89 protein-coding genes, 4 tRNA genes and 1 pseudogene are annotated in these 100,134 nt (G+C 58.8%); 51 read left to right on the top strand and 43 right to left on the bottom strand.

Annotated elements, in window-relative coordinates:
• Both CKW15_RS20335 and lanM read left to right on the top strand, forming a co-directional pair.
• Window positions 1–179: pseudogene (locus tag CKW15_RS20335) on the top strand (IS256 family transposase); the annotation flags it as partial.
• Between the two features lie 84 nt (window positions 180–263).
• A complete protein-coding gene (gene lanM / locus CKW15_RS20340) occupies window positions 264–2,981 on the top strand; it encodes a type 2 lanthipeptide synthetase LanM (RefSeq protein WP_095152625.1) in 2,718 nt (905 codons plus the stop codon).
• Between the two features lie 113 nt (window positions 2,982–3,094).
• Here the strand turns inward: lanM and glyA are convergent, their stop codons facing one another.
• Window positions 3,095–4,348 carry a serine hydroxymethyltransferase gene (gene glyA / locus CKW15_RS20345; protein WP_095057189.1) on the bottom strand — a complete coding sequence of 418 codons (1,254 nt, stop codon included), beginning with the start codon at window positions 4,346–4,348 and terminating at the stop codon, window positions 3,095–3,097.
• Window positions 4,349–4,573: 225 nt separating this feature from the next.
• Window positions 4,574–8,422, bottom strand: coding sequence for an EAL domain-containing protein (locus tag CKW15_RS20350; RefSeq protein WP_095057188.1), 3,849 nt, complete (start codon window positions 8,420–8,422; stop codon window positions 4,574–4,576).
• A gap of 289 nt (window positions 8,423–8,711) precedes the next feature.
• Here CKW15_RS20350 and ettA point away from each other — a divergent pair, with 289 nt between their 5' ends.
• Entirely contained in the window at window positions 8,712–10,376 is a 1,665-nt protein-coding gene (ettA, locus tag CKW15_RS20355) for an energy-dependent translational throttle protein EttA (RefSeq protein WP_095057187.1), read from the top strand.
• Window positions 10,377–10,744: 368 nt separating this feature from the next.
• On the top strand, window positions 10,745–12,082 hold the full coding sequence (gene gdhA, locus CKW15_RS20360) for an NADP-specific glutamate dehydrogenase (protein WP_095057186.1): 1,338 nt from the start codon (window positions 10,745–10,747) through the stop codon (window positions 12,080–12,082).
• Here gdhA and CKW15_RS20365 read toward each other — a convergent pair.
• The 3 genes from CKW15_RS20365 to CKW15_RS20380 all read right to left on the bottom strand — a co-directional run bounded on the left by CKW15_RS20365 (window position 12,079) and on the right by CKW15_RS20380 (window position 15,258).
• Window positions 12,079–12,573, bottom strand: a complete 495-nt coding sequence (locus tag CKW15_RS20365; protein WP_095057185.1) for a GreA/GreB family elongation factor — start codon at window positions 12,571–12,573, stop codon at window positions 12,079–12,081. The genes gdhA and CKW15_RS20365 overlap by 4 nt on opposite strands.
• 108 nt (window positions 12,574–12,681) lie before the next feature.
• On the bottom strand, window positions 12,682–14,535 hold the full coding sequence (locus CKW15_RS20370) for a DUF4105 domain-containing protein (RefSeq protein WP_095057184.1): 1,854 nt from the start codon (window positions 14,533–14,535) through the stop codon (window positions 12,682–12,684).
• Window positions 14,536–14,769: 234 nt separating this feature from the next.
• The gene (locus tag CKW15_RS20380) at window positions 14,770–15,258 is read right to left on the bottom strand and encodes a DUF3015 domain-containing protein (protein WP_095057182.1); all 489 of its coding nucleotides are present in this window, start codon (window positions 15,256–15,258) and stop codon (window positions 14,770–14,772) included.
• A 276-nt stretch (window positions 15,259–15,534) separates the two neighbouring features.
• On the opposite strand from CKW15_RS20380, the gene CKW15_RS20385 reads away from it, so the two are divergent.
• Window positions 15,535–17,973: a Lon protease family protein gene (locus CKW15_RS20385; RefSeq protein ID WP_095057181.1), complete on the top strand. Its 2,439-nt coding sequence runs from the start codon at window positions 15,535–15,537 to the stop codon at window positions 17,971–17,973.
• Between the two features lie 313 nt (window positions 17,974–18,286).
• The gene (locus CKW15_RS20390; RefSeq protein ID WP_095057180.1) at window positions 18,287–18,628 is read left to right on the top strand and encodes a hypothetical protein; all 342 of its coding nucleotides are present in this window, start codon (window positions 18,287–18,289) and stop codon (window positions 18,626–18,628) included.
• 6 nt (window positions 18,629–18,634) lie between these two features.
• On the opposite strand, the gene CKW15_RS20395 is transcribed toward CKW15_RS20390, so the two are convergent.
• Entirely contained in the window at window positions 18,635–20,464 is a 1,830-nt protein-coding gene (locus CKW15_RS20395) for a hypothetical protein (RefSeq protein ID WP_095057179.1), read from the bottom strand.
• 171 nt (window positions 20,465–20,635) lie between these two features.
• On the opposite strand from CKW15_RS20395, the gene CKW15_RS20400 reads away from it, so the two are divergent.
• The 3 genes from CKW15_RS20400 to CKW15_RS20410 all read left to right on the top strand — a co-directional run bounded on the left by CKW15_RS20400 (window position 20,636) and on the right by CKW15_RS20410 (window position 22,370).
• Window positions 20,636–21,124, top strand: a complete 489-nt coding sequence (locus tag CKW15_RS20400) for a TIGR00645 family protein (protein WP_007970904.1) — start codon at window positions 20,636–20,638, stop codon at window positions 21,122–21,124.
• A gap of 216 nt (window positions 21,125–21,340) precedes the next feature.
• Window positions 21,341–21,631, top strand: coding sequence for a DUF6482 family protein (locus tag CKW15_RS20405; protein WP_095057178.1), 291 nt, complete (start codon window positions 21,341–21,343; stop codon window positions 21,629–21,631).
• A 121-nt stretch (window positions 21,632–21,752) separates the two neighbouring features.
• Window positions 21,753–22,370 (top strand): FKBP-type peptidyl-prolyl cis-trans isomerase, encoded by a 618-nt coding sequence (locus CKW15_RS20410; RefSeq protein ID WP_095057177.1) that lies wholly within the window; start codon window positions 21,753–21,755, stop codon window positions 22,368–22,370.
• A 131-nt stretch (window positions 22,371–22,501) separates the two neighbouring features.
• Here the strand turns inward: CKW15_RS20410 and CKW15_RS20415 are convergent, their stop codons facing one another.
• The 3 genes from CKW15_RS20415 to CKW15_RS20425 all read right to left on the bottom strand — a co-directional run bounded on the left by CKW15_RS20415 (window position 22,502) and on the right by CKW15_RS20425 (window position 24,442).
• On the bottom strand, window positions 22,502–22,759 hold the full coding sequence (locus CKW15_RS20415; protein WP_095057176.1) for a hypothetical protein: 258 nt from the start codon (window positions 22,757–22,759) through the stop codon (window positions 22,502–22,504).
• Window positions 22,760–22,966: 207 nt separating this feature from the next.
• Window positions 22,967–23,308 (bottom strand): zinc ribbon domain-containing protein YjdM, encoded by a 342-nt coding sequence (locus CKW15_RS20420; RefSeq protein ID WP_095057175.1) that lies wholly within the window; start codon window positions 23,306–23,308, stop codon window positions 22,967–22,969.
• 165 nt (window positions 23,309–23,473) lie between these two features.
• On the bottom strand, window positions 23,474–24,442 hold the full coding sequence (locus CKW15_RS20425; RefSeq protein WP_095057174.1) for a polyprenyl synthetase family protein: 969 nt from the start codon (window positions 24,440–24,442) through the stop codon (window positions 23,474–23,476).
• Window positions 24,443–24,682: 240 nt separating this feature from the next.
• Between CKW15_RS20425 and rplU the strand changes: the two genes are divergently transcribed.
• The 5 genes from rplU to CKW15_RS20450 all read left to right on the top strand — a co-directional run bounded on the left by rplU (window position 24,683) and on the right by CKW15_RS20450 (window position 28,460).
• The gene (gene rplU / locus CKW15_RS20430; protein ID WP_003176051.1) at window positions 24,683–24,997 is read left to right on the top strand and encodes a 50S ribosomal protein L21; all 315 of its coding nucleotides are present in this window, start codon (window positions 24,683–24,685) and stop codon (window positions 24,995–24,997) included.
• 35 nt (window positions 24,998–25,032) lie between these two features.
• Window positions 25,033–25,308, top strand: coding sequence for a 50S ribosomal protein L27 (gene rpmA / locus CKW15_RS20435; protein ID WP_017340859.1), 276 nt, complete (start codon window positions 25,033–25,035; stop codon window positions 25,306–25,308).
• A 194-nt stretch (window positions 25,309–25,502) separates the two neighbouring features.
• Window positions 25,503–26,726, top strand: coding sequence for an Obg family GTPase CgtA (gene cgtA / locus CKW15_RS20440; protein ID WP_053162546.1), 1,224 nt, complete (start codon window positions 25,503–25,505; stop codon window positions 26,724–26,726).
• Between the two features lie 137 nt (window positions 26,727–26,863).
• Window positions 26,864–27,982, top strand: a complete 1,119-nt coding sequence (proB, locus tag CKW15_RS20445; RefSeq protein ID WP_095057173.1) for a glutamate 5-kinase — start codon at window positions 26,864–26,866, stop codon at window positions 27,980–27,982.
• 13 nt (window positions 27,983–27,995) lie between these two features.
• Window positions 27,996–28,460, top strand: a complete 465-nt coding sequence (locus CKW15_RS20450) for a CreA family protein (protein ID WP_095057172.1) — start codon at window positions 27,996–27,998, stop codon at window positions 28,458–28,460.
• A 179-nt stretch (window positions 28,461–28,639) separates the two neighbouring features.
• Here CKW15_RS20450 and rpsT read toward each other — a convergent pair whose 3' ends face one another.
• The gene (rpsT, locus tag CKW15_RS20455) at window positions 28,640–28,918 is read right to left on the bottom strand and encodes a 30S ribosomal protein S20 (RefSeq protein WP_020798646.1); all 279 of its coding nucleotides are present in this window, start codon (window positions 28,916–28,918) and stop codon (window positions 28,640–28,642) included.
• A 252-nt stretch (window positions 28,919–29,170) separates the two neighbouring features.
• On the opposite strand from rpsT, the gene murJ reads away from it, so the two are divergent.
• The 6 genes from murJ to ispH all read left to right on the top strand — a co-directional run bounded on the left by murJ (window position 29,171) and on the right by ispH (window position 36,751).
• Window positions 29,171–30,709 (top strand): murein biosynthesis integral membrane protein MurJ, encoded by a 1,539-nt coding sequence (gene murJ, locus CKW15_RS20465; protein ID WP_095057171.1) that lies wholly within the window; start codon window positions 29,171–29,173, stop codon window positions 30,707–30,709.
• A 129-nt stretch (window positions 30,710–30,838) separates the two neighbouring features.
• Window positions 30,839–31,777, top strand: a complete 939-nt coding sequence (gene ribF, locus CKW15_RS20470; RefSeq protein WP_095057170.1) for a bifunctional riboflavin kinase/FAD synthetase — start codon at window positions 30,839–30,841, stop codon at window positions 31,775–31,777.
• Window positions 31,778–31,790: 13 nt separating this feature from the next.
• Entirely contained in the window at window positions 31,791–34,622 is a 2,832-nt protein-coding gene (gene ileS / locus CKW15_RS20475; protein ID WP_095057169.1) for an isoleucine--tRNA ligase, read from the top strand.
• A complete protein-coding gene (gene lspA / locus CKW15_RS20480; RefSeq protein ID WP_095057168.1) occupies window positions 34,615–35,127 on the top strand; it encodes a signal peptidase II in 513 nt (170 codons plus the stop codon). The genes ileS and lspA overlap by 8 nt, the downstream gene beginning before the upstream one ends.
• Before the next feature lie 7 nt (window positions 35,128–35,134).
• A complete protein-coding gene (gene fkpB / locus CKW15_RS20485; protein ID WP_177408785.1) occupies window positions 35,135–35,572 on the top strand; it encodes an FKBP-type peptidyl-prolyl cis-trans isomerase in 438 nt (145 codons plus the stop codon).
• Between the two features lie 231 nt (window positions 35,573–35,803).
• Window positions 35,804–36,751: a 4-hydroxy-3-methylbut-2-enyl diphosphate reductase gene (gene ispH / locus CKW15_RS20495; protein ID WP_095057166.1), complete on the top strand. Its 948-nt coding sequence runs from the start codon at window positions 35,804–35,806 to the stop codon at window positions 36,749–36,751.
• On the opposite strand, the gene CKW15_RS20500 is transcribed toward ispH, so the two are convergent.
• The gene (locus tag CKW15_RS20500; RefSeq protein ID WP_095057165.1) at window positions 36,720–37,277 is read right to left on the bottom strand and encodes a GspH/FimT family pseudopilin; all 558 of its coding nucleotides are present in this window, start codon (window positions 37,275–37,277) and stop codon (window positions 36,720–36,722) included. The genes ispH and CKW15_RS20500 overlap by 32 nt on opposite strands.
• A gap of 108 nt (window positions 37,278–37,385) precedes the next feature.
• On the opposite strand from CKW15_RS20500, the gene CKW15_RS20505 reads away from it, so the two are divergent.
• The 7 genes from CKW15_RS20505 to thiO are packed head-to-tail and all read left to right on the top strand — an operon-like array spanning window position 37,386 to window position 41,460.
• On the top strand, window positions 37,386–37,859 hold the full coding sequence (locus CKW15_RS20505; RefSeq protein WP_095057164.1) for a GspH/FimT family protein: 474 nt from the start codon (window positions 37,386–37,388) through the stop codon (window positions 37,857–37,859).
• Window positions 37,856–38,305 carry a type IV pilus modification protein PilV gene (pilV, locus tag CKW15_RS20510; protein WP_095057163.1) on the top strand — a complete coding sequence of 150 codons (450 nt, stop codon included), beginning with the start codon at window positions 37,856–37,858 and terminating at the stop codon, window positions 38,303–38,305. Before CKW15_RS20505 ends, pilV begins: the two co-directional genes overlap by 4 nt.
• Window positions 38,302–39,009, top strand: a complete 708-nt coding sequence (locus CKW15_RS20515) for a PilW family protein (protein WP_095057162.1) — start codon at window positions 38,302–38,304, stop codon at window positions 39,007–39,009. Before pilV ends, CKW15_RS20515 begins: the two co-directional genes overlap by 4 nt.
• An 11-nt stretch (window positions 39,010–39,020) precedes the next feature.
• Entirely contained in the window at window positions 39,021–39,485 is a 465-nt protein-coding gene (locus CKW15_RS20520; RefSeq protein WP_371856312.1) for a PilX N-terminal domain-containing pilus assembly protein, read from the top strand.
• On the top strand, window positions 39,472–39,888 hold the full coding sequence (locus CKW15_RS20525; RefSeq protein ID WP_095057160.1) for a hypothetical protein: 417 nt from the start codon (window positions 39,472–39,474) through the stop codon (window positions 39,886–39,888). The genes CKW15_RS20520 and CKW15_RS20525 overlap by 14 nt, the downstream gene beginning before the upstream one ends.
• A 14-nt stretch (window positions 39,889–39,902) precedes the next feature.
• The gene (locus tag CKW15_RS20530; protein WP_095057159.1) at window positions 39,903–40,304 is read left to right on the top strand and encodes a type IV pilin protein; all 402 of its coding nucleotides are present in this window, start codon (window positions 39,903–39,905) and stop codon (window positions 40,302–40,304) included.
• A gap of 55 nt (window positions 40,305–40,359) precedes the next feature.
• The gene (thiO, locus tag CKW15_RS20535) at window positions 40,360–41,460 is read left to right on the top strand and encodes a glycine oxidase ThiO (protein WP_095057158.1); all 1,101 of its coding nucleotides are present in this window, start codon (window positions 40,360–40,362) and stop codon (window positions 41,458–41,460) included.
• Window positions 41,461–41,518: 58 nt separating this feature from the next.
• Here thiO and CKW15_RS20540 read toward each other — a convergent pair whose 3' ends face one another.
• From CKW15_RS20540 to CKW15_RS20555, 4 genes are all read right to left on the bottom strand, one after another.
• The gene (locus CKW15_RS20540; RefSeq protein ID WP_095152626.1) at window positions 41,519–42,850 is read right to left on the bottom strand and encodes a sigma-54 dependent transcriptional regulator; all 1,332 of its coding nucleotides are present in this window, start codon (window positions 42,848–42,850) and stop codon (window positions 41,519–41,521) included.
• A gap of 2 nt (window positions 42,851–42,852) precedes the next feature.
• On the bottom strand, window positions 42,853–44,433 hold the full coding sequence (locus tag CKW15_RS20545) for a PAS domain-containing sensor histidine kinase (RefSeq protein ID WP_095057156.1): 1,581 nt from the start codon (window positions 44,431–44,433) through the stop codon (window positions 42,853–42,855).
• Complete coding sequence (locus CKW15_RS20550; RefSeq protein WP_082344551.1) at window positions 44,423–44,656, bottom strand: PP0621 family protein; 234 nt, start codon at window positions 44,654–44,656, stop codon at window positions 44,423–44,425. Before CKW15_RS20550 ends, CKW15_RS20545 begins: the two co-directional genes overlap by 11 nt.
• A gap of 124 nt (window positions 44,657–44,780) precedes the next feature.
• Window positions 44,781–45,803 carry an outer membrane protein assembly factor BamD gene (locus tag CKW15_RS20555; RefSeq protein WP_095057155.1) on the bottom strand — a complete coding sequence of 341 codons (1,023 nt, stop codon included), beginning with the start codon at window positions 45,801–45,803 and terminating at the stop codon, window positions 44,781–44,783.
• Between the two features lie 151 nt (window positions 45,804–45,954).
• Here CKW15_RS20555 and rluD point away from each other — a divergent pair, with 151 nt between their 5' ends.
• From rluD to CKW15_RS20590, 7 genes are all read left to right on the top strand, one after another.
• Window positions 45,955–46,917 carry a 23S rRNA pseudouridine(1911/1915/1917) synthase RluD gene (rluD, locus tag CKW15_RS20560; protein ID WP_095057154.1) on the top strand — a complete coding sequence of 321 codons (963 nt, stop codon included), beginning with the start codon at window positions 45,955–45,957 and terminating at the stop codon, window positions 46,915–46,917.
• Complete coding sequence (pgeF, locus tag CKW15_RS20565; RefSeq protein WP_095057153.1) at window positions 46,914–47,639, top strand: peptidoglycan editing factor PgeF; 726 nt, start codon at window positions 46,914–46,916, stop codon at window positions 47,637–47,639. The genes rluD and pgeF overlap by 4 nt, the downstream gene beginning before the upstream one ends.
• A 130-nt stretch (window positions 47,640–47,769) precedes the next feature.
• Window positions 47,770–50,334, top strand: coding sequence for an ATP-dependent chaperone ClpB (gene clpB / locus CKW15_RS20570; RefSeq protein WP_095057152.1), 2,565 nt, complete (start codon window positions 47,770–47,772; stop codon window positions 50,332–50,334).
• A 300-nt stretch (window positions 50,335–50,634) separates the two neighbouring features.
• Window positions 50,635–50,710: transfer RNA gene (locus tag CKW15_RS20575), tRNA-Asn, on the top strand.
• 9 nt (window positions 50,711–50,719) lie between these two features.
• A tRNA-Pro gene (locus CKW15_RS20580) sits at window positions 50,720–50,796 on the top strand.
• 5 nt (window positions 50,797–50,801) lie between these two features.
• Window positions 50,802–50,877, top strand: a tRNA-Lys gene (locus CKW15_RS20585).
• 97 nt (window positions 50,878–50,974) lie between these two features.
• Window positions 50,975–51,051: transfer RNA gene (locus tag CKW15_RS20590), tRNA-Pro, on the top strand.
• Between the two features lie 149 nt (window positions 51,052–51,200).
• Here CKW15_RS20590 and CKW15_RS20595 read toward each other — a convergent pair.
• From CKW15_RS20595 to CKW15_RS20610, 4 genes are read right to left on the bottom strand one after another with little or no spacing between them, the layout of a single operon-like run.
• Complete coding sequence (locus CKW15_RS20595; RefSeq protein WP_095057151.1) at window positions 51,201–52,499, bottom strand: NAD(P)/FAD-dependent oxidoreductase; 1,299 nt, start codon at window positions 52,497–52,499, stop codon at window positions 51,201–51,203.
• A gap of 60 nt (window positions 52,500–52,559) precedes the next feature.
• Entirely contained in the window at window positions 52,560–52,733 is a 174-nt protein-coding gene (locus CKW15_RS20600; protein WP_085718464.1) for a DUF3094 domain-containing protein, read from the bottom strand.
• Between the two features lie 51 nt (window positions 52,734–52,784).
• On the bottom strand, window positions 52,785–53,312 hold the full coding sequence (locus CKW15_RS20605) for an MOSC domain-containing protein (protein ID WP_095057150.1): 528 nt from the start codon (window positions 53,310–53,312) through the stop codon (window positions 52,785–52,787).
• On the bottom strand, window positions 53,309–53,935 hold the full coding sequence (locus tag CKW15_RS20610; protein WP_095057149.1) for a DUF1780 domain-containing protein: 627 nt from the start codon (window positions 53,933–53,935) through the stop codon (window positions 53,309–53,311). Before CKW15_RS20610 ends, CKW15_RS20605 begins: the two co-directional genes overlap by 4 nt.
• Before the next feature lie 220 nt (window positions 53,936–54,155).
• Between CKW15_RS20610 and CKW15_RS20615 the strand changes: the two genes are divergently transcribed.
• From CKW15_RS20615 to CKW15_RS20625, 3 genes are read left to right on the top strand one after another with little or no spacing between them, the layout of a single operon-like run.
• Window positions 54,156–55,499, top strand: coding sequence for an aromatic acid/H+ symport family MFS transporter (locus CKW15_RS20615; protein WP_095057148.1), 1,344 nt, complete (start codon window positions 54,156–54,158; stop codon window positions 55,497–55,499).
• Between the two features lie 4 nt (window positions 55,500–55,503).
• Window positions 55,504–56,724 carry a benzoate/H(+) symporter BenE family transporter gene (locus tag CKW15_RS20620; RefSeq protein ID WP_095057147.1) on the top strand — a complete coding sequence of 407 codons (1,221 nt, stop codon included), beginning with the start codon at window positions 55,504–55,506 and terminating at the stop codon, window positions 56,722–56,724.
• A 16-nt stretch (window positions 56,725–56,740) separates the two neighbouring features.
• Window positions 56,741–58,009, top strand: a complete 1,269-nt coding sequence (locus CKW15_RS20625; RefSeq protein ID WP_095057146.1) for an OprD family porin — start codon at window positions 56,741–56,743, stop codon at window positions 58,007–58,009.
• Window positions 58,010–58,017: 8 nt separating this feature from the next.
• Here the strand turns inward: CKW15_RS20625 and CKW15_RS20630 are convergent, their stop codons facing one another.
• The gene (locus CKW15_RS20630; protein ID WP_095152627.1) at window positions 58,018–58,260 is read right to left on the bottom strand and encodes a DUF2790 domain-containing protein; all 243 of its coding nucleotides are present in this window, start codon (window positions 58,258–58,260) and stop codon (window positions 58,018–58,020) included.
• A gap of 228 nt (window positions 58,261–58,488) precedes the next feature.
• On the opposite strand from CKW15_RS20630, the gene CKW15_RS20635 reads away from it, so the two are divergent.
• Entirely contained in the window at window positions 58,489–59,178 is a 690-nt protein-coding gene (locus CKW15_RS20635; RefSeq protein WP_095057144.1) for an energy-coupling factor ABC transporter permease, read from the top strand.
• A gap of 35 nt (window positions 59,179–59,213) precedes the next feature.
• On the opposite strand, the gene yacG is transcribed toward CKW15_RS20635, so the two are convergent.
• The 4 genes from yacG to CKW15_RS20655 are packed head-to-tail and all read right to left on the bottom strand — an operon-like array spanning window position 59,214 to window position 62,122.
• A complete protein-coding gene (gene yacG, locus CKW15_RS20640; protein WP_007970539.1) occupies window positions 59,214–59,414 on the bottom strand; it encodes a DNA gyrase inhibitor YacG in 201 nt (66 codons plus the stop codon).
• Window positions 59,411–60,034: a dephospho-CoA kinase gene (gene coaE, locus CKW15_RS20645; RefSeq protein ID WP_095057143.1), complete on the bottom strand. Its 624-nt coding sequence runs from the start codon at window positions 60,032–60,034 to the stop codon at window positions 59,411–59,413. Before coaE ends, yacG begins: the two co-directional genes overlap by 4 nt.
• On the bottom strand, window positions 60,031–60,903 hold the full coding sequence (locus CKW15_RS20650) for an A24 family peptidase (protein ID WP_095152628.1): 873 nt from the start codon (window positions 60,901–60,903) through the stop codon (window positions 60,031–60,033). The genes coaE and CKW15_RS20650 overlap by 4 nt, the downstream gene beginning before the upstream one ends.
• Before the next feature lies 1 nt (window position 60,904).
• Entirely contained in the window at window positions 60,905–62,122 is a 1,218-nt protein-coding gene (locus tag CKW15_RS20655; protein ID WP_095057141.1) for a type II secretion system F family protein, read from the bottom strand.
• Between the two features lie 240 nt (window positions 62,123–62,362).
• Between CKW15_RS20655 and CKW15_RS20660 the strand changes: the two genes are divergently transcribed.
• Both CKW15_RS20660 and CKW15_RS20665 read left to right on the top strand, forming a co-directional pair.
• The gene (locus CKW15_RS20660; protein ID WP_095057140.1) at window positions 62,363–62,785 is read left to right on the top strand and encodes a pilin; all 423 of its coding nucleotides are present in this window, start codon (window positions 62,363–62,365) and stop codon (window positions 62,783–62,785) included.
• A gap of 398 nt (window positions 62,786–63,183) precedes the next feature.
• Window positions 63,184–63,540: a BON domain-containing protein gene (locus tag CKW15_RS20665; protein ID WP_095057139.1), complete on the top strand. Its 357-nt coding sequence runs from the start codon at window positions 63,184–63,186 to the stop codon at window positions 63,538–63,540.
• A gap of 135 nt (window positions 63,541–63,675) precedes the next feature.
• Here the strand turns inward: CKW15_RS20665 and CKW15_RS20670 are convergent, their stop codons facing one another.
• The 15 genes from CKW15_RS20670 to dksA all read right to left on the bottom strand — a co-directional run bounded on the left by CKW15_RS20670 (window position 63,676) and on the right by dksA (window position 84,299).
• Window positions 63,676–66,660, bottom strand: coding sequence for a DUF748 domain-containing protein (locus tag CKW15_RS20670; RefSeq protein ID WP_095061360.1), 2,985 nt, complete (start codon window positions 66,658–66,660; stop codon window positions 63,676–63,678).
• Between the two features lie 60 nt (window positions 66,661–66,720).
• Window positions 66,721–67,737 (bottom strand): class I SAM-dependent rRNA methyltransferase, encoded by a 1,017-nt coding sequence (locus CKW15_RS20675; protein ID WP_095061362.1) that lies wholly within the window; start codon window positions 67,735–67,737, stop codon window positions 66,721–66,723.
• Between the two features lie 98 nt (window positions 67,738–67,835).
• The gene (locus CKW15_RS20680; RefSeq protein WP_095061364.1) at window positions 67,836–68,708 is read right to left on the bottom strand and encodes an oxygenase MpaB family protein; all 873 of its coding nucleotides are present in this window, start codon (window positions 68,706–68,708) and stop codon (window positions 67,836–67,838) included.
• 121 nt (window positions 68,709–68,829) lie between these two features.
• Window positions 68,830–70,767 carry an acetate--CoA ligase gene (gene acs / locus CKW15_RS20685; protein ID WP_095061366.1) on the bottom strand — a complete coding sequence of 646 codons (1,938 nt, stop codon included), beginning with the start codon at window positions 70,765–70,767 and terminating at the stop codon, window positions 68,830–68,832.
• A 201-nt stretch (window positions 70,768–70,968) separates the two neighbouring features.
• Window positions 70,969–72,633, bottom strand: a complete 1,665-nt coding sequence (pgi, locus tag CKW15_RS20690; protein ID WP_095061368.1) for a glucose-6-phosphate isomerase — start codon at window positions 72,631–72,633, stop codon at window positions 70,969–70,971.
• Between the two features lie 224 nt (window positions 72,634–72,857).
• Window positions 72,858–73,238 (bottom strand): aspartate 1-decarboxylase, encoded by a 381-nt coding sequence (gene panD, locus CKW15_RS20695; protein WP_008153310.1) that lies wholly within the window; start codon window positions 73,236–73,238, stop codon window positions 72,858–72,860.
• A 121-nt stretch (window positions 73,239–73,359) separates the two neighbouring features.
• Window positions 73,360–74,220 carry a pantoate--beta-alanine ligase gene (gene panC / locus CKW15_RS20700; RefSeq protein ID WP_095061370.1) on the bottom strand — a complete coding sequence of 287 codons (861 nt, stop codon included), beginning with the start codon at window positions 74,218–74,220 and terminating at the stop codon, window positions 73,360–73,362.
• Window positions 74,217–75,017, bottom strand: coding sequence for a 3-methyl-2-oxobutanoate hydroxymethyltransferase (gene panB / locus CKW15_RS20705; protein ID WP_095152629.1), 801 nt, complete (start codon window positions 75,015–75,017; stop codon window positions 74,217–74,219). Before panB ends, panC begins: the two co-directional genes overlap by 4 nt.
• A 352-nt stretch (window positions 75,018–75,369) precedes the next feature.
• Window positions 75,370–75,855 carry a 2-amino-4-hydroxy-6-hydroxymethyldihydropteridine diphosphokinase gene (gene folK, locus CKW15_RS20710; protein WP_095061374.1) on the bottom strand — a complete coding sequence of 162 codons (486 nt, stop codon included), beginning with the start codon at window positions 75,853–75,855 and terminating at the stop codon, window positions 75,370–75,372.
• Window positions 75,856–75,858: 3 nt separating this feature from the next.
• Entirely contained in the window at window positions 75,859–77,259 is a 1,401-nt protein-coding gene (locus CKW15_RS20715; RefSeq protein WP_177408857.1) for a polynucleotide adenylyltransferase PcnB, read from the bottom strand.
• Between the two features lie 806 nt (window positions 77,260–78,065).
• The gene (locus tag CKW15_RS20725; protein WP_095061380.1) at window positions 78,066–79,505 is read right to left on the bottom strand and encodes a sigma-54 dependent transcriptional regulator; all 1,440 of its coding nucleotides are present in this window, start codon (window positions 79,503–79,505) and stop codon (window positions 78,066–78,068) included.
• Window positions 79,506–79,527: 22 nt separating this feature from the next.
• Window positions 79,528–82,482 (bottom strand): sensor histidine kinase, encoded by a 2,955-nt coding sequence (locus tag CKW15_RS20730; protein ID WP_177408858.1) that lies wholly within the window; start codon window positions 82,480–82,482, stop codon window positions 79,528–79,530.
• A complete protein-coding gene (locus CKW15_RS20735) occupies window positions 82,466–82,642 on the bottom strand; it encodes a hypothetical protein (protein ID WP_003176118.1) in 177 nt (58 codons plus the stop codon). The genes CKW15_RS20730 and CKW15_RS20735 overlap by 17 nt, the downstream gene beginning before the upstream one ends.
• A 77-nt stretch (window positions 82,643–82,719) precedes the next feature.
• Entirely contained in the window at window positions 82,720–83,616 is an 897-nt protein-coding gene (gluQRS, locus tag CKW15_RS20740) for a tRNA glutamyl-Q(34) synthetase GluQRS (protein ID WP_095152630.1), read from the bottom strand.
• 242 nt (window positions 83,617–83,858) lie between these two features.
• Window positions 83,859–84,299: an RNA polymerase-binding protein DksA gene (gene dksA / locus CKW15_RS20745; RefSeq protein ID WP_053162448.1), complete on the bottom strand. Its 441-nt coding sequence runs from the start codon at window positions 84,297–84,299 to the stop codon at window positions 83,859–83,861.
• 334 nt (window positions 84,300–84,633) lie between these two features.
• Here dksA and CKW15_RS20750 point away from each other — a divergent pair, with 334 nt between their 5' ends.
• Both CKW15_RS20750 and sfsA read left to right on the top strand, forming a co-directional pair.
• Window positions 84,634–85,806: a pyridoxal phosphate-dependent aminotransferase gene (locus CKW15_RS20750; RefSeq protein ID WP_095061386.1), complete on the top strand. Its 1,173-nt coding sequence runs from the start codon at window positions 84,634–84,636 to the stop codon at window positions 85,804–85,806.
• Window positions 85,806–86,519, top strand: coding sequence for a DNA/RNA nuclease SfsA (sfsA, locus tag CKW15_RS20755; RefSeq protein WP_095061388.1), 714 nt, complete (start codon window positions 85,806–85,808; stop codon window positions 86,517–86,519). Before CKW15_RS20750 ends, sfsA begins: the two co-directional genes overlap by 1 nt.
• On the opposite strand, the gene CKW15_RS20760 is transcribed toward sfsA, so the two are convergent.
• The 4 genes from CKW15_RS20760 to CKW15_RS20775 form a co-directional block, all read right to left on the bottom strand.
• Window positions 86,516–86,833: a Rieske (2Fe-2S) protein gene (locus tag CKW15_RS20760; protein WP_095061390.1), complete on the bottom strand. Its 318-nt coding sequence runs from the start codon at window positions 86,831–86,833 to the stop codon at window positions 86,516–86,518. The genes sfsA and CKW15_RS20760 overlap by 4 nt on opposite strands.
• 375 nt (window positions 86,834–87,208) lie before the next feature.
• Complete coding sequence (locus CKW15_RS20765; protein ID WP_007971093.1) at window positions 87,209–87,481, bottom strand: TfoX/Sxy family protein; 273 nt, start codon at window positions 87,479–87,481, stop codon at window positions 87,209–87,211.
• Window positions 87,482–87,726: 245 nt separating this feature from the next.
• Window positions 87,727–88,071 (bottom strand): pentapeptide repeat-containing protein, encoded by a 345-nt coding sequence (locus tag CKW15_RS20770; RefSeq protein WP_095152631.1) that lies wholly within the window; start codon window positions 88,069–88,071, stop codon window positions 87,727–87,729.
• 90 nt (window positions 88,072–88,161) lie between these two features.
• On the bottom strand, window positions 88,162–89,718 hold the full coding sequence (locus CKW15_RS20775) for a bifunctional aminoglycoside phosphotransferase/ATP-binding protein (protein WP_095152632.1): 1,557 nt from the start codon (window positions 89,716–89,718) through the stop codon (window positions 88,162–88,164).
• A 116-nt stretch (window positions 89,719–89,834) separates the two neighbouring features.
• Here CKW15_RS20775 and mrcB point away from each other — a divergent pair, with 116 nt between their 5' ends.
• From mrcB to msrQ, 9 genes are all read left to right on the top strand, one after another.
• A complete protein-coding gene (mrcB, locus tag CKW15_RS20780) occupies window positions 89,835–92,153 on the top strand; it encodes a penicillin-binding protein 1B (RefSeq protein ID WP_095152633.1) in 2,319 nt (772 codons plus the stop codon).
• A 16-nt stretch (window positions 92,154–92,169) separates the two neighbouring features.
• Window positions 92,170–92,904, top strand: a complete 735-nt coding sequence (locus CKW15_RS20785) for a tetratricopeptide repeat protein (RefSeq protein ID WP_095152634.1) — start codon at window positions 92,170–92,172, stop codon at window positions 92,902–92,904.
• On the top strand, window positions 92,904–93,239 hold the full coding sequence (locus CKW15_RS20790) for a YqcC family protein (protein WP_095061400.1): 336 nt from the start codon (window positions 92,904–92,906) through the stop codon (window positions 93,237–93,239). The genes CKW15_RS20785 and CKW15_RS20790 overlap by 1 nt, the downstream gene beginning before the upstream one ends.
• Window positions 93,240–93,702: 463 nt before the next feature.
• Window positions 93,703–95,427: an acetolactate synthase 3 large subunit gene (locus tag CKW15_RS20795; protein WP_095061408.1), complete on the top strand. Its 1,725-nt coding sequence runs from the start codon at window positions 93,703–93,705 to the stop codon at window positions 95,425–95,427.
• Between the two features lie 2 nt (window positions 95,428–95,429).
• Window positions 95,430–95,921: an acetolactate synthase small subunit gene (gene ilvN / locus CKW15_RS20800; RefSeq protein ID WP_003176102.1), complete on the top strand. Its 492-nt coding sequence runs from the start codon at window positions 95,430–95,432 to the stop codon at window positions 95,919–95,921.
• 45 nt (window positions 95,922–95,966) lie between these two features.
• Window positions 95,967–96,983 (top strand): ketol-acid reductoisomerase, encoded by a 1,017-nt coding sequence (gene ilvC / locus CKW15_RS20805; protein WP_053123857.1) that lies wholly within the window; start codon window positions 95,967–95,969, stop codon window positions 96,981–96,983.
• A gap of 144 nt (window positions 96,984–97,127) precedes the next feature.
• Window positions 97,128–97,985 carry a CDP-diacylglycerol--serine O-phosphatidyltransferase gene (pssA, locus tag CKW15_RS20810; protein WP_095061402.1) on the top strand — a complete coding sequence of 286 codons (858 nt, stop codon included), beginning with the start codon at window positions 97,128–97,130 and terminating at the stop codon, window positions 97,983–97,985.
• Window positions 97,986–98,048: 63 nt separating this feature from the next.
• Window positions 98,049–99,062 carry a protein-methionine-sulfoxide reductase catalytic subunit MsrP gene (gene msrP / locus CKW15_RS20815; RefSeq protein ID WP_095152635.1) on the top strand — a complete coding sequence of 338 codons (1,014 nt, stop codon included), beginning with the start codon at window positions 98,049–98,051 and terminating at the stop codon, window positions 99,060–99,062.
• Window positions 99,062–99,682 (top strand): protein-methionine-sulfoxide reductase heme-binding subunit MsrQ, encoded by a 621-nt coding sequence (msrQ, locus tag CKW15_RS20820; RefSeq protein ID WP_095061406.1) that lies wholly within the window; start codon window positions 99,062–99,064, stop codon window positions 99,680–99,682. The genes msrP and msrQ overlap by 1 nt, the downstream gene beginning before the upstream one ends.
• Window positions 99,683–100,134: the final 452 nt, after the last annotated feature.

Genomic DNA, 100,134 nt, shown 5'->3' on the forward strand with positions numbered 1-100,134 from the left:
TGCGCAAGATCATCAAGACCCGAGGTCACTTCCCAACCGACGATGCGGCGACAAAACTGATCTGGCTTGGGCTGCGCAACATCACAGCAAACTGGGGCTCAGCGGCCCATGACTGGAAAAGTGCGATGAATCAATTCGCGATTCTGTACGGAGATCGATTTATCAGGCCAGCCTGGTAAAAGAATGGCCTGCCTAACGGCAGGCCGTTACCGGCCTGCACACAAAATATCTGACAGTCCCAATATACGCGAACTTGTGAATGGATTAATGTCGAGTCATTTCTGCCCAGCCTTCGCACGAGCATAATCTCCAGTATCAACTATCTATCCGAGAAGTCGCTGGTTCACCAATTGAACAGCCGGATCGCCGAAAGCCCTGATCTTGATCTGCAGGCGTTCAATCGAGAATTCGCAGGTGAGGCGCTGGCGCCGTTCCTGTCTGCCTACCCGGTGTTGACCGATCTGCTGTTTCAGCGGATCGACGACACGGTGGCTTACCTTTACAAGGTCATCGATCACTTCAGCACCAATATCGAGCGGCTCGGCGCGGCTTTCCCGCTGAGCGGCAGACGCATCGATTCAATCGTCCTGGGGCTGGGCGACTCCCACGCCAACGGCGAAACGGTCTGCTTCGTTCAGGTCGGCGATCAATCACTGGTGTACAAGCCCCGCAGCAACCGAGAAGCGCTGTTTTACGGTGTACTGCTTGAAAAATTGCACACCAGTAGCGGTCACGTGTGTTTTGACATTTATTCCCCTGTGATGGTCTCGCTGGACGATCACTGCTGGATCGAAAAACTCGAAAACCGCGCGTGCGAAAGCGTTGGGGACCTGGCGCTTTTCTTTCAGCGACTGGGTGCTCAGGTTGCGTTGATCCATGCCTTGAACGGCATCGACTTTCACTACGAAAACATCATTGCCTGTGGCAGCAGCCCGGTCATGATCGATCTGGAGTGCCTGTTCACCGCGGCCATGATTGATGTGAGGACGCCACTGGCCACTAGCCGCGCGCTGTTCAAAACCATCAAGCTCAATGCACAGTCGGTTTTTTCCAGTGGCTTCGTGCCTTACACCCCGGATGCCGACAATGACTACAGCGGCCTGAGCCGGCAGCGACACTTCACGGGCAAGAGGAAGCAGTTGGTTCGCGAACAACGCTTCTATCGTTTGAAACTTGTTGAGTTCGAGAGCCACCCAATCATCCGACACTTGCCGATTCTCGATGGCGAGACGCACTCGGTCGCCGGTCACCAAGACGCATTTTTCCTTGGTTTTGACCGTGCTTACGATGAATTGGTGAAGCGTCGGGAAGCCGTGCTTGAGTTGTACGCACAGCATGCCGCCACCCTGAAAACCCGCGTCCTGATCAAAAACACCCAGCGTTATGCCGACTTCATCGCGATGATGCTTCACCCGCGGTTTACTCAGTGCCGCCTCCAGCAGCAATTGCTGTTGGCGACGCTGTGGTCGGACCTGCCAGAGACACTCAACGATTATCAAATTCCCCGGCATGAAATCAGAGATCTGGAGAAGGCCGACATCCCTTGTTTCACCCTGCCTTTATTGTCCAGCCACTTGATCAATGCCCACGGCGAGGTGGTCGCTCCAATGGCGATCGAGCGTCCGTTCGACAGTTGTCGCCGCAAGCTGGAGAGCCTTTCGACCAGCGATAAAGCCTTCCAGCGGCATGTATTGCAAATGTGCCTGTTTCCCGTGGCCAATGAAGCGTTGCCGATGAACCGGGAGCATCATCTCAAAGCCGTGCCGGACCTGAGCTCCCGGCAGTACCTGGACGGTGCGATGAGCATTGCCGAGATCATCACAAAGATGCGCATTGACGGTGAGGAGGGCGATGCTGGCTGGCGGTTCATGGACACGCATCCACGCACGAACCGGCACTTCCTTTCGCCTATGGGATGCGGCCTGTACAACGGCATGGGTGGTCTGGCGATTTTTTACTTGAGCCTGTACCGCGCCACCGGCACAACCCGGTACCTGGAGGATGCCGAACGCATTCTTTGCGCAATGGCCAAGTCCCACGGGCATTTTTCCAGTGAGCTGACGGTCAGTGCCTATTTCGGCCTGACCTCCTATGTGTATGTGCTGGTCAATTACCAACTCATGACCGGCCGCCAGACCTATCAGGCAAAGGTCGACGAGTTATTGAGCAAACTGGTAGATGTTCCACACATCGCCGATGACTTCGATTTCATTCATGGCTGGTGCGGGGCGGTGACCGTACTGGTGAACCTCTATCAACTTGAACGGCGTGAAACTTTGCGCCCCCTGATCGAGCGGTTCTCGCAATCCATTCAATCGGCGGTAACGCTGGAAAACGGATTGTTGCTGTTCAAGACCACGGGCAAGCCGCTGTGGACCGGTTTTTCCCACGGTATTTCCGGCGCTCTGTATGCGTTGGGCAAGGTCTGGGAGGTGACCCGCGATCCGCTGCTGGCGCAATTGATAGCGCAATGGGTGCGCGCCGAAAATCGCCTCACCGTCGAGGGGTACTGGCTTGATTTGCGTGAAAGCGCCAAGTCCTCGTCCACCATCAAGTGGTGTCATGGCGACGCCGGAATTCTGATTACCCGACGCTGGTTGATCCGGACGATGGGTGACACGCTGGACGTCGAAACCAGAACCCTGCTCGAGCAGGACGTCGAACATTGCGAGCGTCACCTCTGGGAACAGGGGCTAGAGTCGGGTTACAGCCTGTGTCACGGTGATTTCGGCAATCTGATGTGCTTGCTGAATCTGTATCGCGCCACGGATAACGCGCAGGGCATTGCCAGGGTCAAGCGTGCACTTTCTCAAGTCGCGCATAACTTCTTCAATGAAGACTTCCTGGAGGAGCGCAACGTCCCCGACCTGGGCTTGATGCTGGGGATTACCGGCGTCGGTCAGGCCCTGTTGCAGGCGGTGGATAGTACGTTGCCCGATGTGTTGTCCATGGCGTTTGCAGCGCCAATAGCCGTGGCTTGAGGGTTCTGCTGTGCGCCACAGTAGCGACGTCGTTTCCTCTCGAGGCGTTTAAAGGGCGAAAAAAAACCGGCCATCTCTGGCCGGTTTTTCAAGACTGCGATTTAGCGGGCTGATTAAGCGCCGTACACCGGCAGCTTCTTGCAGATGGTCTTGACCTTCTCACGAACGGCATCGATTACCGCTTCGTTGTTCAGATCAGCCAGGATGTCGCAGATCCAGCCGGCCAGTTCCTTGCACTCTGCTTCCTTGAAGCCACGAGTGGTCACAGCCGGGGTGCCGAAGCGCAGGCCGGAGGTGACGAACGGGGAGCGTGGATCGTTTGGCACGGAGTTCTTGTTCACGGTGATGAACGCTTTGCCCAGTGCGGCGTCGGCGTCTTTACCGGAGATTTCCTGCTTGATCAGCGACAGCAGGAACAGGTGGTTTTCAGTACCGCCGGACACCACGTTGAAACCGCGTTCGATGAACACGCCAGCCATGGCCTTGGCGTTTTTCACCACTTGTTGCTGGTAAGTCTTGAACTCAGGCTGCAGCGCTTCCTTGAAGCAGATCGCCTTGGCCGCGATCACGTGTTCCAGCGGGCCACCCTGGGCGCCCGGGAATACCGCGGAGTTCAGCTTCTTCTCGATGTCGGCGTTGGCGCGAGCCAGGATCAGACCGCCACGTGGACCGCGCAGGGTCTTGTGGGTGGTGGTGGTCACGACGTCAGCGAACGGAACCGGGTTCGGGTAGACGCCAGCGGCGACCAGACCGGCCACGTGGGCCATGTCGACGAACAGGTAAGCGCCAACCTTGTCAGCGATTGCGCGGAAGCGTGGGAAGTCGAGGATCTGCGAGTAGGCAGAGAAACCGGCCACGATCATTTTCGGCTTGTTCTCGACCGCCAGGCGCTCGACTTCGTCGTAGTCGATCAGGCCGTTGGCGTCGATGCCGTACTGGATGGCGTTGTACAGCTTGCCCGAAGACGAAACGCTGGCACCGTGGGTCAGGTGACCGCCGTGGGCCAGGCTCATGCCCAGGATGGTGTCACCGGCCGACAGCAGGGCCAGGTAAACGGCGCTGTTGGCTTGCGAACCGGCGTGCGGCTGAACGTTGGCGTAGTCGGCGCCGAACAGCTCTTTGGCGCGATCGATAGCCAGCTGCTCGACGATGTCTACGTACTCGCAACCACCGTAGTAGCGCTTGCCTGGGTAGCCTTCGGCGTACTTGTTGGTCAGTACCGAGCCTTGAGCTTCCATCACCGCAGGGCTGGTGTAGTTTTCCGAAGCGATCAGCTCAATGTGCTCTTCCTGGCGCTGAGCTTCTTGCTCCATGGCGGCAAAGAGATCGGCGTCGTACTTGGCAATAGTCAAATCACGGCTGAACATGGCGGTCCTCAAGGATCGGGGGCAGAAAAGGGGGGCATTCTACCCCAACGCGTTTTGGAAGGCATATGAAACGGCATCATGTCGCAGACAAGTGGCTTTCATGCGGGGATCAGCGGTGAATGTGGCGAGGGAGCTTGCTCCCGCTGGGCGGCGAAGCGGCCCTGAAATCTTGTGAACGCTGCGCACTCAAGCGGGAGCAAGCTCCCTCGCCACATTGATTGCGAATCAGTCGAGCATCAGGAGCGCATCACTGCTGAATTGCATTTCAAACTTGTTGGCCGGCATCGGCCGTCCGAACAGGTAGCCCTGCACCTCGTCACAGCCGTGCTCACGCAGGAAATCAAGCTGCTCCTGGGTTTCCACGCCTTCGGCGATCACCGCCAGGTTCAGGCTGTGGGCCATGGCGATAATGGCACGGGCAATCTGCGCATCCTGCTCGCCGGACGGCAGGCCGTCGACGAAGGTGCGGTCGATCTTCAGCACGTCGATCGGGAACTGCTTGAGGTAGTTGAGTGATGAATAGCCGGTGCCGAAGTCATCAACCGCAATGCTCAGCCCGAGGTTTTTCAGACCGTCGAGGATCTGCATCGCCTCGCTGACTTCGCGCATCAGGATACTTTCGGTCAGTTCCAGCTCCAGGCACGCCGGCGGCAGGCCGGTTTCCTTGAGGATGGTGGCGATCCGCATGCCGAGCTGGCCATCGGAGAACTGCCGTGCCGAGATGTTCACCGACACCTTCGGTACGCGCACTTTGGCCTGGTGCCAGGACTTGAGCTGACGGCATGCTTCGCTGATCACCCAGTCACCGACATCCACCACCAGCCCGAGCTCTTCGAGCACCGGAATGAAATCCCCCGGCGGCACCAGCCCGCGTCGCGGATGGCGCCAGCGCAGCAGGGCTTCGGCGCCGGTCAGGTGTTTGCCGTCACCACTGAATTGCGGCTGGTAATACAGCACGAACTCGTTTTGCTCCAGGGCGTGGCGCAAGTCGCTTTCCAGCTCCAGCCGCTCCAGCGCGCTGGCATTCATGTCGGCCTGATAGAACTGGAAGTTGTTCTTGCCGCGCTCCTTGGCGTGGTACATCGCGGTGTCGGCGTTCTTCATCAGTTGACTGAGTTCGTTGCCGTCCTGCGGGCTCAGGGCGATGCCGATACTGGCGGTAACGAAGAACTCGCGGCCTTCGAGCACGAAGGGTTTCACGAGGCTGGCGAGAATCTGTTCGGCCACATGAATCGCCCGGTTCAAGGCGATTTCACGGTTGGCCCGCGGTTGCAGGAGCAAGGTGAACTCGTCGCCGCCCATACGCGCCACGGTGTCGTCATCGTCGACGCAGCCAAGCAGGCGCGTGGCCATGTCCTTGAGCATGCGATCACCCGCGGCGTGGCCGAGGGAGTCGTTGATTGGCTTGAAACGATCGAGGTCGAGGAACATCAGCACGACCCACGACTTCTGGCGCTCGGCGGCTTGCAACGCGGTGTGCAAGCGATCCTGGAACAACGTACGGTTCGGCAGGTGGGTCAGGGCGTCGTAATAGGCGAGACGGTGAATGCGCTGCTCGCTGGCCTTGCGCTCGCTGATGTCGCTGAAGAAACACACGTAACTGGCCAGGTCGCCCTCGTCATCCAGGACGGCGGTGATGCCGACCCAGGCTGGATAGTGTTCGCCATTGCGACGGCGCAGCCACACTTCACCTTCCCAGGTGCTGTGCTGATTGAGTTGCTTGAGCACGTAACGCAGGTGGGCTTCCTGCTTTTCGTCGACGGTCAGCATGTTCGGCAACTGGTCGAGCACCTGCTCCACGGCGTAGCCGCTGACACGACTGAATGCTTCGTTAGCCTGCACGATGTAACCGGCGGGGTCGGTGATCAAAATCGCCGACGTCGAGTGCTCGAATACCGTGGCGGCCATGCGCAGGTCTTTTTCCGCCCGGCGTTGCTGGCTGATGTCGCGACCGACGCCGAGCACGCCTTCGAACGTGCCGTGTTCGTCCCAGACCAGCACCAACCGCAGCTCGATGGGAATCTTGCGCCCGTCGGCCCGCAGGCAGTCGAACAGGAACAGTTGGGTTTGCACCTGGCTGCGCAACAGGGCAAGTTGATCGGCCGAATCCAGCGCTTTGCTGACCCGGTCCATCAGGCTGTAGATGCCCGTCAACTGCTGCGGGTTGGCGATGGTCGATTGCCAGCCGTTCTGGAAAATCCACTCGGTGTCATAGCCCAGCACCGCTTGCACCGATGGGCTGACGTAGTTGAGTGCCAGCCGGCTGTCGGTGGAGAAAATCACGTCGCTGATGCTTTCGGCCAGCATCCGGTAGCGCTGCTCACTGTCGCGCAGGGATTCGCTGGCTTCGATCTGGTCGGTGATGTCCTTGGCCACGCCGATGATCCGCGTGACCTGATTGTCCTTGTCCCGTGCCAGCGCCTGCTCGCGAATCTCGAAACGTCGCCACCGACCATCCTGATGGCGGAAGCGCAACTGACATTGCATCAACTGACGGTAACCGGCCTGGCGCTGGGCTTGACGTGAGCGGTGGTAGTAATCGGCGTCTTCGGGGTGCAGCAGGATTTCCCAGAAGTACTCGCCCATCTGGTGCAATTCGGTGCGGTTGTAACCCAGCGTCTGGCCCAGGTGGTGGTTGCTGAAGATCATGCGCTGGCTGATCACGTCTTGCACATACAAGTGATCCGGGACAGTGCGCACGACGTCCGACCAGAATCCTTCACGTTCCAGCAGTGACAATTCGATGAGTTTGCGGCTGGTGATGTCGTTGATGCTCAGGATCACCGCGTTGTACTCGGCCTGATCCTCCGGCAGGCGCAACACCAGCCACAGGTGCTGATCCCGGCCATTGGCATTTTGCAGCTTGATTTCCAGTTCAAGCTGTTTCTGCTGGTTGAGCGCCGCTTCGAGCACTTGATTGCCGATGGCGGTGCCGTCAAGCGGGTTGCCATCGATCAGCAGCTTCCAGGCCTTGTCGGAGGAATCGACATTGAGCAATTGCAGCGCGACCTGGTTGACCTCGGTGATGCGCAGCTCCTGGAGTAATCGCTGGCGCTGCTCCGGCACGGCCAGCCATTCGTGCAACTGCTCGCTGCTCTGCAGCTGTGCCTTTTGGAAAGCGTTCTGCAGCCCGGACATATCCAGTACGCACAAGGCGACGCCAGTCCCTTCGAAAATATCCTGATAGCGGCGGCGGCCTTCATGCAACTGGCGTTGTCGGCGGCGCATGTTGAGCAGGGCGATGAACGGCAGCATGGAAAACGCCAGGCCCAGCAGGCATTTACCAATAAACGCCGGCAGCAGTTCTTCAAGCACGCGTTGTCGATCGAACAACCCGCGCAACTGCCAGTCGCTGCTGCTCAAGGGAACGGTCAGCACACTGTTGGCAACATCGTCTTCGGTCAGGGTGCCCGGGTTGACCGAAGGCATCGATTCATCGCGGCTGATGATCTGATGATTGATGCGGTTTTCCACCAGCCACAGCGGACGATCACTGGCTTGTGATTGCTTGGTCAATGATGAAAAGAACGTGGGTGTCAGGCGCAAGGCCCAGTAACCGCGGGAACTGCCGCTGGCCTGGTGCAGCAGCAAATGCACCATCGAGCCATCGCTGGCGTTGCTGAAATAATGCGCCTGGGCATGACTGCGACGAACCAGTTCGGCCAGGTAGTCGGTGTCATCGTTGTTGATAGCGCTGTCGCTGATGACCTTGCCCGAGGGGCTGAGCAACGCCAGGCTGCGCAAGTCCGGCAAGGACTGTTGCAGCTTGCGCAACAGCGCCTGCAGTTCATCGGCGTCCTGCGGCTGTTCGATGATCGGTAGCAGGTTGAGCGCGATCTGGGCGTTGAGAGCCATGTTCAGGCTGACTTGAGCGGCCAGATCGGCGGTGTAATCGATGGTGTACTGGCGCTGGTTCTTCTGGGTTTCGCGCAGTTGATCAAACAACTGCCAGAACAGCAGTGCGAGCAGCAGCAAAACGAGAGTTGCCAGGGTACCTTTCAATGTCCCGCGCAGAGGGGAGCCGGGCGCGGTGGTCGGCGCACTGGAAGTCAGGGACGAAGGAACGTTGGACAAGCTGTCATCCTGCGGTTTGGCTGGACTGGCGCGACGTGCACTATAAGCCGGACGCCCGAAGGGCGGTTAGCATGCCTTGAGTTGTGGCGAAGTGCCAGCCCCTGTCCGTCGGCTGGACTGCCACTGGTCAATCAGGTAGCTTTGCCGGTTACGCGGGAGCGTTCCAGCTCCTAGACTCAGACTTTTTCAGCGCGCACGTATTGATAGCCTCAAGCGAGCGACGCGCACGGTCTGGCCGGGCATCCGCCTGCGCACCAATCATTCATCTGTCACTGACCCAAGGTTCTCCATGGCTCAATACGTATTCACCATGCATCGGCTGGGCAAAGTTGTTCCGCCGAAGCGGGAAATCCTGAAAAACATTTCTCTGTCTTTCTTCCCGGGCGCCAAGATCGGCGTTCTCGGCCTCAACGGTTCGGGTAAATCCACGCTGCTGAAAATCATGGCTGGCGTCGACACCGAGTTCGAGGGCGAAGCCCGTCCGATGCCGGAGCTGAACATCGGCTACCTGCCGCAAGAGCCACAACTGGATCCGACCAAGACCGTGCGTGAAGTGGTCGAGGAAGCGGTCAGCGTGATCAAGAACGCCCAGGCGCGCCTGGACGAGGTCTACGCGGCTTACGCTGAAGAAGACGCCGACTTCGACAAACTGGCTGCTGAACAGGCCAAGCTCGAAGCCATCCTGCAGGCCAGCGACGGTCACAACCTCGATCGTCAACTGGAAGTCGCCGCCGACGCGCTGCGTCTTCCGGCCTGGGATGCCAAGGTCGAATTCCTCTCCGGTGGTGAAAAGCGTCGTGTGGCCCTGTGCCGCCTGCTGCTGTCCGCACCGGACATGCTGCTGCTCGACGAACCAACCAACCACCTGGACGCCGACTCCGTTGCGTGGCTTGAGCATTTCCTGCACGACTTCCCGGGCACCGTGGTCGCGATCACGCACGACCGTTACTTCCTCGACAACGTCGCGGGCTGGATTCTGGAACTCGACCGCGGCGCGGGCATTCCTTACGAGGGCAACTATTCGGGTTGGCTCGAAGCCAAGTCCGATCGCCTGGCTGCCGAATCCAAGCAGCAGTCGGCTCACGAAAAGGCCATGAAGGAAGAACTGGAGTGGGTGCGCAAAGGCGCCAAGGCCCGCCAGTCGAAATCCAAGGCTCGTCTGCAACGCTTCGAAGAAATGCAATCGCAGGAATTCCAGAAGCGCAGCGAAACCAACGAGATCTACATCCCGGCCGGCCCACGCCTGGGCGACAAGGTCATCGAATTCAAGAACGTCTCCAAGGGCTACGGCGATCGCGTGCTGATCGACAACCTGTCGTTCTCCATGCCTAAAGGTGCCATCGTTGGCGTGATCGGCGGTAACGGTGCCGGTAAATCGACCCTGTTCCGCATGCTGATGGGCAAGGAACAACCGGATTCGGGCAGCATCGAAGTCGGCGAAACCGTGCAGCTGGCTTGCGTGGACCAGAGCCGCGAAGACCTGGACGGCAGCAAGACCGTGTTCCAGCAGATCTCCGACGGTTCGGACCAGATCCGCATCGGCAACTACGAGATCCCGTCGCGTACCTACGTCGGTCGCTTCAACTTCAAGGGCGGCGATCAGCAGAAGTTCGTCAAGGACCTGTCCGGTGGTGAGCGCGGTCGCTTGCACCTGGCCCTGACCCTGAAAGAGGGCGGCAACGTCCTGCTGCTCGACGAACCGTCCAACGACCTCGACGTTGAAACCCTGCGTTCCCTGGAAGAAGCCCTGCTGGACTTCCCGGGCGCCGCCATTGTGATCTCTCACGATCGGTGGTTCCTTGACCGTGTCGCGACGCACATCCTGGCGTACGAAGACGACTCGCAAGCAGTGTTCTTCGAAGGCAACTACACCGAGTACGAAGCCGACCGTAAAAAGCGCCTCGGCGAAGCCGCTGCACAGCCGCACCGTGTACGGCACAAGAAACTGGCCTGATTTCGGGTTGGTTGCATAGAAAGCGGAGCCTTCGGGCTTCGTTTTTTTTTGCGTTTTTTCAGTGAGACCGGGTTGGATTCATCGCTGGCAAGCCAGCTCCTACAGGTTTTGTGCAATGCCTCGCAGGTGTGAGCAACCACAAAACTGTGGGGGCTGTCTTGCCAGTGATGACGGTGTAACTGTTGGTGCATGACTTGGATCTGATCTCCCTATTCAGGTGCGGAAATATCCAAAAACCCGGTTAATTTATATCCAGCGCACCATTTAATTTCATAAATGCGACGTTCTGCGCTGTTCTTGTGCGTGAATCCTTTGATACAGTCCGGCCAAATCTCCTCCAACGACAATAAATTTTCCGAGACATTTCCATGATCGAATCCGTCGAGTCCTTCCTTGCGCGCCTGAAAAAACGCGACCCGGACCAACCCGAGTTTCACCAGGCAGTCGAAGAAGTCCTGCGCAGCCTGTGGCCGTTTCTTGAAGCCAATCCGCATTACCTGACCTCGGGCATCCTGGAGCGCATCTGCGAGCCGGAGCGGGCGGTAGTGTTTCGGGTTTCCTGGGTCGACGATCAGGGTAAGGTCCAGGTCAATCGCGGCTTTCGCATCCAGATGAACAGCGCCATCGGCCCGTACAAGGGCGGCTTGCGTTTCCATCCGTCGGTGAACATGGGCGTGTTGAAATTCCTCGCCTTCGAGCAGACCTTCAAGAACTCCCTGACCTCGCTGCCGATGGGCGGCGGCAAGGGTGGTTCGGACTTCGATCCGAAGGGTAAGAGCGACGCGGAAGTCATGCGCTTCTGTCAGGCCTTCATGAGCGAGCTGTACCGTCACATCGGCGCGGACGTTGATGTACCGGCCGGTGACATCGGCGTCGGTGCCCGTGAAATCGGGTTCCTGTTCGGCCAGTACAAGCGCCTGAGCAACCAGTTCACCAGCGTGCTTACCGGCAAAGGCCCAAGCTACGGCGGCAGCCTGATTCGCCCGGAAGCCACCGGTTTTGGTTGCGTGTATTTCGCCGAAGAAATGCTCAAGCGTCGTGGCTTGGCGGTGGAAGGCAAGCGTGTGGCGATCTCCGGCTCCGGCAACGTTGCGCAATACGCGGCACGCAAGGTCATGGACCTGGGCGGCAAAGTGATTTCGCTGTCCGATTCCGAAGGCACGCTGTACTGCGAAAGCGGCTTGACCGAGGAACAATGGCTGGCCGTGCTGGAGTTGAAAAACGTACAGCGCGGGCGCATCCGTGAGCTGGCCAGCCGTTTTGGCCTGGAATTCCGCGCAGGTGAACTGCCGTGGAACCTGAGCTGCGACATCGCCTTGCCATGCGCCACGCAAAACGAACTGGATGCCGACGCTGCTCGCACCTTGCTGCGAAATGGCTGCATCTGTGTCGCAGAAGGCGCGAACATGCCGACCACGCTTGAGGCCGTCGACTTGTTCATCGAGGCGGACATTCTGTTCGCACCGGGAAAGGCGTCCAACGCCGGCGGCGTTGCGGTGAGCGGGCTGGAAATGTCGCAGAACGCCATGCGCCTGCTGTGGACCGGTGGTGAGGTGGACAGCAAGCTGCACGCGATCATGCAATCGATCCACCATGCTTGCGTGCACTACGGCGAAGAAAATGGCCGGGTCAACTACGTCAAAGGCGCCAACATTGCCGGCTTCGTCAAAGTGGCCGATGCCATGTTGGCCCAGGGCGTGGTTTAAGCCGGTTCGATGCGGATCACTTCAATCAGTTGATCCCCGGCAGGGCGCTGCCACAGCACTTCATCATTGAGTTGTGCTCCCAGCAGTGCCCGACCCAGCGGCGAATCCCAATTGATCAGGTCATGGGCGGAATCGGCCTGATCCTCGCCCACCAGCTGCACCCGGCGCTCGGTGTCGTGTTCGTCGGCAAAGGTCACCCAGCTGCCGATCTGCACCTTCTCGGTCGAGGTCGCGGCTGGTACCACCTGCGCACTGCCCACGCGCTGTTTGAAGTAGCGCAAATCACGCTCCAGGTCGGCCAGGCGCTGCTTGTCGGCTTGATCTCCCTTGGCCGATTGCTCGGCATGCAGGCTTTGCAGCTCGGCGACTTTACTTTGCAACAGGCTCAGACCTCGCGGAGTGACGTAGTTGGGTTGCGCGCTGACCTGCCGCTCGACGGGCTGATCGGCTTGTGCGGCGGCATTATCTTCATTGACGAAAGCACGGCTCATGGTTTCCTCCCGTAATAGAGGTTGGGCCATGTTCGCAGGCCTTTGGTTTCACTGAATGTCGCTTAAAAATCCAGAAGTGAAGAGCAAAAGATCGCAGCCCAATGTCGATCAATAGTGATACCACTTCAGCTCAAGCATCACTTCGTTCTCGGGCGTGGCCCAATGGCTGAATTCGCGCTGTGCACTCAAGCGTAGCCCGAGGTTACGGGACAACTCCCACTGCTGATTCAGGCTCAAACTGCGGCGCACTTCGCCATTGGTGAAGAAGTCGCCCTTGGCCTCCAGACTGAGGTTGCCCAGCGGGTTTTTCCACAGCACGCCTGTGTTGAAACCCGCCGCCGGGGAAATGAATTCAGCGAAGTCATTGTTGTGCTCCACGCGCACGGTGCCCAGGGCGAAACCGAGCATGTCATCGGCCAATTGCCAGGTGCCGCCACCGCCGCCGTTGACGTGGCTGACCAGGTTTTCGTCATCATGTTTGCCCGGCACCCGCTCCAGGCCGCCGGTGACTTGCCAGGACCACGGTTGCAACAACTCATTGCGCGGGGTCAGCGAGCGGATGGTTGCCAGGTCCAGTTGCTGGACCTGCCAGTCATTGCCTTCGTATTGGCGCAGTTTCAGTTGCAGGATTTCGATCTGCGCGCCGAGGGGAAAGCTTTCGGCGTTGTCATTGAGGTCGTGGTAGGCCATGCGCAGGCCATATTCCCCGAAGGCTTTGTCGCCGCGCGTGCCGACGCCGAGTTGCCAGGTCCTGGACTCATGACCGTCTTCGGGCAGGCCGGGTTGCGGGATGTCCAGCTCCGGCGCCGGGTTCTGGTTGATCGCCCGCAGCAATTCGAAACTGCGCTGGGCGCGTTGCGGATCGCGTTCCTGACCGTTGGCGCGGTAACGCTCCAGGCGATAAGACGCATCGATGATCAGCGCCTGACGGTCGCGGGGCTGCGCTTTGAATTCCGGTGTTTGCAGTTGCTTCTGGTCAGCGCTGACTTTCAGCACCCACTGTTGCTCTTCATCAGACAACGGCTCGGCACGGCTGAGCAGTTCACGCTCCCGCGACGGACGATACTCGATGGATTCCACCAGCCCGGCGTCTTTCACCGCTTTGACGGTGTCGGTGGGAATCGCCGTGATCGGGAATTGTTCCGTCAGGCGCAGGCCCGGGCGTGCCACTTGCAGCAGTTCGAGCAGGCGATAGGAGCAGTTTTCGTCGAAGAAGAAGTAGTCGAATTTGATCTGCTTGAGTTCCCAGACGTGCTCGACCATGCGCGCGGTTTCTTGCTGGGTCAGGTTCAGTCGGTATTCCCACAGGTCGCGGTTTTCGAGGCTGCGGTATTCCGAGAGTTTTTCCTGATAGGGCACCAGCGCGAACAAACCGGGATAGCCGCCCATCAAGCCTTTCCACGCGTAAAGAATGCTGTTGTCCGAGCCTTCGATGTAAGCGCCGAAGTTGATCGCGTAACTGAGCAGTGAGGTCTTGTCGCTTTGCACATCGGCCTGGTCGATGCGCAGCAGGGTGTGACCGAACATCGAGGATGGACTGTTCAAATAGGCCGCCGGGAAGATCATCACCGCGCTGTGGGGCGAGACGTCCTTGAACCACTGCTTGAACTCGGCGCAGTCCGGCGCCGGCAAGTCGGTCAGATTGAGTTGCGTTTTCAGCCAGCGGGTGCGGGCCGGGTAAACGCATTGCGCATGCTGTTCGCCCTTGCTGACGGGGGCGTAGAGCGCCTGCACCGTGGCGGCCAGTTCATGGTCGGGATGCTCATTGCCATCGGCAGCGAGGAAAAATTTCGGGTCGCTGACATAACTGCGCCAGCCACCGAGCTTGGCGGTTTCGTAATGGCCCAGGGATATCCAGAAGGGGTCGTTGGCCAGTTGCTGCAAACGTTGAGGGTCGATCTGAGGCGCGGCGGACAGCGGGGCGCAGACACACAGCGCCAGCCAGGCAAGGCGTTTGAGCATAAATGGCAACTTAAGTCGAAAAGAAACAAAGACCCGGCGCGGTGGGAGACGTTGGTCTTGTAGGCGCTGGCTTGCCAGCGATGGTCGTTAACGATAACGCGTGTCGTCTGAATAAACACAGCGCCTTTGAAAACATCGCTGGCAAGCCAGCTCCTACAGACTGCGGCGTTACCCAAAGGGGATCACGTCCAAAAAACAAAACCCGCTTCCCGAAAGAAGCGGGGCGGATCGAGCTTAAGCCTGGGTGGCGTACTTGGCCAGTCGAGGGTCGTTCTTCAGAACGGCCAGTGTGTTGGTATGCACATCTTCCGCCGTCACATCAGCCTTGCTGAAGATCTGCTGGAAGTGCTCGTGAGTCACCGCGGCGAAATGCGCACGGTCTTCCGGCGCCACGCCCAGTACCACGGCGTAAGTGGTCAGCGCTTCGCCTTGGCCTTTGGCCATGTCTTCGGACAGCTCGTTCATCATGCCATTCATGGCAAACCAGGATTTGCCGCCATAAGTCAGCGACGAGTTGGTTGCACAACCGTTGGTACCGGACGTCATACCGAAGGTTGCGTTGCCGGAAGTGCCGTTGGTGGTGGATGCCAGGAAGTGAGCCGGAGTACCACGCTGACCTTCGAACAGCATGTTGCCCCAACCGCAATCCGGGCCGCCTGGTGCTTGTGCCATAGCGTTGATGGATACAGCGGTGAAAAGAGTACCGAGAAGAATCCGTTTCATAGCTTTGTTCTCTTTATGTGCATACCAATGGACAAAGTCTGGCCCGTACTGGTGCCAGTGGGCCGGTCATTAGTCCAGCCGCGCAGCTTGGAGTTTAGGCACGATCACGAGGTTCCGTGATTTTTTGCATAACATTCGTTGGAAACTGTGATTTTCGCCCGCTCTGCCTGGGGATATCGGCTTGTCTTTGCTCTGGCCTGCGGCGCTTCTTGCCAGTCGGGTGCGGGCAGCGCCAGAATGCTGCCATCTGCCCCGCCTGATTGTTAAGGAAGCCCGATGCCTGATCCTGTTGCTGCCAGCTTGCGTCTAGCGCCCGAAGCGCTGACCCGTCCGTTTTCCGCTGAACAGTTCAGCTTCTCTACCACCAATGATCTGGAGCCCTTTCGCGGTGTGCTTGGCCAGGAACGTGCGGTCGAAGCCTTGCAGTTCGGTGTGGCCATGCCACGCCCCGGTTACAACGTGTTCGTCATGGGCGAGCCCGGCACCGGCAGGTTCTCGTTCGTCAAACGCTACCTGAAAGCTGAAGGCAAACGTCTGCAGACCCCAGCAGACTGGGTCTACGTCAATAACTTCGATGAACCGCGTGAGCCGCGCGCCCTGGAGTTGCCGTCGGGCACCGCCGGTGCTTTCATCGGCGACATCAACGGGTTGATCGACAACCTGCTGGCGACGTTTCCGGCGGTGTTCGAGCACCCGTCCTATCAACAGAAGAAAAGCGCCATCGACCGCGCTTTCAACCAGCGCTACGACAAAGCACTGGACGTGATCGAACGCCTGGCCCTGGAAAAGGACGTCGCGCTCTACCGCGACGCCAGCAACATCGCATTCACGCCGATGAGCGACGGCAAGGCACTGGACGAGGCGGAATTCGCCCAATTGCCGGAAGCCCTTCGCGAGCGCTTCCACGACGATATTTCGACGCTGGAAGAGCGCTTGAATGAAGAGCTCGCCAGCCTGCCGCAGTGGAAGCGCGAGTCGAGCAATCAATTGCGTCACCTCAACGAAGAAACCATCACCCTGGCCTTGCAGCCGTTGTTGTCGCCGTTGTCCGAGAAGTATGCCGAGAACGCAGCCGTGTGCGGCTACCTGCAAGCGATGCAGGTGTACTTGCTCAAGACCGTGGTCGAGCAACTGGTGGACGACAGCAAAACCGACGCTGTTGCACGCAAAATGCTGGAAGAGCAATACGCACCGAGCCTGGTGGTCGGTCACTCGTCCAGTGGTGGTGCGCCGGTGGTTTTCGAACCGCACCCAACCTACGAAAACCTGTTCGGCCGCATCGAATACAGCACTGACCAGGGCGCGATGTACACCACCTACCGCCAGCTGCGGCCGGGTGCGCTGCACCGGGCCAACGGCGGGTTCCTGATTCTTGAAGCGGAAAAAATGCTCAGCGAGCCATTCGTATGGGACGCGCTGAAACGTGCCCTGCAATCGCGCAAACTGAAAATGGAATCGCCACTGGGCGAACTGGGTCGTCTGGCCACCGTGACCCTCACGCCGCAGCACATTCCGTTGCAGGTCAAGGTCGTCATCATCGGTGCCCGCCAGCTCTATTACACGCTGCAAGACCTCGATCCGGACTTCCAGGAGATGTTCCGCGTCCTGGTGGATTTCGACGAAGACATCCCGATGGTCGACGAGAGCCTGGAGCAGTTCGCCCAGCTGCTCAAAACCCGAACGTCCGAAGAAGGCATGGCGCCGCTGACTGCCGATGCCGTGGCGCGTCTGGCGACGTACAGCGCGCGTCTGGCGGAACATCAAGGACGTTTGTCGGCGCGTATCGGCGACCTGTTTCAGCTGGTCAGCGAGGCGGATTTCATCCGTCACCTGGCCGGGGATGAAATGACCGACGCCGGGCACATCGAACGTGCGCTCAAGGCCAAGGCCACCCGCACCGGACGCGTGTCTGCGCGGATTCTCGATGACATGCTCGCCGGTATCATCCTGATCGACACCGATGGCGCGGCGGTCGGCAAGTGCAACGGTTTGACGGTACTGGAAGTCGGCGACTCGGCCTTCGGTGTACCGGCGCGGATTTCCGCCACGGTTTATCCGGGCGGCAGCGGCATCGTCGACATCGAGCGTGAAGTCAACCTCGGTCAGCCGATCCACTCCAAAGGCGTGATGATCCTCACCGGATATCTGGGCAGCCGTTACGCCCAGGAATTCCCGCTGGCGATATCCGCGAGCATCGCGCTGGAGCAGTCCTACGGTTATGTCGATGGCGACAGTGCGTCCCTCGGTGAGGCATGCACACTGATTTCAGCGCTGTCGAAAACCCCGCTCAAGCAGTGCTTTGCCATCACCGGTTCGATCAACCAGTTCGGTGAAGTGCAGGCAGTGGGCGGCGTGAACGAGAAGATCGAAGGGTTCTTCCGCCTCTGTGAGGCCCGCGGGCTGACCGGTGAGCAAGGGGCGATCATCCCTCAGGCCAACGTCGCAACGCTGATGCTCGACGAGAAAGTGCTGGCGGCAGTGCGTGCGGGGCAGTTCCATGTCTACGCCGTGCGTCAGGCCGACGAAGCCCTCAGCCTGTTGGTCGGCGAGCCGGCCGGCACGCCGGACGAGAACGGCGAGTTTCCTGAAGGCAGCGTGAACGCGCGAGTGGTTGAGCGCCTGCGGGTTATCGCGGAAATGATCAGCGAAGAAGACCTGAAGGAAGCCGAGAAAGACGCCGCACTGGAAGCCTTGGTCGAAGCCAAACCGGCTTGAGGCAGTACTTGAACCGTTGAACTGTGGGAGCAAGCTTGCTCGCGAAGACGGACTGACATTCACCTCTGTGGTGACTGAAACTCCGCCATCGCGAGCAGGCGCGCTCCCACATTTTTTTTGTATGAAAGTGTGAAAAAGCGCCGTCGAAATGACGTCAATATTCACACTGTGACCGCTCGGCGCCTTCTGGTCTTGTTGGGCGTCCGCGGCAGACTTTTCTTCTATTCTCAGCTCAGGGATGTCGACAGTAATCACTGGATCGAAACAGCCTTCCCGTGGGGGCTGAATAACCGCTCTACCGAGGGTCGCCGCCATGTCGCGCAACCTCTGCCTCACCCGTCAATGCCTGGGCCTTGTGACCCGTATCGAGTGCGCCGTCCGCCCATTGGCGGGGGACACGGGCATGTGGACCTTGCTGTTCGCTGCCGGAATGGCCGGTGAACAACCTTCGGCCATCAAAGCCCAAGGCCCGTTTCATGGCCCGTTTGTGGCCGAATCCATTCTCGACACCATCGTAGAAAGCCTGACCCTGCACGGTTACGAACTGGCTGACGATCCACAAATCTGGTGCCTGCACCTGCAAGCCCAGCTGCGTGAAATCAACGGCGGCCGCTGCCGCAATCTGGGTGGCTTCGAGTTTCGCCCCGAGCATTGAGTCGCACTATTGATCAAGGCGAGACATGTCGGCCTGGTCGAGTTTGACCTCATAACCATATTGCACGGTGGTGAGGTCAGTGCGTTGATAGGTTTCCAGGCGCGTTGGCTGGCCGTAGAAATAATGCACGGCAAACAGCGCCGGACCTTGTGCGCTGGCTTCATGGTTGACCGATAGAATTTCCTTCAAGTAATGACCGCTGTCGTCCTTGGCGAAAAAACGCCAGTCCTGGGCGGGAAACGCCTTCAGATCGACCACCAGTGCATTGCCTTTGAGCTCCAACCCTTTGGGTAATTGATGAGCATCGACGGTTTTTTTGTCGACCGTGGCCAGGAACAGGGGCATGGAGCCCACTGCATAGGCCGGTGCTTGTGGGAACAGGTTCAGGTCATAGGTGATGGTCCCGCGCAAGGGATCGATCTGATAAGCCTGCGACGGCAACTCAATCGGCTCGTCCCGTTTACCGTGACTGTCTTCGGTAAAAAAACTCACCGGACTTTCACCGGGGCTGAACGAGGTGCCGAGCAGTTCATCATTGAAACTGCGCAGGTGACTGAACTCGATGCGTGCAGCGCTGGGGTCGTCGACCGACTGGGTGATACTGACGCCTTTCTTCAGTTGCTCCTCACTCAACGTGGCCCCTTTGAGCCAGGTCGGCGCCTGGTCGTCATACACCACGACGGACAGGTCCAGCGGCTGGAGGGTTTTTGCCGTGGTGCTGGCTTCGAAATGCCGGACCGGCAGATTCAGGTCTTTGCGGGTCACGGTGGCGGTGGAAAAGTCGAGCAGGCTGACTTCGAGGGTTTCGATTGTTCCGTTGAAGTACACCTTGGAATAGTGCCGCGCTTGCTGCTTCTCAAAGGTGCGCTGTTCTTCGTTGAGCTGCTTTTCCAGGGCCGGGCTCCAGCTCTTCTGCTGCTGCATTTTCGCGAGTTGTTGTTGATAGAAGGCAATTTGCGTGGCGGTTTCGTTGATCGAGCCGGCGCGTGTGATGAATTGGCCAGTGCTGTCCCTCGCCTGGACAATCAACGGGTTCAGCGGTGTTTCGCTGACTTCCGACGCCAGCGGCAGGCTGTTGTTGTATTCGATTTCTGCGTAGTTGTTGGTGAACTTCAGCAAGGTGACGCTCAGGTTGTCATTGGTGCGCGTCTGCCCGACATCCTTTTTCGTCAGGTCGAAACTGTAGAGCCGGCGCGGTGCAATGACCTCGACTTTACCCTGCAGGCTCACCGGTTGCGGCTGCTGCTGTTTGTCGACGTCGAGACCGTCGATGAAGGGGTAGGCCACGGTCAGGTCATCGGGGTTGGTCAGGTTGGAACTCGACGGGCTCAGCTGAATGCCGGGATCGGTTTCCGACCATTCCGGCTGGAACGGGATCACCCGTTTGTTGCTCAGGGTGACCGATTGCCATTCCAGCCCGTGGGGAAACAGAAACGCGGCGGGAATACCGAATGTAAAAGGGAACACCGGTTGCAGGTCGATCAGGTAGTCGGAGCTGGAGTCTTTTTGCAGCACGAACAAGCCGTTGATATAGGTGTCGACCAAGGCTTGTGGCGTGGGGTAATGCTTGAGAATGGCAAGCACGTCTTCGCCGTACTCGGTTTCCGCCGGTTTGGTGTCGAGTTTGAGTTGTGCGCGTTCAAGCAGCAGCAGCGAGCCGCCCAGCTCCGCCACGGCGTCCTTGAGTTTCGGGTCCGTAATGGTATCCAGCGACTGCTCGAACTGCGCCGTTTTTTCTTCGAGGCTGACCTGGCGCTTTTCATCGCTGGGTGAGCAGCCACTTAGCAGCAGCGCCAGGCAAATACCGGCACTCGTTAAAGGCAATCGCACATCCATTTCCAGTCTTCCTGTCGGATACCGCTGGGCGGTCAATGATTTGGACACTAGCAGAAAAACGTTGATACACCGGCGCAGGTGACGGATTTTTCGATAGTTTCTGGCAGCTTCTGGCTATTGACAGGGGGCTGGTATACTCGCGGCGATTTCCAGACCAACATGTGAGATTCAATGGAACGCTTTATCGAAAATGCGATGTACGCCTCGCGCTGGCTGCTGGCGCCGATCTATTTCGGCCTGTCCCTCGGGTTGCTGGCGCTGGCGCTGAAATTCTTCCAGGAAGTTTTCCACGTCATTCCCAATGTCTTCTCGATGGCCGAATCGGATCTGATCCTGGTGCTGCTGTCGCTGATCGACATGGCGCTGGTGGGCGGCTTGCTGGTGATGGTGATGATTTCCGGTTACGAGAACTTCGTCTCCCAGCTGGATATCGACGACAGCAAGGAGAAGCTCAACTGGCTCGGCACCATGGACTCGTCATCGTTGAAGATGAAAGTGGCCGCGTCGATCGTGGCGATTTCGTCCATTCACCTGCTGCGCATCTTCATGGATGCCAAGAACGTCGATCCCGAGCATTTGCAGTGGTACGTGATTATCCACATGACCTTCGTGGTATCGGCATTTGCCATGGGTTATCTGGATAAAGTCACCAAGCACTGATCCGGACCAGCTCCCTTGTGGCGAGGGAGCTTGCTCCCGCTGGATTGCGTAGCGATCCCGCTTTTATTGGGGCCGCTGCGCAGCCCTGCGCGAGCAAGCTCGCTCGCCACAAAATACCCCGATAACAGATAAATGGTCTGTCCAGAGACTTGTACTTTGCCGCCCCGAGGCATATCCCTGTAGGGGTAATGGCTCGTCACTGCGGGAGGTGCGTCCATGAACCTGCAAGAGTTGAATGCTTATGCCATCGCCGGGAAGGTCGATGAGCTGAACCTGATCTCGATGGAGGGAGGCATCTACCTGCTGGAGGCGCGGATGCACGGTGCGGCGTATCCATTGAGCGATACACACGGCCACATGATGAGCCTGCGTTCAGTGGAGCATGCACGTGATGTTCTGCGATCCTTTCCCAAATTGCATTTCAACCTGGTGCACACCGTGGTTCATGACGAGATGTGCGGGTTGGTTGTCGATGTCGAGGAAAACCTGAAGGTGCCGATCGCCTGACGTCCCTCATCAACGCCATGACAACTGTGCTAGTCTGCTGGCCCTTTTGGTTCCGGGCGCTCCGGGACGCGCTGTGCACGCACGGCATGTCTCCGGGCCGTCCGCACAGCGGAGCAGTGTCATGTCCGAAGTAAATCTGTCCACCGACGAAACGCGCGTCAGCTACGGTATCGGCCGTCAGCTGGGCGACCAACTGCGCGACAACCCGCCACCGGGCGTTAGCCTGGACGCAATCCTGGCAGGCCTGACCGACGCGTTCGCCGATCTGCCAAGCCGTGTTGGTCAGGAAGAAATGTCCGCCAGCTTCAAAGTGATCCGCGAAATCATGCAAGCCGAAGCTGCAGCCAAGGCTGAAGCGGCCGCTGGCGAAGGCTTGGCCTTCCTGGCTGAAAACGCCAAGCGTGATGGCATCACCACCCTGGCTTCCGGCCTGCAGTTCGAAGTTCTGACTGCCGGTGAAGGCGCCAAGCCGTCCCGTGAAGACACCGTGCGTACTCACTACCACGGCACACTGATCAACGGCACCGTGTTCGACAGCTCCTACGAGCGCGGCCAGCCTGCAGAATTCCCGGTTGGCGGCGTGATCGCCGGCTGGACCGAAGCCCTGCAACTGATGAACGCCGGCAGCAAATGGCGTCTGTACGTGCCGAGCGAACTGGCTTACGGCGCTCAAGGCGTTGGCGGCATTCCACCGCACAGCGTACTGGTGTTCGACGTCGAGCTGCTCGACGTTCTGTAAGACCCGGCCTGTCTGCATGACTCGCTGATGTGGGAGCCAGCCTGCTGGCGATAGGGGCGACCGGTTTTTTCTTCAGGACCGCGTTGATACCATCGCCAGCAGGCTGGCTCCCACAGTTTTTTGCGAGCTGCTCATACTTCGATCTTGTTGTGCACTTCACTCGTCGGGCGCAACGCCCGGGCATAGCAGAACAGAAACAGATTGCGCACCAGCTCCTTGAGCACCACCGGTTCGCTGGAACTCAAACCGTTGAGGTCCAGATCACCTTGATCCTGCAATTCGCTCAAGGCTTCCTCTTCCAGTACCGCACAGACTTCCCCGGTTTCCCGATGCAAAATCCTGAGGTAGGGGTGCGGACGGTCCAGCCAGGCGTCGATCAAATAAGTCATGAGTTCTCATCTCCATTGATTGGTTTCAATGAGAATAATTCCTATTCAATAAATAGCAAGGCCCTATTGGCGGTTTGGACTTTTTTGTGGGTAAAGATTGCGTCAGGTCAAAACGGCTGGCGTTTGGCTATTGCCAGGGTTTGCTGAGCGAAACGGAGGAGGGTGAAGCACCATCCCGCGTCGGGCGCGGGATGGAGTACAGCGGATTCAGACTTTTCTGACGAACTCGGATTTGAGCTTCATCGGGCCAATGCCGTCGATCTTGCAGTCGATATCGTGATCGCCATCGCACAGGCGGATGTTCTTGACCTTGGTGCCGACCTTGACCACCAGCGATGTGCCCTTGACCTTGAGGTCCTTGATCACGGTGATGGTATCGCCGTCCTGCAGGACATTGCCGACCGAATCTTTCTTCACCGCGTCATCAGACGCAGCTTCGGCTTCGCCACCGGCGGACCACTCGTGGGCGCACTCGGGGCAGATCAGCTGAGCGCCGTCTTCATAGGTGTATTCGGAATTGCATTTCGGGCAGGGTGGCAACGTGCTCACTAAGGCTCCTTGGATTCAGGATCGCTAAAAGCGCACATTATATAGGGTTTTAGAGCCGGAAGGTGGGACTGTAGGAGCCGGCTTGCTGGCGATGCATGCAACTCGGTGTGTCAGGAACGCCGGGATGATGCAATCGCCAGCAAGCCGGCTCCTACAGAGCGCGTATCAATGCGTACGCGCGACCGCGAACTCGCTCAGTTCAACCAGTGCATCGCGGTATTCGCTGGCAGGCAGCGCGTCGAGGCACTTGATCGCACGAGCCACGTAATCACGGGCCAGTTGTGCGGTGTACTCCAGCGAACCCGAGGCTTCCACGGCTTCGCGGATGCTTTCCAGGTCTTCGATACCACCTTTCTGGATCGCCTTGCGCACCAGGGCGGCCTGTTCCGGCGTCCCTTCGCGCATGGTGTAGATCAGCGGCAGGGTCGGCTTGCCTTCGGCCAGATCGTCACCGACGTTCTTGCCCAGGGTTTGCGCGTCGCCCTTGTAGTCCAGCAGGTCGTCGACCAACTGGAAGGCCACACCCAGATGGTCGCCAAACGTGCGCAGGGCTTCAGCCTGTTCCGGCGTCGCTTCGCACAGGGCTGCAGCACTGTGGGTCGAGGCTTCGAAGAGCATCGCAGTCTTGCCGCGGATGACTTCCATGTAGGTTTCTTCGGTGGTGCTGGCGTCACGGACCTTCGACAGCTGCAGCACTTCACCTTCGGCGATGATGCGTGTGGCTTGCGACAGGATCTTCATCACCGGCATCGAGCCCAGTTCGACCATCATTTCGAACGAGCGCGAATACAGGAAATCGCCCACCAGCACGCTCGGCGCGTTGCCCCACATGGCGTTGGCAGTCGAACGGCCACGGCGCATGCCGGACATGTCGACGACGTCGTCATGCAGCAGTGTCGCGGTGTGCAGGAATTCGATGGTCGCGGCCAGCAAACGCAGTTCGTCGCCTTCGCGACCCAGTGCCTTGCCACACAGCAACACTAATAGAGGGCGAAGGCGTTTTCCGCCAGCCGAGGTAATGTAGTCGCCGATTTTCGATACCAACGGTACTCGGGAAGTCAGCTGCTTCTTGATGATGCCGTCGACGGCGCTAAAATCGTCCGCCACCGCGCGGTAGAAAGCTTGGGGTTGCATCAGAGACAGTCGCTCCAGAGGGGTTGCGCGGCATGCTAGGACCCACGCTTGCAGGTGTCAAGGCGCGATAGACGGCCCCTTGCAAGCGGGGCGTGGCTTGCGTACAATCGCGCACCCTGAACTTCCTGGGCAGCACCTGCCTTACGCAATTGCAAGCGGGCCTTCCAGCCCCATGCAGCCATGCCAGCCAATACCTCTTCTTATAAAGAGCTGGGTGAGCAGGATTATCGGAGAAATACCATGTCTTATGCAGTAATCGTTACTGGCGGCAAGCAGTACAAAGTCGCCCCAGGTGAATACCTGAAGATCGAAAAACTGGAAATCGCTACCGGCGAATCCGTTACCTTTGATCGCGTTCTGTTGGTTGCCAATGGCGACGACGTGAATATCGGCGCTCCAGTTGTTGCTGGCGCTACCGTTGTGGCTGAAGTGATCTCCCAAGGTCGTCACGATAAAGTCCGCATCATCAAGTTCCGTCGCCGTAAGCACCACATGAAGCGTATGGGCCACCGCCAGTGGTACACCGAGATCAAAATCACCGGTATTCAGGCTTAATTTCAGCCTAATTCCTCACTAGGAGAATTGAACTCATGGCACACAAAAAAGCTGGTGGTAGTACCCGTAACGGTCGCGACTCAGAAGCCAAACGCCTTGGCGTGAAGATGTATGGCGGCCAGGTTATCATTCCGGGCAACATCATCGTGCGTCAGCGCGGCACCCAATTCCACGCTGGCTACGGCGTTGGCATGGGCAAAGATCACACTCTGTTCGCTAAAATCGACGGCGTGATCAAGTTCGAAGTAAAGGGCGCCTTCGGTCGTCGTTACGTAAGCATTGTCCCGAAGACTGAAGTCGTCGCGGCATAATTACGTGGTTGCTGGAAAAGCCCTGTCTTGCGACGGGGCTTTTTCGTTTGTGGGGTGAGTCTCTTGCAAAGCTGTTTGAAGGTGGGCTCCAGCGCTGTATTCGCGGTCGTTGATTGAGGTCGCTGCGCTCATTTTTGCAAGAGTCTTATGTCTAGATTTTTTCGGCTCGTCCGTATGGCGAGAGGCGTTTTGTTATGAAGTTTGTTGATGAAGTATCGATTCGAGTAAAGGCCGGTGACGGCGGCAACGGTTGCATGAGCTTCCGTCGCGAGAAATTCATTGAGAACGGCGGCCCGAACGGCGGTGATGGTGGTGATGGCGGCTCGGTCTACATGATCGCCGACGAAAACCTCAACACCCTGGTCGACTACCGTTACACCCGGCACTTCGATGCCGAGCGTGGCTCCAATGGCGGCAGCACTGACTGCACCGGTAAAAAAGGTGAAGAGCTGGTGCTGCGCGTGCCGGTCGGCACCACGGTGATCGACTCCGCCACTCAGGAAGTGATTGGCGACCTGACCAAGGCTGGTCAGAAGTTGCTCGTGGCTCATGGTGGCTGGCACGGTCTGGGTAACACCCGATTCAAATCCAGTACCAACCGTGCGCCACGCCAGACGACCCCGGGCAAGCCAGGCGAACAGCGTGACTTGAAGCTGGAAATGAAAGTGCTGGCGGACGTGGGTCTGCTGGGCTTGCCGAATGCCGGCAAGAGCACATTCATTCGTTCGGTGTCGGCCGCCAAGCCGAAAGTCGCTGACTACCCGTTCACTACCTTGGTCCCGAACCTGGGTGTGGTCAGTGTCGATCGCTGGAAAAGCTTCGTGGTTGCGGACATTCCGGGCCTGATCGAAGGTGCTTCCGACGGCGCAGGCCTGGGGATTCGCTTCCTCAAGCACTTGTCGCGTACGCGTCTGCTGTTGCACCTCGTCGACATGGCGCCGTTGGATGACACCAGTGCACCGGACGCGGCGGAAGTCATCGTCAACGAGCTGACCAAGTTCAGCCCGTCCTTGGCTGAGCGTGATCGCTGGTTGATCCTGAACAAGTGCGACCAGATCCTCGATGAAGAGCACGATGCTCGCGTCAAGGAAATCGTTGATCGCCTGGAGTGGACCGGTCCGGTCTACGTGATCTCGGCCATCGCCAAGCAGAACACCGAGCGCCTGTGCCACGACATCATGCGTTACCTGGAGGATCGTGCCGATCGTCTGGCTAACGACCCGGCCTACAAGGAAGAGCTGGCTGACCTCGATCAGCGCATCGAAGACGAAGCCCGTGCTCAGTTGCAGGCGCTGGATGATCAGCGTGCCCTGCGTCGCAGCGGCGTGAAGTCGGTCCACGACATCGGCGATGATGATTGGGACGAAGAAGATGTGGATGACGAAGACGGTCCGGAAATCATTTACGTGCGTGACTGATTCGTTGCGATAAACTTAAGCGCCGCTCAATCGAGCGGCGTTTTAGTATCTGGAAATCGATTGTTGGTCACGAATAACCACGAATAACGTCACGGGCGGTGCTAGGTCGCGCTGCCCTCAAGCTAAGGTTGAAGATGATGCGGAGCAAGGTGACAGGTGCGCAGCGTTGGGTCGTGAAGATCGGCAGCGCTTTGCTGACGGCGGACGGCAAAGGCCTGGATCGCGCGGCAATGGGTGTCTGGGTTGAACAGATGGTGGCCTTGCACGAGGCGGGTGTCGAGTTGGTGCTGGTGTCCTCCGGGGCGGTGGCGGCTGGCATGAGCCGTTTGGGCTGGACTGCGCGACCCAGTGCAATGCACGAGCTTCAGGCCGCTGCTGCCATCGGTCAGATGGGGTTGGTGCAGGCGTGGGAATCGAGCTTTGCCGAGCATGGTCGGCACACCGCGCAGATTCTTCTGACTCACGATGACCTGTCCGACCGCAAGCGCTACCTGAATGCCCGCAGTACCTTGCGTGCGCTGGTCGAGCTGAAGGTTATCCCGGTAATCAACGAAAACGACACCGTGGTCACCGACGAAATCCGTTTCGGCGACAACGACACCCTGGCGGCATTGGTCGCCAACCTGGTCGAAGCTGATCTGCTGGTGATCCTCACCGATCGCGATGGCATGTTCGACGCCGATCCGCGCAACAACCCGGATGCCCAGCTGATTTATGAAGCGCGGGCCGACGATCCTGCGCTCGATGCGGTCGCGGGCAGTACGGGTGGTGCGTTGGGTCGTGGCGGCATGCAGACCAAATTGCGTGCGGCGCGTCTGGCTGCGCGTTCCGGTGCTCATACCATCATCGTTGGTGGGCGCATTGAGCGCGTGCTGGATCGCCTCAAGGCGGGCGAGCGCATCGGTACGCTGCTATCGCCTGAGCGCGGCATGCTCGCGGCGCGCAAGCAGTGGCTGGCCGGGCATCTGCAAACCCGCGGTACCCTGGTGCTCGATGCGGGGGCGGTGACGGCGTTGTCCCAAGGCAACAAAAGTTTGCTGCCGGTTGGCGTCAAATTGGTCCAGGGCAGTTTCCGTCGCGGCGAAATGGTTGTGTGCGTGGCGCCGGACGGTCGTGAAATTGCGCGTGGCCTGGCCAACTACAGCGCGCTCGAGGCGCAAAAAATCATCGGTCAGTCGTCTGATGCGATTGTCGGTCTGTTGGGTTACATGGCGGAACCGGAACTGGTTCACCGCGACAACCTGATCCTGGTCTAAAAGGAATAACTGAATGCGCGTGGCAAAAGGATTGTTGGGGTTGCTGTTGGCGATGCCGCTGCTGGCTTCGGCCGAAGAGATTGGTCAGGTGTCGACGGTGTTCAAATTCGTCGGGCCGAATGACCGGATTGTGGTCGAGGCTTTTGACGATCCCAAGGTCGAAGGTGTGACCTGCTATCTGTCCCGCGCCAAGACTGGCGGCATGAAGGGTGGTCTTGGTTTGGCCGAAGATCGTGCCGAGGCGTCTATCGCTTGTCGTCAGGTTGGGCCGATCAGCTTCAAGGGCGAGCTCAAGGATGGTGACGAGGTGTTCAAGGAGCGTACCTCGCTGGTCTTCAAGACCATGCAGGTGGTGCGCTTCCTCGACAAGAAGCGCAATACGCTGGTGTATCTGGTGTACAGCGATCGCTTGATCGAAGGCAGCCCGCAGAATGCGGTGACGGCGATTCCGATTTTGCCGTGGGCTCACGCTCAGTAATCGGACGTCAATCGAACTGTAGGGGCGAGCTTGCTCGCGATAGCGGATATCCAGCCAGCACAAATGCTGAATGTTAATCCGTCATCGCGAGCAAGCTCGCTCCTACAGTTTTGTGTGTCCGCCAAATCGCAGGCAATAAAAAACCGACCCTGAGGTCGGTTTTTTAATGAACGAGTCGCTTAGGCAGCAGCGGCAACGTTCAGGGCCTTAACGTGGCCATTCAAACGGCTCTTATGGCGAGCAGCCTTGTTCTTGTGGATGATGCCTTTATCGGCCATACGGTCGATAACTGGCACAGCCAGAACGTATGCAGCTTGAGCTTTTTCAGCGTCTTTTGCGTCGATGGCCTTAACTACATTCTTGATGTAGGTACGAACCATGGAACGCAGGCTGGCGTTGTGGCTGCGACGCTTCTCAGCCTGTTTTGCACGTTTTTTGGCGGAAGGTGAGTTGGCCACCGTCGAGCTCCTCGAAAGACTTTTTAGGAAATAGCAAACAAAATAGGCCGCGAATCATGCCGATGAGTTGAGGTCTTGTCAAGGGCGGTTGAGACGTTCCGCTAAGTGGTAGGTGATGCAAGCTTGGAGATTTCTTTCCAGCGTGCGACCTGTAAACTCGCGAGCTTTGGCTCTGTGCTGTTGCGGCGCGGAGTATCGCATAAGTGGGCGCTTTATTCGCCTGCTGTTTATCGACAGGCACAAACTCTTTCAATGAATCTGCTCAAATCGTTGGCCGCCGTCAGCTCTATCACAATGCTTTCCCGGGTTCTTGGGTTTGTTCGTGACACCCTCATTGCGCGCACATTTGGCGCGGGAATGGCGACTGACGCCTTCTTTATCGCCTTCAAACTGCCCAATCTGCTGCGCCGGATTTTCGCCGAGGGGGCGTTTTCTCAAGCATTCGTGCCGATTCTTGCCGAATACAAGAGCCAGCAGGGTGAGGAGGCGACACGAACCTTTATCGCTTATGTCTCGGGCCTGCTGACGCTCGTGCTGGCGCTGGTGACGGTGCTGGGGATGATTGCTGCGCCGTGGATTATCTGGGTGACGGCACCGGGTTTCACCGATACACCGGAAAAATTCGAGCTGACTACCAGCCTGCTGCGGGTCACCTTTCCCTACATTCTGCTGATTTCCTTATCCTCACTGGCTGGCGCGGTCCTCAATACCTGGAACCGTTTTTCGGTGCCGGCCTTTGTGCCGACCCTGCTGAACGTCAGCATGATCATCTTTGCGCTGTTTCTGACGCCGTACTTCGATCCTCCCGTGATGGCGCTCGGCTGGGCCGTATTGGCGGGCGGATTGGCGCAGTTGCTCTATCAGCTGCCGCACCTGAAAAAAATCGGCATGCTGGTGCTGCCGCGCCTGAGTCTGCGCGACAGCGGCGTCTGGCGGGTGATGAAGCAGATGTTGCCGGCGATTCTCGGCGTGTCGGTGAGCCAGATCTCGCTGATCATCAACACCATTTTTGCTTCGTTCCTGGTCGCCGGCTCCGTGTCGTGGATGTACTACGCCGACCGTTTGATGGAATTGCCGTCCGGCGTACTGGGCGTGGCGCTGGGTACGATTCTGTTGCCAACGCTGGCCAAAACCTATGCCAGCAAGGATCGCCACGAGTATTCGCGCATCCTCGATTGGGGGCTGCGCCTGTGCTTTGTGCTGGTGCTGCCGTGTTCCCTGGCGTTGGGGATTCTGGCCGAGCCATTGACGGTTTCGTTGTTCCAGTACGGCCAGTTCAGTGCGTTTGACGCGGCGATGACCCAGCGTGCCCTGATTGCCTATTCGGTCGGATTGCTGGGGATTATTGTGATCAAAGTGCTGGCTCCCGGCTTTTATGCGCAACAAAACATCCGGACGCCGGTAAAAATCGCGATTTTCACGCTCGTCGTGACTCAATTGTTCAACCTGATGCTGATCGGGCCATTGGCTCACGCCGGTCTGGCGCTGGCTATCAGTGCCGGTGCCTGCCTGAATGCGGGGCTGTTGTTCTATCAACTGCGCAAGCAGCAGATGTACCAGCCGCAACCGGGCTGGGCGAAGTTCGGCTTGAAGCTGGTGATCGCGGTCTCGGTGATGTCTGGCGTATTGCTGGCCGGGATGCATTTCATGCCGGCCTGGGGCGAGGGGCAGATGCTCGAGCGTTTCCTGCGCCTGGGTGCCTTGGTGGCCGCTGGTGTGGTGACGTATTTCGGCATGTTAGTGTTGATGGGCTTTCGTTTGCGCGACTTCAATCGCAAGACGCTGGGCTGAGGTTCGGGCCTCAATAAACAGGGGCGAGCCGACGGTTTGGTCGGCTCGATCACTTTGGGTTACGGTGTTGCCTGTCGTCGGCCGCCGGGTGTGGTTATAATCGACCACTTTATGAGCAAGAAGCGCGTTATGCAGCTGGTTCGAGGCCTCCACAATCTGCGCCCCCAGCATCGGGGCTGCGTCGCCACTATTGGCAACTTTGACGGTGTACACCGTGGCCACCAGGCTATCCTGGCGCGGCTGCGTGAGCGTGCGCTCGAGTTGGGCGTGCCCAGCTGCGTGGTGATTTTCGAGCCGCAACCGCGCGAGTTCTTTGCTCCGGACACCGCACCGGCCCGTCTGGCCCGCCTGCGGGACAAACTGCAGTTGTTGGCCGCCGAAGGCGTTGATCGCGTTTTGTGCCTGGCTTTCAACCAGCGTCTGAGCAAGCTCAGCGCCAGTGAGTTCGTCGATACCATTCTGGTGGACGGCCTCGGCGTGCAGCATCTGGAGGTCGGTGACGACTTCCGTTTCGGCTGTGACCGGGCAGGGGATTTCGATTTTCTGCTGCAGGCCGGCATGGTTCAGGGTTTTACCGTTGAAGCGGCGCAGACAGTCGAACTGGATGGCATCCGTGTCAGCAGCACGCAGGTGCGTAACGCTCTGGCCGCCGCTGACTTCGCCCTGGCCGAACGTCTGCTGGGTCGACCTTACCGGATCGCCGGTCGGGTGTTGCATGGTCAGAAGCTCGCCCGGCAGTTGGGTACACCCACCGCCAATATTCAACTCAAACGCCGTCGTGTGCCGTTCACCGGGGTGTACCTGGTCGACGTCGAGATCGACGGCAAGAACTGCCCCGGCGTCGCCAATATCGGCGTGCGGCCTACGGTCCAAGGTGATGGCAAAGCCCACCTGGAAGTACATCTTTTAGATTTTGCCGGCGATCTGTATGACCGGCGGTTAACGGTGGTTTTCCACCACAAGCTGCGTGAAGAGCAGCGTTTCGCCTCTCTGGAGGCGCTGAAAACGGCGATCAGCGCGGATGTCGCCGCCGCCCGTGCACTAGCCGCACCTAGCGCCCATCGCTAATGAAGAGCCTTAAATGACCGACTATAAAGCCACGCTAAACCTTCCGGACACCGCCTTCCCAATGAAGGCCGGCCTGCCACAGCGCGAACCGCAGATTCTGCAGCGCTGGGACAGTATTGGCCTGTACGGAAAGTTGCGCGAGATTGGCAAGGATCGTCCGAAGTTCGTATTGCACGACGGCCCTCCGTACGCCAACGGCTCGATTCACATCGGTCATGCGCTGAACAAGATTCTCAAGGACATGATCATCCGCTCGAAGACCCTGTCGGGTTTCGATGCGCCTTATGTTCCGGGCTGGGACTGCCACGGTCTGCCGATCGAGCACAAAGTCGAAGTGACCCACGGCAAGAACCTGGGCGCGGACAAGACCCGCGAACTGTGCCGGGCCTACGCCACGGAGCAGATCGAAGGCCAGAAGTCCGAGTTCATCCGTCTCGGCGTGCTGGGCGACTTCGCCAACCCGTACAAGACCATGGACTTCAAGAACGAGGCCGGTGAAATCCGCGCCTTGGCCGAAATCGTCAAGGGCGGTTTCGTGTTCAAGGGCTTGAAGCCTGTGAACTGGTGCTTCGACTGCGGTTCGGCCCTGGCTGAAGCGGAAGTCGAGTACGAGAACAAGAAGTCCTCGACCATCGACGTGGCGTTCCCGATTGCCGATGAAGCCCAACTGGCTGCCGCTTTCGGCCTGCCGTCGCTGGCCAAGCCTGCCTCGATCGTGATCTGGACCACCACCCCGTGGACCATCCCGGCCAACCAGGCGCTGAACGTTCACCCTGAATTCAACTACGCCCTGGTCGATGTCGGCGACAAACTGCTGGTGCTGGCTGAAGAGCTGGTCGAGTCGTGCCTGGCGCGCTACTCGCTGCAAGGTTCGGTCATTGCGACCACGACCGGTAAAGCACTGGAACTGATCAATTTCCGTCACCCGTTCTACGACCGTCTGTCGCCGGTTTACCTGGCCGACTACGTTGAGCTGGGCGCTGGCACTGGTGTGGTTCACTCCGCTCCGGCCTATGGCGTGGACGACTTCGTGACCTGCAAGAAGTACGGCATGGTCAACGACGACATCCTCAATCCGGTCCAGAGCAACGGCGTGTACGCGACCTCGCTGGAGTTCTTCGGCGGCCAGTTCATCTGGAAGGCCAACCCGGCCATCGTCGACAAGCTGACTGAAGTCGGTGCGCTGCTGCACACCACCATCATCGAACACAGCTACATGCACTGCTGGCGCCACAAGACCCCGCTGATCTACCGCGCCACCGCGCAGTGGTTCATCGGCATGGACAAGCAGCCAGTGACTGGCGACACCCTGCGCCAGCGCTCGCTCAAAGCCATCGAAGAGACTCAGTTCGTTCCGGCCTGGGGCCAGGCGCGTCTGCACTCGATGATCGCCAACCGTCCTGACTGGTGCATTTCCCGTCAGCGCAACTGGGGCGTGCCGATCCCGTTTTTCCTGAACAAGGAAAGCGGCGAGCTGCACCCTCGTACCGTTGAACTGATGGAAGAAGTCGCCAAGCGCGTTGAAGTCGAAGGCATCGAGGCCTGGTTCAAGCTGGACGCCGCCGAGCTGCTGGGCGATGAAGCGCCGCAGTACGACAAGATCAGCGACACGCTGGACGTCTGGTTCGATTCGGGCACCACGCACTGGCATGTCCTGCGCGGTTCGCACCCTATGGGCCACGAAACCGGTCCGCGCGCCGACCTGTACCTGGAAGGTTCGGACCAGCACCGTGGCTGGTTCCACTCGTCCCTGCTGACCGGTTGCGCCATCGACAACCACGCGCCGTATCGCGAGCTGCTGACTCACGGCTTCACCGTCGACGAGTCCGGCCGCAAAATGTCCAAGTCCCTGGGCAACGTCATTGCACCGCAGAAAGTCAACGACACCCTGGGCGCCGACATCATGCGTCTGTGGGTTGCATCGACCGACTATTCGGGCGAAATGGCCGTTTCCGAGCAGATCCTGCAACGCAGTGCGGACGCCTACCGGCGTATTCGTAACACCGCGCGCTTCCTGCTGTCGAACCTGACCGGCTTCAACCCGGCGACCGACATCCTGCCAGCCGAAGAAATGCTCGCGCTGGACCGTTGGGCCGTGGACCGCACCTTGCTGCTGCAGCGCGAGCTGCAAGAGCACTACGGCGAATACCGTTTCTGGAACGTGTACTCGAAGATCCACAACTTCTGCGTGCAGGAGCTGGGTGGTTTTTACCTCGACATCATCAAGGACCGCCAGTACACCACCGGCGCCAACAGCAAGGCCCGTCGTTCGGCGCAAACCGCGCTGTTCCACATCTCCGAAGCGCTGGTTCGCTGGATCGCACCGATCCTGGCCTTCACCGCCGACGAGCTGTGGCAATACCTGCCGGGTGAGCGTAACGAGTCGGTAATGCTCAACACCTGGTACGAAGGCCTGACCGAATTGCCGGAAGGTTTCGAACTGGGTCGCGCGTATTGGGACCGGATCATGGCCGTGAAGGTTGCGGTCAACAAGGAAATGGAAATCCAGCGCGCCGCCAAGGCTGTCGGTGGCAACCTGCAGGCCGAAGTGACACTGTTCGCCGAAGACGCGCTGAGCGCCGATCTGGCCAAGCTGAGCAACGAGCTGCGCTTTGTACTGATCACCTCGACCGCCGCTGTTGCACCGCTGGTGCAAGCGCCGGCCAATGCCGTGGTGACCGAAGTCGGCGGCTTGAAGCTGCAAATCGTCAAGTCGAGCCACGCCAAGTGCGCCCGTTGCTGGCACTGCCGTGAAGACGTCGGCGTGAACCCGGAGCATCCTGAAATCTGCGGCCGTTGTGTCGATAACATCAGCGGCGCAGGCGAGGTTCGTCACTATGCCTAATGCCATTGGCCGTTTCGGACGGCTGAGCTGGCTTTGGTTGAGCCTGCTGGTTCTGGTCATCGACCAGGCCAGCAAGTTTTACTTCGAAGGCAAGCTTGAGATGTATCAGCAGATCGTCGTGATTCCCGATTTGTTCAGCTGGACCCTGGCCTACAACACTGGCGCTGCGTTCAGCTTCCTGGCTGACAGCTCTGGCTGGCAGCGCTGGTTGTTTGCCCTGATCGCCATCGTGGTCAGTGCAGTGCTGGTGGTCTGGCTCAAGCGTCTGGGACGCAACGAAACCTGGCTGGCAGTTGCCCTGGCACTGGTGTTGGGTGGCGCGCTAGGCAATTTGTATGACCGCATTGCCCTGGGCCATGTGATCGATTTCATTCTGGTGCATTGGCAGGATCGCTGGCGTTTCCCGGCCTTCAACGTTGCCGACAGCGCCATCACGGTTGGTGCGGTAATGCTGGCACTGGACATGTTCAAAAGTAAAAAGACCGGAGAAGCCGTAAATGACTGAACAGGTATTGGCTGAGCAACGCATCGGCCAGAACACGGAAGTCACCTTGCACTTCGCATTGCGCCTGGAGAACGGCGACACGGTGGACAGCACCTTCGACAAAGCCCCGGCGACCTTCAAAGTCGGTGATGGCAACCTGTTGCCAGGTTTCGAAGCGGCATTGTTCGGTTTCAAGGCCGGTGACAAGCGCACGCTGAACATCGAGCCGGAAAACGCTTTCGGCCAGCCGAACCCGCAAAACGTACAGATCATCCCGCGCTCGCAGTTCCAGGACATGGAGCTGTCGCCCGGTTTGCTGGTGATCTTCAACGATGCGGCCAATACTGAATTGCCTGGCGTGGTGAAAGAGTTCGACGATGCTCAAGTGACCATCGACTTCAACCACCCGTTGGCTGGCAAGACCTTGACCTTTGACGTGGAAATCATTTCCGTCAAAGCGCTGTAATGTAACTGATCGGACACGATCAAAAATGTGGGCGCGAGCCTTTGTGGCGAGGGGGCTTGCCCCCGTTGGGGTGCGAAGCGCCCCTGAAATCGGCCGCGTCGCTTCTGAATGAGCCTGCGGTGTCTGTTTACGATTGCTACGCAATCGAACGGGGGCAAGCCCCCTCGCCACAGCAGGCTCGTTCCCACAATGGTTTTTCATTGTTTTCGCGCGCAAGACACGAGGCACAGCATGCAAATCAAACTCGCCAATCCCCGTGGCTTCTGCGCCGGTGTGGACCGGGCGATCGAAATCGTCAACCGCGCCCTGGAAGTTTTCGGGCCACCGATCTATGTGCGCCATGAAGTGGTCCACAACAAGTTTGTCGTCGAAGACCTGCGCTCCCGTGGCGCGATCTTTGTCGAAGAACTGGATCAGGTGCCAGACGATGTCATCGTGATCTTCAGCGCCCACGGCGTTTCCCAGGCCGTGCGTACTGAAGCGACGGGGCGTGGGCTGAAAGTATTCGACGCCACTTGCCCGCTGGTGACCAAAGTCCATATCGAAGTTGCGCGGTACAGTCGTGACGGCCGTGAGTGCATCCTTATCGGCCATGCCGGTCACCCGGAAGTCGAAGGCACCATGGGCCAGTACGACGAGGGCAATGGCGGCGCGATCTATCTGGTCGAAGACGAGAAAGATGTGGCTGCGTTGCAGGTGAATAACCCGGAAAAGCTCGCGTTCGTGACCCAGACCACGCTGTCGATGGACGATACCAGTCGCGTTATCGACGCACTGCGTGCGCGTTTCCCGGCCATCGGTGGTCCGCGCAAAGATGACATCTGCTACGCCACGCAAAACCGTCAGGACGCAGTCAAGCAACTGGCCGACGAGTGCGATGTGGTATTGGTGGTCGGCAGCCCGAACAGCTCCAACTCCAATCGCCTGCGCGAACTCGCCGAGCGCATGTCTACGCCGGCCTATCTGATCGACGGCGCCGAAGACCTGCAAAAGAGCTGGTTCGACGGTGTAGAGCGTATTGGTATCACCGCGGGCGCTTCTGCTCCGGAAGTGCTGGTGCGTGGCGTGATCCAGCAGTTGCAGGCTTGGGGCGCCACCGGTGCCGACGAGCTGGCTGGTCGCGAAGAGAACATCACGTTCTCGATGCCTAAAGAGTTGCGCGTCCGCTCGCTGCTCTGAGTTTCTTCCCTTCTGTGCATAACGCCTGTTCAGCCTTGTCGCTGCGCAGACTGACGCGACCGGAGGGCGCCAGCACGACTTGCTGGTGGCTCACCGGTTCGTGGGCTGCGCAAATGTGTAACGTCCCCGCTTGAAAGCCCCCTTTGGCGAACTGCGGTTCGCCCAAACTGCTGAATCTGACGAAGTGCCGGACAGTTTGATTCCCGGCAACGGGCACTTGCGCAGCGCTCAGACGCTCGGCCAGCAGCGGATTTTGGCTGTCCTTATACCCCTTGCCACTGATATCCAGAATGATCCGCCAGCCCTGGCTCCAGTCGCCGTTGATGCCGTAGATCACCACGGCCTGATTGCGGGTGATGGCTTCGGTCCTGGCGGTGCGTATTCCACCGTAAAGCGACTGTGCGGCTTGCTCGCGATGGTTCGATTCATTGAGTGCAGCAAACGCCGGGCTGACCAATTGCAGAACAATTCCGGCAATTGCCAGTCCCATGAGCAGTTCAATCAGGCTGAAACCTCGTTGATGCATGACGTCCTCCTCCCTGGAGTGCTGTGGCTTACGCGTTCCTTGTGTGAGCGCCGGCCGAATGTGCAGGCGTGTTAATGCAGGTATAGCCGACGGCAACGGAGGACATCGATGGATCATCGTACAAAAGGTTTCACGCTGATCGAGTTGCTGCTCGCAATTGCGATCTTGCTGGTACTGATGACGCTGGCCGTGCCGGCATTTACCCGGTCGGCGCAATCGACCAAGGCTGATACCGAAATCAATGATCTGCAACGCGGCTTGAACTTCGCCCGACTCGAGGCCATCGATCGAGGCGCCACTACGCGGCTTCGACCGATGGCAGGGGACAGTGTCTGGACCGGGGCGCTGGCGGTTTATGACGGTACTGGCAAATTGGCCAATGTGTTGCGGGTTATTCCGGCGATGAGCAGCGGTGCAAACCTGACGCTAACCTCAGAGGTCACTGCCATCGATTTCGATCCACTGGGCGGGTTGTCATCACCGTCCACAGGGGTGGTGATCAGTCATGTGCTGGGCGAGCAAAGCAGGACGCTGAATGTGTGTTTGAACGGACGGATTCTTTTGGGTGGAAGTTGCGGATGAGGGCAGGGAGCAGGTCTGTACAAAAGGGCATGACGCTGATCGAGGTCCTGGTGGCGTTGTTGATACTCGGCGTGGGGTTGCTGGGGGCGGCGGCATTACAGCTCAATGCGCTGAAGTACACGGACAGTTCACGCATGAGCAGCCAGGCGAGCTTTATCGCCTACGACATGATGGACCGCATTCGCGCCAACGCGACTGCCGATTACACCGTTGCGCCACCCGCGTCGGGCAACCTGAACGTTACCCGGGATCAGGATCTTTACGACTTCAACACCAATATCATCGGTTTTGGCGGCCCCACTGCCACCGGCAGCATCACCGTCAATCAACGGGTGTACACGATCACCATCGAATGGTACGACTCGCGAGCGGCCAACATGGCTGATTCGCGACGCAGTTTCGTCCTGACCAGCCGCGCAACCGTCGACCCGGTGATGACCCCGTGAGCCGCGGCAGCAAAGGCTTTGGCCTCATCGAATTGCTGATCGCCCTGGCGCTGAGCCTGATCGTCGTGCTGGGTGTAGTGCAAGTGTTCATCGCGTCCAAAAACACGTATCTCAGCCAGAACGCCGCAGCCACCATGCAGGAAGATGCGCGTTTCGTGCTGAGCAAACTGATCCAGGAAATCCGTATGGTCGGCATGTTCGGCTGCCAGGGGACGATCACCGATTCGAGCTTGAAAAAGGACTTCGCGGCAAGCCAGATGTCGCCGATTCGTTGGGACAACTCCGCCCGCAAATTGACGTTGATAACGGCGGATGTCGGCAGCAATGGCGGCAAGCCCAGCTGGACGGTGATTTCCGATTGTCGCAACAGTGCAACGGCACATAGCGAGGCCTCGACGCCCCCACCGGGGCAACTGGCGTTTCCGATCCGGCGGGTGATTTACCGCTTCAGCAACAATCAACTGTCGATGGGGAGCGGAGAGGGCGCGCAACAGGTGCTGGTGAATAATGTCAGTGCGTTCGATGTGAGCTTCGGTCTCGCCAGTTCCGCCACTGACATCGGCGCGTCCAGTTACAGCAGCAACCCGACGGACCCTGCGCGCATCCGCAGCGTTCGTCTGACGCTGACGCTGTATGACCCCAACCACAGGGTCCGTGATCAAACCTTCAATGTGGTTGCCGCCTTGCGCAACCGCTTGCTGTGAGAGGGCGATCAATGAGTTGCCAATCCGAGCGCGGCATGGCGCTGCTGGTCAGTCTGGTGTTTTTGTTGTTGCTGACGCTGATCGGCATTTCATCGATGCAGAGTGCCACGCTGCAGGAAAAAATGGCCGGCAGTGTGGCTCTGCGCAATCAAACGTTCCAGAGCGCCGAAGCCGTGCTGCGAGTGGGCGAAAGCGCAGTGCAGCGAGACAGCTATTCGCTGCCGGTGTGCAGCGGTGTTCGCCAATGCGCGCCACCGGCTGAGTCGTCGGTGATAACGGCAGCAGGGTTCAATACCACGTCGGGGGTGACGTGGATCGCATCCGGCAAGGGCTTTTATGGCGTGCAAAATTTAGGTGTCGTACGAAATGTGGTGAACGTGCCGATCAATACGCCAGCGACGCTGTACCGGGTAACAGCGGTAGGCATTGTGGGCAGTTCTCGCAGTGTGGTGGAGAGCACTTATGCGAAATATTGAGCAGCGCGTAGGTTTTCGGATTCGTGTGTGCGGCGCTGTTTTGGCGATGTGTCTTGCAGTTCCCGCCTGGTCCTTTTCACCGCCGGACAAGCCCGCCCTGAACCGGGAGCGTTGCCTGGCCTCTGGTCACTGGTATGGTTTCTATCACGACAAAGTGGGGTTGAGACCAATCTGCCTGAAGCTGCCCGAGGCGTTCAGCGTTAAGATGCTCGACAGTAATGGCGATGGCGTGGTCGATAACCCCGATGCGATTTCAAGCGGGGTTGTGTTTGTCGGAGAGGACACAAGCGCCATTGACGATGACAACACCGAAATCGACAGTGACTCCAGTGGCGACAACGCCCAAGGGGTGGAAAAAACCGGCGGCGGCAGCCGTCGCATCATGTGGCGACAAATACAGTAAGTGAGAGTTGAGGCATGCACAGATTCAACCGCGGCTTTACCCTGATCGAAATCATGATCGTGATTGCAATCATCGGTATTGTCATGACCATTGCTGCACCGAGTTTTACCGAATATCTGCAGAAAGGGCGACGCGCCGAAGTGGCCGGGCTGCTGTCTGAACAAGCGCAGATGCTTGAACGCTTCTACTCGCAAAAAAATGCCTACACCGGTGCTGCCGGCCTGAGCCCCGGCAACGACTACTACACGATCACTTCGACGCTGACCGACCAGTCCTTCCTGCTGACGGCTGTGCGCAAGGCGGACGGCAGCATGGCCACAGACAAGTGTGGTGATTTCACCATCACCAACACCGGTGTGCTCGGCATGGTCAACGCCGCATCCGGCCTGACCACCAAGGATTGCTGGGGGCGTTGAGATTTCTTTCGGGTGCCTTTTGCGCCCTATGTCTAATGAATGGTTGGATCAGAACATGACCAGGCAACAGCAAGTGGTGATTGTCGGCGGCGGTGTGATTGGTTTGCTGACGGCATTCAATCTGGCGTCCGAAGTGCAGAGTGTTGTGCTGCTGGATCGTTCGAGCGTCGGCCAGGAATCTTCCTGGGCCGGCGGCGGGATCGTTTCGCCACTTTACCCGTGGCGCTACAGCCCGGCAGTGACTGCGTTGGCTCATTGGTCCCAGGATTTTTATCCACAGCTGGGCGAGCGCTTGTTTGCAGCGACTGGCGTCGATCCTGAAGTGCATATCACTGGCCTGTACTGGCTCGACCTGAATGACGAGGCCGAAGCGCTGGCTTGGGCCGTTCGGGAAAACCGTCCTTTGAGGGCTGTGGATATCTCGGCGGCTCACGACGCGGTTCCGGTGCTGGGCGGCGGTTTTTCCCGGGCGATCCACATGGCCGATGTGGCCAATGTGCGTAATCCACGCCTGGTGAAGTCGCTGAAGGCCGCGTTGCTGGCGCTGCCGAACGTGACGATTCATGAGCAATGCGAAGTCAGCGGGTTTGTTCGTGACGGCGATAAAGTGGTCGGCGTGCACACGGCCACTGGTGTCATCCATGGCGATCAAGTGGTCTTGACCGCAGGCGCATGGAGCGGTGATCTGCTCAAGGGCCTGGGCCTTGAACTGCCCGTCGAGCCCGTGAAAGGGCAGATGATCCTCTACAAGTGCGCGGCGGATTTCCTGCCGAGTATCGTTCTGGCCAAGGGGCGTTATGCGATACCCCGGCGCGATGGTCACATCCTGATCGGCAGCACACTGGAACATGAAGGTTTCGACAAGACACCCACCCGGTCGGCGCTGGAAAGCCTCAAGGCCTCGGCGGAGGAATTGATTCCTGCCCTGGCCGACGCCGAAGTGGTCGGACATTGGGCCGGATTACGCCCGGGATCGCCGGAAGGCATTCCTTACATCGGTCGAGTACCGGGGTTTGAAGGGCTCTGGCTCAACTGCGGGCACTACCGTAACGGGTTGGTGCTGGCGCCAGCATCGTGTCAGTTGTTTGCCGATGTGATGCTGGGGCGGGCGCCGATTATTGATCCGGCGCCGTATGCGCCGAGCGGGCGGATCTGACGTAAAGTCAAAAGATCGCAGCCATGCAGGCGCTGCCGAAGGCTGCGATCTTTAATGCTTAATCCAACCCTAATTTCTTCAATCGATACCGCATCGACCTGAACGAAAGGTTCAACCGCTGAGCCGCCGCCGTGCGGTTCCAGCGGGTTTCTTCCAGCGCCTGAAGCAGCAACTGGCGTTCGACGTTTTCCAGATAGGTTTCCAGATTGTCGATCTGCGTCAGATCCGGCAGGCCGCCTTCGACGGCGCAGTTGCCTTCGGCCAGGCGCAAGTCGCTCGCTTCGATCTGCTTGTTCTCGCACAACGTATGCGCACGTTCGAGCATGTTTTCCAGCTCCCGGACGTTGCCAGGGAAGCGGTAGCTTTTCAGCGCATCGAGGGCTTGCGGGTGGAGTTTTGCCGCAGGTTGACCGGTGTCGGCGACGAGGCGTTTGAGCATGTGACTGGACAGTGTTTCGATGTCATCGCGGCGCTCGCGCAAAGGTGGCACTCGAATCTCGATGACGTTCAAGCGGTAGTACAGATCCTGTCGAAAGCGCTCGGCGGCGACTTCGGCATCCAGGTCCTTGTGCGTTGCACAAAGGATGCGTACATCAACCAACGTCTCCTGCTGCCCGCCGACACGACGCACGGCTTTTTCCTGAATGGCGCGCAACAGTTTGACTTGCATCGCCAGTGGCAGATCAGCCACTTCGTCGAGGAAAAGGGTACCGCCTTGGGCCGCCTGGAACAGGCCGGGCTTGTCTTCGATGGCACCGCTGAAGCTGCCTTTGCGGTGGCCAAAAAACTCGCTTTCCATCAGTTCCGACGGAATCGCTCCGCAGTTGATCGGAATGAACGGTTGGTTGGCGCGGGGGCCCTGGTCATGGATCAGGCGCGCGACCAATTCTTTACCGCTACCGGATTCGCCACTGATGTACACCGGTGCCTGACTGCGCGCCAGTTTGGTGATGTGCTTGCGTAGCGTGCGCATCGGCAATGAATCACCGAGCAAACGTCGGTCAATGGCGACCTCTGCTACGGGGAGCAGCAGGGCGTTGGTGACCAGTTCGCGCAGGCGGGTGAGGTCCACCGGTTTGGTCAAAAAGTCGAAGGCCCCGGCCTTGAGCGCATTGATCGCGGTGTCGAGGCTGCCATAAGCCGTGATCATCGCCACGGGCACCTGTGGATAACGTTGCTGGATGTATTGCACCAGCTCAAGGCCGGAGCCGTCCGGCATACGCATGTCGGTCAGGCACAGGTCGAAGGTCTCGCGTTTCAATAGCGCCAGCGCCTCGGCAACATTGCGGGCACTGAAGGTCTCGAGTTTCATCCGTCCCAGGGTGATTTCCAGGAGTTCGCGGATGTCCGGCTCGTCATCGACGACCAGGACTTTTTGCCGTAGTCCCATGTTCAACTTTGTTTCCGTCCGTGAGCAAAGGTGATGCGAAAGCAGCCGCCCTCTTGGTGTGGCTTGAAGTCCAGGCGGGCCTGATTGCTTTCGCACAGCTCACGGGACAGATACAACCCCAGGCCTGTGCCTTGCGGGCTGGTGGTGAAAAACGGTTCAAACAGATGCGTTTGCAACTCCGGGGCAACTCCGGGGCCGTTGTCGAGGATGTCGAGGGTCGGTAGTTGGCTGTCGCGGTCGATGAACAGATCAAGCCGAACCTGCGCTTGCTCCTGGCTGCTGTGGCGCCAGGCATTACGCAACAGGTTATCGAGGATCTGGCTCAACTGGTTCGGGTCCATCAGGGTTTTGAAATCCCCGGCGCCGATGTTCAGATGAATGTGCTGGTTCTGGCTTGTTACTTCGCGGGCCTGCGCCACGAAGTGCTCCAGCCACGGTTTCAGGTCGAGCCGTTGCGGCACGGTTTGTTCGCGGCGGGACAATTGCAGGACGTTTTCGATGACACGATTCATGCGCTGGGAGTGATCTTGAATAATCTGCGTCAGACGGCGATCGGCAGCGTTCAGTTCCTCTGATTCGCGCAACAGTTGTGCGGCATGACTGATGGCGCCCAGCGGATTGCGGATTTCATGGGAGATGCTGGCGGTCAAACGGCCCAGGCCTGCGAGCTTCAATTGCTGGGCCTGCTGTGCGATGTGGGCAAGGTCTTCGAGGAAGACCAGCGTCTGGTGTTGTGGGCTTTGGTCTAGCGCTATGAAGTTCGGTTGCAACTCCAGGCCGGTGCGTTCGATTTTAAGGCTCTGGGGGCGACGAACCGGATTGTCGAGCCACCGTTGCAGGCGCTCGACCAGGGCTGGAGCGCAGTCGTCGATCGATCGGCCGTCGAGGGTGCCGCAACCAAGCAGGTTCAGGGCGCCGTGGTTGGCCAGTTGCACGTATCGACGTTCGTCGAGCACCAGGATGCCGGTGCGCATGCGTTGCAGGATCAGGGTATTGAGGGTTTCGAGGCCGACCACTTCGCTGGCCCGCTGTTGCGCCAGGGTTTCGCTGACTTCAACGCGCCGTGTCAGGCCTTGCACCAGCAATGCCGCTGCAAAGCACAGGGTGCCGAGCGTACCCACTTGCAGGTAATCATTGGCGCTGGCGGAATGATCGAGGCTCAGGAGTACGCTGAAACCGCCAATGCCCAAAGCACCGACAGCGGCAATCAACAGGCCGAGACGCCTTCGCAACAGGGTATTGCTGATGGCCACCGAGACGATCAGGAGATTGCCAATGGCGCTGGCGACACCGCCGGCGGCGTAGAACAGGCCGCTGAGCAGTAGAACGTCGATCAGCGCCAGACTGAACATTTGCCCGGGGCGTCGTGTGTTTCCGGGAAACACCACCAGCAAAATATTCAGGGCCAGATACAACCAACTGCCACTGCGCAATAAAGCGTCGTTGGCAGACGTCAGCAGTGGGTTGTCCATGTCGCTGGAAATCAGCACCAGGATGATGCCAATGGTCAAACGGTACAGATGATAGAGGCGCAGCAGTCGCTTGGCCTGTTTGTCGCCGGGACTGATTGTCTCAGCGGTCACTGGAGCCTGGGCCTTGCTCAAGATGAGCCTGGCTGCAATACCATTGTTGTTCCAGATTCAGGGCACGGTCGCGGGGCAGATGTACACCGCAATGGGCGCAACGGACCATCGGCGCGGCTTCTCGCTCGCCAGGAGATTTTGGGGCAGAGGACTGACCCTTGAACTTGCGCCAGAACCATACTGCTGCGGCAATCAGGGCAATCCAGAACAATAGACGAAGCATGGTGAGCTGCTTTTTGAATGATGAGTTGGCAGTTTAGCCAAGGACCTCGCAGGCGCACAGCGTAATAAAACGCTGAAATAAAAAAGGGAGACTCGAAAGTCTCCCTTTTTATGCAACCCAGGTGTCAGTCGAACACACCGAAGGTCATGTAGCTGAACCAGGAACGGTCGTCGTTGTTGCCTTCCGCCTCGTGATTTTCTTCTTCGATCACGTCGCCTTCGGCGTCTTTAGGCTTGAGCTCGCTAGGGATTGCGTCCTTGGCGGCCTGGAACTGCCGCTGCACGTCCTGGTTGGCGCGGGTTTCGCCTGGTGGCAGCGGCGGACGGGACTCGATCACACCCAGGGTCGCCTTGCTCAGCCACGAACGGTTGTCGGCTTCGGCCACCGACGGTACGAACTGACCATCTACCAGACTTGGGTGGTTCGGGTAGTTGAGCTTCAGGGTTTCCAGGCTGGTGGCGGCCAGTTCATCCAGGTGAAGGCGCATGTAGGACTCGGTCATCACTGCCAGGCCGTCGCCGACCGCAGGGGTTTCCTGGAAGTTTTCCACCACGTAACGACCGCGGTTCGCAGCGGCGACATAAGCCTGACGGGTCAGGTAGTAGTCGGCCACGTGAATTTCGTAGGCGGCCAGCAGGTTGCGCAGATAGATCATGCGCTGCTTGGCATCCGGTGCGTAGCGGCTGTTCGGGAAGCGGCTGGTCAGCTGGGCGAACTCGTTATAAGAGTCGCGGGCGGCGCCCGGGTCACGCTTGGTCATGTCCAGCGGCAGGAAACGCGCCAGCAGGCCGACGTCCTGATCGAAAGAAGTCAGACCCTTGAGGTAGTAAGCGTAATCGACGTTCGGATGCTGTGGGTGCAAACGAATGAAACGCTCCGCAGCAGACTTTGCAGCCTCTGGCTCGGTGTTCTTGTAGTTGGCGTAGATGAGCTCGAGTTGCGCCTGATCGGCATAGCGACCGAACGGATAACGCGATTCCAGAGCCTTCAGCTTGGCGATGGCGCTGGTGTAGCTGCTATTGTCCAGGTCGGCTTGAGCCTGCTGGTACAGCTCCACTTCACTGAGGTTTTCGTCTACGACTTCCTTCGATGAGCAAGCAGCGGTCAATGCGAGGATGGCGATCAGCAGCAGGTGTTTCACTTGCATGGCGGCTTGCGTCCCTATGACGGCCGCTGTCTTGGGCGTGGCCGTCCTGTTATGATGAGCGCCCCGTTGAATAGCCTCGGGGCAAAAGACGCCGTATTTAACCACAAGCGCGCAGCCGAAACCAAAGGCTGTGCCGACGCCTAGTCTGAGCATGTCCGATAAAATTGAACTTCGCGCAGAGGTGCCGTCCGAATTGGGCGGCCAACGCCTCGATCAAGTCGCCGCACAATTATTCGCTGAGCACTCGCGCTCGCGCCTTTCCGCCTGGATCAAAGACGGCCGCCTGACTGTGGATGGGGCGGTTATCCGCCCGCGAGACATCGTCCATGGCGGCGCCATCCTTGAGTTGACTGCCGAGCAGGAAGCTCAAGGTGAATGGGTCGCTCAAGACATTGCCCTGGATATCGTCTATGAAGACGACGACATCCTGGTGATCAACAAGCCTGCGGGCCTGGTGGTGCATCCGGCTGCCGGTCATGCCGACGGCACGCTGCTCAACGCCTTGCTGCACCACGTGCCGGACATCATTAATGTGCCCCGCGCCGGTATCGTGCATCGTCTGGACAAGGACACCACCGGTCTGATGGTAGTGGCCAAGACCATTCAAGCGCAGACGCAGCTGGTTACACAGTTGCAGAGCCGTAGCGTCAGCCGCATCTATGAGTGCATCGTGATTGGTGTGGTGACGGCCGGTGGCAAGATCAATGCACCGATCGGTCGCCACGGCCAGCAGCGCCAGCGCATGGCGGTGATGGAAGGTGGCAAGCAAGCCGTCAGCCATTACCGTGTGCTCGAGCGTTTCCGCTCCCACACTCACGTGCGGGTGAAGCTGGAAACCGGTCGTACGCACCAGATTCGCGTGCACATGGCGCACATCAACTTCCCGTTGGTCGGAGATCCTGCCTACGGCGGCCGTTTCCGCATTCCGCCAGCCGCCAACCCGACCATGGTCGAGTCGCTGAAAAGCTTCCCGCGTCAGGCGCTGCATGCGCGTTTCCTGGAACTGGATCATCCGACGACCGGTGTGCGCATGAGCTGGGAATCGCCGTTGCCGGAAGATTTCGTCTGGTTGCTGACCCTGCTCAAGCAAGACCGTGAGGCGTTCATCGGATGAATGACTGGCTGATTCCTGACTGGCCCGCGCCGGCCGGGGTCAAAGCCTGCGTCACCACCCGTGCGGGCGGCGTCAGTCTGGCGCCGTTCGACAGCCTCAATCTCGGCGATCATGTCGACGACAGCCCCGAAGCTGTCGCCGAAAACCGCCGTCGTCTTACCGAGCATTTCTCCATTCAACCGGCCTGGCTGCAGCAGGTCCACGGCACTGTCGTGGCCCATGCGGACCCAAGCCGGGTGGTCACGGCCGATGCCAGCTGGACGTCGACACCCGGTATCGCCTGCACGGCGATGACGGCTGATTGTCTGCCAGCGTTGTTTTGTGACCGTGCCGGCACTCGCGTCGCAGCAGCCCATGCCGGTTGGCGTGGGCTGGCGGCGGGTGTACTGGAAGCTACCCTCGACAGCCTGGCGGTACCACCTGCCGAAGTATTGGTCTGGCTTGGCCCTGCTATCGGCCCGCAAGCTTTTGAAGTGGGGCCTGAGGTGCGCGAAACCTTCGTGCAGCAGTTGCCGCAAGCGGCTGATGCCTTCGTGCCGAGTCAAAACCCCGGCAAATTCATGGCTGACATCTATCTGCTTGCACGCCTGCGTCTGGTCGCTCGCGGCGTCACCGCTGTCTTCGGTGGCGGTTTTTGCACCGTGACCGACCCGCGTTTCTTTTCTTACCGCCGTGCCCCTCGCACCGGTCGGTTCGCCTCCCTGATCTGGCTCGCCCACTAAGCTTCCCTGACCTGCATCAACGTCGCGACGCTTGAAACTCCCAGAATCGACCTCATCTATTGTGGTATCTGGCAGGTTTCTTCATTCAGGACGTTTTATAGGTCCGGCCTGCTCAAAAGGAAGGTGACCCATGCGTATAGACCGTTTAACCAGCAAATTGCAGTTAGCGTTGTCCGATGCCCAATCCCTGGCAGTCGGCCTCGATCATCCGGCCATCGAGCCCGCGCACTTGATGCAAGCTTTGCTCGAGCAGCAGGGCGGTTCGATCAAGCCCCTGCTGATGCAGGTGGGCTTCGACATCAACAGCCTGCGTAAAGAGCTGACCAAAGAGCTCGACCAGCTACCGAAAATCCAGAACCCGACCGGTGACGTGAACATGTCGCAGGATCTGGCGCGCCTGCTGAATCAGGCCGACCGTCTGGCGCAGCAGAAAGGCGACCAGTTCATCTCCAGCGAGCTGGTGCTGCTTGCCGCTATGGACGAAAACAGCAAGCTCGGCAAGCTGTTGCTCGGCCAGGGCGTGAGCAAGAAAGCCCTGGAAAACGCGATCAACAACCTGCGTGGTGGCGAGGCCGTCAACGACCCGAACCATGAGGAGTCGCGTCAGGCGCTGGATAAGTACACCGTCGACCTGACCAAGCGCGCCGAAGACGGCAAGCTTGATCCGGTGATCGGCCGTGACGACGAAATTCGCCGCACAATCCAGGTGCTGCAACGCCGCACCAAGAACAACCCGGTGCTGATCGGTGAGCCTGGCGTGGGTAAAACCGCCATCGCCGAAGGCCTGGCCCAGCGCATCATCAATGGCGAAGTGCCGGATGGTTTGAAGGGCAAGCGCCTGCTGTCCCTGGATATGGGGGCGTTGATTGCCGGTGCCAAATATCGCGGTGAGTTCGAAGAGCGCCTGAAATCCCTGCTCAATGAGCTGTCGAAGCAGGAAGGGCAGATCATTCTGTTCATCGACGAACTGCACACCATGGTCGGCGCCGGTAAAGGCGAAGGCTCGATGGACGCAGGCAACATGCTCAAACCGGCCCTGGCGCGCGGTGAGTTGCATTGCGTCGGTGCGACCACGCTCAACGAGTACCGTCAATATATAGAGAAGGATGCGGCCCTTGAGCGGCGCTTCCAGAAAGTACTGGTGGACGAACCGAGCGAAGAAGACACCATTGCGATCCTGCGTGGCCTGAAAGAGCGCTACGAGGTTCACCACAAGGTGGCGATCACCGACGGTGCGATCATCGCGGCGGCCAAGCTCAGCCATCGTTACATCACTGACCGGCAGTTGCCGGACAAGGCCATCGACCTGATCGACGAGGCCGCCAGCCGCATCCGCATGGAGATCGATTCCAAGCCGGAAGTGCTGGACCGTCTGGAACGTCGCCTGATTCAGCTGAAGGTGGAATCCCAGGCGCTGAAGAAAGAAAGCGACGACGCGGCGAAGAAACGTCTGGAAAAACTACAGGAAGAAATCGCTCGGCTTGAGCGTGAGTACTCGGATCTGGAAGAAATCTGGAACTCGGAAAAAGCCGAGGTTCAGGGCTCTGCGCAGATCCAGCAGAAGATCGAACAGTCCCGTCAGGAACTGGAATCCGCCCGCCGCAAAGGCGACCTGAACCGCATGGCCGAGTTGCAGTACGGGGTGATCCCGGACTTGGAACGCAGCCTGCAAATGGTCGACCAGCACGGCAAAAGCGAGAACCAGTTGCTGCGCAGCAAGGTGACTGAAGAAGAGATCGCTGAAGTCGTGTCGAAGTGGACCGGTATTCCGGTGTCGAAGATGCTCGAAGGCGAGCGCGACAAGCTGATGAAGATGGAAAGCCTGTTGCACCAACGTGTGATCGGCCAGGAAGAAGCGGTGGTGGCCGTTTCCAACGCAGTGCGGCGTTCCCGTGCCGGGTTGTCCGACCCGAATCGGCCGAGCGGATCGTTCATGTTCCTCGGCCCGACCGGTGTCGGTAAAACCGAGCTGTGCAAGGCGCTGGCCGAATTCCTCTTTGATACAGAAGAGGCGATGGTGCGGATCGACATGTCCGAGTTCATGGAGAAACATTCCGTGGCTCGCTTGATCGGTGCGCCACCAGGATATGTTGGTTATGAAGAGGGCGGTTACCTGACCGAGGCGGTGCGTCGCAAGCCTTACTCGGTGATCCTGATGGACGAAGTCGAGAAGGCGCACCCGGATGTGTTCAACATCCTGCTGCAAGTACTTGAAGACGGTCGCCTGACCGACAGCCATGGCCGCACGGTGGATTTCAAGAACACCGTGATTGTCATGACCTCCAACCTGGGGTCGGTACAGATCCAGGAACTGGTCGGTGATCGTGATGCGCAGCGTGCGGCGGTGATGGATGCGCTTTCCAGCCACTTCCGGCCGGAGTTCATCAACCGGGTCGACGAAGTGGTGATCTTCGAGCCTTTGGCGCGGGATCAGATCGCAGGCATCACCGAGATCCAGTTGGGTCGTCTGCGCAGCCGTCTGACCGAACGGGAGCTGAAGCTTGATCTCAGCCCCGAGGCGATGGATAAGCTGATTGCGGTCGGTTACGACCCGGTGTACGGCGCACGGCCGCTCAAACGAGCGATCCAGCGCTGGATCGAGAACCCGCTGGCGCAGTTGATTCTGTCCGGTCGGTTCATGCCGGGCGATACCGCTCACGGTGTGGTGGAGAACGACGAAATCGTATTCGTTTGATCCATAACCGCGGGAAAATCGAAAAGGCCTCGCATTGCGAGGCCTTTTTTTCGTTAGGCTGTTGAACTCAAAGGAAAAGGCTTGTAAAGTGCGCCCCGCAGTAAGTCACCCGCCAGGGTTTCCGCTCCCCAAGCAGGAATCCAAAATAAGTTGCAAATCATTAACTTGAAAGCAATTTAGGGGGTTGACAGAGGTGCTGAAGATTGTAGAATAGCGCGCCTCAGACACACGAACGCAGCGATGCGAACGGGTCGAAGAGAACGCAGTAAAGCTTCAAAGTTGTAAATTGAAATGTGTAGTTCCGTGATAGCTCAGTCGGTAGAGCAAATGACTGTTAATCATTGGGTCCCAGGTTCGAGTCCTGGTCACGGAGCCAATTTCAAACCGGGGTATAGCGCAGTCCGGTAGCGCGCCTGCTTTGGGAGCAGGATGTCAGGAGTTCGAATCCCCTTACCCCGACCATTTTTGGGTCGTTAGCTCAGTTGGTAGAGCAGTTGGCTTTTAACCAATTGGTCGTAGGTTCGAATCCCACACGACCCACCATTTTTGAAACCAGTCAACGCTGGAATCGAATCTTAAGATCAGAGGCCAAAAGCGCTGATCGAAGAAGGCGACTTTTGAAAGGTCGCCTTTTTTTTACCGGGGTATAGCGCAGTCCGGTAGCGCGCCTGCTTTGGGAGCAGGATGTCAGGAGTTCGAATCCCCTTACCCCGACCATATTAAAAATCCTCGTATCGAAAGATACGGGGATTTTTTTTGTTCCGGTTTTTTGTGGCGCCCATGAGAAGCTTCGCTGGCAAGCCAACTCCTACAAGATCGATGCAGTCCTGTAGGAGCCGGCTTGCCAGCGAAGAGGCCCTCGGATCTTAGTGCAGTTTCAAGCGTGGCTCGGTGCCACGCCCGATCTTGCTGCCCAGCATCAGCATCGCCGTGCGGAACGGTCCGTACAGCGCCATCTGGTGCATGCGGTACAGCGACACGTAAAACATCCGGGCCAGCCAGCCTTCGAGCATCACGCTGCCGGTGAGGTTGCCCATCAAGTTACCCACAGCCGAAAAACGCGACAGAGAGATCAGCGAGCCGTAATCGGTGTACTTGTACTCTGGCAGCGCTTTGCCTTCGATGTGCAATTTCAGCGATTTGGCCAGCAACGAAGCCTGCTGATGCGCCGCTTGAGCACGTGGCGGGACGTTGCGATCACTGCCCGGTTGCGGGCAGGCCGCGCAGTCACCGAAGGCGAAGATGTTCTCGTCGCGGGTGGTTTGCAGGGTCGGTAGCACTTGCAGCTGATTGATGCGGTTGGTTTCCAGACCATCGATGTCCTTGAGGAAGCCCGGTGCACGAATCCCCGCTGCCCAGACTTTCAGGCTGGCCTTGATCTCGTTGCCATCGGCGGTGATCAGGCTGTCGGCCGTGACTTCACTGACCGCCGCATTGGTCATGACGTTGACCCCGAGCTTCTCCAGGGTTTTATGCACAGGTCCACCAATCCGTTCCGGCAGTGCGGGTAATACCCGTGGGCCGGCTTCGATCAAGGTGATGTGCATGTTTTCCGGTTTGATTCGGTCCAGACCGTAAGCCGCCAATTCGTGAGCGGCGTTGTGCAGTTCGGCGGCCAGTTCGACCCCGGTGGCACCGGCGCCGACGATGGCTACGCTGATCTGCTCGACGGTATCGGTCTGCCCCGCATGGGCGCGCAGGTAGTGGTTGAGCAGTTGTTGGTGAAAGCGCTCGGCCTGTTTGCGGGTGTCGAGGAACAGGCAATGCTGCGCCGCACCTTGAGTGCCGAAATCATTGGTGGTGCTGCCGACGGAAATCACCAGCGAGTCGTAAGGCACTTCACGTGCGGGTACCAATTCCAGACCGGCTTCGTCATAAGTGGCGGCGAGCTGGATTTTCTTGTTCGCACGATCAAGCCCGCTCATGCGCCCCAGCTGGAACTCGAAGTGGTTCCATTTCGCCTGGGCTACATAGTTGAGTTCGTCTTCGGAGGAGTTCAGGGAACCGGCCGCCACTTCGTGCAACAACGGTTTCCAGATGTGAGTCAGGTTCGCGTCGACCAGCATCACGCTGGCCGTGCCGCGCTTGCCCAGAGTCTTACCCAGGCGGGTAGCCAACTCCAGACCGCCGGCGCCGCCGCCGACAATAACAATACGATGGGACATGGGGATAACTCGCAAGGCTAAAGGAAATCTTTGTCGTTACCCAAGCGAGCGCAAGGCAGCTCATAGCGTCAGGTAACTGATAAGTCGGCTCAACAGGCCCAGACCAATGGTCACTGCCAGGACCAGTACAAGGAGCATCCACGGCCGGAAAGGCCGGCGCTCGACTTGGTGCTGGGACAAGTGCAGGTACTCTTCGACATGTTTCTGGTCGTCGGGGTTCAGGCGGCTGGTCATATTTGGGCCTCGTCAGTAGACGTTGCTAAATGTGTAGAAGCTACAGGGGTTTTACCCGGGGTTGAACGCAGCATAGCCGCTGTCCGGAACAGGCTCGACGCTCACTGTATCGTCCAGGCGAATGATGCCACTTTGTAACACCCGGGCGGTGATTCCGCCATGCCCCCGCACGGCCTGGAAGGTGCCGGGGCCGAGGTTGTTTTCAAGGCGCGCGCAGGGTTGGCACCAACCGGTGGTTTCGAAAATCGCCTGGCCGATGCGAAATCGCCGACCCTTGAGGCTGAACAGGTTGATCCCACTGATAACGAGATTGCGCCGCAGATCTTCAGGCCCGACCGGATGATCCTGGGCACGGCCCAGCAGCGAACTGATCACGGCCAGATGTTCCCACTGAATGAGTGTCACCTGCCGCGCATTACGCACGCCGGGGCGGGCGTGATCGCCCGTCAGGCCGGCTTCAAGTCGTGCTTCCACGGCGTCCAGTTCAATCATCTGCGTATGTGATTGGGGGCGTACGCCAATCCAGCGCACGCGCCCTTGTTGCGGCACGTCGGCAATCAGTTGCTGCAATGGGCTCACAGGCTGATTCCGACGTCGAACACAATGCTGCGCCCCAAGTTGCTGCGCAGGAAATCCGGTGCCTCCGGGTGGGCGAACAGCACGCGGGCGAACGTTGGGCCGACTAGCGACAACGATCTCCAGCCCTGGCGCAGATATTCAGTGGGTGGAGGGAAGTGGCTGTTGAGGTCCAGCACCTCTCGCTTGAGGCTGGCGAAGGCGATGATGTCCAGCTCGCCCAGGTCCATGCCGCGTTCTTTGTAGTTGTGGGCTTTTTTGCGCAAGGTCGGCGCCAGTCGCAGCAGGAACTCGTTGGCGGGAATGCGTCGTGGCTTGGCCTCGCGGCGCACCAATTGGCTCAGGGAAAACGCGCTGCGTCGACGTTGCAGTTCGTCGCGCCATTCATCGTTGAGGCGCCGGCCTTCATCGAGCACAAAGAACACTTCGAAGTTGGCGTCGCGAAACAGCACGTCCGGCGGCTCCCCGGCAGGGGCGAACTCGTCGGCGCGGTAGGGGATGTTCAAGCCTTGCAACAGGCGCTGGCAGACCCAACGCTCACGCTCCCATTTGCGGGCATTGGACAGGAACGCGTTGGCTTGCTCGGCCGCGATGGTCAGCAGGCGTAAATAATCTGAGTCATCCATAGGCCCAAGCTTAGCGTTCAAATGTGATCGCAAAGAAGACAATTTTCTCGCAGAGGCTCATAGCCTTCCGCTCCCATGCCCGTTTCAGGGCTCTGCACAAAACGGATAGTGATCTGCGCTCACTGGCTATTGCCACGTGTCGGGCGGCTCTACCCTCGGCTGTACGGACGTAAGCCGTGTTACCGACGCTCTAAAAAAACAACAACAAGAGATATATGCCATGCGCAAGATCGACGTACATGAGGTTATCGACAACGCTCGCTTCAACCGTTTTCACTGGATGGTGCTGTTCTGGTGTGCCCTGATCATCATCTTCGACGGTTACGATCTGGTGATCTATGGCGTGGTTTTGCCGATGCTGATGAAAGAGTGGGGGCTCAGTCCTCTGCAAGCCGGTGCACTGGGCAGCTATGCACTGTTCGGCATGATGTTCGGCGCGCTGTTCTTCGGACCGCTGTCGGACAGGATCGGCCGCAAGAAAGCCATCACGATCTGCGTGATGCTCTTCAGTGGTTTCACGGTGCTCAACGGATTTGCCCGCAACCCCACGGAGTTCGGTCTCTGTCGCTTCATTGCCGGGCTCGGCATTGGCGGCGTGATGCCTAACGTGGTGGCGCTGATGAACGAGTACGCGCCGAAAAAAATCCGCAGCACGCTGGTCGCGATCATGTTCAGCGGTTACTCGGTGGGCGGCATGCTGTCCGCCGGGCTGGGCATTGTGCTGATCCCGAGTTTCGGCTGGCAGTCGGTGTTTTACGTGGCGGTCCTGCCGTTGCTGTTGTTGCCGCTGATCATGTATTTCCTGCCCGAATCGGTGGGCTTCATGTTGCGTCAGGGGCGTAATGAAGAAGCGCGAAACATTCTTCAGCGCATCGATCCGGCCTACGTCGCGCAAACGTCTGATCAATTGCACATGGCCGAAGTGAAAGGTACGGGCACCCCGGTGTTGCAGTTGTTCCGTGAAGGCCGCGCGCTGCGCACGCTGATGCTGTGGCTGGCGTTTTTCTGCTGCCTGTTGATGGTGTACGCGCTGAGTTCCTGGTTGCCGAAACTGATGGCCAACGCCGGTTACAGCCTGGGTTCGAGCCTGTCGTTCCTGCTGGTGTTGAACTTCGGTGCGATCTTCGGCGCGGTCGGCGGCGGGGTGTTGGGCGACAAACTCAATCTGCCGAAAGTGCTGGCGGTGTTTTTCGCCATGGCGGCGGTGTCGATCACGCTGTTGGGCTTCAACAGCCCGATGCCGGTGTTGTACCTGCTGATCGCCATTGCGGGTGCCACCACCATTGGCTCGCAGATTCTTTTGTACGCCTGCGCCGCGCAGTTTTATTCGATGACGATTCGTTCTACCGGTCTGGGCTGGGCGTCGGGCATCGGGCGCAACGGGGCCATCGTCGGTCCGCTGCTGGGTGGTGCCCTGCTCGGGATCAGCTTGCCCCTGCAACTGAACTTCATGGCGTTTGCCTTGCCCGGTGCTGTAGCGGCCCTGGCCATGACCGTGTTCGCCATCAGCAGCCGACGCAGCGCCGCTGGCGTCAACCCGGCTCTCTCAGCGACCGGTGCCTGAAATCATGAAAGCGTTTTTCCAGGACTTCTCGTTGTCAGCCGCCGTGGCTGGATTCATTGCCACGGTGATTTCCTATGCCGGTCCGTTGGTGATCATCTTTCAGGCGGCAGAAGCGGCACATCTTTCGCGAGAAGTGTTGTCGTCCTGGATCTGGGCGATCTCCATTGGCAGCGCTGTGCTCGGTATCGGTTTGAGCCTGCGCTACCGCGTTCCGGTGATCATCGCCTGGTCGGCGCCGGGCTCGGCGTTGTTGGTGACGCTATTGCCGGACATCTCCATGGCAGAAGCGGTGGGGGCTTATCTGGTCAGCAGCCTGATCATTTTCGTGGTGGGCATCTCGGGCGCTTTCGACCGGATCATCAGCAAGCTGCCCTCCGCCATCGCCGCGGCGATGCTGGCGGGGATCCTGTTCAGTTTCGGCACCGGGTTGTTCGTGTCGATGCAGCACAAGCCGATGCTGGTCCTGGCGATGTTTGCCACGTACCTGATCTGCAAGCGTGTGATGCCGCGTTATGCGGTGATGATGGTGTTGTTGGTGGGGTGCTCGATTGCCGCGATCTCCGGTGATTTGCATCGTGAGGCGCTGGTGATCGGCCTGGCCACACCGGTGTGGATCACGCCGGCGTTCAGCCTGGGCGCGATCCTGAACATCGCCTTGCCGTTGGTGATGGTGGCGCTGACCGGTCAGTTCGTGCCCGGTATGGCGGTGCTGCGTGCCAGCGGATACCCAACGCCGGCGAGCCCGATCATCGCCAGCAGCGCGCTGGGCACGGCACTGTTGGCACCGTTTGGTTGCCATGGACTGAATCTGGCGGCGATCACTGCGGCGATCTGCACCGGTCGCGAAGCCCACGAAGATCCTCGTAAACGCTACGTGGCCGGGGTCGTCGGCGGGCTGTGTTACCTGCTGCTGGGGATCTTCGGCGCCACATTGGTCTCGCTGTTTTCAGCGTTCCCCAAAGAGCTGATCGCGGCACTGGCCGGGCTGGCCTTGTTTGCCGCCATTGCTGGCGCGTTGACGGGCGCGATGGCGGTGCCGAGCGATCGCGAAGCCGCGCTGGTGACCTTTCTGGTCACGGCGTCGGGCATGTCGTTGTTCGGTTTGTCTGCGGCATTCTGGGGGCTGATTTTCGGCATGGTCACCCATGTGCTTTTGAGCGCCCGTCGTCCCGTCCTCCCTCGTAAATCCACTGCACCTGAAGTCCTTCAACCAGTCGAAAAATAACAACAAGAGAAAAACGATGAAACAGATTCTCCCAACAACCGGTTCAGCGTTGTCCCTGGCTGTCGTCTCGAGTTTCTCCACCGGCACGATGGCGGCCGAAAAAGGCTTTATCGAAGACACCACGGCGACGTTGCAGGCACGCAATTATTACTTCAGTCGCGACTACTCCGACATCGTCGGCGCTAACCAGCAATCGAAGGCAGAAGAGTGGGCGCAAGGCTTCATTCTCAACGTGAAGTCCGGGTACACGCAGGGCGCCGTCGGGTTGGGTGTGGACGTCATCGGCCTGCTCGGCCTCAAGCTCGATAGCAGCCCGGACCGGGTCAATACCGGTTTGCTGCCGGTGCAGGACGACGGCCGGGCGGCGGACAACTACAGCCGTCTGGAAGGCGCGTTGAAGATGCGCTACTCCAAAACCGAGCTGAAAGTCGGTGAGCTGCAACCCAATCTGCCGGTGTTGGCATTCAGCGATATTCGCCTGCTGCCACCGAGTTATCAGGGCGCAAGCATCACCTCCAACGAGATCAATGGCCTGACGCTGCAAGGTGGTCATTTGAGTTCAACCAGCCTGCGCAACGAGGCGGGCGACGAAAAGATGCAAGCGATGCTGGGTCATGTGCCGCAGCGTCAGGTCAGCAGTGACGGTTTCAATTTTGCCGGCGCTGATTATGCGTTCAACGACAAACGCAGCACGGTCAGCGCCTGGTACGGGCAATTGGAAGATATCTACAACCAGCGTTTTCTCGGTTTAAAGCACAGTGAGCCGGTGGGCGACTGGGTCTTCGGCGCCAACCTCGGTTACTACGACTCGCGAGAGGACGGCAAAAAACTGCTGGGCAACATCGACAACCAGGCGTTCTTCTCGTTGCTGTCGGCCAAGCGTGGCGGCCACACGCTTTACGTCGGCTATCAGGGCATGTTCGGTGACAGCGCGTTTCCACGGGTATTCGCCAACATCTCGCCGCTGGGCAATGAAGTGCCGACGTACGAGTTCGCCTATACCGATGAGCGCTCCTGGCAAGCGCGCTACGACTACGACTTCGCGGCGCTCGGCGTACCGGGGCTGACCAGCACAGTGCGCTACATCAGCGGCAACAATGTCGATACTGGCAAGGGGTTTGAAGGCAAGGATCGCGAGCGTGACCTGGACGTCGGCTATGTGTTGCAGAGCGGCAGCCTCAAAGGCCTTGGCATCCGTGTGCGCAACGCGATGGCGCGCTCAAACTACCGCAGTGATATCGACGAGAACCGCTTGATCCTCAGCTATACGTGGACCTTGCTGTGAGCCATTGATCACAGGCTGCTGGTGCAATCACCGATGACGTTGTAGATCACGCGGTGGGTCTGGCCCTGATGATCGACGTACTCCATGGTCGCCGGTACAACCCCGCACGCGGTTGCGGTGTCCGACACCGAAACCACCTTGGCGATGTCCAGTGGCTGCGCGGGGTTGTACTGGCCCGCGAGAGGGGCGTTGTCGGCGGCCATGGCCGAGGTGGCGATGACTGTCAGCAACAGGCTGATCAACGTTTTCATGTTGGCGTGCTCCGTGTCGGTTTCGATGTTTGAATTTTAGTCTTTGCCACCCACGGATAAAGGGGCGAACGGCGGATGCAGCCTTACATGAAACGTAACAATCACCGTTCGAAGGAGGCTTATGGATCCCGATGAACGATCCGCGCACTGGGCTTGAAGTCGAAGGGCAGGCGAGGGGCGGTGTAGACTGAGGGTCTGTTGTTTTTCGCTCAGGAGGCGCGCATAGCCATGATCGGTGCAGAGTTGCTGTCATCGCAGACCCTTGCGGTCGGCTGGCTGATCTATGTGCCGGTGTTGATCTGGGCGATCTGTCGCGCACCGTGGGTTGAATTGTTCACCGACAGCCGGCGTCAGCATCTGCTGTTTGGAACGGTGTTCGCGCTGTTTCTGTTGTGGCTGGTGCGGCGCGACTTCGATACCGGCGTGTCTTACCACTTCATCGGCATGACAGCGGTGACGCTACTGCTGGACTGGCCCTTGGCGCTGGTCGGCGGGTTGGTTGCACAAATGGGGCTGGTGCTGCTCGGGCGTCAGGACCTGGCGGCCGTCGGGGTCAATGGCGCGCTGCTGATTGCGTTGCCGGTGCTGGTCACCGAGTGTTGCGCGATCCTGGTGGAGCGGGCACAGCCGCGAAATCCCTTTGTGTATATCTTCGTTTCCGGTTTCTTTGCCGCCGCGCTATCGGCGTTGCTGTGCCTGCTGCTGGCGCTTTGGCTGCTGTGGTTCGACGAGCGTTTTGCCATGCCGTACTGGCTGGAAGATTTTGTCGGTTACCTGTGGCTGATCATTTTTCCCGAAGCGTTTATCAACGGCATGATCGTCAGTGCGCTGGTGGTGTTTTGCCCTGAGTGGCTTGAAACGTTCAACCGCACACGCTACCTCTCGGCGCCGTGGAACGACGACGATCCCAAGCCCTGATCGACATCAAGGCCTGGGATCGCCCACTCGATGGATCAGTGACGCGGGTCGAAATCACCGCTGAACATTTCGTCCTCGGCATCGGGTGCCACCGGGATTTTGTGTTCTTCCGACGCCCAGGCGCCCAGGTCGATCAGTTTGCAACGGTCGGAGCAGAAGGGCCGGAATTTGCTTTCGGCAGTCCATTCCACAGGGGCGCCGCAGGTCGGGCATTCGACGGTTGTTGGTTGGCTCATGACTGGCCTCCACGCAAAGTAAGATAAAAGTGATGCAGGCGTTCGACCTCGCTGTGCAGCCAGGCGAGGTCACGGTCATTGACCACGACGTCGTCGGCATGGCTCACGCGATCCTGACGGCTGGACTGCACCTTGAGGATCGCCTGGACTTGCTGTTCACTGGTCTGGTCACGCTGACGGGTGCGTTCGATCTGGAGCTGTTCGGGAGCATCGATGACCAGCACTCGCTGCGTCATGGCGTACTGTCCGGACTCGATCAGCAGTGGCGAAACCAGGATCGCATACGGTGATTTTGCCTGCGCCAGGTGGTGAGCAATCTCCTCGCCGATCAGCGGATGCAGCAAGGCTTCCAGCCAAAGGCGTTCATCCGGCACTTCAAAGATCAGCTTGCGCAGTGCGGCGCGGTCCAGTTGCCCATCGGCTTGCAGCACGCCGGGGCCAAAGTGTTCGGCAATTTGCACCAGTGCCGGACGCCCCGGCTCCACCACCCAGCGGGCAGCATGATCGGCGTCGACCACGTGCACGCCCAAGTCGATGAAGTGTTGGGCGGCCGCGCTTTTGCCGCTGCCGATGCCGCCGGTCAGACCGAGAATCCAGGGTTTTTCCACAGGGGTATTCATTTCAAACCGACAGACTGCCAATAGAAGCCGGTTATTTGACCACCCCAGAGCAAGGCAATCCAGCCGGCAATTGCCAGATAGGGGCCAAAAGGGATCGGCGTCGAGGTTTTTTCGTTGCGAAGGCGCAGGCTGATCAACCCCAGAATGGCCCCCACCAGCGAGGACAACAGGATGGTCATCGGCAGGATCTGCCAGCCTCCCCAGGCCCCCAGCATCGCCAACAGCTTGAAATCGCCGTGACCCATGCCATCCTTGCCGGTGATCAGCTTGAACAGCCAGAACATCGACCACAGCGTCGTATAGCCAGCGATTGCGCCCCATAGCGCGGTTTGCAATGGCACGAACAGGCCAAAGCTGTTGACGATCAGCCCCAGCCACATCAATGGCAGTACCAGAACATCCGGCAGTATCTGATGTTCGGCATCAATCAGGCTCATCGCCAGCAAGCCCCAGGTCAAGACCAGCACCATGCAAGCCGCCCATCCGAACCCGAAATGCCAGGCGATGAAGGCCGATAACAGGGCGCAGGCCAGTTCAGTCAGCGGATAGCGTTTGCTGATCGGTGCCGAGCAGGCCGAGCAGCGTCCCCGCAGAAACAGAAAACTGAGCAGCGGAATGTTTTCCCAAGCGCGGATCCGGTGTCCGCAGTGCGGGCATTCAGAATGCGGCAGCATCAGGTTGTAGGTCGGCAGCGATGGTTCATCGGCCAGCCCGAGAATGTCATGGGCTTGCATGCGCCAGTCGCGTTCGAGCATTTTCGGCAGGCGCCAGATCACCACATTGAGGAAACTGCCGACCAGCAGGCCGATCAGCCCGGCAACGATGACGAAGGCCTGCGGGTGAAGCGTCAGAATGTCGTTCAAGGGCATGTCAGATCGCTGAGCCGAGTTGGAAGATGGGCAGGTACATGGCAACTACCAGTCCGCCGACGATAACACCCAGGACCACCATGATGAATGGCTCCATCAGACTGGTGAGGTTATCGACCATGTTGTCGACCTCGTCCTCGTAGAACCCGGCGACCTTGTCGAGCATAGCGTCCAGCGCGCCGGACTCTTCACCGATGGCGGTCATTTGAATCGCCATGCTCGGAAACACACCGCTTGTGCGCATGGCGAAATTCAATTGCATGCCGGTCGAAATGTCTTGTTTGATGCGCAGCACGGCACGCTTGAACACGATGTTGCCGGTCGCGCCGGCCACGGACCCCAAGGCCTCCACCAACGGCACGCCAGCGGCGAAGGTGGTCGACAACGTGCGGGCAAATCGGGCCACGGCGGACTTGTACATCAAGGTGCCCACCAGCGGCAGCTTCAGCTGCCAGGCGTCCATTCGCTCGCGAAAGCCCCGGGACGTCTTGACCGCGTGGCGCACACCGAAGACCGCACTGAGCAAGCCGCCAAGCACCGCCCACCACCAGGCCTGCATGAATTGCGACAGGCCGATGACCATCACCGTGAACGCCGGCAGTTCAGCGCCAAAGCCCTTGAATACGGATTCGAACTGCGGCACCACGTTGACCAGGAGAATCCCGGTGACAATGGCCGCAACTAACACCACCACCTGCGGGTAGGTCATGGCTTTCTTGATCTTGGCCTTGAGGCTCTCGCTTTTTTCCTTGTAGGTCGCAACGCGCTCCAGCAGGGTGTCCAGGGCGCCGGCCTGCTCACCGGCGTCCACCAGGTTGCAGTACAGATCATCGAAATATTGAGGTTTCTTGCGCAGGGCAGCGGCGAAGCTATTTCCGGCCGCGACGTCTTGTTTCAAATCGTCCACGAGGCTGCGCATGGCCGGGTTATCGAAGCCTTCAGCGATGATGTCGAACGACTGCAGCAACGGCACGCCGGCCTTCATCATCGTCGCCATTTGCCGGGTGAACAGCGCAATGTCCCGGGCGTTGATGCGCTTGCCCATGCTGAAAAGCGACGGCGTTTTCTTGCGCACCTTGCCCGGGGTGATGCCTTGCTTGCGCAATTGCGCCTTGATCAGCGCGGGGGCCTGCCCGTTGAGCTCGCCGGTGACTTTCGTGCCTTTGCGGTCCGTACCTTCCCAGGCGTACACACTGATTTTTGCTGCCTTGACCGCCATGTTCCGCCCTTGGTGACCCGGTTGATTTAACACTGCCCCGCGAGACTTATAGCCTAGTCAAACGATGAAGCCCAACCCACGTCGGTCAGGTGACAAAAAGCGTCAGATAGTGCGGATCCTGGGGGTAGGAAAGAGCGTTGTGCGGGCCGCATTCCTCGCCAACACGGGACCGGCGGCTTGGCACAACCTGTGCTCCGTTACGTCAGATCATGAGATTTCGACTCATGCACGGAGCTTTCTATGAACGACCAAAGAGGTTTTACCTTGATCGAGCTGCTGATCGTCGTGGCGATCATCGGGATCCTGGCGACCTTTGCTTTGCCGATGTATTCCAAGTATCAGGCGCGGGCCAAAGTCACGGCCGGGCTGGCCGAAATTTCCGCGATGAAGGTTCCGTTCGAGGATGTGATCAATCAGGGCGGTACGCCGGCGACGGCTAATGTGGTGCCGGGTGGCGGGACCTCGACCAGCAACTGCGCGCTGACGGTGACAGGTGTTGCCGCGTCGGGTGCCGGTTCGATTGTTTGCACGCTGCAGAACGCACCCGGCCAGGTTCAGGGCAAAACCATTACCCTGACCCGGGACGGCACCACCGGTTGGTCATGCGCGAGCACGGTTGCGCAGGATTATGTGCCTAAGGGTTGCATCGGTTCTGCGACCTGATGCACTTCCTTTGTGGGCGTGAGCTTGCTTGTGGTGGTCGTTAACGATAACGCGTGAACGGGTTAAACGCGGCGATCTTGAGTCCATCGCGAGCGAGCTCGCGCCTGCAGGAATGCGAGTGATCGCAGGTTATGTTGTCTGCCGAGAACTCATCTCATTTATTAAGAAAAGCTCAAAAAATTCATGAGCTTAGGAACTTTCCACAAAGCCGCAACTTGCATGCAGTGTTTGAGCGAGTCATGCATTTTGCATGATTTTGAAAAAAGCCTGTTTTGTTAAGTATTTGATTTTTATGATTTTTTATCGATGTGGAAAGTTGGCACACCGTTCGCAATATCTCCGGTAACCCTGCTGACATGACACCCGGCAGACTTTTCCGAAAAACAGGAGTTACTCGTATGAAGAAGTTCGCTATCACTGCCGCTGCTGCTACCGCGCTGACCCTGACCCTGGCCAACACTGCCTTTGCTCAAACCACCCAGGCTACCCAGTCGCCAATGGTGCTGGCTGCCGGTGAAGTGACCGAAATCAAGGAAGACACTTCCGATACCTGGATCACCACCAAAGTTAAAGCCGACCTGATGACCGAAAAAGGCATTCCAGGCAGCGACATCAAAGTTGAAACCAACAAAGGCGTGGTGTCCCTGTCGTCCACCGTTGCGGTCACTGATGCGCAAAAATCCACCGCCGTGGCGATCACCAAGAAAATCAAAGGCGTCCAAGCGGTTTCTGCTGACGGCCTGAAAGCCCAGTAAGGCAAGTCTGGAAGACTCAACATACAACCCTGTGGGAGCGGGCTTGCTCGCGAAAGCGGTCTTTCATTCAACGTATGTGTTGAATGTCAGTCAGCCATCGCGAACAAGCTCGCTCCCACATTTATGTTGGGGGTCTCACTCCGCGTCGAGATGCATCGGTGTAATCACCCGGCCGTCACTTTCGGCCTCGCCCAGATTGGCATCGATGAAGTACACCCGGTCATCTTCCAGTTTGCCCTTGTCGACCAGATAATCCTTGATGCTGCTGGCACGTTCCTGGCCCAGTTGACGCAACAGCACATCGCTCGAACTCCAGAACTTGATCACTTCGGCTCGCATTTTTGCTGTGCGTTCTTCCTTGCCCAGATCCTTCCACTCCGGCAACGGCTGGATCTTCAGGCGGGTGCGGAAGATGCCTTCCAGAAGCGGGCCTTTTTCACTGTCCGGTACTTTCAGCAATGACGCCTGCGCGGGAACCTTGTCGCCACGGCGCTGGAGCATTTTGTAGTAGTTGTACTGGTATTCCCGTTCCAGACGTTGCTCGGCGATCAATGGGCCATCGCTGCTCTTGGCCGCAGTGCCCTCGATTTCCAGGCGCAGGGCCGGACGCTCTTTGAGCGCGCTGGCCAGCTTGTCCAGGGCGCCTTCAGCATCCTTGCTCAGGTCGCTTGTGCCCGGTGCGAACGAGACAGTACCCAGATCCTCTGAACCACCACCATTGACCAATCCGCCGATCATTTTGAAGGGCGCTGCCGCTGCTTTGACGATCAGGTTGCGCAGGGTTTGCCAGACAATCGGCATAACGCTGAACTGTGGATTGTTCAGGTCGCCGGTGACGGGCAACTCGATGGAAATCTTGCCGTCGACGTCCTTGAGCAAGGCGATGGCCAACTTCAATGGCAGGCTGACGGCATCCGGGCTGTCGACTTTTTCACCCAGTTGCAGTTGCTCGACCACCACTTTGTTCTCAGCCTTGAGCTGGCCGTTGGTGATCAGGTAATGCAGGTCAAGATTGAGTCGACCCTTGCGGATACGGTAACCGGCGAACTTGCCCGAGTAAGGCGTCAGCGTGGTCAATTCCACGCGTTTGAAACTGGTCGCGATGTCGAGGCTGGCCATCGGGTCGAACGGGTTGACCGCGCCCTTGATGGTCACCGGCGCATAGCGATCGACCTTGCCTTTGATGTCCACACTGGCCGGTTTTGCCTGGCGACTGTCGATGGTGCCAATTTGCCCGTTGAGCTGCTGGATGGCGGTGGCAAAGTTCGGTGTCAGGCTGAAGTCGGCAAAGTTGGCCGAGCCGTCGTTGATGGCAATGCCGCCGATGTGGATGCCCAGCGGTTTTTCTTTGCTGGCGGGTTTGGCGGCGGTCGCCTTGGTGCCCGAGTCGGCCGGTTGGGGGATCAACAAATCATCGATGTTGGTGGTGCGGTCATCGTTGATCATGAAACGCGCGTAAGGCTGCAGCAGGTTGATCTTGTCGATCGACAGACTGTCGCCGTGCTGATAATTCAGGCCCTCGACCACCACTTGCTGCCACTTGAGGAAGTCGCGGGTTTTCAGGGTGTCCAGGGTATGCAACTGATCGATCTGGGCACGGCCGGTGACGCTCAAGGCCTGCGGTTCGGTGCTCTTGAGGTTGACCGCCAGATTGCTGCCGAGCATGCCGCTGCGCAATTCGAGGCGAATGAATGGATTGATGTAGGACTGGGCGACACGCAGGTCGATGTCCTTGGTTTGCACATTGAGTTTGGCACTGACCGGAGCGAGGTTGACCTCGCCGTCGGCCATGATTTTGCCTTGCTTGCCGACGCCGGTATCGAGCCTGAGCTTGAAAGGCGAGCCATTGAGGCTGTCAAAACCTTCGAGGTCGATGTTCAGCGGCGCCAGTTCCAGCTCCACGGCGGGTTGCGCCTTGCGGTCCGCCAGATGCACTTTGTAATCGCGCAGTTGCACGTCCTTGAGCAGCACTTGCCAAGGCTTGTCCGGGGCAGCCGATTCAGGGGCTGGTGAGTCGGCGGCGGCTGGCGCGGTAGCCGGTTCGGCGTCGGCCTTGGCGGCCGCTTTGGAGGGCTGGCTGGCGAAGAGTTTCTGCCAGTCGAGCTGACCGTCGGACTCCAGTGCAGCCCAGGTCTCCAGCTTGTTGCTGCGGATCTTGCCGACCACCACTTGCTGCTTTGCCAGGTCCACGGTGGTTTCACTGATATCCAGACGCTCTAGCTTCACCAGCGGACGACCGTCCGGGGCCTTGATGGCGAAAGGGGCAATGGTGGCCGAGACATTGCTCAGCAACAGCTCGGTTTCCTTGGACAGGTTGAGTTTGTAGTCGGTGCTGATGCTGAGAATGCCGCTTTCGAGGTCCAGGGGCACGGCATCGCGCACGTAGGGCCAGAAGGCTTTCATCTTGCCATCGGTGATTTTCAGCTTACCTTCGGAGGCGAGCGGGATCAGGCTGAAGTTGCCGGTCCAGTCGATCTGTCCGCCGTTGGGGCCGATGGCCATCAAGGTCATGTCGGCGCTGTCTTCGGGCAGGGTGCTGAGGTTTTTCAACTCGAAATCGAGTGTGTCGTAGAGGAATTCGATGGGTTCGCTGGGACGGGCATCTTCGAAATGCACGGCACCACCGGCGAATTTGATTCGTTCGATGCGCAGCGGAAACGGCTTGGCATCCGGGTCGGCGGGCGTCGGCTCACTCGCAGGCACCTTGAACAAACCGAGCAGATTGAGCTTGCCGTCCTTGGCGAACAGGATTTCTGTCTTGGCTTTGTCCAGTTCGACATCGGACAGGTGCAGCGCTTTGGTCCAGAGGCTGTCGATCTGCAGGTTGGCGTACAGGCGTTCGAAACCGACCTGCTCCTTGCCCGGTTCACCGATGTTCAAGCCCCAGAGAGTCAGCTCAAGGCTGAACGGATTGAGCTCGATCCGCTGGAGGGTGGCGGGCGTGTTGGCATAGTTGGCCAGTTGCTGATTGGCAATGCGTAACGCAACACCCGGCAAAATCAGAAAGCCCAGCAAGCTGTAGAGGGCCAGAGCAGTCAACAAGGCGCCGATGGCGCGAATCAATCCTTTGGGCATGTGTGGCTTCATCTGTCTGAATCGGAGTGCCTTGGAGTATGGCATGCGAATCCGGTTCCAAAGCAATTGCCAAGTTCAGGAAACTTCAGATTTATCCCACAGCCATCACAGCTGAAGAATCAGGGTTTTCAGCGGTGGCTGCTGATCCATCGACGGGAAATCACCGCCCGGTTTCATCACCGTCCACTCCCGAACGGGCCGCCCGGCTTTCTCTGCGCAGCGCAGGACCTGCTCGCGCCAATCGTCCATGCTGACCTTTGCCAGGTTGTTGCAGCAGATCAGCACGCCGTTGTCGGCAGTGCTCAACAGTGCCGGTTTCAGCAGGCTCTGATAGTCGCGCAGCAAGTCGACAGTACCGAACGCGCTCTTGGCCCAAGCGGGCGGGTCGAGCAAAACCAGATCGTACTGGCGTTGTTCCAGGCGTTGATAGGTCGGCAGTTTTTGCCCGCGACGCTGGCTGATCGGCAGTCCGGCCAATTGGCGAATCGCCGGAAAATAGTCGGACTGGATGAATTCCATGGTGGGCAATTGCGGGTTCAGCAGACCGTTTTCCCGGCCGACCGCCAGATTGCCTTCGGCGAAGTCCAGGTTGCACACCTCGCGGGCGCCACCGGCCGCCGCGCTGAGACCGACACCGCAGGTGTAGGCAAACAGGTTCAACACACTTTTGTTTTTACTGTGATCCTTGACCCAGCCGCGGGTGTTGCGCAGGTCGAGGAACAGCAGCGGATCCTGACCGGCATGGCGCCCGCGAACCCGATAGTTGAGGCCCCACTCGTGACCGATCAGGTCTTGCAGGGCGGCATCGTCGGCACGATAGACGATGTCTTCGCGGTCGATGCGTGAGTTGCCACGGGAACGGTCGTTGTAGACCAACAGCAAGTCGAGGCCCAGGTGCTGATTGATCGCCTCGTGCAGTTGCAGCAGCGCCTCGCGCTCCAGCGGCTGGTGGAAGCTCTGCACCAGCAGTTGCGGGCCGTAGCGGTCGATGGTCAGACCGCCGGCGCCTTCCTGGCTGCCGTGAAACAGGCGATAGCAGTCGGTGCCCTGCTGATGCAGTTCGGCAAGCAGGTCCTGGCGATGATCGAGGGCGGCGCGCAGCGCCTGATTCAAGGAAGACATGCTGGGCGCCTTGCAGGAGGATTTGGGCGCGGGAGTTTAACACTGTGGGGCTGGGATGAGGGGCTTGCCACAGAGTGATCACAGCCAAAGTGCTGTGTTCAGGTCAACAACCCCATCCGCCGTTTAGCACGATGGACTGACCCATTACGCACCGCCCAACGCAACATCGGCACACTGCGATTGACGCTGGCGCGGATCAATTTGCGTTGCAAAGGGTTCTGGCTGACGCCGAGCATGTCACTGGCCCAGTCCGGCAGCAGGTCGATCCCGGCCTGCATCATCAATCCGCCGAAAGGCTTGGCCAAGCGGCTGGGGGAGGGGGCGTTCAACAGCAGACGCAGCACTTCGCGACTGCGTTCGTCGCACAGCAGTTGCGGGCGAATGCGCTCAAGGTATTCGGATATTTCCTGCCGCGACCGCGGCACATTCCGGGCACCCAAGCGTTCTGCAACCAGCGCGATTTCTGCGTAATAACGATCCTGATCCGCGAGGGACAAATGCGGATTGCGATAGCGCAGGTGTGCGGCTAGAAAGTTACTGACCTCGGCCACGTGCACCCAGGTCAACAGGTCAGGATCGCTGGCCGCATAAGGGCGCCCATCCGGCGCCGTGCCGGTCACTTGCAAGTGAATGGTGCGGACTTTCTCGATCAACCAGTCGGCGTCCTGGCGCGAGCCAAAGGTCGTGCCGGAGATGAATTGCCCGGTGCGGCGCAGGCGACCGAGCATGTCTTCGCGAAAATTCGAATGGTCCCAGACCCCGGCCAGCGCCAACGGATGCAAGGCTTGCAGCATCAAGGCGCTGATGCCGCCGATCAGCATGCTGCTGAAGTCGCCGTGAACTTGCCAGCTCACCGAATCTGGTCCGAACAGGCCGGGATCGCCCTTGGGGTTTTCCAGATCGAGCTGGCCGAGGGACAAACCGGTCAGGCTCATGATCTGGGTTTCGATGCGGGTGCGGATGAATTCCATAAATGAACCTGCAGGAGCGAGCATGCTCGCGATGGACGTTAACGATAACGCGTGCTTCCTGAATATACGCGGTGCGCTTTAGTCCCTCGCGAGTGAACTCGCTCCTGCAGAAGGCAGCACGTCATTGATTCAGGCGTTTATCGATCAGGCCTTGCACCACGCTTGGATCGGCCAGGGTCGAGGTGTCGCCCAGGCTGTCGAGTTCATTGCAGGCAATCTTGCGCAGGATACGCCGCATGATCTTGCCTGAGCGGGTTTTCGGCAAGGCTGGCGCCCATTGGATCAAATCCGGTTTGGCGAAGCTGCCGATTTCATTGCTGACCAGAGCCAGCAGTTCTTTCTTCAGTTCATCATTGGTTTCGACGCCGTTCATGGGCGTGACGAAGGCATAGATGCCCTGACCCTTGATGTCGTGGGGATAGCCGACCGCAGCGGCCTCGGCGATGCTCTCGTGCAACACCAGGGCGCTTTCCACTTCGGCGGTGCCGATGCGGTGGCCGGACACGTTGATCACATCGTCGATGCGCCCGGTGATCCAGTAGTCGCCATCTTCATCGCGCCGCGCGCCATCGCCAGTGAAGTAGTAACCGGGGTAGGGCTTGAAGTAGGTATCGACCATGCGCTGCGGGTCACCGTAGACGCTGCGGATTTGCGCGGGCCAGCTGGATTTGATCGCCAGCACGCCGCTGCCGGCGCCTTTGATTTCCTTGCCCTGTTCGTCGAGCAACACCGGTTGTACGCCGAACATCGGTTGTGTGGCGCAACCCGGTTTGATCCGTTGCGCGCTGACCAACGGGCTGAGCATGATGCCGCCGGTTTCGGTCTGCCACCAGGTATCGACAATCGGGCAACGCTCTTCGCCGACCGCATGGAAATACCATTCCCACGCTTCTGGATTGATCGGCTCGCCGACGGTACCGAGCAGCCTGACGCTGGCGCGTGACGTTTGCTTCAATGGCTCCGGGCCCTCTCTCATCAGGGAGCGCAAAGCGGTCGGGGCGGTGTAGAAAATGTTCACCTTGTGCTTGTCGATCACCTGCCAGAAGCGTGACGTGCTCGGGTAACTCGGCACGCCTTCAAAGATCAGCGTAGTGGCGCCGTTGGCCAGCGGGCCGTAGACGATGTAGCTGTGCCCCGTGACCCAGCCGACATCGGCGGTGCACCAGAAGACCTCGCCGTCGCGGTAGTCCAGCACGTATTTGAAAGTCATCGCCGCTTGCAACAGGTATCCGCCGGTGGTGTGCAACACGCCTTTGGGTTTACCGGTGCTGCCCGAGGTGTAGAGGATGAACAGCGGGTCCTCGGCGTCCATCGGCTCAGGCGGGCAATCGGCGCTGACGTCGCGCAGGGCCTGGTGATAGCGGATGTCACGGCCTTCGATCCAGTTCACTTCACTCTGGCTGTGCTCGACGACGATGACAGTGCTGACGTTAGGGCAACTTTGCAGCGCCTTGTCGACTTTCTCTTTGAGTGGTACGGGTTTTCCGCCCCGTACGCCAGCGTCGGCGGTGATGACGGTCTGGCAGTCGGCGTCGAGAATGCGGTCGCGCACGGAGTCGGGCGAGAAGCCCCCAAACACGACCGAGTGCACCGCGCCGATGCGGGTGCAGGCGAGCATGGCGTAAGCCGCTTCCGGGATCATCGGCAGGTAGATGCACACGCGATCGCCTTTCTTCACACCACGGCTTTTCAGCACATTGGCCAGGCGGCAGACGTTTTCATGCAATGTTTTATAGGTGATCGAGCGGGAGTCGGCAGGGTCGTCGCCTTCCCAGATGATCGCGATCTGATCGCCGCGTTTTGGCAGATGGCGGTCGATGCAGTTGTAGCTGACGTTCAGCTTCGCCCCGGCAAACCAGCTGGCTTCGCCGGTTTTCAGGTTGTAGCGCTGGACGGTATCCCATGGCGCGCTCCAGTCGAGAAAGCGCGTGGCCTGTTCGGCCCAAAAGGTGCTGGGGTGTTCGATAGATTCGCGGTAGAGGCGGTGGTAGTCGTCTTGACTCAATTGTGCAGCCCGGCGGACGGCATCGGCTTTGGGGAACGTGCTGATATCGAACATGACGGTTCCTTATTTTTGTTTTGCGACAAAGATAAAGATGCGCCGAGAGGTCAATGGGTTCAAGAGGGGAGCTGTGCGACCCTCGTAGGAGCTGGCTTGCTAGCGAAAGCGGTGGTTCAGTCAATATTTATTGGACTGACACACCGTCTTCGCTGGCAAGCCAGCTCCTACAGAGGAGTGCATTACTGCCGAGCCATCAAATCACCCGCGGTGACGACCGCGGAAGTAGTTGATCAGGCCTTGTGTCGAGGCATCATCGGCCGGAGTTTCTTCGCTGCCGACCAGACGGTTGTAGACGCCTTTGCCCAGCTCTTTGCCCAGCTCCACGCCCCACTGGTCGAAGGCGTTGATGCCCCAGATCACGCTCTGCACGAAGACTTTATGCTCGTACATCGCCACCAGCGCGCCGAGGCGACGAGGGCTGATGCGTTCGACCACCAGGGTGTTGCTCGGACGGTTGCCCGGGATCACCTTGTGCGCCGCGAGTTTTTGTACTTCGTCTTCGCTCAAGCCTTTGTCGCGCAGCTCGGTTTCGGCTTCGGCAAGGGTCTTGCCGAGCATCAGCGCCTGGCTCTGCGACAGGCAGTTGGCGTACAGCCATTGGTGGTGGTCGGACACCGGGTTGAAGCTGACAATCGGCACGATGAAGTCGGCCGGGATCAGCTGGGTGCCCTGGTGCAGCAACTGGTGATAGGCGTGTTGACCATTGCAGCCGACGCCGCCCCAGATGACCGGGCCGGTGTCAGTGGACACCGGGGTGCCATCCTGACGCACGCTCTTGCCGTTGGATTCCATGTCCAGCTGTTGCAAGTGCTTGGTGATGTTGCGCAAGTAGTGGTCGTACGGCAGGATCGCATGGCTTTGCGCACCCCAGAAGTTGCCGTACCACACGCCGAGCAAGGCCAGCAGCACCGGCATGTTCTGTTCGAATGGCGCGGTCTGGAAGTGCTGGTCCATGGTGTAGGCACCGGACAGCAGTTCTTTGAAGTTCGACATGCCGATGGCCAGGGCAATCGGCAAACCGATGGCCGACCACAGCGAATAACGCCCGCCGACCCAGTCCCACATCGGGAAGATGTTTTCTTCGCGGATGCCGAACGCCACGGCGGCGGCGTTGTTGCTCGATACCGCGATGAAGTGGCGGTACAGCTCGGCTTCCGAACCACCCTGGGCCAGATACCAGGCGCGAGCGGCCTGGGCATTCTTCAGGGTTTCGAGGGTGTTGAAGGATTTCGACGAAACGATGAACAGCGTGGTCTCGGCACGCAGCTTCATGGCCAGTTCGTGGAATTCGCTGCCGTCGATGTTCGCCAGATAGTGGCAACGCACGCCTTTCTGGGCGTAGGACAACAGCGCTTCGGAGACCAGCTCCGGGCCGAGGAAGGAACCACCGATGCCGATGTTCACCACGTCGGTGATCGGCTTCTCGGTGTAACCGCGCCACAGGCCGTCATGGATCCGGCCGACGAGGTCGGTGATCTGGTTCAGCACCTTGTGCACTTCAGGCATCACGTTGACGCCGTTGACCGACAGCTTGTCGCCAACAGGACGGCGCAGGGCGGTGTGCAGGGCCGGGCGGCCTTCCGAGGAGTTGACGATTTCGCCGTCGAACAGCGCTTTGATCGCGCCCTTGAGGTCGACTTCGTTGGCCAGGCCCACCAGCAGGTTGCGGGTCTCGGCGTTGATCAGGTTCTTCGAATAGTCGAGAAACAGTCCGCAGCTGCTGAGCGTGAATTGAGTGAAACGCTGCGGGTCGGCATTGAAGGCCTCCCGCATGCTGAAATCCTGCATGGCTTGGCGGTGGTCTTTCAACGCTTGCCAGGCAGGCAGAGCGGTCACGTCGTGAGGGGTGCGGTAATACGCCATCGCTGCGGGTTTCCTTTTTACTTGAACGGCCTTTTGAACACTAAAAGTCCCGGAACGCTGTCGGTGGGCGTCCCGGTCAACTGCGTCGACACGATTTCATGGCGCAGGGCGGATACAGTAACCCCCGCGCCATGATATGTCTTGACTTTGTCTGACCCGTTTTCGGTACTTTTTTAACATCGAAGTTAGGAATGGTCCGACAAACGGAGCAGGCTCGGCTCGGTTCAGGCAACTTGGACTGGAATGGCATTGCTGGTGTGGCTCAACTCGTTGCCCGGCGCCATGTAGAGCATGCGCGGCTTGAAGTTGAGCAGTTCGGCTTCGCTGTAATGAGCGTAAGCGCAGATGATCACGCGATCGCCGACCTTGGCTTTGTGTGCAGCGGCGCCGTTGACCGAGATCATGCGCGAACCTTCTTCACCGCGAATGGCGTAGGTGGTGAAACGCTCGCCGTTGTCGATGTTGTAGATCTGGATTTGCTCGTACTCACGTATACCGGACAGGTCCAGCCATTCGCCGTCGATGGCGCAGGAACCTTCGTAATCAAGGACAGCGTGAGTGACTTCAGCGCGATGCAGCTTGGCTTTGAGCATGATGGCGTGCATGAGTGTTTCCCAGGTCGGCGGGCAAATGGCCCGAAGGGTTGGTGGGGGCAATAAAATGTGAAACAGGCGCAGATCCAATGGTGGGAGCGAGCCGGCTCGCTCCCACAGGGGATTGCGGTGTTTAAGCTGGCGCGTCGAGATTCAGGTGCAGGTTGTCGATCAACCGCGTCGTACCGAGGAACGCCGCCACCAGAATCACCAGATCGCGGTCTTGCGCTGTTGCCGGACGCAAGGTCAGGGCATGGCGAACTTCCAGGTAGTCGGGACGCAGGCCGGCCGCTTCGAGCTGTTTGATCTGGGTGTTGATCAGCGCCGGGAAATCCCGCTCACCCTGTTTGATCGACTCGGCAATCGCGTTCAATGTGCGATAAACCACCGGCGCCACGGCCCGCTGTTTTTCGCTCAGGAACCCGTTGCGCGACGACAGCGCCAGGCCATCAGCCGCACGCACGGTCGGCTCGCCGATAATCTGAATTGGCATGTTCAAGTCATGCGCCAGCGCGCGAATCACCGCCAGTTGCTGGAAGTCCTTCTGACCGAAAATCGCCAGGTCCGGCTGGACCATGTTGAAGAGCTTGCTGACCACCGTCGCCACACCTTCGAAATGACCGGGACGGCTAGCACCGCACAACCCTTCGGACAATTGCGGGACGCTGACGCGGGTCTGGCCGGCCATGCCGTCGGGGTACATCTCTTCCACGGTGGGTGCGAACAACAGGTCGCAACCGGCTTCAAGCAGTTTTTCCTGATCGGCGGCGAGGGTGCGCGGGTACTTGTCGAGGTCTTCGCCTGCACCGAACTGCAGCGGGTTGACGAAAATGCTCGCGACCACGAAATCCACCCGTTGGGTGGCTTTGGTAATCAATGCGACGTGACCGCTGTGCAGGTTGCCCATGGTCGGCACGAAGCCGATGCGCTTGCCTTCGTTGCGGGCGCGGGCCACAGCGGCCCGCAGTTCGCGTACGGTTTTTACGGTGTTCATGCAGAGAATCCGTGTTCGATACCTGGGAAGGTCGCTGATTTGACTTCAGTCACATAGGCGCGCAAAGCCGCATCGATGGTGCTTTGGCCAGTCATGAAGTTCTTCACGAATTTTGGCACGCGCCCGGTAATGGACAGACCCAGCATGTCGTGCAGGACCAGAACCTGACCGTCAGTGCGATTGCCGGCACCGATCCCGATCACGGGAATACTCACCGCTTGGGTAATTTCTTCCGCCAGTTCGCTGGGCACGCATTCGAGCAGCAGCATTGCCGCGCCGGCCTGTTCCAGGGAAATGGCGTCTGCACGCATCTGCCGCGCCTGGTTTTCATTGCGGCCCTGAACCTTGTACCCACCGAGGATGTTCACCGATTGCGGTGTCAGGCCCATGTGCGCGCACACCGGGATGCCACGTTCGGCCAGCAGGTGGATCGAGTCGGCCAGCCACAAAGCACCTTCGACCTTGACCATGTGCGCGCCAGCCTGCATCAACAGGGCGCTGTTGGTCATGGCTTGTTCGGTGGTGGCGTAGGCCATGAACGGCAGGTCGGCGAGGATCAAGGCATCGCTGTTACCGCGTTTGACGCAGGCCACGTGGTAAGCCATTTCCGCGGTGGTGACGGGCAGGGTGCTGTCGTGACCCTGCAGAACCATGCCGAGGGAGTCGCCCACCAGCAGCACTTCGACACCCGCCTGATTGCAGGCGTTGGCGAAGGTTGCGTCGTAGCAGGTCAGCATGGTGATTTTCTCACCTTTTTGCTTCAGACCTTGCAGGGTGGTCAGGGTGATGGCTGGCATGAAAAGTTCCTCATTCAGGCGCTGTGAAAACTACTGCGAGTAACGCGCGTGATTCTTCGGTAAACACAGGCGCACGTTCTTTTGTCGTGCTTTTAAGGCCTGGATTGCGCCCTTTAAAGCCGTGTTGACGGCAGCGGGACGCCTATAGTCGTGAGGAGAACGAGGGAAGTCAATTGCGTGTGTTACCGCATTGTTACGGGTGGGGTGTTACCGGGGTAACTGATGCGATTCAGCAGTCGAAGCTGCGACCAGCGTGGAAGCGGGCTTGCTCGCGAAGGGGGCATCGCATTCAACATTTTTGTTGATGGATACACCGCTTCGCGCGCCAGCTCGCTCCCACAGGGGATTTTGGTCAATTCTGGGGGAGGCGTTCCAGACCGACGAACGGGCATGCCTTGAGCAGTTCGGCCAAGGTTCGGCCATCGGCCAGGCGCAGATCCGCAGGTGCCAGCTCGGCCAGCGGATACAGAACGAAAGCCCGTTCCTGCATATGGTAGTGCGGGACTTTGAGGCGCGGCTCGTCAATCAAACGATCACCGAACAGCACAATGTCGAGGTCCAGCGTGCGTGGGCCCCAGCGTTCAAGGCGTTCGCGGCCCTGTTCGTTTTCGATGGACTGCAAGGCATCCAGCAGGGCCAGCGGCGCCAAGGTGCTGTCGAGCGCGGCGACCGCGTTGGTGTAACGCGGTTGGCCGGGCAGCAGCGAATCGCTTTGGTAAAACGCAGAAACCCCGACCAGTTCAGTCTGGGGCAACTGCGCCAGTGCATCGATGGCACTGCGCAACTGTTCGGCGGGGTCAGCGAGGTTGCTGCCCATGCCGATGTAAATGCGTTCCATCGATTACTCGCCCGTGGTGCTCGAAGCGCCAGCGGCGCGTTTGCGTTTGGAGCCACCGCTGCGGCGGCGCTTGCGCGGTGCCCCGGTGCCGTCTTCCTTGCCGCTGAGGTCGCGGATCATGTCGCGACGTTCGCTTTCATTGGCGTCCTGATAGTCGGTCCACCATTCGCCCAGGCCCTCGGTCTGCTCGCCTGCGCTTTCGCGTAGCAGCAGGAAGTCGTAACCGGCGCGGAAACGCGGGTTGTCCAGCAACAGATCGGCACGCTTGCCACTGCGGCGCGGCAGGCGTTCCTGCATGTCCCAGATCTCGCGGATCGGCATGGTGAAGCGTTTTGGAATCGCGATCCGCTGGCACTGCTCAGCAATCAACTCGTGCGCCGCTTCCTGCATCGCCGGAATCGGTGGCATGCCCCGTTCTTGCAGACGCAGAACGCGTGCCGGCAGGGCAGGCCAGAGCAGGGCAGCAAACAGGAACGCAGGCGTCACCGGTTTGTTCTGCTTGATCCGCAGGTCGGTGTTTGTCAGGGCTTCGCTGATCAAGGTGTGCGTGTACGTCGGGTTGTACTCCAACGCCTCGGCACTGGCCGGGAACAGCGGGTCGAACAGTTGCAGGTCGACCAGCATTTCAAACGTATCGGCGGCATGGCCGGAGAGGAACAGTTTGAGCACTTCCTCGAACAGACGGGCCGACGGGATTTCGCGCAGCATCGGCGCCAGATCACGGATGGGCTGGGCGCTGTGTTTCTCGATGCCGAAATTCAGTTTGGCGGCGAAGCGCACGGCCCGCAGCATCCGCACCGGGTCTTCCTGGTAGCGCTGCTTCGGATCGCCGATCAGGCGGATCAAGTGATTGCGGATGTCGTGTACGCCGTTGGCGTAGTCGAGGATGCGCTCACTGACCGGATCGTAATACAGGGCGTTGATGGTGAAGTCGCGACGTTGCGCGTCTTCTTCCAGCGTGCCGTAGACGTTATCGCGCAAAATGCGCCCGCTCTCGTTGCGGGAAGACTGGTTGCTGTCTTCCTCTTCGTCGTTTTGCGGGTGATTGGCGCGGAAGGTCGCGACTTCGATGATTTCGCGGCCGAAGTGAATATGCACCAGCTTGAATCGGCGACCGATGATCCGCGCATTGCGGAATTCGGCCCGTACCTGTTCAGGGGTGGCGCTGGTGGCAACGTCGAAATCTTTCGGCGTGATGCCCAGCAGCATGTCGCGCACGCAACCGCCGACCAGGTAAGCCTGGTATCCGGCGCTCTGCAGGCGTTCGACGATATTCACCGCATAACGGCTGAATTGTGCCTTTTGCAGCGAGTGTTGGCCGCTGTTGAGGACTTCAGGCGTACTGCGAATGTGTTGCGTATGACGCTTTGGAGAACGGAATGACTGGAACAGCTTCTTCAGCATGGGATGCACTGTTTGAAGGAATGTTCGGCCATACCAGAAGAATGACCGCATGATGGGCGGGGATTCTAGCATTTAGTCGGGGGATGGTGTAGGACGACGCGTTATGACCCTGTAGGAGCGGGCATGCGCGCGATGGTTGTCAACGATTACGCGGGGAATCAGATGCCCAGCGGCGCCTATGAGTTTTCGCGAGCATGCTCGCTCCTGCAGGGGGCTGGGTGATTTCTTTGAATCGCAGAAACCACAAGGGGAGCCGAAGCTCCCCAAGAAGTAGTTGCATGCTCTATTTTTATTTTTGGTTTCGGGCTTTTTGTTTTTGTTAAGTGCCCACGCCATGAAGCTTTTCCTTCATGGCCCTCCCAATCGGGAGCCAAGAGCAAACGGATTGCTTTGGTCGCTGAATTGCAGTGATCTTTCGATCCAACCAGTACAGGCTCTGTCTTAGGACAGTTTTTTGTTGTTCTCAGCCTGGTCGTGGGGCTAGCCCCAAATACAACGCCTCTCCAAAAGAATCAGTTAGCTGCGCCTCTCGCCGTCTTGTTTTTATTGTGCGTGAGTCGATACGTCTTATTTTTATTGTCTTGTGCATTGCTTGTTATTGTTCTTGTACCAAACATATAGCAGGGTGCGTGCCAACTTTTGCGAAACCCAGTAAAACAAGGGGTTAGGTCGGTTGGCGGGGTTTTGGTAGGCGAAAAAAAGCCGGGGCTTCGTTACCGTAAGCCCCGGCTTCTGTTACGTGAAAAAGCTGAGGTAACAGTTTTTTCACACAATCCTGTGTTACCCGCACATGAGACAGGTGCGGTTCAGCTTTCGCTGGTCACCCCGGTCTTGCGGCGCGGTATGCCCAGGCGCTGACGGCGCTCCCACAGGCATTTGCGACTGACGCCGAGTTTGCGTGCCAGCTCGGTTTCGGTCATGTGGTCCTGATGTTCGAGCACGAAATGCTGGAAGTAGTCCTCCAGGGACAAGTCTTCGGTTGGCTCGTGGTTGGTGTTACTGGAGCTGCCGTTACCCTGTTGCGGGGGCAGGCCGATGAAATCGTCGTCTTCCAGATCGCCCAGTTCGATGTCGATACCCAGCAGCTCGGCGGAAATCTCCGGGCTCTCGCACAGGATGACGGCGCGTTCGACGGCATTTTCCAGTTCGCGGACGTTACCCGGCCAGGAGTAGTGACGAATCGCTTGCTCGGCATCGGCGGCGAACTTCAGGTCCGTGCGGTTGATCCGTGCACTCTGTCGCGCCAGGAACGCAGTGGCGATTTCGTTGACGTCTGCACCACGCTCGCGCAGGGCCGGCAGTTTCAGGGCTATTACGTGGAGGCGGTAATACAAGTCTTCACGGAACTGGCCGATCTTCGCCAGGCTCTTGAGGTCGCGGTGAGTCGCGGCAATCAGGCGTACATCGACCTTTTGCGACTGGACCGAGCCGACCCGGCGGATTTCGCCTTCCTGCAATACGCGCAACAGACGCGCCTGGGCTTCCAGTGGCAATTCGCCGATTTCATCGAGGAACAAGGTGCCGCCGTCCGCTGCTTCCACCAGACCCGCACGCCCGGCGCTGGCGCCGGTGAATGCGCCTTTTTCGTGGCCGAACAGTTCGGACTCGATCAGGCTTTCCGGAATGGCCGCGCAGTTCACCGAAATCATCGGTGCCTTGGCACGTTTGGAGAGGTTGTGCAGGGCGCGCGCCACCAGCTCTTTACCGGTGCCGGACTCGCCCTGGATCAGGACGTTTGAGTCGGTCGGTGCGACTTTGCGGATCTTGCCGTAGAGGTCCTGCATGGGTGGACAGGAACCGATGATGCCGATTTCGCCGTTGCTGTTGTCGGCTCCGGATTTCGCCGCGCCATTGACGGCCTTGCCGGCCACTGGCTCAGCCCCGGTCTGTGCCGATTGCCGGTCGCGCAGGATTCGCGCAGCAGCTTGCAGCATTTCATCGTGATCGAACGGCTTGGCAATGTAGTCCACCGCACCCATTTTCATCGAATCGACCGCCGAGCGCAGGCTGGCATAGCTGGTCATGATCAGCACCGGCGTGCCCTGGGCAAGCTTGATCAGCTCCGTGCCGGGTGCGCCCGGCAGACGCAGGTCACTGACGATCAGGTCGAACGAGGGAATGGTGAAGCGTTCTTGTGCTTCCTGCACTGAACCGGCTTCGCTGACCTGGTACTGGTTACGTTCCAGCAGGCGGCGCAAGGCGGAGCGGATAATGGTTTCGTCTTCGACGATCAAAATGTGCGGCATTGATTCGATACTCTCGACGGTCTCAGTTCACAGCGGACGTCGCTTCGACATGACGCGGTAAAGTCACCCGGATACGGGTGCCGCGTTGGCTGTGTACATCAGCCGGGCTGTCGATGGTGATTTGTCCATAATGCTCTTCAACGATGGAATAGACCAGTGCAAGGCCCAGACCGGTGCCTTCGCCAGGATCCTTGGTAGTGAAGAAGGGTTCGAACAATCGGTCCATGATGCTCGACGGAATACCACTGCCTTCGTCTTCCACGATCAGATCGACCGTGTGTTCGCCGGCTTCGCTTTTGACTCGCACCGCGCTGCCGGGAGGCGAAGCGTCGCGGGCGTTTGAGAGCAGATTGATCAATACCTGTGCCAGCCGCTGCGGGTCGCCTTCGACCCAGTGATCCGGATCGCACAGGTTATAGAACTGCACTTCAAAATTGCGCCGGTTCAGGGCCAGCAAGCCGATGGCATCCTGGGCCACTTCGGCCAGACAGACGGGCTCGTCGCTGTGTTGATGGCTGCCGGCATGGGCGAAGCTCATCAACGATTGAACGATGCGCGACACACGTTTGGTCTGCTCAAGGATCTGCCCGCTGATTTCTTTCAGCTCGCCATCATCCTCGCGCTCTTCGCGCAGGTTCTGCGCCAGGCAGGCGATGCCGGTGATCGGGTTGCCGATTTCATGGGCTACGCCGGCCGCCAGTCGGCCAATGCTGGCCAGGCGCTCGGAGTGCACCAGCTTGTCTTCGAGCATCTGGGTTTCGGTCAGGTCTTCCACCAACAACACCAGGCCGCTGTTACCCGGCGCGAGCGGTTCGTCGATGGCCGCTTTGTGCAGGTTCAGCCAACGAGTCTGGCCGTCGAGTGTCAGGTGCTGTTTGTGCAGGTGTTCGTCCGGCAGGTTGATGAAGCCCAGCAGCAATTCCTTCCACGGATCGGCGATGGTGCTCAGGCGCGATCCGACCACGCGTTGCGCGGCGATCCCCGTCAGCTCTTCCATGGCTTTGTTCCACATCAGGATTTCCTGGTCCTTGGCCAGCGAACAGACGCCCATCGGCAGTTCCTGCAAGGTCTGACGGTGATAACGGCGCAGGGCATCGAGTTCGGCGGCCAGGCCGGTCAGGCGCGAGTGGTAGTCCTCGAGGCGGCTTTCGATAAAGTGGATGTCTTCGGTGACATAGTTTTCACCACCGGCCTTGTAAGGCAGGAAGGTCTCGACCATGTCCTGGGCAACGCTCGGTCCCATCAGGCCGGAGAGGTTGGCTTCGATGCGGTCGCGCAAGCGGCGCAATGCATACGGTCGGCGTTCGTCGAAGGGCAGATAAAGATCGCGCAGCGCCTGCTCGACTTCCTTCTGCGCGGCTTTGGCGCCCAAGGGTTTGGCCAATTGCGTCGCGAATTCCTGTGGGGAGGCCGCATGCAATTCACGTCGCTGCGGCCGGTGCACGTTGTCCACGGCACAGGCTTCGGCAGCGCTGGCCTCTTCGGTGCTGGCATTGGTGAACAGCGAAATCAGGGTGAACATCAATACGTTGGCGGCCAGGGAAGCAATTGCCGCCATGTGCCAACTGGTGTCATCCAGCACGTAAATCATGTTCAGCAGTGGTATATAGAAGCCCTGCAGGTTACCGACCAGCGGTAGCAGCATGGTGACCAGCCACACCAGGATTCCCGCCAGCAAACCGGCGATGAAGCCGCGACGGTTGGCGGTCGGCCAGTACAGGACTGACAGCACGCCGGGCAGGAACTGCAACGTCGCAACGAACGCGACGATGCCGAGGTTGGCCAGGTCTTGTTCCGCACCCAGCATCAGGTAGAAACCGTAACCGGCCATGATGATCGCGACGATCAATGCCCGGCGGGTCCACTTCAGCCAGCGGTAGATATTGCCTTCGGCGGGCGGTTGATAGAGCGGCAATACCAGGTGGTTCAGCGCCATCCCCGACAGTGCCAGTGTGGTGACGATGATCAGGCCGCTGGCGGCGGACAGACCACCGACATAAGCCAGCAATGCCAGGGCCTTGCTGTTGGCGGCGATACCGATGCCCAGCGTGAAGTATTCCGGGTTGGTGGTGGCGCCGAGTTTCAGTCCCGCCCAGAGAATCAGCGGCACTGCCAGACTCATCAGCAGCAGGAACAGCGGCAGACCCCAACTTGCGCTGACCAGCGAGCGCGGATTGAGGTTTTCGGTGAACGTCATGTGATACATGTGCGGCATCACAATCGCCGAGGCGAAGAACACCAGCAGCAATGTGCGCCATGGGCCTTCCTGCAAAGGCGTGTGCAGGGCGGCGAGGGCGGTCTGGTTTTGCAGCAGCCACAGCTCAAGCTGTTGAGGCCCGTCGAATACGCCGTACAGCGCGTAGAGCCCAATGCCACCAAGGGCGATCAGCTTGATCACCGATTCGAAGGCAATCGCGAACACCAGTCCTTCGTGTTTCTCGCGGGTGGCGATGTGCCGGGAGCCGAAGAAAATCGTGAACAGCGTGATCAGCGCACAGAAGCTCAGCGCCACGCGGTGCTGCACGGGCTCGCGGGTGAGGATGCCGATGGAGTCGGCCACCGCCTGGATCTGCAACGCCAACAGCGGCAATACGCCGACCAGCATGAAAATCGTGGTCAGCGCACCGGCCCAGGTGCTGCGAAAGCGGAAGGCAAACAGGTCCGCCAGAGAGGACAGCTGATAAGTGCGGGTGATTTTCAGGATGGGGTACAGCAACACCGGCGCCAGCAGAAATGCTCCGGACACCCCGAGGTAGCTGGACAGGAAACCGTAGCCATACTGATAGGCCAGGCCCACCGTGCCGTAAAACGCCCAGGCACTGGCGTAGACCCCCAACGACAGGGTGTAAGTCAGCGGGTGGCGAATGATCGCCCGGGGGATCATGCCCCGTTCGCTGATCCAGGCCACGCCGAACAGGACCGCCAGGTAGGCGGCACTGATCAGGATCATCTGGGTCAGGCTAAAGCTCATCGGCATCTTTTTGGCTCTGCAGGATGAAGGTCACGACGATCAGAATCAGCCAGAGCAGATAAGGGCGATACCAGGCGCCAGTGGCGTCGATCCACCAATCCATGATGGCCGGGGAAAACAGGTAAATCCCCACTACCAAAAGCAGGACCAAGCGATAAATGTACATCCCGGCCTCTCTTTTTTATGCGCGTGCCCGAAAACGTGCGGCGATGGTAACGGATGGGCGCGCCACTGCAAGTGCGATCACAGCAGTTGAGCCTCGGGCAGGCTCAGTGTGCGCGGGATCAGTGATGCATCCCAGTGGGCGATGCCCCAGTCGAGCACCTCGCGTGGCGTGGCGAAAATCAGTTCGTTGCCCGGATTCTGCCCCAATGCGCGAAGGGCCCGCAGCAATAAAGGTATTGCCTGATCTTCGGTCAGCGGCGGCGAACGATAAGATTTGCCGAGTTTGTTGCCATCGGGCTGGGTAATCAGCGGAATGTGCAAATAGCGCGGTTGCGGCAGGCCAAGCAGTTCTTGCAGGTAGAGCTGGCGCGGCGTGGAGTCGAGCAGGTCGGCGCCACGGACAATGTCGGTGATGCCTTGCCAGGCATCGTCCAGCACTACAGCCAGTTGATAGGCGTAGAGCCCGTCGCGGCGGCGAATCACAAAATCGCCGACTTCCCGGCCCAGATGCTGGCGGTACTCACCTTGCACTCGATCAACGAAGTGATACTCAAGCTCCGGGACGCGCAAGCGTATGGCGGCGTCTTCCGTGCCGTGACCGGCGTTGCGGCACAGCCCTGGATAAATCCCGTGATAAGGCTCCAGCTGCTTGCGCGAACAGGTGCAGGCGTAGGCCAGGCCATGATTGAACAGGCGATTGAGCACTTGGGCGTAGGCATCGTGACGGTCGCTTTGGCGAATCAGCTCGCCATCCCATTCAAAACCGTAACTCTCCAGCGCCTTGAGAATCGCCACTTGCGCGCCGGGTTCCTCACGGGGCGGATCGAGATCTTCCATGCGCATCAGCCAGCGCCCGCCTACCGAGCGAGCATCGAGGTAGGACGCCAGCGCGGCGACCAGTGAGCCGAAGTGCAGATGGCCACTGGGTGTGGGCGCGAAACGTCCGATGTAGTCAGGTCGGGTGATGGCGGTCATGAAGGCAACGTTACTTTTCCAGGCGGTCGTCAGATTCCTGTAGGAGCGAGCTTGCTCGCGAAGGTCGTCAACGATAACGCTGGGAGCCTGTTGCTACGCGGCGATCTCAGGTTCATCGTCGGAACGCCGCCCGGAGCAAGCTCGCTCCTACAGTGATGGCGATTTTAATCGCAACGGGCATCAGCAAATATCAGAAACAAAAACGGAGCGTTCGCACGCTCCGTTCTTCGTTCAAGCCGCAATTATTTGCCGACTTGCTTTTCCTTGATTTCCGCCAGGGTCTTGCAGTCGACACACATGTCGGCAGTAGGGCGGGCTTCCAGGCGCTTGACGCCAATTTCGACGCCGCAGGATTCGCACCAGCCGTACTCTTCGTCCTCGATCAATTGCAGCGTTTTGTCGATCTTCTTGATCAACTTGCGCTCACGATCGCGGGCTCGCAGTTCGAGGGCGAACTCTTCTTCCTGGCTGGCACGGTCTGCCGGGTCCGGGAAGTTGGCTGCTTCGTCCTTCATGTGATCAACCGTACGGTCGACTTCCTGCATCAAGTCCTGTTTCCACTTGTTCAGGACTTTGGTGAAGTGCGCGCGCATGGGCTTGCCCATGTATTCCTCGCCCTTCACTTCTTTGTAGGGTTCGAAGCCGCTGATCGACTGATTTTGCTGCTTTGCTTGGGTGGACATGAAATAGACCGCCTCTACTCTTGTAATCCATCTGCGCAGGATTGCTCCATCACCGACACCTGCCGGCCCTGCGGCTGCAAGCGGGCGAACTTACCAGATCAAATCAGACCGCGCTACTCCCGGATGTCGAGGCTGCGGCCCGTTGCGCTTTCAAATGCTGATAAAGCGCTGTCTGGTGGCTCTGGAACGCTGCTCAATTATTGATTTTAGTCAAACCTGGGGCGCGCGTTTGAGTCGTTTGCGGCCGGGGTCATAAGGCCTCTGACCGCTTTAGGCTCTCGCTCGTTCCTGCGCTTGGGTAGAATCGATTTTTTTCCCTGTTGAAGGAAGGCCCATGGCTCAGTCCTACAGTGCCCGCAGTCGTGCGATCGAACCTTTCCATGTGATGGCGCTGCTGGCGCGGGCCAATGAATTGCAGGCGGCCGGCCACGATGTGATCCATCTGGAAATCGGCGAGCCGGACTTCACCACAGCCGAACCGATCATTCAGGCCGGCCAGGCTGCGCTGGCATCGGGCCGCACCCGCTACACCGCTGCCCGTGGCATTCCCGAGTTGCGTGAGGCGATTTCAGGCTTTTATCAGCAGCGCTATGGCTTGAGCATCGATCCACGACGCATCCTCATCACGCCCGGTGGCTCTGGTGCGTTGTTGCTGGCCAGTGCTTTGCTGGTGGATCCGGGCAAACACTGGTTGTTGGCGGACCCCGGTTACCCGTGCAACCGACATTTCCTGCGACTGGTTGAGGGCGCCGCACAGTTGGTTCCGGTAGGTCCCGACGTGCGCTATCAACTGACGCCGGACCTGGTCCAGCGTTACTGGGATCACGACAGCGTTGGCGCGCTGGTGGCGTCTCCGGCTAACCCGACAGGGACGATCCTGACCCGGGATGAGTTGGCCGGGCTGTCTCGTTCGATCAAGGAACGCCACGGCCATCTGGTCGTGGACGAGATCTATCATGGGCTGACTTACGGCACCGATGCTGCCAGCGTACTGGAAGTCGACAATGACGCCTTTGTGCTGAACAGTTTTTCGAAGTATTTCGGAATGACCGGTTGGCGTCTGGGTTGGCTGGTGGCGCCCGATGCCGCGGTTGGTGAATTGGAAAAACTCGCGCAGAACCTGTACATAAGTGCGCCGAGCATGGCTCAGTACGCTGCGCTGGCCTGTTTCGAACCGGCAACAATCAGCATCCTCGAAGAGCGCCGCGCAGAGTTCGGTCGACGTCGGGATTTCTTGCTTCCCGCTTTGCGCGAGTTAGGTTTTGGCATTGCGGTAGAGCCGGAAGGGGCGTTCTATTTGTACGCCGATATCAGCAAGTTCGGCGGCGATGCCTTCGCGTTCTGTAAGCATTTTCTCGAAACCGAACATGTGGCGTTTACTCCTGGACTGGATTTCGGGCGGTATCAGGCCGGTCATCATGTGCGGTTTGCCTACACGCAAAATCTTCAGCGCCTGCAGGAGGCGGTCGAGCGTATCGCTCGCGGCTTGCGGAGCTGGCAAGGCTGATGCGTTTTCATCCTCCACTGGAAGAAGGTCGACTGATTCGTCGATACAAGCGTTTTCTCGCTGATATCGAAACCGTTAGCGGCGAGTTGCTGACCATTCACTGTCCGAACACCGGATCGATGCTCAATTGCCAGGTCGAGGGCGGGCAGGTCTGGTTCAGTCGTTCCAACGATCCCAAGCGCAAACTGCCTGGCACCTGGGAAGTCGGCGAAACCCCGCAAGGGCGGTTGTTCTGTGTGAACACCGCGAGGGCCAATGGATTGATCGAAGAAGCGCTGCGGGCAGGCGTGATCGGCGAGCTCAATGGCTTTACCGGGTTAAAGCGTGAAGTCGCATACGGTCAGGAAAACAGCCGCATCGATTTTCGCCTCGACTATCCCGAAGGGCCGGCCTATGTCGAAGTCAAAAGCGTAACACTGGGCTTCGACGGGACGGCGGTGGCGGCGTTTCCCGATGCGGTGACCCTGCGCGGGGCCAAGCACCTGCGGGAGTTGGCCCATTTAGCCCGGGACGGCATTCGTGCAGTGCAGTTGTATTGTGTGTGCCTGACTGGCATCGAGTCGGTGCGGCCTGCCGTCGAGATCGATTCAGCGTATGCCGCTGCACTGCGCGAGGCGGTGGCTTGCGGCGTGGAAGTGTTGGCCTATGGCGTGCGCTTGAGTCATGAGGAAATGGTCGTTGATCGACGCCTGGACGTGTTACTCGGCGATTAAAGGCTGACCCAGATTCCCTGTTCGTCCTCGCGGCAGGGGATGTTCTTCAGCGATCGTCCCTCGCACGGACCGGCAATGCATTCGCCATCCTCGATCAAGAACAGTGCGCCGTGGGTCGCGCACTGGATCAGGCTTTGGCTGTTGTCGAGAAACTGATCGGGGTGCCACTCGAGTGAGACGCCACGGTGCGGGCAACGATTAAAGTAGACATAAACCTGCCCGCCCCGGCGCACGGCAAACAGCTTCTCTCCCTCGAGTTCGAAACCTCGACTGCTGTCATTGATCAACTCGGCACCCGCGCAAAGCAACTTCATCTCAATCCTCTGTTCCGCAACGCGCCGAATATGTCGCGGCTGATTGTTCGAATACTAACAATTATCCAAGGACGGGTTCACGATCTCCGGCACTTTTGTGCAGACAAAAAAAGACCCGGCAAGAGCCGGGTCAAATAACCGTGATTAGCCTGATGAGGAGATAATCTGAGAGTCCGAACCAAGGGCTTTGCAGAATATCGACCAGTCTCGCGACCAGTTGTGATAATCATATCGATTCTCATTACCAAGTCAACAGCTGATTTCCTATTTGCTGGCTCTATGTCGCAGGCTTTCGGCAAGTCTCTGAAATCATTGGATTTTGATCTGTCGTTTTCAGTGAGTTGATTGCTTGATCTGTAAGTCAGCGCTCCTCGCTCAATTCTTGTGACGCGACGAGATGGCTTCCAGCTGTTTATTCAGGGCCTCTTTGCGTTCGGCAGGAATGTCATTCCAGTGCACGTCCATCAGGGCGCCTTCTATTGCATACAGCAACACCTTGGACGCCCGAAATCCGCGCGTACGCACGGCCCGATAAGCGTCCACCGCCCCCAGGCGACGCAAGTCCGAGGCACTGTGGATGCCTACGGCGTGCAGCCACTGTGCCGACGTCTTGCCAAGGTTCTTCAGGTGTTGCAGTTCATCATTCATCAAGCCTCCTTGCGATGGCCGAATGCAGATCGTGGGCAAGCATTTGAGGAGTGTAGCCATCAGTAGGAAAAGCGTGATTGTTTGGTCGTTTTCGACGCAAATGCTTCTAAGGGGCAGAATGGGCTGGAGGGCTGAAAGTCCGCGAATGCGGCGAAAAACAGCAGGAAACAATGGGCTTTTTCCGGCAAAAGAGACTCAGCGTCCAGCGCGAAGAGAGGGCTGGACTTGTCAGTTTGCGGCCTTGCTCAGCGAGTTCGGTAACGCAGCCGTGTACCGAAATTCATCGACATCAGGATCTCGTCAGCACTGAGCTCGGGGGGGAAGTAGGCGCCGGAAATTTGCGCGTGGCCCAGGCTCGCGCCTTCCAGGTTGGCGTTGCTGAAATCGATGCCGCGCAAGTCGGCAGAGCGGAAGTAAGCGTTGCGAAAGTCCACGCCATCGGCGTTGAGCTCTCGCAGGTCGAGGCCGCGGAAGTCGCCACCGACCATGTCGATTGGGCTATCAGTGGGGCGTTCGCTGTTGAAGCCCCTGATGTCGTCTTTGTGCAGCAAAGCATAAAGCGGGGTGTCGAGGAGTTTTGGCTGGCTCATGTCGCATCACCTGTTGGTTTTATGACGCCAGTATAGTGCCACTACTTAACGGCCGTGAAGCCAGTGGAGGCTCCACGGCTGAAATACTTCTTACAGTCCTGGCAGGCGCTGGCGAATTTGCTCAACAACCGTATCGAGGGTCCCGCTTTCATTGGTCTGGACGCGTTTGCTGCAGAGGATTTCCGCCGGTGTCAGCGCTTCGCGGCTGGCTTGCTGGGCTTCAATAACAGCGAGCGTGGCATCGGACGGGTCTTTCTTGTCTGCCTGGCGCATGGCCAGCCAGCTTTCGATCACGGCTTGCGGTGCATTGCAGTCGAGGATCAGGAACGGTGCGCCTGTGGCCTCGGCAACTTTCGCGGCGCTGTCGCGCTGGTCACGCTTGAGGTAAGTGGCGTCGATCACTACCGGGAAACCGGCACGCAGGATGACGTCGGCGATTTCATGCAGTCGGGCATAGGTCGCAACGCTGGCGTCGGCACTGTAGATACCGGCCTGCACGTCATTCTGGACGGTTTGCTCACCGAACAGGCGCTTGCGCTCAACGTCGGAGCGCAGGCGAATCGCCCCCAGCGCTTCCACCAGGCGCATGGCGACATGGCTCTTGCCGACAGCGGAAACGCCGTGGGTAATGGCCAAGAAGCGCGAAGGAATGGTGCTGTAGCTTTCCGCCAGGTTGGCGTAATTGCGGTACTGGCGCAGGGTGGTCGCGCGCTGCACCGGAGTGGCGTCAGCCGGCATGCTGAACAGGGCGACTTTGGCGCGAACCAGCGCGCGGTAAGCTTTATAGAAGTTCAGCAGTTCGAGGCCACGGTAATCGCCGGTCAGTTCCAGATACTGACTGATGAAACGACGCGCCAGGCTCTTCAGGCCGCGGTCCTCCAGGTCCATTGCGAGGAAACCGGTGTCGGCATACACGTCAGTGAAGCGAAACGGCTCGTTGAATTCGATGCAGTCGAAAATGACGACCTTGTCGTCGATCACGGTGGCGTTGCCGAGGTGGATGTCACCGTGGCATTCGCGGATGAAGCCTTCAGCCTTGCGCTGGGCAAACAATGGCTTGAGGCGCTCGAAGCTGCTTTCGGCCCAGGCTTGCAGCGCGTCGAGTTGCAGCAGATCGGCTTTGTCGCTGAGGAACGGACGGATCTGTTCGAAGTTCTGCCGTACCGGCGCCATCACGCTGTCCGGGGTGCCGGCGTCGTGCTCGCTCGGGACTTTTGGTGCGCTGAGGTGGAAGCGGGCGATTTGCTCGGCCATTTCGTCGACATGGGCAGGGGTCAGTTCGCCGTTGGCTTGCAAGGTGCTGAGCAACCCGTTTTGCGCGAACTGGCGCATCTTCAATACGTACTCGATGGCCGGGCCGTCGCCGCCCAATTGCGGCGCCTCGACGCTGCCGGTGACCGGTAGCACTTCGAGGTACAAGTCGTCGGTCAAGCGCTGGTTCAGGCGCAACTCTTCATTGCAGAAGTGTTCGCGAGCCTCAAGTCCGGTGAAGTCGAGAAAGCCGAAATTGACCGGTTTCTTCACTTTATAGGCGTAGGAACCCGTGAGTAGAACCCAGGAAATATGAGTTTCGATGACCTGGAATCCCTCTACCGGATGCGGGTAGAGGGCAGGGTTTTGCAGGGCAGCGATCAGGGACTGGCTCACAGGCGATCCTTCAGAGTCTGGGAAATTCAAGGCGTCCATTATGGCCGCAAGTCCGCTCGACGCAAACCTCGGAGCGCGTCTGTTGAGGATGAATAAAGTGCGTATAATCCGCCGCCATGACTCGTACCCGATCTTCCCGTACCCCTAAAAAACCACCTTCCAAGGGCATGCGCCCATGGTTGAGCTGGGCCATTAAACTCAGCCTGGTCGGCCTTGTGGTGCTGGCCGGCTTTGCGGTTTACCTCGACGCGATCGTCCAGGAAAAGTTCTCCGGCAAGCGCTGGACCATTCCTGCGAAGGTCTATGCGCGCCCGCTCGAACTTTTCGTCGGACAGAAGTTGAGCAAAACGGACTTCCTGACCGAACTCGATGCCCTGGGCTATCGCCGCGAAAGCGTGGCCAATGGCCCGGGCGCGGCAGCGGTCAATGGCAACACCGTCGACCTCAATACCCGTGGCTTCCAGTTCTATGAAGGCATGGAGCAAGCGCAACCGGTTCGCGTGCGTTTCTCTGGGGACTACGTGGCCGAATTGTCGGCGACCAACGGTTCGAAGCTGTCGGTTGTGCGTCTGGAACCGCTGTTGATCGGCGGCCTGTACCCGAAGAACCTTGAAGACCGGATTCTGATCAAGATCGATCAGGTTCCGCCGTTCCTGCTCGAGACCCTGGTCGCTGTCGAGGACCGCGATTTCTATCATCACTTCGGTGTTTCGCCGAAGTCGATTGCCCGTGCGATCTGGGTCAACGGTTCTGCGGGGCGTATGCGTCAGGGCGGTAGTACCCTGACGCAACAGTTGGTCAAAAACTTCTACCTGACCAACGAACGCAGCCTCAGCCGAAAACTCACCGAAGCCATGATGGCGCTTCTGCTGGAACTGCATTACGACAAACCCGAAATCCTTGAGGCTTATCTCAACGAAGTGTTTGTCGGCCAGGACGGGCAGCGTGCGGTGCACGGTTTCGGTCTCGCCAGCCAGTTCTTCTTCAGTCAGCCATTGGCTGAACTCAAGTTGCATCAAGTGGCGTTGTTGGTCGGCATGGTCAAAGGCCCGTCTTCCTACAATCCGCGTCGTTATCCCGAGCGCGCACTTGAGCGTCGCAACCTGGTGCTGGATGTGCTGCAAGAGCAGGGCGTAGCCACGGCCGAGCAAGTTGAAGCGGCGAAGAAAATGCCGCTGGGCGTGACCAAGCGCGGCAGCCTGGCGGACAGCTCGTTCCCGGGCTTCCTCGATCTGGTCAAGCGTCAGTTGCGCGAAGACTATCGCGACGAAGACTTGACCGAAGAAGGCCTGCGCATCTTCACCAGTTTCGATCCGATCCTGCAGATGAAGGCTGAAGCTTCGGTCGACGATACCTTCAAGCGCTTGTCCGGGCGCAAAGGTTCCGATGAAGTTGAAGCGGCGATGGTCGTGACCAATCCGGAAACCGGTGAAGTGCAGGCCATGATCGGCAGTCGTCAGGCCAGCTTTGCCGGGTTCAACCGGGCGCTGGATGCTGTGCGACCGATCGGCTCGTTGATCAAGCCTGCGGTTTATCTGACAGCGCTCGAGAAACCGAGCCAGTACACATTGACCAGTTGGCTGTCAGACGAATCCTTCTCGGTCAAAGGGGCGGATGGTCAGGTCTGGAAACCCCAGAACTATGATCGTCGATCCCACGGTACGGTTTTCCTTTATCAAGGTCTGGCGCATTCCTACAACCTGTCGACAGCGCGTCTTGGTTTGGCCGTGGGTGTGCCAAATGTGCTGAAAACGGTGGGGCGACTGGGGGTGACTCGCGAGTTTCCGGCTTTTCCGTCGATGTTGCTCGGTGCTGGCGGCATGACGCCAATCGAAGTGGCGACCATGTACCAGACCCTCGCCAACGGTGGCTTCAACACGCCAATGCGCGGGATTCGCAGCGTGCTGACCGCCGAAGGCGAGCCGCTCAAGCGTTATCCGTTCCAGATTCAGCAGCGTTTCGATCCGGCTTCTATCTACTTGATCCAGAGCGCCATGCAGCGCGTCATGCGTGAAGGCACCGGCAGCTCGGTTTACAACGTATTGCCCAAGACTCTGACCCTGGCCGGCAAGACCGGTACCAGTAACGATTCACGGGACAGTTGGTTCGCAGGCTTCAGCCAGGACTTGCTGGCGGTGGTCTGGCTGGGTCGCGATGACAACGGCAAAACGCCGTTCACCGGTGCCACCGGCGCGTTGCAGGTCTGGACCAGCTTCATGCGCAAGGCCGATCCACTTCCCCTGGACATGCCGCAGCCCGACAATGTTGTCCAGGCGTGGGTCGATTCGCGTACCGGCCAAGGTTCTGACGCCGGTTGCCCGGGTGCCGTGCAGATGCCGTATATTCGCGGCAGCGAACCGCCTCCCGGCGCCGCTTGCGGTGGTGAAAACCCTGCTGAGTCGGTGATGGATTGGGTCAAGGGCTGGATGAATTAAGCAAAGAGGGTTTCAAGTGAACAAGTGGTTGATTCCAGCGGTTGCCGCCGTAGCTTTGCTCAGCGGTTGTTCCTCTGTACAACGGGGTTCGATCCCGGTCGTGGATTCCGGTACTACGGTGTCCAACAGTGAGCGGATTTCGACGAACGGCGGCTACCGCCAGACGACGGTGAAACGTCCTGTGCAAGCCCAGACTCAAGCGATTCCGCAGGGTGATACCGGGGTTGTCGTGATGGTGCCGGGTGGCGGTGCGACGACCTCGACGCCGATCAGCACTACACCGATTACCCCTGGCCCGATCACGCCGGGTCCGATTGAAACGTCGCCGGTTCAATCTGCACCGATCAATCAGGGCAGCTACAGCATGCCGTCGACGCCTAGCGGAATCCCGTCGGCCAGTGCCGGCGGTCTTTCCGCAGACGAACAACTGGATGGCCCGGTGCTGGCCCTGTTGACCACGGCTCAGCAACAACAGGCGAGCGGTGACCTCAATGGCGCGTCTTCCAGCCTCGAGCGCGCCCAGCGTGTCGCGCCACGCGAGCCACAAGTGCTCTATCGTCTGGCGCAAGTCCGCATGGCGCAGGGGGACGCGGCGCAGGCCGAGCAGTTCGCTCGCCGTGGCCTGACTTTCGCTAATGGACGACCGGCGCTTCAGGCCAGTCTGTGGGAATTGATCGCGCAGGCACGTGAGAAACAGGGCGATCCTTCAGGCGCAGTGCTGGCCCGTCAGAAAGCCAAGGTTACCTCGTGATGGATGTGCGTTTTCCGAAGATAGCCGATCAGTTGCTGCTGATCGAGCGTGAGTTGCGGGTGCAAGGTTGGTGGGATGAGGTCGAGCCATCGGCTGAAGCACTGTCCAGTGTCGAACCTTTCTCGGTCGATACCCTGGACTTCGAGCAGTGGCTGCAATGGATCTTCCTGCCGCGCATGAAGGCAATCCTGGAACAGGATTTACCGTTGCCAAACGCTTCGGGAATTCAGGAAATGGCCGAAATGGTCTTTGCCGGGCGCAATGTGCAAGGCAAGGATCGGCAGCTGCAGGTCCTGCTCAAAGAGTTTGATCAACTGATCACTGCTTCCCGCTGAAGTCGTTCGCCCGGTAAAACGGGGAAGGGCCAGTCGGTCGGCGATGAAGAAGTGCGTGCGCGTGCCAATTCTTTACCAAAAGTTGCGCAATTGAAGCTAACACCCGTCGGTTTTATGGGTTTTTTCTTGCGTTCTCATGCGCTTACCAGAATAAAGCGCATAGACGACTTGACTTGCAACGGACGAAACAGAAGAATCCAAAGTCCGCTGTACAGGGACTGCCAGAAGCAGACCCTCTCAGCAGATCATGAGGCGCATATCCGCGTCGACCTGTTACACCCGCAACGCGTTACCTCGCGCTGGGTGGGAAAGCCCCGCAACACTTGGGACGATCCCAATACTTGCTCAGTCAGTGCTGACGTAGTCGGCGACCACCGTCGCTCATGCTCTGCTGAGAAGTAAACCTATTAAGACCCGTCCCATTTTTCGTGGGCGGTATTCTGGCGTTTTAGAGGTGAGCAACGTGGAGCTTTTATCTGGCGGTGAGATGCTCGTCCGCTTCTTGCGTGACGAAGGCGTCAAATATATCTACGGGTACCCGGGTGGTGCTCTTCTTCATGTTTACGATGCCCTGTTCAAAGAACCGGAAGTGACCCACATCCTGGTTCGTCACGAGCAGGCGGCTACCCATATGGCTGACGGCTACGCCCGTGCCACCGGTAAAGCCGGTGTGGTACTGGTGACTTCCGGTCCTGGCGCAACAAACGCCATTACCGGTATTGCCACTGCCTACATGGACTCCATTCCAATGGTGATCATTTCCGGTCAGGTGCCTAGCACCATGGTCGGCACCGATGCGTTCCAGGAAACCGACATGATCGGTATCTCCCGGCCGATCGTGAAGCACAGCTTCATGATCAAGCACGCGTCGGAAATCCCGGAAGTCATGAAGAAGGCTTTCTACCTGGCGCAATCCGGTCGTCCTGGCCCGGTCGTTGTCGATATTCCGAAAGACATGACCAACCCGGCCGAGAAGTTCGAATACGTCTTCCCGAAAAAAGCCAAGTTGCGCTCCTACAGCCCGGCCGTTCGCGGTCACTCCGGACAAATCCGCAAGGCAGCAGAAATGCTCCTGGCAGCCAAGCGTCCAGTGATGTACGCAGGCGGTGGCGTGATTCTCGGTGGTGGCTCCGCGCCGCTGACCGAACTGGCGAAAATGCTTAACCTGCCAGTAACCAACACCCTGATGGGCTTGGGTGCCTACCCTGGCACCGACCGTCAGTTCATCGGCATGCTCGGCATGCACGGCAGCTACACCGCCAACCTGGCGATGCACCATGCTGACGTGATCCTCGCCGTCGGTGCGCGTTTCGATGACCGTGTAATCAACGGCGCTTCGAAGTTTTGCCCGAACGCCAAGATCATTCACATCGACATCGACCCGGCTTCGATTTCCAAGACCATCAAGGCCGACGTGCCTATCGTTGGTCCGGTCGAGAGCGTCCTGACCGAAATGGTTGCGATCCTCAAGGAAATCGGCGAGACCCCGAACAAGGAGTCTGTAGCCAGCTGGTGGAAGCAAGTTGATGAGTGGCGCGGTGATCGTGGCTTGTTCCCTTACGACAAGGGCGACGGCAGCGTCATCAAGCCGCAGACCGTGATCGAAACCCTGTGCGAAGTGACCAAGGGCGACGCCTTTGTGGCTTCGGACGTGGGCCAGCACCAGATGTTCGCTGCGCAGTACTACACGTTTGACAAGCCCAACCGCTGGATCAACTCCGGCGGTCTGGGCACCATGGGGTTCGGTTTTCCGGCCGCTATGGGCATCAAGTTGAGCTTCCCGGATACCGACGTCGTTTGCGTCACCGGTGAAGGCAGTATCCAGATGAACATCCAGGAACTGTCGACCTGCTTGCAATACGGTTTGCCGGTAAAAATCGTCATCCTGAACAACGGTGTGCTGGGTATGGTTCGCCAGTGGCAGGACATGAGCTACGGCAGCCGTCATTCGCACTCCTACATGGAGTCGTTGCCTGATTTCGTCAAGCTGGCAGAGGCCTATGGTCACGTCGGCGTGCGCATCACCGATTCGAAAGATTTGAAGTCGAAGATGGAAGAAGCGTTCGCCATGAAGGATCGCCTGGTTGTGATCGATGTTTCGGTCGATACCAGCGAGCACGTCTACCCGATGCAGATCAAAGACGGCTCCATGCGCGATATGTGGCTGAGCAAGACGGAGCGTACTTAATCATGCGGCACATTATTTCCTTGCTTCTGGAAAACGAACCGGGCGCTCTGTCTCGTGTGGTTGGCCTGTTCTCGCAGCGCAACTACAACATCGAAAGCCTGACCGTGGCGCCAACCGAAGACCCGACCCTGTCGCGTCTGACGCTGACCACTGTCGGACACGATGAAGTCATCGAACAGATCACCAAGAACCTGAACAAACTGATCGAAGTGGTAAAACTGGTCGACTTGTCGGAGAGTGCTCACATCGAGCGCGAACTGATGCTGGTCAAGGTCAAGGCCACCGGTGCCCAGCGCGCCGAGATCAAGCGCACCACCGATATTTATCGTGGACAGATCGTCGATGTCAGCGCCAGCGTGTATACCGTTCAACTGACCGGTACCAGCGACAAGCTCGACAGCTTCATTCAGTCCATTGGCACCGCTTCGATTCTGGAGACCGTCCGCAGTGGCGTCACCGGTATTGCCCGCGGCGACAAAGTACTCAGCATCTAAACCAAATTAGCGAATGGCCTGAACGGCCTGATATAGGGGAATTTCATGAAAGTTTATTACGAAAAAGACTGCGACCTGTCGATCATCCAGGGCAAGAAAGTAGCCATCATCGGTTACGGTTCCCAGGGTCATGCTCAAGCGTGCAACCTGAAAGACTCCGGCGTTGACGTGACTGTTGGTCTGCGTAAAGGTTCGGCCACTGTTGCCAAGGCTGAAGCCCACGGCCTGAAAGTAACTGACGTTGCTTCTGCTGTTGCTGCTGCCGACCTGGTCATGATCCTGACCCCGGACGAGTTCCAGTCCTCCCTGTACAAGAACGAAATCGAGCCGAACATCAAGAAAGGCGCCACCCTGGCCTTCTCCCACGGTTTCGCGATCCACTACAACCAGGTTGTGCCACGCGCTGACCTCGACGTGATCATGATCGCGCCGAAGGCCCCGGGCCACACCGTACGTTCCGAGTTCGTGAAAGGCGGTGGTATCCCTGACCTGATCGCGATCTACCAGGACGCCTCGGGCAACGCCAAAAACGTAGCACTGTCCTACGCTGCAGGCGTTGGTGGTGGTCGTACCGGCATCATCGAAACCACCTTCAAGGACGAGACCGAAACCGACCTGTTCGGCGAACAAGCCGTTCTGTGCGGCGGTACCGTTGAACTGGTTAAAGCCGGTTTTGAAACCCTGGTTGAAGCTGGCTACGCGCCGGAAATGGCCTACTTCGAGTGCTTGCACGAACTGAAGCTGATCGTTGACCTCATGTACGAAGGCGGTATCGCCAACATGAACTACTCGATCTCCAACAACGCCGAATACGGCGAGTACGTGACCGGCCCGGAAGTCATCAACGCCGAGTCCCGTCAGGCCATGCGCAACGCCCTGAAACGTATTCAGGACGGCGAATACGCCAAGATGTTCATCAGCGAAGGCGCTACCGGCTATCCTTCGATGACCGCCAAGCGTCGTAACAACGCCGCTCACGGTATCGAAATCATCGGCGAGCAACTGCGCTCCATGATGCCGTGGATCGGTGCCAACAAGATCGTCGACAAAGCCAAAAACTAAGTCACGCTCTTGCACGAAAAACGCGGCTTAGGCCGCGTTTTTTCGTTTGGGAGGCCGGTTCTGGTATAAAGCTGCATCGTTTGCGGTCGAATCGTCGTCCCAGGCACCTGTCCAAACTTTCCACCCCGTTGCAAGGTAATGTCCATGAGCGAACGCCCCGAAGAGCCAAACCAGGCTCCTGACGCCGAAAGCCTGCTACCCGTCGATGAACATGTCGAGGAAGGGCATGACGCTGAAGGTCGTAAAGTCCGGCATCGTGGTATCTATCTTTTGCCGAACCTGTTCACCACCGCGAACCTGTTCGCCGGCTTCTATTCCATCATCAACTCGATGAGCGCACAGGCGGCCTTGAGCGCTGGCGACTCAGTCAACGCAAGCAAGTACTTCGCTTTTGCAGCTATCGCAATTTTCGTTGCCATGGTGCTCGATGGCCTCGATGGTCGCGTTGCTCGCATGACCAATACCCAAAGTGCTTTCGGCGCCGAGTACGATTCCCTGTCGGACATGGTCGCTTTCGGCGTTGCGCCGGCATTGCTGGCATTCGGCTGGGCCCTTGGCGATATGGGCAAGGTTGGCTGGATGGTGGCGTTCATCTATGTGGCGGGCGCGGCGTTGCGTCTCGCGCGTTTCAACACGCAGGTCGGTACCGCCGATAAGCGCTACTTCATCGGCCTGGCCAGTCCGGCTGCCGCAGGTGTGGTGGCGGGGATTGTGTGGGCCTTCAGCGATTACGGCATCCAGGGCTCCAAGATGTCTTTCCTGGTTGCGCTGATGGTGGCAGCGGCCGGCATGCTGATGGTCAGCAACATCAAGTACAACAGCTTTAAAGAGCTTGACCTGAAAGGGCGAGTGCCTTTTGTGGCGATTCTCGCCGTAGTGTTGGTGTTCGCGGTTGTGTTCAGCGATCCACCGCGCATTCTGCTGCTGGTTTTCCTCGCCTATGCAGCGTCGGGTCCGGTGCAATACCTGTTGCATCTTCGTCGGCGCAAAAGCGTCGAGTAATGTAATTTCCCTCATACTCCGCAGTCTATTGGTGCATCTGTTCTCCAATGCTGCGGAGTAGCCATGCTGATCAAAGTCCCAAAAGCGTCTGACTGTCATGAGTCGGATGTCACGCCTGAATCCCTCTATCTTTCTCGACGCCATGTATTGGGTGCTGCTGTTGCCGGTTTGGCGATCAGTGGTCTACCTCGGTGGGCGGCGGCTGACAATGTGGAGCGTTATGCGGGCGTTGAGCCCGGAAAGGCGCCTTCCTGGTTCAGCGAAAAGTTTCCCTCAATTGAGTGGGGGGCAGTAAACGTCAAAGATGAGGCGATCACGCCGTTCAAGGACGCAACCCACTACAACAACTTCTATGAGTTCGGTACGGATAAGGGTGACCCGGCTGCCAACGCCGGTGCGCTGAAGACTCAGCCGTGGACCGTTGTTGTGGATGGTGAGGTGGGTAAACCGGGGCGATATGCGTTGGAAGACTTCATGAAGCCTTACCAATTGGAGGAGCGCATCTATCGACTTCGTTGTGTTGAGGCGTGGTCGATGGTGATTCCATGGATCGGATTTCCTCTCTCGGCTTTGCTCAAGGAAGTTGAGCCAACCTCCAGCGCCAAATTCATCCGGTTCGAAACCCTGCAGGACCCCAAGAGTATGCCGGGACAACGCTCCGGTTTTGCTCTGATCGATTGGCCTTATATAGAAGGGCTGCGATTGGATGAGGCGATGAACCCGTTGTCGATTCTTGCGGTGGGCATGTATGGGCGTGAACTACCGAATCAGAACGGGGCGCCACTGCGTCTGGTGGTGCCCTGGAAGTACGGCTTCAAAAGCATCAAGTCGATCGTGCGAATCAGTTTGGTCAGCGAGCAGCCTAAAACCACTTGGCAGAGCATTGCCTCGGACGAGTACGGTTTCTATGCGAACGTGAACCCTACGGTTGACCATCCGCGCTGGACCCAGGCACGCGAACGTCGACTGCCAAGCGGGCTGTTGAAGCCGAATGTGCGCGAGACGCAAATGTTCAACGGTTACGCGGATGAAGTCGCTTCTCTCTATGCAGGGCTCGATCTGCGGAAGAACTACTGATGCGCTATCCGTTTTGGCGTATCGGAGTATTCCTTGCGGCGATGATATGGCCATTGCTTTGGTTGTATCAGGCTTGGGGGGATGCGCTTGGGCCTGATCCGGGCAAGGTATTGGTTGACCGGTTGGGATTGGGCACGCTTGTTCTGTTGCTCATTACGTTGAGCATGACGCCTCTGCAAAAACTCACGGGTTGGGCGGGGTGGATGGCTGTCCGGCGGCAACTGGGATTGTGGTGTTTCGCTTATGTGGTTCTGCACTTGAGCGCCTACCTGGCATTTATCCTTGGTTTCGATTGGTCGCAGCTTGGCGTTGAGCTGCGTAAGCGTCCGTACATCATTGTCGGAGCATTGGGCTTTTTGTGTCTGCTGGCGTTGGCGGTGACCTCCAATCGATACAGTCAGCGACGATTGGGGGTTCGTTGGAAGAAACTGCATTGCCTGGTTTATGGGGTTCTCGGGCTTGGTTTGCTGCATATGCTCTGGATTGTGCGCGCTGATCTGAGGGAATGGGCTATCTATGCATCTATAGGTGCCTTGTTGTTAGTGCTGCGGCTACCGCCTTTTGCTCGTCGAATCCCGCGTTTAGTGGCTAAAAAGGGCACTTCTGCCAAAAAGGCGTAAATAGCTGTTGACGGCAGATCTCGGGTGTCTATAATTCGCCCCACTTCCGGCGCAGTCGAAACGGAAAACTCCTTGGTAAACAAAGAGTTATGCAGTTTTCGGCAACAGGTTGCTTCAGTTCATCGAAGCCAAAAGGAAGTTGAAAAAGAGGTGTTGACAACAGCGAGTAACGCTGTAGAATTCGCCTCCCGCTGATGAGAGATCTGAAGCGCAAGTGGTTGAAGTTGTTAAGGAAATCCTTGAAAGCTTCTGAAAATAACCACTTGACAGCAAATGAGGCTGCTGTAGAATGCGCGCCTCGGTTGAGACGAAAGATCTTAACCAACCGCTCTTTAACAACTGAATCAAGCAATTCGTGTGGGTGCTTGTGGAGTCAGACTGCTAGTCAAAAGATTATCAGCATCACAAGTTACTCCGCGAGAAATCAAAGATGTAACCAACGATTGCTGAGC

Source organism: Pseudomonas sp. Irchel s3b5 (genome assembly GCF_900187435.1).
Lineage (GTDB): Bacteria > Pseudomonadota > Gammaproteobacteria > Pseudomonadales > Pseudomonadaceae > Aquipseudomonas.

Bases quoted from the DNA above. Each gene is read 5' to 3' on its own strand.
- glyA (WP_095057189.1), bottom strand. From the start codon at position 4,348: ATGTTCAGCCGTGATTTGACTATTGCCAAGTACGACGCCGATCTCTTT.
- ettA (WP_095057187.1), top strand. From the start codon at position 8,712: ATGGCTCAATACGTATTCACCATGCATCGGCTGGGCAAAGTTGTTCCG.
- gdhA (WP_095057186.1), top strand. From the start codon at position 10,745: ATGATCGAATCCGTCGAGTCCTTCCTTGCGCGCCTGAAAAAACGCGAC.
- CKW15_RS20365 (WP_095057185.1), bottom strand. From the start codon at position 12,573: ATGAGCCGTGCTTTCGTCAATGAAGATAATGCCGCCGCACAAGCCGAT.
- CKW15_RS20370 (WP_095057184.1), bottom strand. From the start codon at position 14,535: ATGCTCAAACGCCTTGCCTGGCTGGCGCTGTGTGTCTGCGCCCCGCTG.
- CKW15_RS20380 (WP_095057182.1), bottom strand. From the start codon at position 15,258: ATGAAACGGATTCTTCTCGGTACTCTTTTCACCGCTGTATCCATCAAC.
- CKW15_RS20385 (WP_095057181.1), top strand. From the start codon at position 15,535: ATGCCTGATCCTGTTGCTGCCAGCTTGCGTCTAGCGCCCGAAGCGCTG.
- CKW15_RS20390 (WP_095057180.1), top strand. From the start codon at position 18,287: ATGTCGCGCAACCTCTGCCTCACCCGTCAATGCCTGGGCCTTGTGACC.
- CKW15_RS20395 (WP_095057179.1), bottom strand. From the start codon at position 20,464: ATGGATGTGCGATTGCCTTTAACGAGTGCCGGTATTTGCCTGGCGCTG.
- CKW15_RS20400 (WP_007970904.1), top strand. From the start codon at position 20,636: ATGGAACGCTTTATCGAAAATGCGATGTACGCCTCGCGCTGGCTGCTG.
- CKW15_RS20405 (WP_095057178.1), top strand. From the start codon at position 21,341: ATGAACCTGCAAGAGTTGAATGCTTATGCCATCGCCGGGAAGGTCGAT.
- CKW15_RS20410 (WP_095057177.1), top strand. From the start codon at position 21,753: ATGTCCGAAGTAAATCTGTCCACCGACGAAACGCGCGTCAGCTACGGT.
- CKW15_RS20415 (WP_095057176.1), bottom strand. From the start codon at position 22,759: ATGACTTATTTGATCGACGCCTGGCTGGACCGTCCGCACCCCTACCTC.
- CKW15_RS20425 (WP_095057174.1), bottom strand. From the start codon at position 24,442: ATGCAACCCCAAGCTTTCTACCGCGCGGTGGCGGACGATTTTAGCGCC.
- rplU (WP_003176051.1), top strand. From the start codon at position 24,683: ATGTCTTATGCAGTAATCGTTACTGGCGGCAAGCAGTACAAAGTCGCC.
- rpmA (WP_017340859.1), top strand. From the start codon at position 25,033: ATGGCACACAAAAAAGCTGGTGGTAGTACCCGTAACGGTCGCGACTCA.
- cgtA (WP_053162546.1), top strand. From the start codon at position 25,503: ATGAAGTTTGTTGATGAAGTATCGATTCGAGTAAAGGCCGGTGACGGC.
- proB (WP_095057173.1), top strand. From the start codon at position 26,864: ATGCGGAGCAAGGTGACAGGTGCGCAGCGTTGGGTCGTGAAGATCGGC.
- CKW15_RS20450 (WP_095057172.1), top strand. From the start codon at position 27,996: ATGCGCGTGGCAAAAGGATTGTTGGGGTTGCTGTTGGCGATGCCGCTG.
- murJ (WP_095057171.1), top strand. From the start codon at position 29,171: ATGAATCTGCTCAAATCGTTGGCCGCCGTCAGCTCTATCACAATGCTT.
- ribF (WP_095057170.1), top strand. From the start codon at position 30,839: ATGCAGCTGGTTCGAGGCCTCCACAATCTGCGCCCCCAGCATCGGGGC.
- ileS (WP_095057169.1), top strand. From the start codon at position 31,791: ATGACCGACTATAAAGCCACGCTAAACCTTCCGGACACCGCCTTCCCA.
- lspA (WP_095057168.1), top strand. From the start codon at position 34,615: ATGCCTAATGCCATTGGCCGTTTCGGACGGCTGAGCTGGCTTTGGTTG.
- ispH (WP_095057166.1), top strand. From the start codon at position 35,804: ATGCAAATCAAACTCGCCAATCCCCGTGGCTTCTGCGCCGGTGTGGAC.
- CKW15_RS20500 (WP_095057165.1), bottom strand. From the start codon at position 37,277: ATGCATCAACGAGGTTTCAGCCTGATTGAACTGCTCATGGGACTGGCA.
- CKW15_RS20505 (WP_095057164.1), top strand. From the start codon at position 37,386: ATGGATCATCGTACAAAAGGTTTCACGCTGATCGAGTTGCTGCTCGCA.
- pilV (WP_095057163.1), top strand. From the start codon at position 37,856: ATGAGGGCAGGGAGCAGGTCTGTACAAAAGGGCATGACGCTGATCGAG.
- CKW15_RS20520 (WP_371856312.1), top strand. From the start codon at position 39,021: ATGAGTTGCCAATCCGAGCGCGGCATGGCGCTGCTGGTCAGTCTGGTG.
- CKW15_RS20525 (WP_095057160.1), top strand. From the start codon at position 39,472: ATGCGAAATATTGAGCAGCGCGTAGGTTTTCGGATTCGTGTGTGCGGC.
- CKW15_RS20530 (WP_095057159.1), top strand. From the start codon at position 39,903: ATGCACAGATTCAACCGCGGCTTTACCCTGATCGAAATCATGATCGTG.
- thiO (WP_095057158.1), top strand. From the start codon at position 40,360: ATGACCAGGCAACAGCAAGTGGTGATTGTCGGCGGCGGTGTGATTGGT.
- CKW15_RS20540 (WP_095152626.1), bottom strand. From the start codon at position 42,850: ATGGGACTACGGCAAAAAGTCCTGGTCGTCGATGACGAGCCGGACATC.
- CKW15_RS20550 (WP_082344551.1), bottom strand. From the start codon at position 44,656: ATGCTTCGTCTATTGTTCTGGATTGCCCTGATTGCCGCAGCAGTATGG.
- CKW15_RS20555 (WP_095057155.1), bottom strand. From the start codon at position 45,803: ATGCAAGTGAAACACCTGCTGCTGATCGCCATCCTCGCATTGACCGCT.
- rluD (WP_095057154.1), top strand. From the start codon at position 45,955: ATGTCCGATAAAATTGAACTTCGCGCAGAGGTGCCGTCCGAATTGGGC.
- pgeF (WP_095057153.1), top strand. From the start codon at position 46,914: ATGAATGACTGGCTGATTCCTGACTGGCCCGCGCCGGCCGGGGTCAAA.
- clpB (WP_095057152.1), top strand. From the start codon at position 47,770: ATGCGTATAGACCGTTTAACCAGCAAATTGCAGTTAGCGTTGTCCGAT.
- CKW15_RS20595 (WP_095057151.1), bottom strand. From the start codon at position 52,499: ATGTCCCATCGTATTGTTATTGTCGGCGGCGGCGCCGGCGGTCTGGAG.
- CKW15_RS20600 (WP_085718464.1), bottom strand. From the start codon at position 52,733: ATGACCAGCCGCCTGAACCCCGACGACCAGAAACATGTCGAAGAGTAC.
- CKW15_RS20610 (WP_095057149.1), bottom strand. From the start codon at position 53,935: ATGGATGACTCAGATTATTTACGCCTGCTGACCATCGCGGCCGAGCAA.
- CKW15_RS20615 (WP_095057148.1), top strand. From the start codon at position 54,156: ATGCGCAAGATCGACGTACATGAGGTTATCGACAACGCTCGCTTCAAC.
- CKW15_RS20620 (WP_095057147.1), top strand. From the start codon at position 55,504: ATGAAAGCGTTTTTCCAGGACTTCTCGTTGTCAGCCGCCGTGGCTGGA.
- CKW15_RS20625 (WP_095057146.1), top strand. From the start codon at position 56,741: ATGAAACAGATTCTCCCAACAACCGGTTCAGCGTTGTCCCTGGCTGTC.
- CKW15_RS20630 (WP_095152627.1), bottom strand. From the start codon at position 58,260: ATGAAAACGTTGATCAGCCTGTTGCTGACAGTCATCGCCACCTCGGCC.
- CKW15_RS20635 (WP_095057144.1), top strand. From the start codon at position 58,489: ATGATCGGTGCAGAGTTGCTGTCATCGCAGACCCTTGCGGTCGGCTGG.
- yacG (WP_007970539.1), bottom strand. From the start codon at position 59,414: ATGAGCCAACCAACAACCGTCGAATGCCCGACCTGCGGCGCCCCTGTG.
- coaE (WP_095057143.1), bottom strand. From the start codon at position 60,034: ATGAATACCCCTGTGGAAAAACCCTGGATTCTCGGTCTGACCGGCGGC.
- CKW15_RS20650 (WP_095152628.1), bottom strand. From the start codon at position 60,903: ATGCCCTTGAACGACATTCTGACGCTTCACCCGCAGGCCTTCGTCATC.
- CKW15_RS20655 (WP_095057141.1), bottom strand. From the start codon at position 62,122: ATGGCGGTCAAGGCAGCAAAAATCAGTGTGTACGCCTGGGAAGGTACG.
- CKW15_RS20660 (WP_095057140.1), top strand. From the start codon at position 62,363: ATGAACGACCAAAGAGGTTTTACCTTGATCGAGCTGCTGATCGTCGTG.
- CKW15_RS20665 (WP_095057139.1), top strand. From the start codon at position 63,184: ATGAAGAAGTTCGCTATCACTGCCGCTGCTGCTACCGCGCTGACCCTG.
- CKW15_RS20670 (WP_095061360.1), bottom strand. From the start codon at position 66,660: ATGCCATACTCCAAGGCACTCCGATTCAGACAGATGAAGCCACACATG.
- CKW15_RS20675 (WP_095061362.1), bottom strand. From the start codon at position 67,737: ATGTCTTCCTTGAATCAGGCGCTGCGCGCCGCCCTCGATCATCGCCAG.
- CKW15_RS20680 (WP_095061364.1), bottom strand. From the start codon at position 68,708: ATGGAATTCATCCGCACCCGCATCGAAACCCAGATCATGAGCCTGACC.
- acs (WP_095061366.1), bottom strand. From the start codon at position 70,767: ATGTTCGATATCAGCACGTTCCCCAAAGCCGATGCCGTCCGCCGGGCT.
- pgi (WP_095061368.1), bottom strand. From the start codon at position 72,633: ATGGCGTATTACCGCACCCCTCACGACGTGACCGCTCTGCCTGCCTGG.
- panD (WP_008153310.1), bottom strand. From the start codon at position 73,238: ATGCACGCCATCATGCTCAAAGCCAAGCTGCATCGCGCTGAAGTCACT.
- panC (WP_095061370.1), bottom strand. From the start codon at position 74,220: ATGAACACCGTAAAAACCGTACGCGAACTGCGGGCCGCTGTGGCCCGC.
- panB (WP_095152629.1), bottom strand. From the start codon at position 75,017: ATGCCAGCCATCACCCTGACCACCCTGCAAGGTCTGAAGCAAAAAGGT.
- folK (WP_095061374.1), bottom strand. From the start codon at position 75,855: ATGGAACGCATTTACATCGGCATGGGCAGCAACCTCGCTGACCCCGCC.
- CKW15_RS20715 (WP_177408857.1), bottom strand. From the start codon at position 77,259: ATGCTGAAGAAGCTGTTCCAGTCATTCCGTTCTCCAAAGCGTCATACG.
- CKW15_RS20725 (WP_095061380.1), bottom strand. From the start codon at position 79,505: ATGCCGCACATTTTGATCGTCGAAGACGAAACCATTATCCGCTCCGCC.
- CKW15_RS20730 (WP_177408858.1), bottom strand. From the start codon at position 82,482: ATGCCGATGAGCTTTAGCCTGACCCAGATGATCCTGATCAGTGCCGCC.
- CKW15_RS20735 (WP_003176118.1), bottom strand. From the start codon at position 82,642: ATGTACATTTATCGCTTGGTCCTGCTTTTGGTAGTGGGGATTTACCTG.
- gluQRS (WP_095152630.1), bottom strand. From the start codon at position 83,616: ATGACCGCCATCACCCGACCTGACTACATCGGACGTTTCGCGCCCACA.
- dksA (WP_053162448.1), bottom strand. From the start codon at position 84,299: ATGTCCACCCAAGCAAAGCAGCAAAATCAGTCGATCAGCGGCTTCGAA.
- CKW15_RS20750 (WP_095061386.1), top strand. From the start codon at position 84,634: ATGGCTCAGTCCTACAGTGCCCGCAGTCGTGCGATCGAACCTTTCCAT.
- sfsA (WP_095061388.1), top strand. From the start codon at position 85,806: ATGCGTTTTCATCCTCCACTGGAAGAAGGTCGACTGATTCGTCGATAC.
- CKW15_RS20760 (WP_095061390.1), bottom strand. From the start codon at position 86,833: ATGAAGTTGCTTTGCGCGGGTGCCGAGTTGATCAATGACAGCAGTCGA.
- CKW15_RS20765 (WP_007971093.1), bottom strand. From the start codon at position 87,481: ATGAATGATGAACTGCAACACCTGAAGAACCTTGGCAAGACGTCGGCA.
- CKW15_RS20770 (WP_095152631.1), bottom strand. From the start codon at position 88,071: ATGAGCCAGCCAAAACTCCTCGACACCCCGCTTTATGCTTTGCTGCAC.
- mrcB (WP_095152633.1), top strand. From the start codon at position 89,835: ATGACTCGTACCCGATCTTCCCGTACCCCTAAAAAACCACCTTCCAAG.
- CKW15_RS20790 (WP_095061400.1), top strand. From the start codon at position 92,904: ATGGATGTGCGTTTTCCGAAGATAGCCGATCAGTTGCTGCTGATCGAG.
- ilvN (WP_003176102.1), top strand. From the start codon at position 95,430: ATGCGGCACATTATTTCCTTGCTTCTGGAAAACGAACCGGGCGCTCTG.
- ilvC (WP_053123857.1), top strand. From the start codon at position 95,967: ATGAAAGTTTATTACGAAAAAGACTGCGACCTGTCGATCATCCAGGGC.
- pssA (WP_095061402.1), top strand. From the start codon at position 97,128: ATGAGCGAACGCCCCGAAGAGCCAAACCAGGCTCCTGACGCCGAAAGC.
- msrP (WP_095152635.1), top strand. From the start codon at position 98,049: ATGCTGATCAAAGTCCCAAAAGCGTCTGACTGTCATGAGTCGGATGTC.
- msrQ (WP_095061406.1), top strand. From the start codon at position 99,062: ATGCGCTATCCGTTTTGGCGTATCGGAGTATTCCTTGCGGCGATGATA.